This is a genomic window from Paenibacillus sp. SYP-B3998 (assembly GCF_010820665.1).
Lineage (GTDB): Bacteria > Bacillota > Bacilli > Paenibacillales > NBRC-103111 > Paenibacillus_E.
Window position 1 is genome coordinate 1 of sequence record NZ_JAAIKC010000016.1, and the last position, 103,921, is coordinate 103,921.

Annotated in this window: 65 protein-coding genes and 5 pseudogenes; 20 read left to right on the forward strand and 50 right to left on the reverse strand. The window is 46.2% G+C overall.

The genetic code is table 11. From position 1 onward, the window contains the following. Positions 1 to 21,616, reverse strand: a 21,616-nt coding sequence (locus GK047_RS25520; RefSeq protein ID WP_163953055.1) for a non-ribosomal peptide synthase/polyketide synthase, incomplete at its 3' end; no start/stop codon positions are given. 1,283 nt (positions 21,617 to 22,899) lie between these two features. Here GK047_RS25520 and GK047_RS25525 point away from each other — a divergent pair. Genes GK047_RS25525 through GK047_RS25535 form a run of 3 tightly spaced genes read left to right on the forward strand, consistent with a single transcriptional unit; the run spans position 22,900 to position 25,340 of the window. Then, on the forward strand, positions 22,900 to 23,661 hold the full coding sequence (locus GK047_RS25525) for a MerR family transcriptional regulator (RefSeq protein ID WP_163953057.1): 762 nt from the start codon (positions 22,900 to 22,902) through the stop codon (positions 23,659 to 23,661). Between the two features lie 22 nt (positions 23,662 to 23,683). Further along, positions 23,684 to 24,343, forward strand: a complete 660-nt coding sequence (locus tag GK047_RS25530; protein WP_163953059.1) for a GNAT family N-acetyltransferase — start codon at positions 23,684 to 23,686, stop codon at positions 24,341 to 24,343. Further along, positions 24,327 to 25,340: an alpha/beta hydrolase family protein gene (locus tag GK047_RS25535; RefSeq protein WP_163953061.1), complete on the forward strand. Its 1,014-nt coding sequence runs from the start codon at positions 24,327 to 24,329 to the stop codon at positions 25,338 to 25,340. The genes GK047_RS25530 and GK047_RS25535 overlap by 17 nt, the downstream gene beginning before the upstream one ends. A gap of 145 nt (positions 25,341 to 25,485) precedes the next feature. On the opposite strand, the gene GK047_RS30750 is transcribed toward GK047_RS25535, so the two are convergent. Further along, positions 25,486 to 25,611, reverse strand: coding sequence for a MerR family DNA-binding transcriptional regulator (locus GK047_RS30750; RefSeq protein ID WP_163953143.1), 126 nt, complete (start codon positions 25,609 to 25,611; stop codon positions 25,486 to 25,488). A 264-nt stretch (positions 25,612 to 25,875) separates the two neighbouring features. Here GK047_RS30750 and GK047_RS30445 point away from each other — a divergent pair. The 4 genes and pseudogenes from GK047_RS30445 to GK047_RS25550 all read left to right on the forward strand — a co-directional run. Then, positions 25,876 to 26,049: pseudogene (locus GK047_RS30445) on the forward strand (carbohydrate-binding protein); the annotation flags it as partial. Between the two features lie 144 nt (positions 26,050 to 26,193). Then, a pseudogene (locus GK047_RS25545) lies at positions 26,194 to 28,731 on the forward strand (glycosyl hydrolase family 18 protein); the annotation flags it as partial. 175 nt (positions 28,732 to 28,906) lie between these two features. Then, positions 28,907 to 29,124 (forward strand): annotated as a pseudogene (locus tag GK047_RS30755) (transposase); the annotation flags it as partial. Between the two features lie 289 nt (positions 29,125 to 29,413). Beyond that, positions 29,414 to 31,894, forward strand: a complete 2,481-nt coding sequence (locus tag GK047_RS25550; protein WP_163953064.1) for an O-antigen ligase family protein — start codon at positions 29,414 to 29,416, stop codon at positions 31,892 to 31,894. A gap of 358 nt (positions 31,895 to 32,252) precedes the next feature. On the opposite strand, the gene GK047_RS25555 is transcribed toward GK047_RS25550, so the two are convergent. From GK047_RS25555 to GK047_RS25620, 14 genes are all read right to left on the reverse strand, one after another. Continuing rightward, a complete protein-coding gene (locus GK047_RS25555; protein ID WP_163953066.1) occupies positions 32,253 to 32,900 on the reverse strand; it encodes an RCC1 domain-containing protein in 648 nt (215 codons plus the stop codon). An 8-nt stretch (positions 32,901 to 32,908) separates the two neighbouring features. Further along, on the reverse strand, positions 32,909 to 33,121 hold the full coding sequence (locus GK047_RS25560; protein WP_163953067.1) for a hypothetical protein: 213 nt from the start codon (positions 33,119 to 33,121) through the stop codon (positions 32,909 to 32,911). Between the two features lie 153 nt (positions 33,122 to 33,274). Then, positions 33,275 to 34,567, reverse strand: coding sequence for a hydroxylamine reductase (hcp, locus tag GK047_RS25565; RefSeq protein ID WP_163953069.1), 1,293 nt, complete (start codon positions 34,565 to 34,567; stop codon positions 33,275 to 33,277). 466 nt (positions 34,568 to 35,033) lie between these two features. After that, on the reverse strand, positions 35,034 to 36,956 hold the full coding sequence (locus tag GK047_RS25570) for an ABC transporter permease (protein ID WP_346010389.1): 1,923 nt from the start codon (positions 36,954 to 36,956) through the stop codon (positions 35,034 to 35,036). After that, positions 36,934 to 37,752, reverse strand: a complete 819-nt coding sequence (locus tag GK047_RS25575) for an ABC transporter ATP-binding protein (protein ID WP_275901715.1) — start codon at positions 37,750 to 37,752, stop codon at positions 36,934 to 36,936. Before GK047_RS25575 ends, GK047_RS25570 begins: the two co-directional genes overlap by 23 nt. 125 nt (positions 37,753 to 37,877) lie before the next feature. After that, complete coding sequence (locus GK047_RS25580) at positions 37,878 to 38,900, reverse strand: sensor histidine kinase (protein ID WP_240344243.1); 1,023 nt, start codon at positions 38,898 to 38,900, stop codon at positions 37,878 to 37,880. A gap of 12 nt (positions 38,901 to 38,912) precedes the next feature. After that, on the reverse strand, positions 38,913 to 39,596 hold the full coding sequence (locus tag GK047_RS25585) for a response regulator transcription factor (protein WP_163953073.1): 684 nt from the start codon (positions 39,594 to 39,596) through the stop codon (positions 38,913 to 38,915). Positions 39,597 to 39,889: 293 nt separating this feature from the next. Beyond that, on the reverse strand, positions 39,890 to 41,983 hold the full coding sequence (locus tag GK047_RS25590) for a serine hydrolase domain-containing protein (RefSeq protein WP_163953075.1): 2,094 nt from the start codon (positions 41,981 to 41,983) through the stop codon (positions 39,890 to 39,892). Between the two features lie 827 nt (positions 41,984 to 42,810). Continuing rightward, positions 42,811 to 43,524 carry a DUF4386 domain-containing protein gene (locus GK047_RS25595; RefSeq protein ID WP_163953077.1) on the reverse strand — a complete coding sequence of 238 codons (714 nt, stop codon included), beginning with the start codon at positions 43,522 to 43,524 and terminating at the stop codon, positions 42,811 to 42,813. A gap of 160 nt (positions 43,525 to 43,684) precedes the next feature. Continuing rightward, positions 43,685 to 44,113, reverse strand: coding sequence for a hypothetical protein (locus GK047_RS25600; protein WP_205516982.1), 429 nt, complete (start codon positions 44,111 to 44,113; stop codon positions 43,685 to 43,687). Between the two features lie 22 nt (positions 44,114 to 44,135). Then, positions 44,136 to 45,044, reverse strand: coding sequence for an NAD(P)-dependent alcohol dehydrogenase (locus GK047_RS25605; protein ID WP_163953079.1), 909 nt, complete (start codon positions 45,042 to 45,044; stop codon positions 44,136 to 44,138). A gap of 57 nt (positions 45,045 to 45,101) precedes the next feature. Continuing rightward, the gene (locus GK047_RS25610; protein WP_163953081.1) at positions 45,102 to 45,800 is read right to left on the reverse strand and encodes an ATP-binding cassette domain-containing protein; all 699 of its coding nucleotides are present in this window, start codon (positions 45,798 to 45,800) and stop codon (positions 45,102 to 45,104) included. Beyond that, a complete protein-coding gene (locus GK047_RS25615; protein WP_163953082.1) occupies positions 45,793 to 46,170 on the reverse strand; it encodes a GntR family transcriptional regulator in 378 nt (125 codons plus the stop codon). The genes GK047_RS25610 and GK047_RS25615 overlap by 8 nt, the downstream gene beginning before the upstream one ends. 2 nt (positions 46,171 to 46,172) lie before the next feature. Continuing rightward, complete coding sequence (locus GK047_RS25620) at positions 46,173 to 46,913, reverse strand: hypothetical protein (RefSeq protein WP_163953084.1); 741 nt, start codon at positions 46,911 to 46,913, stop codon at positions 46,173 to 46,175. Between the two features lie 457 nt (positions 46,914 to 47,370). Between GK047_RS25620 and GK047_RS25625 the strand changes: the two genes are divergently transcribed. Beyond that, a complete protein-coding gene (locus GK047_RS25625; protein WP_163953086.1) occupies positions 47,371 to 47,586 on the forward strand; it encodes a hypothetical protein in 216 nt (71 codons plus the stop codon). Positions 47,587 to 47,904: 318 nt separating this feature from the next. Here the strand turns inward: GK047_RS25625 and GK047_RS25630 are convergent, their stop codons facing one another. From GK047_RS25630 to GK047_RS25640, 3 genes are all read right to left on the reverse strand, one after another. Further along, positions 47,905 to 48,216 carry an SLC5/6 family protein gene (locus tag GK047_RS25630; protein WP_163953087.1) on the reverse strand — a complete coding sequence of 104 codons (312 nt, stop codon included), beginning with the start codon at positions 48,214 to 48,216 and terminating at the stop codon, positions 47,905 to 47,907. Positions 48,217 to 48,296: 80 nt separating this feature from the next. Further along, the gene (locus GK047_RS25635; protein ID WP_163953089.1) at positions 48,297 to 48,671 is read right to left on the reverse strand and encodes a hypothetical protein; all 375 of its coding nucleotides are present in this window, start codon (positions 48,669 to 48,671) and stop codon (positions 48,297 to 48,299) included. Positions 48,672 to 48,840: 169 nt separating this feature from the next. Then, positions 48,841 to 49,560, reverse strand: coding sequence for an SDR family NAD(P)-dependent oxidoreductase (locus GK047_RS25640; protein ID WP_163953091.1), 720 nt, complete (start codon positions 49,558 to 49,560; stop codon positions 48,841 to 48,843). Between the two features lie 359 nt (positions 49,561 to 49,919). Between GK047_RS25640 and GK047_RS25645 the strand changes: the two genes are divergently transcribed. Beyond that, positions 49,920 to 51,575: a family 14 glycosylhydrolase gene (locus GK047_RS25645; RefSeq protein ID WP_240344245.1), complete on the forward strand. Its 1,656-nt coding sequence runs from the start codon at positions 49,920 to 49,922 to the stop codon at positions 51,573 to 51,575. Between the two features lie 484 nt (positions 51,576 to 52,059). Beyond that, a pseudogene (locus tag GK047_RS30760) lies at positions 52,060 to 52,245 on the forward strand (IS110 family transposase); the annotation flags it as partial. A 70-nt stretch (positions 52,246 to 52,315) separates the two neighbouring features. Here the strand turns inward: GK047_RS30760 and GK047_RS25650 are convergent. From GK047_RS25650 to GK047_RS25660, 3 genes are all read right to left on the reverse strand, one after another. After that, the gene (locus tag GK047_RS25650; RefSeq protein ID WP_240344246.1) at positions 52,316 to 58,972 is read right to left on the reverse strand and encodes a glycoside hydrolase family 3 N-terminal domain-containing protein; all 6,657 of its coding nucleotides are present in this window, start codon (positions 58,970 to 58,972) and stop codon (positions 52,316 to 52,318) included. Positions 58,973 to 59,494: 522 nt separating this feature from the next. Beyond that, entirely contained in the window at positions 59,495 to 62,167 is a 2,673-nt protein-coding gene (locus tag GK047_RS30450) for a beta-1,3-glucanase family protein (protein ID WP_346010390.1), read from the reverse strand. Between the two features lie 146 nt (positions 62,168 to 62,313). Continuing rightward, positions 62,314 to 62,754, reverse strand: a complete 441-nt coding sequence (locus tag GK047_RS25660) for an S-layer homology domain-containing protein (RefSeq protein WP_205516983.1) — start codon at positions 62,752 to 62,754, stop codon at positions 62,314 to 62,316. A 568-nt stretch (positions 62,755 to 63,322) separates the two neighbouring features. On the opposite strand from GK047_RS25660, the gene GK047_RS25665 reads away from it, so the two are divergent. Both GK047_RS25665 and GK047_RS25670 read left to right on the forward strand, forming a co-directional pair. Next, on the forward strand, positions 63,323 to 65,203 hold the full coding sequence (locus tag GK047_RS25665) for a cellulase family glycosylhydrolase (RefSeq protein WP_163953094.1): 1,881 nt from the start codon (positions 63,323 to 63,325) through the stop codon (positions 65,201 to 65,203). Positions 65,204 to 65,321: 118 nt separating this feature from the next. Continuing rightward, positions 65,322 to 67,751 carry a glycoside hydrolase family 6 protein gene (locus tag GK047_RS25670; RefSeq protein WP_163953096.1) on the forward strand — a complete coding sequence of 810 codons (2,430 nt, stop codon included), beginning with the start codon at positions 65,322 to 65,324 and terminating at the stop codon, positions 67,749 to 67,751. Between the two features lie 327 nt (positions 67,752 to 68,078). Here the strand turns inward: GK047_RS25670 and GK047_RS29880 are convergent, their stop codons facing one another. Further along, positions 68,079 to 68,306, reverse strand: coding sequence for a peptide ligase PGM1-related protein (locus tag GK047_RS29880; RefSeq protein ID WP_346010392.1), 228 nt, complete (start codon positions 68,304 to 68,306; stop codon positions 68,079 to 68,081). Between the two features lie 116 nt (positions 68,307 to 68,422). Here GK047_RS29880 and GK047_RS25680 point away from each other — a divergent pair, with 116 nt between their 5' ends. Further along, positions 68,423 to 68,566: a hypothetical protein gene (locus GK047_RS25680; RefSeq protein WP_240344247.1), complete on the forward strand. Its 144-nt coding sequence runs from the start codon at positions 68,423 to 68,425 to the stop codon at positions 68,564 to 68,566. On the opposite strand, the gene GK047_RS25685 is transcribed toward GK047_RS25680, so the two are convergent. The 8 genes and pseudogenes from GK047_RS25685 to GK047_RS25720 all read right to left on the reverse strand — a co-directional run bounded on the left by GK047_RS25685 (position 68,517) and on the right by GK047_RS25720 (position 77,409). Continuing rightward, positions 68,517 to 71,183 (reverse strand): hypothetical protein, encoded by a 2,667-nt coding sequence (locus GK047_RS25685; protein ID WP_163953100.1) that lies wholly within the window; start codon positions 71,181 to 71,183, stop codon positions 68,517 to 68,519. The two genes, GK047_RS25680 and GK047_RS25685, sit on opposite strands and share 50 nt — an antisense overlap. Positions 71,184 to 71,411: 228 nt before the next feature. Next, on the reverse strand, positions 71,412 to 71,570 hold the full coding sequence (locus GK047_RS25690; RefSeq protein ID WP_163953102.1) for a hypothetical protein: 159 nt from the start codon (positions 71,568 to 71,570) through the stop codon (positions 71,412 to 71,414). Between the two features lie 43 nt (positions 71,571 to 71,613). Further along, positions 71,614 to 71,784, reverse strand: coding sequence for a hypothetical protein (locus GK047_RS25695; RefSeq protein ID WP_163953104.1), 171 nt, complete (start codon positions 71,782 to 71,784; stop codon positions 71,614 to 71,616). Next, positions 71,750 to 72,934 (reverse strand): BtrH N-terminal domain-containing protein, encoded by a 1,185-nt coding sequence (locus GK047_RS25700; protein WP_163953106.1) that lies wholly within the window; start codon positions 72,932 to 72,934, stop codon positions 71,750 to 71,752. Before GK047_RS25700 ends, GK047_RS25695 begins: the two co-directional genes overlap by 35 nt. A 154-nt stretch (positions 72,935 to 73,088) precedes the next feature. Continuing rightward, positions 73,089 to 73,190 (reverse strand): annotated as a pseudogene (locus tag GK047_RS30455) (ATP-binding cassette domain-containing protein); the annotation flags it as partial. Positions 73,191 to 73,244: 54 nt separating this feature from the next. Beyond that, the gene (locus GK047_RS25710; protein ID WP_163953108.1) at positions 73,245 to 73,505 is read right to left on the reverse strand and encodes an acyl carrier protein; all 261 of its coding nucleotides are present in this window, start codon (positions 73,503 to 73,505) and stop codon (positions 73,245 to 73,247) included. A 69-nt stretch (positions 73,506 to 73,574) separates the two neighbouring features. After that, positions 73,575 to 75,722 (reverse strand): glycoside hydrolase family 9 protein, encoded by a 2,148-nt coding sequence (locus GK047_RS25715; protein ID WP_163953110.1) that lies wholly within the window; start codon positions 75,720 to 75,722, stop codon positions 73,575 to 73,577. Positions 75,723 to 75,963: 241 nt separating this feature from the next. After that, positions 75,964 to 77,409, reverse strand: a complete 1,446-nt coding sequence (locus GK047_RS25720; RefSeq protein ID WP_481856056.1) for a cellulase family glycosylhydrolase — start codon at positions 77,407 to 77,409, stop codon at positions 75,964 to 75,966. A 307-nt stretch (positions 77,410 to 77,716) separates the two neighbouring features. Between GK047_RS25720 and GK047_RS25725 the strand changes: the two genes are divergently transcribed. The 5 genes from GK047_RS25725 to GK047_RS25745 all read left to right on the forward strand — a co-directional run bounded on the left by GK047_RS25725 (position 77,717) and on the right by GK047_RS25745 (position 84,749). Then, complete coding sequence (locus GK047_RS25725) at positions 77,717 to 79,477, forward strand: sensor histidine kinase (protein WP_163953112.1); 1,761 nt, start codon at positions 77,717 to 77,719, stop codon at positions 79,475 to 79,477. Further along, positions 79,470 to 81,083 (forward strand): helix-turn-helix domain-containing protein, encoded by a 1,614-nt coding sequence (locus GK047_RS25730; protein ID WP_163953114.1) that lies wholly within the window; start codon positions 79,470 to 79,472, stop codon positions 81,081 to 81,083. The genes GK047_RS25725 and GK047_RS25730 overlap by 8 nt, the downstream gene beginning before the upstream one ends. Before the next feature lie 97 nt (positions 81,084 to 81,180). Beyond that, positions 81,181 to 82,158, forward strand: coding sequence for an ABC transporter permease (locus tag GK047_RS25735; RefSeq protein WP_346010391.1), 978 nt, complete (start codon positions 81,181 to 81,183; stop codon positions 82,156 to 82,158). A gap of 4 nt (positions 82,159 to 82,162) precedes the next feature. Further along, entirely contained in the window at positions 82,163 to 83,089 is a 927-nt protein-coding gene (locus GK047_RS25740; RefSeq protein WP_163953115.1) for a carbohydrate ABC transporter permease, read from the forward strand. An 85-nt stretch (positions 83,090 to 83,174) separates the two neighbouring features. After that, a complete protein-coding gene (locus GK047_RS25745) occupies positions 83,175 to 84,749 on the forward strand; it encodes an ABC transporter substrate-binding protein (protein WP_163953117.1) in 1,575 nt (524 codons plus the stop codon). Between the two features lie 149 nt (positions 84,750 to 84,898). Here the strand turns inward: GK047_RS25745 and GK047_RS25750 are convergent, their stop codons facing one another. The 12 genes from GK047_RS25750 to GK047_RS29900 form a co-directional block, all read right to left on the reverse strand. After that, complete coding sequence (locus tag GK047_RS25750; RefSeq protein ID WP_163953119.1) at positions 84,899 to 86,470, reverse strand: response regulator; 1,572 nt, start codon at positions 86,468 to 86,470, stop codon at positions 84,899 to 84,901. Continuing rightward, entirely contained in the window at positions 86,448 to 88,361 is a 1,914-nt protein-coding gene (locus tag GK047_RS25755) for a cache domain-containing sensor histidine kinase (protein WP_163953121.1), read from the reverse strand. Before GK047_RS25755 ends, GK047_RS25750 begins: the two co-directional genes overlap by 23 nt. Before the next feature lie 147 nt (positions 88,362 to 88,508). Further along, positions 88,509 to 90,212, reverse strand: a complete 1,704-nt coding sequence (locus GK047_RS25760) for a type 2 periplasmic-binding domain-containing protein (RefSeq protein ID WP_163953123.1) — start codon at positions 90,210 to 90,212, stop codon at positions 88,509 to 88,511. A 101-nt stretch (positions 90,213 to 90,313) separates the two neighbouring features. Further along, positions 90,314 to 91,201, reverse strand: coding sequence for a carbohydrate ABC transporter permease (locus GK047_RS25765; RefSeq protein WP_163953124.1), 888 nt, complete (start codon positions 91,199 to 91,201; stop codon positions 90,314 to 90,316). Positions 91,202 to 91,217: 16 nt separating this feature from the next. After that, on the reverse strand, positions 91,218 to 92,186 hold the full coding sequence (locus GK047_RS25770; protein ID WP_163953126.1) for an ABC transporter permease: 969 nt from the start codon (positions 92,184 to 92,186) through the stop codon (positions 91,218 to 91,220). Between the two features lie 389 nt (positions 92,187 to 92,575). Continuing rightward, positions 92,576 to 93,967, reverse strand: coding sequence for an ADP-ribosylglycohydrolase family protein (locus GK047_RS25775; RefSeq protein WP_163953128.1), 1,392 nt, complete (start codon positions 93,965 to 93,967; stop codon positions 92,576 to 92,578). Between the two features lie 31 nt (positions 93,968 to 93,998). Beyond that, the gene (locus tag GK047_RS25780) at positions 93,999 to 95,255 is read right to left on the reverse strand and encodes an RICIN domain-containing protein (RefSeq protein WP_163953163.1); all 1,257 of its coding nucleotides are present in this window, start codon (positions 95,253 to 95,255) and stop codon (positions 93,999 to 94,001) included. A gap of 84 nt (positions 95,256 to 95,339) precedes the next feature. Then, positions 95,340 to 95,468 (reverse strand): hypothetical protein, encoded by a 129-nt coding sequence (locus tag GK047_RS30235; protein ID WP_275901716.1) that lies wholly within the window; start codon positions 95,466 to 95,468, stop codon positions 95,340 to 95,342. Positions 95,469 to 95,798: 330 nt separating this feature from the next. Next, positions 95,799 to 95,936, reverse strand: coding sequence for a DUF3502 domain-containing protein (locus GK047_RS29885; protein WP_240344249.1), 138 nt, complete (start codon positions 95,934 to 95,936; stop codon positions 95,799 to 95,801). A gap of 53 nt (positions 95,937 to 95,989) precedes the next feature. Next, entirely contained in the window at positions 95,990 to 96,358 is a 369-nt protein-coding gene (locus GK047_RS29890; protein WP_240344250.1) for a type 2 periplasmic-binding domain-containing protein, read from the reverse strand. Beyond that, positions 96,336 to 96,635, reverse strand: coding sequence for a hypothetical protein (locus GK047_RS29895; RefSeq protein ID WP_240344251.1), 300 nt, complete (start codon positions 96,633 to 96,635; stop codon positions 96,336 to 96,338). The genes GK047_RS29890 and GK047_RS29895 overlap by 23 nt, the downstream gene beginning before the upstream one ends. A gap of 71 nt (positions 96,636 to 96,706) precedes the next feature. After that, complete coding sequence (locus tag GK047_RS29900; protein ID WP_240344253.1) at positions 96,707 to 96,922, reverse strand: extracellular solute-binding protein; 216 nt, start codon at positions 96,920 to 96,922, stop codon at positions 96,707 to 96,709. Positions 96,923 to 97,081: 159 nt separating this feature from the next. Here GK047_RS29900 and tnpA point away from each other — a divergent pair, with 159 nt between their 5' ends. Further along, positions 97,082 to 97,246 (forward strand): IS66 family insertion sequence element accessory protein TnpA, encoded by a 165-nt coding sequence (tnpA, locus tag GK047_RS25790; protein ID WP_163953130.1) that lies wholly within the window; start codon positions 97,082 to 97,084, stop codon positions 97,244 to 97,246. A gap of 604 nt (positions 97,247 to 97,850) precedes the next feature. On the opposite strand, the gene GK047_RS25795 is transcribed toward tnpA, so the two are convergent. After that, positions 97,851 to 98,546 (reverse strand): metal-dependent hydrolase, encoded by a 696-nt coding sequence (locus GK047_RS25795; RefSeq protein ID WP_163953131.1) that lies wholly within the window; start codon positions 98,544 to 98,546, stop codon positions 97,851 to 97,853. A 178-nt stretch (positions 98,547 to 98,724) separates the two neighbouring features. Here GK047_RS25795 and GK047_RS25800 point away from each other — a divergent pair, with 178 nt between their 5' ends. Next, positions 98,725 to 99,465 (forward strand): PaaX family transcriptional regulator C-terminal domain-containing protein, encoded by a 741-nt coding sequence (locus tag GK047_RS25800; protein ID WP_163953133.1) that lies wholly within the window; start codon positions 98,725 to 98,727, stop codon positions 99,463 to 99,465. A gap of 219 nt (positions 99,466 to 99,684) precedes the next feature. On the opposite strand, the gene GK047_RS25805 is transcribed toward GK047_RS25800, so the two are convergent. The 6 genes from GK047_RS25805 to GK047_RS25830 all read right to left on the reverse strand — a co-directional run bounded on the left by GK047_RS25805 (position 99,685) and on the right by GK047_RS25830 (position 103,538). After that, a complete protein-coding gene (locus tag GK047_RS25805; RefSeq protein WP_163953135.1) occupies positions 99,685 to 100,278 on the reverse strand; it encodes a YdeI/OmpD-associated family protein in 594 nt (197 codons plus the stop codon). Positions 100,279 to 101,237: 959 nt separating this feature from the next. After that, positions 101,238 to 101,657: an SRPBCC family protein gene (locus GK047_RS25810; protein WP_163953136.1), complete on the reverse strand. Its 420-nt coding sequence runs from the start codon at positions 101,655 to 101,657 to the stop codon at positions 101,238 to 101,240. Next, positions 101,654 to 101,983 carry an ArsR/SmtB family transcription factor gene (locus tag GK047_RS25815; RefSeq protein WP_163953138.1) on the reverse strand — a complete coding sequence of 110 codons (330 nt, stop codon included), beginning with the start codon at positions 101,981 to 101,983 and terminating at the stop codon, positions 101,654 to 101,656. The genes GK047_RS25810 and GK047_RS25815 overlap by 4 nt, the downstream gene beginning before the upstream one ends. An 81-nt stretch (positions 101,984 to 102,064) precedes the next feature. Then, complete coding sequence (locus GK047_RS25820; protein ID WP_481856057.1) at positions 102,065 to 102,427, reverse strand: DoxX family protein; 363 nt, start codon at positions 102,425 to 102,427, stop codon at positions 102,065 to 102,067. A gap of 399 nt (positions 102,428 to 102,826) precedes the next feature. Continuing rightward, positions 102,827 to 103,045 (reverse strand): helix-turn-helix domain-containing protein, encoded by a 219-nt coding sequence (locus tag GK047_RS25825; RefSeq protein ID WP_163953139.1) that lies wholly within the window; start codon positions 103,043 to 103,045, stop codon positions 102,827 to 102,829. Positions 103,046 to 103,055: 10 nt separating this feature from the next. Beyond that, on the reverse strand, positions 103,056 to 103,538 hold the full coding sequence (locus GK047_RS25830) for a DUF2975 domain-containing protein (RefSeq protein ID WP_163953141.1): 483 nt from the start codon (positions 103,536 to 103,538) through the stop codon (positions 103,056 to 103,058). Positions 103,539 to 103,921: the final 383 nt, after the last annotated feature.

Below are 103,921 nucleotides of genomic sequence, written 5' to 3' on the forward strand. Positions count from 1 at the left end.
CCATCCCCCCGATGGCCTGCGCCATCTCCTCTATCGTCGGATAGCGGAACACGTCACGCAGCGGCAAATTCACGCCCAGCTCCTTGTACAGCTTGCTCACTAGCGTCGTCGCCCGCAGCGAGTGTCCGCCGAGATCGAAGAAGTTGTCCTTCACGCTGGCGCTCGGCAAGCTGAGCACCTCTTGCCAGATGCGCGCCAGCTGGGCTTCCAGGCGGGTGCGAGGCGCTACGAATTCCGCTCCCGTCTGCTTGTTCGCCTCTGGTGCCGGCAGCGCCCTTCGGTCGATCTTCCCGTTCTGCGTCAGCGGCATGCTTGCCAGCTGCACAAAGTACGACGGGATCATATACCCCGGCAGTTCCTGCGACAACGCGCCTCGCAGCTCGCCCGCCGTCAGCGCCGCTTCCGCCACGAAGTATGCGCACAGCTGCTTCTGCCCGGCTTCGTCCTCCAGCGCTAGCACTGTCGCTTCGTGCAGTCCCGCCACTTTCAGCAGCTGCGCCTCCACTTCCCCTAGCTCGATGCGGAAGCCCCGAATCTTCACTTGGTGGTCAATCCGGCCCAGGTACTCGATGTTGCCATCTGGCAGCCATCTCGCCAAATCTCCCGTTCGGTACATCCGCTCCTCTGGCGCAAACGGGTTCTTCACAAACTTTTCGTCCGTCAAATCGGGACGACCCCAATAGCCGCGTCCCACGCAATCCCCGGATACGTACAACTCCCCGCCGATTCCGATAGGCTGCACCTGTAGCCCCTCGTCCAAAATGTACAGCTTCGTATTGGCAATCGGCTTGCCAATCGGCGGAAGCCCAGCCGCAATCGCTTCTGGCTGCATCGTGAACGCTGTCACGACATGCGTTTCCGACGGGCCGTAGTGATTGTGCAAATGGATGCCTCGGCTTCGCAAGATCGCCTCAATTTGCGGCGTCACGACAAGCTGCTCGCCAGCCGTGATAATGTGGCTGACGCAATGCGGGAATTGCTCGGCCCACTCCGCTTCGGTGAAGATGAACTTCAGGAACGCTACTGGCAGATACAACACCTCGATCTTGCTTTCCTCGATGCGCGCAAACAATCGTTTCGGGTCTTTGCGCACCTCATTGCCAATCAGGCACAGGCATCCGCCGAACAGCAAGGCGGAGAACATCTCCTGATAACACACATCAAAGCTGCCTGACGCATACTGCAAAACAGGCGACGGGAACGGGATGTTCGTTGCCGTGAACTGATACTGCAATAAGTTCGCCAGATTGCGATGCTCCAGCATCACGCCCTTGGGATTCCCCGTCGTTCCCGACGTATAGATGATATAAAGCAAATGCGAAGCGTCGTTTTCGTTCGGCAAGTTCTCCTCACGGCCTTCGTATAACGAAGCATCGTGAACATCGATCTTCTCCACTTCTGGCTGAATCGACGCAAACCACGGCTGCTCCGTCAGCACGAGCCTTGCTCCGCTGCTTGCCAGCATGTAATGGATACGCGTTTGCGGGTACTCCGGATCGATCGGCACGAACGTTCCGCCCGCCTTCAGCACCGCAAGGACGCTGACGACCATCTCGATGGAGCGGTCGACCATGATGCCGACAGGCTGCTGCGCCGTAACGCCGCTGTCTCTCAGCGTCCACGCCAGCTGATTCGCTCTCGCATTCAGCTCCCGATACGTCAATTGCTGGTTCTCGAAGTCGACAGCCGTCGCTTCTGGCGTGCGATCTGCCTGCTCCTCGAACAGCTCGTGGATCGTCTTCTCGCGCGGATAATCCGCTGCCGTGTCATTGAACACGTCCATCATCTGCGCCTGCTCCGCTGCCGTCACCATTTGAAGCTGCGCAAGGCTCGCTTGCGGATCGCTGATCACGGCGTCGATCAATTGCTCAAAGTGCCCCGCCATCCGCTCCACGGTTTCTTTCTTATACAAAGCAGTTGCAAACTCGATGCTACAAAGGATACCTTCTTCGACTTCGCCAGCCTGGAAGGTCAGGTCGAATTTGGCCACCGTATGCTCATTCTCATACGGCTTGAACTGCAGCTCATGAATGTTCATATCGCCTTGTTCCGTGTTTTGGAGAATAAACATCGTGTCGAACACCGGGTTGCGGCTTATATCCCGCCTTACTTGCACGTTCTCCACGAGCTCCTCAAACGGGTAATGCTGGTTCTCGTAGGCGCTGAGCGTCGTTTCCTTGACTTCCTCCAAATAAGAGAGGAACGATTTCTCTCCTGCTGGATAGCTGCGAATCGTCAGTGTGCCTACGAACATGCCGATCAGCGGCTGCAAATCTCCGTGCGTTCGTCCCGCAATCGGCGTTCCGACGATGATGTCTTCCTGCCCGGTATATTTATGCAGCATCGCCGTATAGGCGGCTAACAGCACCATGTACAACGTCGCTCCGTTTTCCACCGCCATGCGCCGTAATCTCTCGCTCTTCTGAGCATCGATCATAAATGGCAGCACGTCGCCCTCGAAACTTTGCGCCGCTGGACGCACATAGTCCGTCGGCATTTCCAGTACAGGCAGCTCCCCGCCGAGCGCCTTCAGCCAGTAGGCTTCTTCCTGCTGCAGGTACTCCTTCTGCGCTGCGGACTGCTGCCACACCGCATAGTCCTTGTACTGAATGCGAAGCGGCTGGAGCTCCTCTCCGCCATATAGGCGAACAAAATCATTGATGAGAATCCCCATCGATGCTCCGTCGGAGACGATGTGATGCATGTCAAACATCAGTATGTGGCGCTCCTTCGCAAGCGCGATCAGGCCTACCCGCAAGAGCGGCGGCTTCGCCAGATCGAACGCGCGAACGAATCCACGCACCCTGTCGGGAGCTTCTTCCACGCTCGCCTGCATATAGGCGACCGCGAAATCCACTTCCTGGTGTATGCGCTGCATCGGTTCGCCATCCACCATTTCAAAGCCGGTGCGCAGTGCCTCATGACGCGCGATCAGTCCGCGGAACGCCCTCTCCAAGCGATCCCTATCGAGCGATCCTTCGAGCAGCATCATTTGCGGCATGTTGTAGCTCAGCTCCGCGCCTTCCAATTGATGCAAAATGTACAGCCTCTTCTGGGCGGAGGAAACCGGGTAGTACGCCTGATCGGCAGCCTGCGGAATAACACTGTACGTCATCTGCTTCGTCTCGTTCATAACTTGAGCCAGTCCTTCCACCGTAGGGAAACGGAACACGTCCCGCAGCGGAACACTGACACCCATTTCCTTGTGCACCCTACTGACCAATGTGGTGGCGCGCAAGGAGTGTCCCCCGATTTCGAAGAAGTTGTCCTTCACGCCGACCTTCGCCAGTCCAAGCACCTCTTGCCAGATGATTGCCAGTCCAGCTTCCAGTTCGGTGCGAGGCGCGACATACTCGCCTCCCATATGGATGCTTCCTTCCGGCGCCGGCAGCGCCTTGCGGTCGAGCTTTCCATTAGGTGTAAGCGGCATCCGCCCCATCTGTATGAAGTACGACGGGATCATATACCCTGGCAGCTCTTGCGACAGCGCATTCCTGAGCGCGCCCACTGTGAGCTCGCTGTCCGCGACGAAGTACGCGCACAGCGCCTTCTGGCCGCTCTCGTCCTCGCGGGCGATGACAACCGTTTCCCGAACGCCTGCTATTTTCAGCAGCTGCGCTTCCACTTCCCCGATCTCGATGCGGTATCCGCGAATCTTCACCTGATGGTCGATCCGGCCTAAGTACTCGATGTTGCCATCTGGCATCCATCTGGCCAAGTCACCCGTTCGGTACATCCGCTCGCCCTCCGCAAACGGGATGGGCACGAACTTCTCTGCCGTCAGCTCGGGACGGTTCAGGTACCCTCTCGCCAGCCCCACGCCTGCGATGCACAGCTCTCCCGCCACCCCGATTGGCAGCAGCTGACCAAATGAATCCAACATGTAAATGCGATGATTATGAATGGGACGACCGATAGAAACGCACTCCTGATCGCAAGCTTCTGATGAATTCGCCCAAATCGTTGTGCATACCGAATCTTCCGTAGGTCCATAGGCGTTAAAATACATCACTTTGTCTTTCCAGAGCTGAATTAACTCTGCGGAAGAGGCCGATCCTGCCGTAACCAGCTTCTTGAAGCTTGGCATGTTAGTTGGATTCAAGTAGATGGCATAGTTCGGAGGTAAGGTCCCCGTCGTAATACCATTTTTGTTCACATAGCTTTCGAATAAACGATAATCTTGGGCCGTCTCAGCCGTAGGGATGTATAAGGTAGCGCCAAAGAACAACGCCTGGAAAGTTTCCCAGCACGACGCATCAAATGAGAAGCTAGCGAATTGCACAATTCTGTCCTGAGCGTTCATTTGCAACGTTTCCTCAAACATTCGCTTCAAACTGCACAACCCGCGATGCTCGACCATAACTCCTTTTGGCTTGCCTGTCGTGCCTGACGTATAGATTACATAAGCCAAATGATTCGGCTCCGTGACCAGTTCCAGATTCGAGCCATCCTCGCTGTAAGCATGCTCGTCTTCGAGCACCACAAGGTTCCCGGCATAATCTACATGCTCCTGCAAATGGCGCTGCAGCAATACCAACTGCGCTCCTGAATCTTCCAGCATGTAGCGAATGCGCTCCTCTGGATATTCGGGATCGATCGGAACGTAAGCCCCTCCGGCCTTCAAGGTCGCCATAATAGCAACGACCATGTCAAGCGAACGCTCGGTCATAATGCCTACGAGTTGATCCGCCTGTACGCCCGCATCGCGCAGCGTTCGCGCCAAACGATTCGCCCGCTCGTTCAATTCCCGGTACGTCAATTGTTTGTCCTCAAACACAACCGCTGGCGCCTCTGGGTTCCGCTCGACCTGCTCCTCGAACAGCTGATGGATTGTCTTCTCCCGTGGATAGTCCGCTGCCGTGTCATTAAACACGTCCATAATCTCTAGCTTCTCGGCTGCGGTTGCCAACTCCAGCTCTCGCACGGCCACTTGCGGATTCGTCACGATCTGTTCGAGCACATGCACCAGATGCCCCTTCAACCGTTCTACGGTCGTACGATCAAACACGTGTGCATTGTAATCGAAGCGAATCGCAATCTCTTCGCCAGGAACGATCATCAGGTTAAAGTCATAGTTCGTTTGTTCTGCCACCTGGACGTCCGTAATCGTCAGATTTCCGCCATCATTCTGGCTTCCAGCCTTCTCCATCTGTTCTTCGACAGGATAGTTCTCGAACACCATGACGTGGTTGATCAGATCTTGCTTTTGTGCGCTTTGAGCCTGGATCTCGAACAGCGGATAGTAATCGTAGCTACCGGAATCCAGTGCCTGTCTTTGCAGGCTGCCCATCACCTCGGCAAAGCTCGCCCCCGCCTCGCACGACACGCGAACCGGTATCGTGTTAATAAATAACCCGATCATCTCTTCAATTCCCGGTATTTCTGCTGGTCTTCCCGATACGACGCTACCGAATACCACATCGCCCGTTCCGTTATACTTCTGTAGCAGAACGCCCCATGCCGCTTGCATGAACGTATTCAGCGTCACCTGATGCTGCTTCGCCACCCGGCTCATTCGTCCGCTGAAGTTTTTATCCAACTTGCACACGACGTGTTCTGCAGCATACTCGTCGCTTCTTCCTTGCGCTTTCCTTTGCGGCAGCACAGACTGCCCATCGTAACCGGCCAAATACTCAGCCCAATATCTGGACGCCGCTTCCCCATCCTGCTTCTCCAGCCACTCGATATATTGACTGTAGGGAGGCACAGCTGTTTGCTCGGGATGAATTTGCTGCGCGTACGCAGCATACGTTTCAAATAATTCTTTGGCGACCAGCGGCAAGCACCAACCGTCCATTAGAATGTGGTGGGAGCTCCAGATCACCAGGTAGCTTTCTTCTCCAGTACGTACCACCGTTACGCGCATCAGTTCATCCTGCTCCAGATCAAATCCCCGCGCCTTATCTGCTTTCGCCAAGCGCTCGATGGACGCGTTCCGCTCGCCTTCCTGCACATCGCGCAAATCTTCATAAGCGAATCCAACGAATCCACTCTGCTTGTCCCGGTACACGATTTGCAGGGGTTCCCCGCTCGAATCCCTGTAGAAGTTCGTCCGTAGCACAGCATGGTGTGCAGCTAATGCATGCCAACTATTGGCGAACTGTTCCACATCGAGCGTTCCTTGCAAGGTGAACCGCGTTTGTTCGAAATAGGCTCCTGTATGCTGATCCAACCTGCTGTGGAACCACATGCCCTTTTGCATCGGCGTCAGCGTGTAGATGTTTTCGATTTCCCCCCTGTCACGTGTTCGTTCTACAATTCGCTCTAGTTCTTCTACATCTAGTCCCTTGAGTAAAACATCGCTCGGCGTTAATTCCGCAAGCTCTTTCGCTGCACAATGCGCGATGATCGCTTGGAGACTTTCCTGCAGCCATGCAGCCAAATCTTCCATCGTCTCTCTTTGATATTCCTCCCCGTTATAGCTCAGATTGAGCGACAACGAGCCTTCTGTAATCATCCCATTGATGTCTAGCAAAAACTTACGCGCTTGTAAACCGCTCATTTCTGCCCCGCTCGAATAAGGCGAGAGTTCCAGGTCATTGTTTTGCAAATCTTGATCGAACTGTCCTAAATAGTTAAAGCGAATTTCGGACGCTCTCCCCCATACAGCTGAATCCGCATTCTCGGATAAATATCGGCATAGGCCATATCCGATCCCCTTGTTCGGGATCTGACGCAAATCTTCCTTCACCTTCTTGATCCAATGGGATAAGCTTTGGCCAGCTTGGATCTCAAGCACTATTGGATACTCACTTGTCAACCATCCCACGGTGCGCGTGATATCGATATCCGTTAGGATAGATTCGCGTCCGTGCCCTTCCAGGTTGACCCGTAAACGCTCGTGACCGCTCCATTTCTGTACAGCCATCCCTAGCGCCGTTAACAGAATGTCATTCATCTCCGTGTTATACGCCCGGTGTACTTGCTTGAGCAGCTGCTCCGTTTCTTCTCGGCTCCACTGAATAACAATGGATTCACTATCCCGCTGCAAGGAATGCTCCGCTTCCAGATCCTTAGGCAGCTGTTTCGTTTCGATTTGCCCGATGCGCTCCCAGTACGCCCGTTCGTCCGCTATCACCGCGCTTTGCGCATACGCCGCAAGCTGCTCGGACCATGTGCGGTACGCATCGGTCTTCGCTGGCAGGCGGATCTCTTCGCCCTGCACGGCTTGCTCATAGCTGCTTGCGATATCTTCCAGCAAAATCCGCCACGATACACCGTCGATCACGCCGTGATGAATGACGATCAGCAAATGATCCCCGTCCGCACACTGGAACAGCCCAGCCTTCACCAGCGGACCCGTCTCCAGATTCATACGGCTTTGAATCTCGTTTGCTTTCGCTTCGATGGCCTGTTCAAGCGCCGCTTCTCCTCTGAAATCCACCACTTCCAGGCTGTAAAGCTCGCCCTCGGCGATGCCTCGGTTCCATCCGATATGCTCGCCGTTGTCCGCCATGCGGAACACCATCCGCAGCGCATCGTGATGCTCCGTTACCTTCTGCATCACCTTGCGGATCACCCCTTCGTCGAATCCTTCCTTCCGATACAGCATGACCGATTGATTGAAGTGATGCGGATCGGCAAACTGCTGCTCAAAGAACCATTTCTGAATCGGCAGCAGCACTGCCTCTCCAGTCGCTTCGCCCTGATCGGCCATTCTCGCTACAGGCTGAACATGCAAGACCAGCTGCGCGATGATCGGATATTTGAACAAATCGCGGATTTCCAGCTTGTAACCAGCTTGATGCAATCTGGAAGATACCTGAATCGATTTGATCGAATCGCCACCCAGCTCGAAGAAGTGGTCCGTCACTCCGACACGTTCTGCGCCCAACACGGCCTGCCAAACAGCTGCAAGCGTCTTCTCCAGCTCGGTGCGAGGCGCGACATACTCGCCTCCCGTATGGATGCTTCCTTCCGGCATCGGCAGCGCCTTGCGGTCGAGCTTGCCGTTTGCCGATAACGGCATCTGCGCCAGCTGTACAAAATACGACGGGATCATGTATCCCGGCAGCTCTTGCGACAGCGCATCCCTGAGCGCGCCCACCGTGAGCTCGCTGTCCGCGACGAAGTATGCGCACAGCGCCTTCTGACCGCTTTCGTCCTCGCGGGCGACGACGACCGTTTCCCGAACGCCTGCTATTTTCAGCAGCTGCGCTTCCACTTCCCCGATCTCGATGCGGTATCCGCGAATTTTCACCTGATGGTCGATCCGGCCTAAGTACTCGATGTTGCCATCTGGCATCCATCTGGCCAAGTCGCCCGTTCGGTACATCCGCTCGCCCTCCGCAAACGGGATGGACACGAACTTCTCTGCCGTCAGCTCGGGACGGTTCAAGTACCCTCTCGCCAGTCCCACGCCTGCGATGCATAATTCCCCTGCCACGCCAATCGGCTGCAATTGGTTTTCGCTGCCCACGATATAGATTTGCGTGTTGTCGATCGGTTTCCCAATCGGTACGCTGCTGTACACCTGATCGGCCTGACAGTCGAAATATGTCACATCCACAGTCGCTTCCGTAGGCCCGTACAGGTTAATGAGCCGCGCTCCATTCACTGGCGCGATATAACGATAGAATCTCTCCACCTGCGTAGCGATCAACGCTTCACCGCTCGTAAACACTTGCCGCAGCGTTGACAGCTTGCTTCTCAGCTCCTGCTCTGGCTGCTGCTCCACGTACTCCAAGAAGGCGTGCAGCATTGATGGCACAAAATGCATTGTGCTGATATGCCCGCGTGCGATGGTTTCCACAATCGCAGCAGGGCTCTTTTCCCCACCAACAGGCAGCAGACATACTTTGGCGCCTATGAAAGCCCACCAGAACAGCTCCCACACGGATACGTCGAACGTGATGGCCGTTTTCTGCAGGATCGTGTCCCCTTCGCCAATCGCGTATTGCTTCTGCATCCACATCAAGCGGTTAATGACCGAACCGTGCTCGACCACAACCCCTTTCGGTCGTCCCGTCGTTCCTGACGTATAGATGACATAGGCCGCATCTCCCGCGTTGTTAACGTTAGCCAGATTCGAGCCGTCAGGATGGTAGGCATCCTCGTCATCCAAGTTCAGCACAGTGCCTGCAAACGATGCGCGCGACACGCTCTCTTGCAAATGGCCCTGCACCAAGAGCAGCTTCGCTCCCGAATCCTCCAGCAAGTAGCGGATCCGCTCTTCCGGGAACTCTGGATCGATCGGCACATAGGCCCCGCCAGCTTTCAGAATCGCCATGGTACCTACCATCATGGCAAGCGAACGCTCAGTCATGATGCCGACGAGCTGATCCGCTTCTACGCCTGCTTCGCGCAGCGTTCGCGCCAATTGGTTCGCCCGCTCGTTCAATTCGCGGTACGTAAGATGCGCTTCTTCGAACACGACCGCCATCGCTTCTGGGTTGCGCTCCACCTGCTCCTCGAACATCCGATGAATCGTCTTCTCCCGCGGATAGTCTGCTGCCGTATCGTTGAACGCGGTGACAAGCTCCGTCTTCTCTTCCGCAGTCAGCATGCCAAGCGTTGCAAGTGTTGCCTCAGGTGTGTCCACAATGGCCTGGATCAATTGCTCGAAGTGCTTCACCATGCGTGCTGCCGTTTCCGGCTTAAACAAAGAAATCGCATATTCAAAGTTACATGCCAAGCCGTCTTTCTCTTCTGTCACATCCAGGCTCAGATCAAATTTCGACACGGTATGTTCCCTCGGGTATGGCTTCATGCCAAGCCCTTGCAGATTCAATTCCTTGTTCTCCGTGTTTTGTAGAACAAACATCGCGTCAAAGAGCGGATTACGACTCAAATCTCTAGCTACGTTTAATTTATCTACCAATTCTTCAAACGGATACTCCTGATGGGCATAGGCCCCAAATGTCGTTTCCTTGACTTCTTCCAGATAAGAGAGGAACGTTTTCTCAGCAGCCGGATAATGGCGGATGACGAGCGTATTCACGAACATCCCGATCAGCGGTTGCAAGTCTCGGTGCGTTCTTCCCGCAATCGGCGTTCCCACAATGATGTCTTCTTGTCCTGTGTACTTATGCAGCAGCGTCGTATAGGCGGCTAATAACACCATGTACAACGTCGATCCGGTTTCTGCCGCAATCCGATTCAATCCCGCGCTCTTCTGCGAATCTAGAAAGAACTGGAGTGAATTTCCATCGTATCTTTTAACAGCAGGACGTGCATAATCCACCGGCATTTCCAATACAGGCAGCTCTCCACCCAGCATATCCAACCAGTACGCTTCCTGTTTTTTCATCTTATCCATCTGCACTTCGGACAGCTGCCATGCGGCATAATCCTTGTACTGAAGACGAAGCGGCGTTAGTTCCTCTCTGCTATACAAGCGGACAAATTCTTCCATCAGAATCCCCATGGACACGCCATCGGAGACGATGTGATGCATGTCAAACATCAGGATATGGCGATCCTGCGCAAGCTCTATCAAGCCTACGCGTAAGAGCGGTGGCTTCGTAAGGTCAAACGCGCGAACAAATCCGCGCACAACTTCCATTGCTTCTAGGGGGCTAGCCTGCACATAGTCCACCGTAAAATCCACTTCCCGGTATACTCGCTGCATCGGTTCGCCATTCACCAGTTCAAACCCCGTGCGCAATGTCTCGTGACGCGCAATCAGCCCCCGGAACGTATCCTCGAACTGCTTACGATCAAGTAATCCTTCGATTTGCGTCACAGACGGGAGGTTATAGCTCATCTGCGCTCCTTCGATTTGATGCAGGATGTACAACCTCTTTTGGGCCGAGGAAACTGGATAATAATCGCTCTCTTCGATAAGTGGAATCGATGTATACGCTGCTTGTTCCATACCACTCACACGCTGCGCCAATTCCTCGATCGTAGAGAAGCGGAAAACGTCTCTCAGTGGTACACTGACATTCAATTCCTGATGCATCTTGCTAACCAACGTCGTTGCACGCAAGGAGTGTCCGCCAAGATCGAAGAAGTTGTCCCTTACCCCGACCTTCTCCAGCCCGAGCACTTCCTGCCAAATGCGCGCCAGCTTCACTTCCAACGGTGTATGCGGAGCCATATACTCCCCACCTGTATGCACGCTGCCTTCAGGAGCAGGCAGCGCCTTACGGTCTATTTTCCCGTTCGGCGTTAACGGCATCCGCGCCAGTTGTACGAAGTACGATGGAATCATATAACCCGGCAGTTCTTGCGACAACACACTTTTCAGGTCGCTGACCGTAAGCTCGCGCTCGGCCACGAAGTAAGCGCACAGCTGATTCTGCCCATCTGCGTCTTCACGCGCTATGACGACTGCCTCTTGTACGGACGCGACTTTCAAGACTTGGGCTTCCACCTCGCCAAGTTCAATCCGGTAACCGCGAATTTTCACCTGATGGTCGATCCGTCCTAAATATTCAATATTTCCATCTGGCAGCCATCTTGCCAAATCGCCCGTTCGATACATCCGCTCTCCTGCTGCAAACGGGTTATCCACAAACTTCTCTGCGCTCAGTTCCGGACGATTGAAATAGCCTCTAGCCACTCCCTCTCCTCCAAGACACAACTCGCCTGCCACTCCGATAGGCTGCAGACGGGATGCGCGATCCACGATCCACGCTTGTACATTCCCTAGCGGCCTTCCGATAGGAACGTTTGCCATTCCTCCTAATCCTAAGCCCGTTGCATACTTGGTAGCATAAATCGTCGATTCCGTAGGTCCGTAGATATTCTCCAATTTAGTTTTCCACGGTAACTTGTGATGCTCTTCCACCAATTTGGCCGGCAGCGCCTCTCCGGCAACAAAAATATATTTGAGCGATTGGAATTTCGCAGGATCTGTTTCCCTCAAATCGTTTAATAATGCGCTAAACATTGAGGGGACAAAATTCACATGTGTAATTTGTTTCTCCTCTAGCGCCTTTAATAAAGAAGCAGGATCTTTCTCCTGACCTTGCGGCAAAACAACCAGTTTCCCCTTACCGACAAACCATCCGAACAGCTCTGCCACGGACACATCGAACGTATACGTTGTCTTTAACAGATACCCGTCGTCCGCTAACATCGGGTATTCGTTCTCCAGTTGACTTAAAATGTGGACAACCGATCGGTGTTCCACCATAACGCCCTTTGGCATGCCAGTCGATCCTGATGTATAGATCACGTACGCCAGATGATCAGGTCCTGCTAATGGCTCTAGGTTGGAACCGTCTTTGTGGTAGCTTTGTTCATCTTCCAGCAGCACGAGTTCTCCCGTATAAGACACACGATCCTGCAGATGACGCTGTAGCACTAATAGATTTGCCCCAGAATCTTCCAACATATAACTGATACGCTCTTCCGGGTATTCCGGATCAATGGGGACGTAAGCCCCGCCCGCTTTCAAGATCGCCATAATGCCAACCATCATTTCAAATGAACGCTCGACCATTATGCCCACTAACTGATCTGCCTGTACCCCTCTGTCTCGCAACGTTCTCGCCAACCGATTGGCTCGCTCGTTTAATTCCCGATACGTGAGCTGCTCATCCTCAAAAACAACCGCCACCGCTTCCGGGTTGCGCTCCGCCTGCTCCTCGAACAGCTGATGAATCGTCTGATCACGCGGATAGTCCGCTGCCGTGTCGTTGAACACATCTATGATCTCTGTCTTTTCCGCTGCTGTCGTCAGTTCCAGTTCGCCCACAGCAACTTGCGGATTATCCACAATTTGTTCGAGCACATACACCAGATGTCCCTTCAACCGTTCTATGGTCGCGCGATCAAACACCTGTGCGTTGTAATCCAGGAGAAGGTGAATCGCTTCTCCGGGGAAAACCGTCAGATTGAAGTCGTAGTTCGTTTGTTCCGCAATTTGGACATCCACGATCGTCAGTTTTCCGCTATGATCGGTTCCGGCTTGCATGATCTGCTCGTCCATAGGATAGTTCTCGAACACGATGATGTGGTTGATCAAATCCTGCTTTTGCGCGCTTTGCGCCTGAATCTCATACAACGGATAGTAGTCGAAGTTGCCGGAATCCAGCGCCTGCTTTTGCAGCCTTCCTATCACGTCTGCGAAGCTCGCATCCGAATCGCACGAGATGCGAACCGGTACCGTATTAATAAATAAACCGATCATCTCTTCAATTCCGCTGATTTCCGCAGGTCTTCCCGATACGACACTGCCGAATACCACATCGCTGGTGCCGTTATATTTTTGCAACACGACGCCCCATGCCGCTTGCATCAACGTATTCAGGGTTACCTGACGCTGCTGCGCCACCCGATTCATCTGTCCGCTCAAACTCTTATCTAATTCGCAAACGACATGCTCCGATACGTACGCTTCATCTGACCCTTTCGATTTCCCCTGCGGTAGTACTGTCTGCCCATCGTAACCTGCCAGGTACTCGGCCCAATAAGCGGATGCCGCTTCCCCGTCCTGCTTTTCCAACCACTCGATGTATTGACTGTAAGAAGGCCCAACTGCCTGTTCAACGTGACCATGCTCCATGTATACGTTGTACGTCTCAAGCAATTCCTTGGCAATTAGCGGCAAACACCAACCGTCCATCAAAATGTGGTGGGAGCTCCAGAGCACCAAATGGCTTTCTTCTGAGATCCGCACCACCGTTACGCGCATCAACTCACCCTGCTCGAGATCGAATCCCCGCAGCTTATCCGCTATCGCCATGTTCTCGATATGCGCTTGGCGCTCATCTTCCTGTCTATCGCTCAAATCTTCATAAGCGAATCCAATCTGCTTGCTTCGGTATACAATTTGCAGAGGCTCCCCATTCAAACCGCTGTAAAAATTCGTCCGTAATACAACATGTCGGGCCGCCAACGAGTTCCAACTTTGGGCAAACACATCGGCATCGAGAATTCCATGCATGATAATACGAGTTTGTTCAAAATACGCACTCGTGTGACGGTCCATCTCGTTATGGAACCACATGCCCTTTTGCATCGGCGTTAGCGTGTAGATATTCTCGATTTCCCCAATATGCTGCGTTTGTTCCGCAATCAGCTCCAGATCCTTCAAGCTCAGTCCCTTGAGGGAAACGTCGCTAGGCGTCAGTTCTGTCCGTTCTTTCGCTGCACAATGCTTGACGATCTCCTGAAGACTCTCTTGCAGCCATCCAGCCAAGTTCTCCATCGTCTCTCTCTGATATTCCTTCACGCTGTAACTAAGGCTAAGCGACAACAATCCATCCGCGATCATGCCGTTGATGTCAAGCAGGTAGTTGCGGGTTTGCCTGCCGCTCCATTCCGCGCCGCTCGAATAATTCGATATTCCCATCTCATTGTTTTGCAAATCTTGATCGAACTGCCCCAGATAGTTGAAACTGATTTCCGGCATTGCACCCCATACGCCCTCGTCCGCTTGCTCAGACAAGTATCTGCATAGGCCATACCCGATTCCCTTGTTCGGAATCTGGCGCAAATCTTCCTTCACCTTCTTGATCTGATAGGACAAGCTTCTGTCTGGCTCCATCTCCAGCATCACTGGATACTGGCTCGTAAACCATCCCACGGTGCGCGTAATGTCGATATCCGTCAGGATGGATTCGCGTCCGTGCCCTTCCAGATTGACCAACACGCGATCATGTCCGCTCCACTTCTGTATAGCCATCCCTAGCGCCGTTAACAGAATGTCGTTCATTTCCGTGTTATACGCCCTGTGTACTTGCTTGAGCAGCTGCTCCGTTTCCACTCGGTTCCACTGAATGACAATGGATTCGCTATACTGCTGCAAGGAATGCTCCGCTTCCAGATCCTTAGGCAGCGGCTTCGTTTCGATTTGCCCGATGCGCTCCCAATACGCCCGTTCGTCCGCTATCGTCGTACTTTGCGCATACGCCGCAAGCTGCCCGGACCACGTTCGGTACGCATCGGTCTTCGCTGGCAGGCGAATCTCTTTACCCTGAACGGCTTGTTCGTATCCGCTTGCGATATCTCCCAGCAAAATCCGCCACGATACGCCGTCGATCACGCTGTGATGAATGGCGATCAGCAAATGATCCCCTTCCGTACACTGGAACAGCCCAGCCTTCACCAGCGGACCCGCCTCCAGATTCATCCGGCTCTGAATCTCGTTTGCTTTCGCTTCGATGGCCTGTTCGAGCTTCGCTTCTCCCCTGAAATCCACCACTTCCAGGTTGTAAAGCTCGCCTTCGGCGATTCCTCGGTTCCATCCGATATACTCGCCGTTGTCAGCCATGCGAAACACCATCCGCAGCGCATCGTGATGCTCCGTTACCTTCTGCATCACCTTATGTATTGCCGCTTCGACGAACCCTTCCCTCCGATGCAGCATGAGCGATTGATTAAAGTGATGCGGGTCGGCAAACTGCTGCTCGAAGAACCATTTCTGAATCGGCAGCAGCGCTACCTCTCCAGTCACTTCGCCCTGATCGGCCATTCTCGCAACCGATTGAACATACAGACTCAGCTGAGCAATAGTCGGATATTTGAACAAATCGCGGATTTGCAGTTTGTAACCAGCCTGATGCAATCTAGAAGATACTTGAATCGATTTGATCGAATCGCCGCCAAGCTCGAAGAAGTGATCCGTAACACCGACACGCTCTGCACCCAATACGGCCTGCCACACGGCTGCAAGCGTCTTCTCCAGCTCGGTGCGAGGCGCGACATACTCACCTCTGATTTGCACGTTTCCTTGCAGAGCAGGCAGCGCTTTACGGTCAACCTTTCCATTCTGCGTTAATGGCATCCGCTCCAGCTGCACAAAATAGGACGGGATCATGTAACCAGGCAGCTCTTGCGACAACGCGCCTCTCAGTTCATTCACTGTAAGTTCGCTGACTGCGACGAAGTACGCGCAGAGTACCTTCTGGCCGCTTTCGTCCTCGCGAGCGATGACGACTGCCTCTTGAACGGACGCGACTTTCAAGACCTTATCTTCCACCTCGCCAAGTTCAATCCGGTAACCGCGAATTTTCACTTGTTGGTCGATCCGTCCCCAGTATTCGATATTTCCATCTGGCAACCACCTTGCCAAGTCGCCTGTTCTATACATTCGTTCTCCCGGCACAAAAGGACTGTCTACAAACTTCTCCACCGTTAGCTCCGGACGGTTTAAGTAGCCTCGTGCCACACCTACTCCTGCAATGCACAATTCTCCAGCTACACCGACAGGCAATAATTGATCATAAGCATCCACAATATAGATGTGATGATTGTGAATAGGACGCCCAATGGGAACCGGGTTGTGGCAGACATTGTTTGGGGAAGCTGTCCAGATCGACGTAACGATCGAGGCTTCTGTCGGTCCATAGGCATTAAAATACATCACGCTGTCTTTCCACTGCTCAACGAACTCGACCGAGGAGGCGGAACCTCCCGTGATCAATTTTTTAAAGCTCGGCATGTTATTTGGGTTCAAATAGGTTGCATAAGTAGGAGGCAAAATAGCCGCTGTGATCCGATTATCATTCATAAATGTTTCGAATAAATGGTAATCCAAAATCGTGGCAGCAGTAGGAATATATAACGTCGCGCCAAAGAATAGAGCTTTGAAAATTTCCCAACAAGACGCGTCGAAAGACAAGCTGGCGAATTGTACGATCCGATCCTGGTCGCTGATTTGCAAAGTTTCCGCAAACATAAGCTTCAGACTGCACAGCCCTCGATGCTCCAACATCACCCCTTTGGGCAAACCTGTCGTTCCAGACGTATAAATTACGTAAGCCAAATGATTCGGTCCTGCAACCGACTCCAGATTCGAGCCATCTTCACCGTAAACCCGCTCGTCATCCAGCGCCACGATTTTTCCAGCAAAAGAAGGTTGATCCTGCAAATGATGTTGCAACAATAACAATTTCGCTCCGGAGTCTTCCAGCATATAGCGAATCCGTTCTTCCGGATATTCGGGATCAATTGGCACATAAGCGCCACCAGCTTTTAAGACAGCAAGTATACTCACAATCATTTCTAGAGAGCGTGGGATCATGATTCCAACAGGCTCATCTACTTGCAAGCCCTCAGCTCTTAATGTTCGAGCCAAACCGTTCGCGCGTTCGTTCAGCTCGCGGTACGTCAACTGTTTGTCCTCGAACACAACTGCCACCGCATCCGGGGTACGTTCCACCTGCTCTTCAATCAGTTGATGAATCGTTTTATCGGATGAGTACTCCGCTGCCGTATCGTTAAATGTGTGCTGAATTTGTTCTTTCTCATCCGCAGTCAAGATGACAAGCGCAGCAAGCGTTGCCTCAGGAGCATCCGCAATCGCCGTGAGCAATTGCTCGTAGTGCAGCGCCATCCGTTCTACCGTTTCCTGCTTATATAAAGAAGTGGCATATTCAAAGCTGCACGCCAAACCCTCTGTCCCTTCTGTCGCCTCCAAACTCAGATCAAACTTCGCCACCGTATGTTCTCTAGGGAACGGTTTCAACGCAAGTCCTTCGACATGAAATTCCTCGTTTTCCGTATTTTGCAAGGCAAACACGGTGTCAAAGATTGGATTTCGGCTTAAATCTCTGACCACGTGCAAATTCTCCACCAGTTCTTCAAACATATAGCTCTGGTTCTCGAATGCTCCCAAAGTCGTTTCCTTGACTTCCTCCAGATAAGACAGGAATGTTTTCTCTGCATTCGGATAACTGCGAATGGCTAGCGTACCTACGAACATCCCGATGAGCGGTTGTAGATCCTCATGGGTTCTTCCTGCAATAGGCGTGCCCACGATGACGTCTTCCTGACCCGTGTATTTATGGAGCAAGATCGTATAAGCCGCTAGCAATACCATATACAATGTCGATCTGGTTTCGGCCGCAATTCGGTTCAAGGCCTCGGTCTTTTGCAAATCAATAAGGAATGGATGCACATTTCCTTGGTACTTCTGCACAGCAGGACGCGCATAATCCGTTGGCATTTCCAGTACAGGCAACTCCCCGCTGAACATATCCAGCCAGTATGCTTCCTGCTGTTTCATATGATCCTTCTGCCCTTCGGACAATTGCCAGGCGGCATAGTCCTTATACTGAATGCGTAAAGGCGTCAGTTCTTCTCCGTTGTACGTACGAGAAAATTCATCTATAAGAATCCCGAGCGAGACACCATCGGAGATGATGTGGTGCATGTCAAACAACAAGAGATGCTGATCTTTCGACAATTCGATCAGGCCTATTCGCATCAATGGCGGTTTGCTCAGGTCAAACGTTCGAACAAATGCACGCACAATTTCCCCGGCTTCCTCCCTGTTTGCCTGTGTATACGCGACCTCAAAGCCCACATCCTGCTGTATTCGCTGCATCAGTTCCCCGTTCACCATCTCAAAACCAGTGCGCAGTGTTTCGTGGCGCGCAATCAGCCTCTGGAAGGCAGCTTCAATCCGTTCACGATCAACTGCCCCTTCGAGCTGCATCACACCCGGCATGTTGTAGCTCATCTCCGCACCTTCAAGTTGATGCAGAACATACAGCCTCTTCTGAGCTGAAGAAACCGCATAGTACTCTCTTTCTCCAACCAAAGGAATGGAGCTGTACGCATGTTGTTCCATTCCGCTAATTACTTGCGCCAATTCTTCGATCGTAGGGAAACGGAACACGTCCCGCAGAGAAAGCTGGACATGTATCTCTTTATTTACCTTGCCCATCAATATCGTTGCACGCAAGGAATGGCCGCCAATATCAAAGAAGTTGTCCTTCACACCGATCTTCTCAAGACCCAGCACTTCTTGCCAGATTCGTACCAACTCGCCTTCCAGCGATGTACGAGCCGATACATAGTCCGTTCCCGTTTGCAAGCTTCCATCCGGAGTTGGCAGCGCCTTACGGTCGACTTTTCCATTCGACGTTAGAGGTAGCTGCGGGAGACGCATAAATCGCGACGGTACCATATGTGCCGGCAACGTTTGTTTGATAAAAGCTTGCAGTTCTTCGAGCTTGAGCGTTTCTTCGGCAGCAGCGTAACCCACTAAATATTTTTGCCCGCGCTCGTCTGTCTTGTCGATCACTACCGCTTGTTTCACGCTTGCAAAACGCAGCATCGCCGCTTCAATTTCCCCTAATTCAATGCGAAAACCCCGAATTTTAACCTGATAATCGATCCGTCCGATAAAATCGACGTTGCCGTCCTCCATCCAGCGGGACAAGTCGCCTGTGCGGTACAATCGCTCGCCAAGCACGAACGGGTTAGGCACGAACTTCCCTTCGTTCAGCTCTGGACGGTTCAAATACCCCCGAGCCACGCCTGCTCCACCGATACACAATTCCCCCAACATCCCTATCGGAACGGGATTCATCTGCGCATCTACGATATAGAAACTGGTGTTTAACCACGCCTTGCCGATCGGCACATTGCCCGTCTCCGGCAGATTCTCCAGCGGCTGGTCGTAGTAACTCGAATCAATCGTCGCTTCCGTCACGCCGTAGCTGTTAATAATTCTGAACTGCGAGCCATAACGCTCTTGCAACACCCGATAAGCTGTCACGCTGCAGCTATCAGAACTAGTGATCAGCAAACGCATCGAGCTCATATCCAGACGCTGCTCGAATACATGCTCCATGAACGGCACGATTAGCGCTGGTGTCGATTCAATTACAGTAATCTGATAATCTCGAATCCACCCGTACAAGCGGGTCGGGTCGATGCGATCCTCTTGGGGACAAATGACCATCGTTCCGCCGTTATACAGCGTTCGCCCGATATCCCCAACGAACACGTCGAAGGAGAAGCTGGCCAATTGCAGCAACCTGACCGGGAACTGGTCTAATCGGTATTCCCGAAGATAAGCATTGGCCGTATTCACAAAACTATGGTGTTCGATCATAACGCCTTTCGGTCGTCCCGTCGTACCTGAGGTGTAGATGACGTAGGCCAGATCGTGCGGCTCGTTGATATTGAGCACGTTCGTCTTGTCTCCGCGATACAGCTCTTCATCGTCAAGACAGAGTACGATTTGCAGCGTCTGCTTATCTTCCAGCCATGCCTGTACGCGATCGTTCAAATGCGATTGCGTCAAGAGAATCTCAGCACCACTATCTTCCAGCATATATTGGATGCGGTCGGACGGATAATCCGGATCAAGCGGCACATAGGCGCCCCCCGCTTTCCAGACGGCCAGGACGCCAACGAGCATGTCCACCGATCGGTCAGCCAGTATGCCGACAATCGCTTCCCTGCCGATAGCTCTGGCTCTAAGCGTTCTTGCAAGCTGATTTGCCCGATCATTCAATTCCCTGTAAGTGAACTGCTTGTCCATATAGACGACGGCCACGTGCTCAGGTTTTTGCTCCGCCTGCTCTTCAAAGCTTTGGTGAAACAATCGCTCTAGTGAAAGCGCTATCGGTTGCGGATTGAACTGCGTCAAAATTTTATGTTTCTCTTCTTCGCTCAATAACGACAACTCTCGTACAGACTGGTGAGGATTGTCCAACAACTGATCAACAATAATTAGAACCTGTTCAATGATTCGCGTTATTTCGCTCTCTTCAAACAATTGAATGCGATAATCGATATGCATAGAGATGCGTTTATCATCAAGGAAATCTTCAATGTGCATAAAAAAATCGTTCGTTTCATGACCGCAAAAGTTAGCAATTTGTTGAACAGAGAAATCACCGTAATGCGTCCAATGGACAGGCGCATAGTTAACAGACACGCCAAAAAGATCTTCGATATCTTTATTGGCATCTTTAGTTCTTAAATCTTGGATGAGATGGTTATAGGGATATTTCTGATGCCGTAAATTCGCTTTCTGTTCTTTGGATACAAGCTTGATTAAGGATTGCAGTGTTTGCTCAGGATCCAAAGACAATCGGGTCGCCACCGTACTAACAAACATCCCGAACATTTCTTTCTCATTCTTGGACGTGCGATTTGCATAAACAGTGCCGACAGGAATATCTTCATTCCCAGTTATTTTATAAATCAATATGTATAATGCGGTTAGAAACATCGTGAGCAAACCAATGTTATTCTCCTCGCTAAATGTCTTCAATTGTTTGTAACGCTCATCGGAGAGAGTAACGCTCATTCGCTCTGCCTTGGTATCGATCGAAAAGGGAGTCGATGGCTTTATCCCGATGACTTCAGGCAATGATTCAAATTTCTCCAACCAGTATGCTTTATCTTTTTGGTAACGATCCGACTTCTCGTATTCCTGGTCAGCATGAATGTAATCAAGATAAGTGCTTTTCGGTGTAGGCGCTGAAATAGCTCCGTCTACAATTTTCATGTAATTTTCCATGATGCTATTGGCCATGAGATGCAAGGAAACGCCGTCAGCAATAATATGATTGATTTTCACATTGAACCAACATTCTTTATCATTGATTTTAAAAACTACAATGTGATACATATTGGTTTCAAACATACTTATCGGTACTCGACAATAATGATACAACCATTCATTGGCTTCCGTGAGGCTGCCCATTTCCAGATAATCGATGACAGGATGGATATTGGATTCATCTTCAAACCATTGCATAGGTTGATTGTATTCAGACGTTACTCTGATTCGAAAAGCATCATTTTCTTTAATGACCCGATGAATCGCTTGTTTCAAAACGAGCACATCGATGTTTCCTTTTATAATCAAAGTTCCTGCTAACATGCTTACTGTCGTACCCGGATTCATCATTTCCATGTACCAAATTCTTTGTTGCGCTTGCGTCAAAGGAAACAGTTGATTCGTAAGATTCATATGGACCCTCCCTAATTTATATAGATTTCAACAAAACGGAGTCCCAGCTTGTCTGATCAAACGGCAAATGGGACCGAAAGTTCGATACAATTTCCCTCCTAAAATGTATTTCGGAAATACCTTAATTATTGAATTCCAGATGACCAGAACCTTTCACGAAGATGTGGTAAATGCGTATTAATGGTTTCTTGATTTACTTGCTGCCTTGTTAGGTGAATAAAAAAATGGTTGCAATCAAAATCGGTTTCGTAGAGTATGTGTTTAGCGTCGACGGGAAAGTTGAAGTAAATCTCGAGTGTAGGTCAAAGGCGGCGGAGTTCTTTTTCGGATACGAATAGGCGTTTGGGGATATATATTTCTTTTCCAACTGTGGAACACGGATAAATAAATGAAGTTGAATGCACGAACGAATATCTGCCAGAATGCTTGGTTTTTTTCAAATATCTTCTGTTTTCAAAGAACATCAATCACGGATTTAGGTAAACGTTTTGTATACATCACCCAATTACCAAAATTACTTTTATTTCATAATAATTACATTTTATTTACATTTTTAGTATGCTCCTCATATATTTTCTCAGTGTTAAAATAGCTTTAAGGTTTTATGTATGATCCTGAAAAATTAAAAAACACTTCAAAAAATAACTTTTTTTTCATTTTAAGGAAAACAGGTTTCGTACTTTATCGTTTAGCGAATTGGAACAAAACGGATGAATTTTTAGGTCCTTCTAAAAGCAGATCTACATTCGCATCTTAACAAGCTCCTTTTCATAGTTTGTTATTAAAATTTCATAATACCCATAAATATAATATTATTTCTATATAATGGAATAATATTGATATTTTCGTACACCGTTCAATTTTTGTCAACTTTATTTTTAGACATATGGACTCGGCTCCATATCAAGGAATATTTCATCATTTTTCGACATTTATTTATAGTAATATGTATCTATTTATATTAATGGTAAATAGTGGTATGATCCATGTTCTTTAAATTCCCCATTGCTTCCTATTCATTCCTTTTGTTTATTACCAAAATAATAATCACAGCATGTGAATTTCCATCGTTTTTTAGAAAACGGAGCCCGCTAACCCGCGTGGCTCCGTTTGTGTTGTTTCAGGCTTCATTGGAGGGAAATTACACCTTAGTGCCCAAGACCTTTAGGGGGATAAACATAAATGTTTTAGCAATAAATAATTAAATTTCATATTTCTCTTGACCTTAGGTCAGACCTAAGGTTTATTGTAAAGCTATGAATCATTCGAATGGAGTGTCGCAAATGAGCGCGTATATCACAATCAGTGAACTTTCAAAACTGATGAATGTATCCGTACATCAAGTACGTTATTTTGAAGAGAAGGAAATACTCTATCCTGCATATATAGACCATAATCAATATCGTATGTATGGGATTAGCGAGATCTATCAACTTTCTCAAATTTTACTTCTCCGCAAACTTAATATATCTGTGAAACAAATTAAAGAATGTATGATCTCTTACTCCGCCAATGATTATAGCCAGCTTTTCACGAAAACTTTGAAAGACATTCAGTCTGAAATCGACCAATTAATGATCCTTAAGGACTTTATACAAAAGGTTCTTACAGAACACAATGCGTCTCATAACAATCCAGAAAACCATTATCACATGAAGTATTTTGACACTCGACATATGACACAATGGATTCAACTCGGAGAAGAAGAGCAGATAAATGCGAGAAACCTTTATGAAAAGAGGCTTAAACTACCTAATTTATTTGAATCAGACTTGCATTATTTATACGCCTACAACAGAATTAGCATTTGTTTTGAATCCGTTCGTTCTGCTGATCTGAAACTGGAACAAGGAAATTATCTTATTAAAAATTTTATAGTGACAGGGGATAACGACATTTTAGAAGAAATAAAAAAGTTACAGCAGTATATACAAGAAAATCAGTATTCCTATGCAGGAGAAATCATAATCATAGAAAAATCCTATCTTTCTATGTTTAGCAACAATAGTCTTCTCTATGAGATACAAGTGAAAATCAGCGACTAAAAAAACGATTTGGAGGTATGAAATGAGCCCATTCATAATTGTCCCTTATCAAAAGGAAGACGATGAAGCTATTCGTAGTCTTCTAGTTGAATCATTTCATGGAAAATTTCATTCTCTGGTAAATCTAGACGATAAAGCTATTATCGAGTTGCTCATGGAGACTTGGACGGATGATTCAAATTTTTCAGCAAAAAAACAAATGGTAATCAAAGAAAACGAAGCAATTATAGGGACTATTTTACTAAAATGGAAAGAGAACAGTTCATCAAAAAGCACAACAACAAAAATTGATATCATGCACCTCTTCAAGCGATATGGATTTATAAATGTATGGAGATTTATTATTGGAATGAGATTCCTAGAGTACCAACCCAAAGAGCAGGAATGTTATATCGAACATATTGCTATTCATTCAAGTTATCGCAATAAAGGAATTGGCACGCTTCTCCTTGCTTGGTCTAAAAATTACATCCAAAATCATACTGAATTTGAGCAATTAACCTTATATGTATCTGATAAAAACAAACATGCGATTCATTTATATGAAAAGATGGGGTTCTGTATTGAAAAATCAAAATATAATTTGATGAGGCATCTTATCTTCAAAGAAAAGAAATGGAATTTCATGGCATGGGGAGCAAAGCAACATACTAGGAGTGAAACACATGAAAAAACACTTTAAACTTATATTAGTAGGAACTATAGGTATACTTGCTGCTAGCATCGTACTATTTATATATCAAAATACGTTTAAAATAACTGAAAAGAAAATAGAAATTGAAACTTCCAATGGCATTTTAACAGGTACTTTAGCGTTACCAACCGATTATTCTGGAAAATTAGGTCTTGTCGTATTTGTTCATGGTGATGGTGCAATTAATGATTCCTATGATGGCGGATATAAACCACTGTGGGAGAAATTCGCTTCAGTCGGATACGCTTCATTATCCTTGAATAAGCCAGGAATTAATGGATCAAATGGAAATTGGCTGGAACAAAGTATGGATGATCGTGCCCAAGAAGCTATTCATGCAATACACTGGGCTAAAAATTTACCAATGGTTGACAGCAAAAGGATCGGTTTATGGGGTGCAAGTCAAGGTGGCTGGGTGATTCCGAAAATCGCAAAAGAGGATAAAGATATCGCTTTTAACATTCTTGTCTCACCAGCTATAAATTGGGTTACTCAAGGAAAATACAACACTAGAAAAAACCTTCAAAAAGAGGGAACCTCCGAAAAGGAGATTCAAGAGGTAGAAAAATATGATAATCAAGTCTTAGATTTATTGAAATCACAATCTTCTTATGACGATTATCTCAAAATTGCGAATAAAAATAGTTTGATTTCTAAAGAAAGATGGAGTTTTATTAAAAAGAATTATCTCTCTGATGCAACAGAGGATTTGAAATATTTTAATTCACCCGTTCATTTAGTCTTAGGTGGTCAGGATATAAATGTTGATATTAATAATACAGATCTTATTTATCGACAACATATACAATCTAACCAGTTATCTGTATCCATTTTACCTGATGCTGATCATTCCATGCTAAAAAAGGAGATGGTTGCATCTAAATTACGAACAAATCTAACAGCTATTTTCTTTCCCAGAAGTCTTTTTGATGACAAATACTTGAATGATTTAACTCAATTTGTTAGTCAATTTAAAGCTAATTAATTAGCTCTACGCAAAAAGCTCAAGGTTTCATATCATGGTGGCCGAATTAAACAAAAACCGAAAGGTGAGTTAGTGCTCACGCTTCGGTTTTTTATTTGTTTCTTGAATTATGGCTTCTCTACCAGGCTATCCAAGCTTCCTTTATTCAAAGTTGCCTATATCTCCTCGAGCGAGAATAATACCGGTAAGCAGAGGATTGGTCAGTGTGACTGGGAATAACCGAGCCAAGCTTGTTGTAAAAGCGAAGCGTTTGAACGGGGATATTGCAGATCTTTGCCGATTGTCCTCATGCACCCAATATTGTCGAAGACCGCAAGCCCGCTAAGGACTGCTTAACCCCTACTCCGGCTGGGCATCCATTAGGTTGTACCTACAAGGGTTAGGCGCGGTGCAGGTTTGTCCATTTTCCAGAAAAAAACAATTATTTTATTAACTCTTAGAAAGAAGTTATATCTATAGAATAATAAGAATAAAGATCATTTTGTAACACATGAATTGATTGAATTAATCAAAATTGAAAGGAGTTTTATGAAGGATGAGAAAAATTTCGACAAAGAAAGCTATCATTTTGTCGCTTGTCACCGCACTTCTTTTAACGCTTCTGCCGCTTTTCCCCGCCGCCTCTTATGCCGCCGATCGAGGAGCTTGGGCTCCTTACACAGCCTATTCCACAGGCGATACTGTAACATATGGGGGGAAAGCGTATGCTTGCCGGCAAAACCACCAATCTTTGCCCGGGTGGGAGCCGTCTAACGTGCCTTCACTCTGGTTAGAAACAGCAAGTGTCGATTCGCAGCCGCCAACAGCTCCAAGTCAAGCAGCCGCAACGAGTATAGCTGCCACCAGCGTAACCCTTTCATGGGGAGCCTCCACTGATAACGTTAATGTAACCGGTTACATTATATACTTGGGCTCCCAATCTGCAGTCACCGTAACCGACACTAGCGCTACGGTCAGCGGATTGACAGCCAATACGACGTACACCTTTACGGTAAAAGCCAAAGACGCAGCAGGTAACTTATCCACTGCCAGTAACACGGTCACCGTGACCACAACCGGAATCGTAATCGATACACAGCCGCCCACCACTCCAACCAACTTAACCATCACCGCCACAACATCATCCAGCGTATCGTTATCCTGGGGCGCTTCCAGCGACAACATAGGTGTAGTTGGATACAACGTGTACATCGGTACAGCACTTTCTTTGTCTACCAACAATACAACGGCAACCGTCAGCGGATTGACAGGGAACACCGCGTACACCTTCACGGTTACAGCCAAAGATGCGGCCGGAAACTTTTCCGCTGCTAGCAATTCCATCTCCACAACGACGCCTGTGGGCTATAACGCATGGCAGCCCAATATCGCCTATAAAGTCGGAGACACGGTTAGTTACAGCGGTAAAAATTATCAGTGCACCTTCGCGCATACCTCCTTGTTGGGATGGGAACCGCCTAATGCGTCTACGTTGTGGCGAGTAGTTACCGTTGATCCCGGCGGTCCGAGTCCGACAACGCCATATTGCGCGCCAGCCTACCTATCTACCAAAATTTATGCCAAAGACAAAATTGTCGGCTATAACGGCAAAGCATATCGCGCGTTATCCGATGTTCACGGCATCGCCCCTGACGATACGATTTATCATATGTGGGAACTGGTCGGTATCGCTGACCCTAACTTGTGCCCCGTATCCATACCAAACACGATTGATTACGGCCAGCCTACCCCCGTTAACGGGAATCCGCGTACTGGCATCGTGCTGCCATCAGGCCAGATAGCCGCAGCGCATCCCGTATCGGGCACAGGAACGGGAGGCATTCGTGGAGGCATCGATCCTTCGACAGATCCGGGAGGCAATCATCCAGGTTTTGATGCGGACAACGGCGCTCGTGTAGCAAAGCTCCCTTCGGGAACCTTACCGCTTCAGAACAACGTTTACGATCGCAACGCAGGTCAAGAAATCGTGGAATATATGGGGGATTGGGGGATTTACGGACGTCGCTTTGATTTTAATAAATTGGCTGTGAAAAACGTTGATCGCATCGTATACGGCTTTGCCGGCGTCTGCTTCCCGGCGGCCAAGAACTCGCAAACTCCAGGTTTTCCGACCACCGCTCCAGCTGCGGTCAACCGCACCTGCAAGCAAAGCAACCTGCCTGACGGCGCCATGGCGGTAGCCGACTTTGAAGCGGCATTCCTTCGCTTGCAGCCTGGCCAGACAGCCGGAAGTTTGACGGGCACGGAAAGCATGTACGATCTCGACCCCAAAGATGTGCGAGGCGTGTTTGGCGTGATCTATCAGCATCGCAAAAACAACCCGAACCTGAAGCTCGATTTGTCTGTCGGCGGATGGACGCTGAGCGAAGGCTTTCCCTGGATGGCCTCTGACGCTACTCGCCGCAAAGCGTTTGTAGATTCCGTCGTTCGCTTCTTGGAGGAATTCGATTTTGACGGGATCGATATCGACTGGGAATACCCTGGCACGGATGGAGCCGTAGTGGGCATGGCCCGCCCCGACGATCCGCAGAACTACTTGCAGCTTTTGAAAGATTTGCGTGCGGGCATGGATTGGCTTTCGAAGAAAACCGGCAAACAGTACCGACTTTCCAGCGCCATTCCTGCCAGCGTACCAGCGCTTGATAAAATCGACTGGACACAAGTAAGCAAATATCTCGACCGTTTATACGCCATGACCTACGATTTCACCGGCGCTTGGGGACGCCAATTAGGACACCACACTTCGCTGTATAACAATCCAAACCTGAAAGACGAAAGCGGTAATCAGATCCAGCTCTCTGTTGACGCAATAGTGAAATATTTAACCAACCATAGCGTGCCAGCCAACAAAATTATGATCGGTATCGCCAACTATCACCGCTCGAAAGCGATAAAACCCAGCGACATCACCGAGTATTCCAATGGCTTGAAGGGCTCCTCCACCTTCGGCGACCTGAACGCTACAGGCGCAAATTTGATCCTGGGCATTGCGGGTGTTGGCTCCTGGGAAGCCGGCGTCGTGGAAGGATACGATCTCTATCAAAATTTCCTTGATAAAGATTTGAAACCGAAAAACGGTTACCATCTCTACACAGATAAAGCGGCCAATGCCGACTATCTGGTCAATCCGACGGTCGGCTCGTTCATCACCATCGAAACTCCGCGCACCGTCGCGCTGAAAGCACAATATGCCAAGGATCACGGTTTGGCTGGTGTATTCGGATGGCAATTTGAACAGGATAATGGCTACAACCTGAATACTTTAAATCATGTCCTTGGCAATCGTCTCACAAGCGACTTGGCAGATGGAAAGCCACAAAACCAAATTGCCGTTTGCGGCGAGAACGTCACTGCCGCAGAATGCACACAATTGAACGCTAGTATCAAGTAGGTTTTGGACCAAACTCACCCCTTAGTATACAATCGGAAGCACCCCTGCGGTGGTTTCGGTCGCCAAGCTAAGGGGTGGCTTTTCACGCCGTCATACCTAAACTACCGTTCGGACAAAGAAATCGAATCCAGCTAGATCTCCTCCTCATGACATACAGAACTTTCTTTCCTGCAAGAAGGTCAGCGACAAGATATTTGCATCTGTATACCCCGGTGGTATCAGAGATAGCTACCATCCCAAATTGTTGACCAAAGTCATCAACCACACACCTACACCCAGCGGTTCTACTACTCCCGCCAAATCGCAAAAGCCGTGCGTGAAAACGTCATGTTCATGTGGATCGCGGGCCGACAGCGCCCAGATTTCCAGCCAATTAAAATGGTTCGTGATGACAATCGTCTATCAGGATAGATAAAGATTTATATGGGACATAGACCATTTTATGGAATTACCGTATAATATATATTACAGACTTGTTGAAGTAAAACTATTTCACCAAATGATATGGGAAGAGGAAACAGAATTGAACAAGGAGTTATGCCTAAGATCTTAATAAAGCTAAACTATTCTCTGATAATAAAGCAAAAGATTTTACTAAAAAGGGGTAGGTAGTTTATAATGAATTTGTTGTAATTTTAGGGAGAGAAGGGAAAATATACCGATGGGTAAAAGGATATACGGTATGCAGCAGCCAGTTAAGGATGCTGCGGCCGAAGTCGAAAAAAAATCTGTGATTTACTGGTTAATTATAGGACTCTTAGTGTTTTTTTTATTTTGGGCTCCATTTCAGAAAGGGCTTTTCAATGGAAACTCTTTTGATTTTGAACGACCTATCTATTCTTCTGTAATCTGGTCCTCCATTTTTTTATTTATGTTATCCATTCATCTCTTCTTTATATGGAAGCTTCGAGACCATAGAGACACACTTTGTTTCTTAGTATTATTAATTCCTTTAACGTATCTTATATCGCTTATTCATGCCGCGTCGCAACATTATGCCGTGAATATGCTTTATATTCAAATGATTTATATAACTTTTTTTATTTTGGGATCGTTTTTAATGAGAAATAAATTAGGTTACTCCATAATTTCTGGAACCCTGATGGCTTCGGGATACTTCATTGTTATTTTTGGATTATTGAATTGGTTTGGAAATGCAAGGTTTGCAGGTGCTTTGGTTGGATGGTTTACAGATATAAATGGAGTTTATAACCAAGCCGTTATGAATGATTCAAATGGAATCAGGTTAACCTCTGTTTTTCAATACGCAAACAGTTATGCGGCATACTTGATTGCAATTTTGTTGGCATCAACATTTTACGTTGTAAAATCACGAAAGTGGTATGCTATTGCGGTGCATGCATTCATGATGTTGTTAGTTATCATTTCATTCTGGCTTACCTTATCCCGCGGAGCTATCGTTATATTACCAGCCGTGCTGCTAATCATTCTTGTCTTTCAAAATCTTCAAAAGCAGACCCTAATGTTAATTCATCTTGGACTCGCATTCATTGTTTCCTTGGTAATATTAGCTAAGATTACCGATATAGGGGTTCAACTGGAAAGTCAATTTTCGCTTTCATTATCTTGGCAGGGATGGATCTGGTTGCTAGTAGCTTCGGCATCTTTTGCCATTCTTTCTGTGCTCATTCAACTGTTTCTTGCTCCGATTCTTGACAAGAAGCTTCAACGGTTTGCCGGTCGCAAGTTCACAAACATTATCCTTCCTATGACCGCAATCATTTTAGGTCTCATTGGAGCTGTGTTGATATTTAGCGACACGGGGTTCAAAAATCTGCTTCCTTCCAACATCCAAACAAGACTTCAAAGTATAAACTTCGCCCAGCATAGTGTTTTGGAGCGCGGAACATTCTACATGGATGCTATTAAGCTTTGGAAAGATTACCCTATATTAGGTGCAGGTGGAGGGGCATGGGCCGCACTTTATGAAAAATACCAAAATAACCCTTATGTAAGCCGTCAAGCACATAATTTCTTTTTGCAATACTTAGTTGAAGTGGGTATTTTAGGTGTTCTTGTTTTACTTGTTTTTATTGCTTCCATCTTGCTATTTTACATCAAAAGTTATTTCAAAGCTTCCCAGGAAAAACGAGATCAGTATTTTGTGTTTTTTATTTTCACGCTCTCATTACTCTCTCATAGTAGCATCGACTTTGATCTAAGCTATGTTTATCTTGGCACCCTCCTATTTCTTTCTTTGGGAGGCATGTTGGCTTTTACGGAACCTGTTCCTATAAAACTAAAAACAGAAAATTGGGTGTTTCATAAAACGTATCCTGCGTTGATTCTATTACTTTCTATAGCATTGTTCTTTACTTCTGTCAGATTGTTAAGTTCTAATAGTTCATTCGATACTTATCTAAAAATGATAGGGAAGAATCAAAACTATAATGAGATTGCTGTGCCATTAAATAGCGCTATTAAACTCAGTCCAAATCATCCAGATTATATTATGGGTTTTTCTAGTGGTTCGATGTTTATTCCAGGCAAAGTTACGATACTAGATCAGCTTTATAGGCAAACGAAAGACGAGCAATTTTACTCGGAGTCGGAAAGTTTAATTCTATCATTAAAACAAAAAGAGCCTCATAATCGCCTATTGGTGATGGGGCAATTAACACACTTTCAAATGAAGGGGCAACTGGAGGAAGCCCTCACCCTTGTAAATTCCGAGCTTCCGAACTTTCCATGGCAAATTAGTTTATATGAAATGGGCATCTCTTTGGCAGCCGACTTAGGAATTCAAGCGAAAGCAGATGGTAAGGCACAAAATTCTAGTAAATACTGGAATAACGCACTGGAATTACATCAAACCGTGCTTAATCGAATGGAACTTCTTAAAAGCCTTCCTAAAGAACAAAACCAAGGACAACAATTTGGGGTTACCAAACAAATGTCCATTTCTTTGGGTGAGATTTATTTCATGCGTGGAGAGTTCCAGAATTCGATTGCGTTTCTTAAACCGATTCTGACAGATCAATTGGACGATCAATTAAATCGCTTGGCAGCTCGCTATTATTTGGCTGCCCTAAACATGCAAAAGCAAAATGATCAAGCTTTGTTTGAAAAGCTGGTTGCAAAAGACCCCACCGAGCAACAGCAAATCGAAGCTCTTATTTCGTCCGCAAATGTTAGCCGTTAAATCTCGATACCCCTTTACTGATGGATCGGTCCAAGTGCTACTTATTGGGCTTAAGTTTGGGAAAACCGCGCTATCCCAAATACTGGAATTTGATCTCTATCTTTTACTTACCTGACTTCTGTCTATGTTAGCACAACAAATCGCCCTTCGTATGCCGTGAAAGCATAGTAACGAAGAGCGATTTGTTCGTCTTCGAGTCACTAAACTCCAAATTCTCGTATAAACCAAGTATTCTCGATAATTTCTCCGTTTAGAGGGGAAGTAGCACTAGCATTTCTCCCATTGCCTTTCCTTCTCTCTGTTTCAATAAACGGGCTACCGCCGGGCCAAAGATAGCCAGATATATAATTCAGGCATGCTACTTCAATTCAATTACCGTGGGGAAGATTCTAAACTTATTCGTTACGCCATCTCCAAGCTGCCCGTAAGTATCATCTCCCCAGGCATGAATAATTCCTTGGTCATCAATTGCAAATGAATGGTAAGATCCGGTATCAATTTTTATTATTTTTGCATTGAGTTTATTTTTCACTGGAATTTTAGAATCTACCGTTGTTCCATTTCCTAGCTGACCATACTGATTCCATCCCCATACATAAACCTCACCATTTTCAGTTAGAGCTACCGAGTGCTTAAAACCTGCTGAAACAAAATTTATATTCCCATTAAATCCATCAATTTTTACAGGTTCAGGTTTATTTTGGCTATCTTTTAAACTACCATCTTTTTCATAAACATTACTACTCCCATCGCCAATTTGACCGTTTGAGTTATACCCCCAAGCCCAAATTCCCTCATCTCGAGTTAAAGCTAAAGAATGATTATTTCCTGCTGAAATACTTGTAACTCCACTTAAATTTCTAACGATAACTGGTATATTACTTTTTTTGGTGCTTCCATTGCCTAATTGATTAAATTCATTTCGACCCCAAGACCATACTTTACCGTCTTTAGTTAAAGCTAAAGAATGGCTGCCTCCTGCTTCTACTGCTACAATATCATTCAATATAAAACTTATTCAATCCCGTATTTATCATAAAGCTCCTTGATTAATTCATCTCTTTTTTCTTTTCCAACTAAAATCCTTGTTTCTTGTTGGTATCTTGTTGTAATGAGAGTTTTTGCTGCTTCTACTCTTATACTTTTTCCAAGAGGGGTAAATCCCACAATTATAAACACAATTGAGACTCCTACAATAATTTGTTTTAATGAGATACTAATTTTCATTACTGACCCCCTTTTATAAATTAGACGAAACAGATCATACTTTGTTCCGCTATTCTGCACGTAGCTTTTTCACCATACAACAAAATTAATAAGCGTTCACCCAATAGAGTGAACGCCTTTACTTCAAAACGTATATACAACGCCATAATCAGATTAGTGCAACGAAAGCATGGCCGCCATGTCCTCTTGTGCATCGCCGATCAGTTTCAGGCCGAATTTCTCGACGAGTACGTTCATGACACCCTCATTAATGAACTCCGGCGCCTTCGGGCCGATGCGGATATCCTGGATTCCGAGGCTGAACAAGCCTAACAGAATGGCGACTGCCTTCTGCTCGAACCATGACAACACGATGCTCACTGGCAGTTCGTTGACACTGCAGCCAAAGGCGTCGGCAAGCGCCAGCGCGATTTTGACCGTGGAGCCGGAGTTGTTGCACTGGCCCAAATCGATGTATCGCGGGATACCGGTGTCAGCAACCGTGCCGTAATCCACATCATTAAAGCGGAACTTGCCGCAGGACGTCGTCAGGATGATCGTGTCGTTCGGAAGCGATGTCGCCAGTTCGCGGTAATACTCGCCGCCCTTGCCCGGGGCGTCGCAGCCGGCGATGACGAAGAAACGCTTGATCAGGCCGTCTTTAACCGCTTGAATGATCTCTGGCGCAAGCCCGATGACGGTTTCGTGGTGGTAGCCGGTGGTCAGCACCTGCTCGGAGTCGATATTCGCCTCCGGCAGCTCGAGCGCCCGCTCGATCAGCGGCGAGAAATCCTCGTCGACAATTTTCGCGACGTTCTCAAGCCCGGCTACCTCATAGGAGAAAAAGCGATCCGCATACGTGCCCTTGATCGGCATGACGCAGTTTGTCGTCGCTAGAATCGCTCCCGGGAACTGCTCGAACAGCCGGCGTTGATCATACCAAGCTTTCCCGATGTTTCCTTTTAAATGTGCATATTGCTTCAGCTTCGGATACCCATGGGCTGGCAGCATTTCGGAGTGGGTATAGATATTGATGCCTTTGCCTTCCGTCTGCTTAAGCAGCTCTTCTAGCGCATACAGGTTGTGCCCCGTCACGACGATGCACTTGCCCTCGATCTTATTCTGCGGTACCGTAACCGGCTGCGGAATACCGAAGTGCGTCGTATGCGCACGGTCGAGTACATCCATGATCCGCACCGCTGCATTGCCAACCTTCATGGCCATATCTAGGTGCTCCTGCAGATTGAAATTAGAGTTGGTTAATGTCAGATAAAGTGCTTCGTGCGTTATTTTATCCACTTCCGGGTCGGTGTAGCCAAGCTGTCTGGCGTGCGTCGCATAAGCGGCAATTCCCTTCAGTGCAAAGATGATCGTATCCTGCAGGCTTGCGATCGTCTCGTCTTTTCCGCACACCCCGATAACCTTGCAACCGCCGTCCGGCGTTTGTTCGCATTGGTAACAAAACATGATGCATCCTCCGTTCATGATTCGCTATGTCTCTTACAACGATTAGCTTATCAGAAGCGGGAGGAAGCTACTGTGACGGAGGTCACATCGTTTCTGGCGAAATAGTGACAACAGAGCGCAATTGATAAAAAAATAATGTCCCTTCCCTTATAAGGATAGGACATTATTTTGCCAATGAGACTTTTCTCTGCATTTCAGCATTCATCACATAGGCTCGAACCTGAGTTCCCCGACTTGATAATTCTACTGCTTGTCTCTCTAGTAAAACCTACTAAATAAATACCATAACTTGTGAATCAGGAGTCTTTTAAAGCATTCACCCCCTACTTCAAAACTTATTTGTCACCCAAAATCATCATAACGTCTGTACTTCCTGCTTTCCGTGCGTCATGTATAAAGCGCCACTTCATGCCATCCTCTGAACAAGCATGACCACGGCTAAACAGCCCTGTAACTTGCCAAACCGCTACAACGCCAACCTCACAATACGGCGATAATAACCAACGGTGAGAACAGCAAAAACGAAATAGATGAGCGTGTATATCGCCATGGCAATAGCTGCTGGAAAGGTGATGTCTGACAACGTCAGCGCGGAGGCTGCTTTTACGGCGAAGATGGAATGGACAAGCCCTATCGCCAGCGGAATCGCGAACACAAACAGCTGTTTACGGATAATGCCGCCCATCATCTCACGCTCCCCAAATCCGAGCTGCCGCAGAATCGTATAGCTTTTCCTCTCCTGCTCCGCCTCTGTCATCTGCTTGAAATACAGTATGCTGCCTGTCGCGATCAGGAAGATAAGACCGAGAAAACCTGCTATGAAAATGATCAGCCCGAATTTTTGGAGTGACTCTTTATAATACGCGTGGAAGTCCGGCCTGAACTCATCTGCCTTGACATATTTCGCATAGAAACCAGATGCCGCTGCACGCTCGCTCTTAGCTGCGATCTGGTAGGTATCAATGCGAATGGGTTCCTGTTCAGGGGAAGCAGGCATCTGCTCACGAATAGCATTTAGCGTCGCCTCCGGTACGACCAGTTGACGACCGTTCACGTTGTAGTTCATCGTATGGCGATCAATACCTTTGGTCACATTGATGATGATGTGAACCCCGCTTGCTCCAAAATCAACCGCTTGCGGAAACAAAGCGGTGTCCTTCTCCTTGCTTAATGCTTTCCTCTGGCCTTTGTACCAGACGGCCTCACCTTGCCCCGGCATGACAATATCGGCACCGCTCGCCTGTAGTTGTTCTGCTGCGAGCAACAATATGCTGTGTCCATCCTCCTTCCCTTTGCCGAAAGTGCCTGTCAGCCGAACCGCCTCAACTGGTTGATGAATAAACGTAAATCCGGCCTTCTCCAGCTCTACACGAAATAACTTCGCATCATGTTCATTATTTTCAAAGATAAAATCGTATGGCAGCATGGCCCGGGACTCACTCTCGGCCGAATAATAGAGCGAATAAGCGATTGCCACCATTGTCAGTGTCATCGCAGACAGAACCGTAATCAGTGTGAGAGAATTCGCATTAGCTTTCATCCGATGCATGATCGGAGCCAGTGACAAACTGTTTTTCAGTCCGAGTTGTCCGTTCTTGCTCCTTCGAACCCGATAGAACAGCCAGCCAATCGTTACACGAAACAGCAGATAGGTTCCGAGTACGGTCGAAGCGAGAATGATCAGCATTTGCAGGAACAGATCCTGACCGGGCGCTTTGCTGGAGAGCAGATAGCCAATTGCGATCAGCACAATGCCGAGCAGCCCCATCATGGCGGACAAGAGTGCTCTCGGCTGTTTCGGATGATCACCCTCTCGATCCGCCTTGAAGAGTTCGAGCAGCGTAGTGCGGTAAACTTTGAACAGCATTTGTATCAATGTAAGGCCGATAAGTATGGCAAACACAATGGCGGTTTGAATGGCAGCTGAACAGGAGAATGAGAGGGTTATTACGCTTTCGATACCGATCAGTTTCATCAGAATGAGCAAAAAAAGCCGCGACACGAGCGCACCGCCGCCAATCCCGATTAGGAGCGCTCCTAACCCAAGGAGCACATTCTCGGTAATGAGCAACAGCCCCACTTCTCTGCGCGAAAGGCCCACCAGCTGATAGAGCCCGATTTCCCTGCTGCGCCGTTTCAGAAAAATGGTGTTCGCATAAATCATGAAAATGACCACAATTGCAAGCAGCAATGCCCCTGACACTTTAAACAACGAAGCAAATTGAACATCTCCAAATGTCGCTGCCATGATGGAAGAATCATTCTGCAACGTAGCAAACACGAAGTATAGGGTTGTACTAAAAATAAGCGCGAAAAAGTACAAATAGTAATGTTTAATATTTTTCCGCATGCTGCGGATGACCAACTCAAACAGTGTCAACGTGGTCACCCCCGAGCACGGCCTGCACATTCATGATATCTTTGAAGAAGGCTTGCCGCGTCTTGGTGCCGCGATATAATTCGGAATACAGCATTCCGTCCTTCAAAAAAACGACGCGACTGCAATAGCTCGAGGCTACTGGATCATGCGTCACCATCATAATGGTAAGGCTGCGCTGCCGATTAAGCCCCTCCATCATTCCGAGTAGCGAGGAAGCTGCCTTCGAATCTAGCGCGCCTGTCGGCTCATCCGCAAATACGATAGAAGGCCTGTGGATCAATGCGCGTGCCGCAGACGTCCGCTGCCGCTGACCGCCGGAAATTTCATGCGGATATTTATGGGCAATCTCCAAGATGCCGAGATCTGCAGCAATGGCCTGAAATTCAACCTCCGCCGCTTTTTTCTTCATCTTGCCGAGAGAGATGGGCAGCAGAATGTTCTCTTTTACTGTCAACGTGTCGAGCAAATTGTAATCCTGAAAGATGAAACCGAGCTTGTTGCGCCGGAAAATAGACAGTTCTGCGTTTTTCATATTCGAGATGTCCGCATCTTCGACGAATATTTTCCCTTCCGTCGCTTTATCAATTGTCGCCAGGACATTGATCAACGTCGACTTCCCCGATCCGGACGGCCCCATAATGCCGACAAATTCCCCTTCCACTACGCGTAGGTCGATGCCCCTCAGCACCTGCTGAACATTGCCCCTGACACCAAATGATTTACGGATTTGCTCAGCATGCAGCACGGTTTTTTGCCAATTGTTTTGATTCATCCCCATAGCCTCCCACTCTGATCTAACATTCATTTTAGAGAAAAAGGTCGTTCCCGTCGCTCACATCAGATGACAAGTAGGAGATTCTACGTGACAATGTTGTCATATTGAATCGATTTTGTTCACATGGCCAGCCATGATTGTCCATTGCAGCATCGTCATGTCCGAACAGATTCGAACGCATTACGTACAGTGAAGGTCATCTCCATCTCCGTTCCTGCGTGCAGCCCCGACTGTACCGTCAAGGAAATCCCGATTTTGAACGCAACATTCCTGGCTAAATAGAGCCCTAGTCCGGTTGCCGCATTTTGCAATCTACCGTTTCCCCCGGTAAATCCTTTGTCGAAAATACGCGGCAAGTCATGCGTGGCGATGCCCGGCCCTTCATCTTTAATCGTTATCCTGACATGACCATCAGGCGTGAGCGTCGTCGACAGAAGTATCATTCCGCCTTCTGGGCTATATTTGACCGCATTCGTCAACAATTGCCGGATGATGAAACGGCACCATTTGCGGTCCGTCCTAACTAAAGCCTCTTCCCCGTCGAACTCGACGGCAATATTTTTCTCCACGCACCAAGAAGCCAGCTCGCGTACTTCCTGAGAAGCAAGCCGCTGAATCCCGGTCTGTTCCAGCACATAATCCGCCTCCAGCGACGGCAAACGTGAGATGTACAGTTGCTGGTCAATGAGCAAATGAATTCGCAGCCATTCAGATTCAATTTTGCACAACGCCGGATTGCCCTTGTTGGCATCGATCGTCAATTTCATCGCGGTCAGCGGCGTCTTCACTTCATGCACCCAGGCAGCAATATAGTCCTGTTCCACAGATTGGGCAACATGGCTATCTGAAAGTTTATGCCAATACCAGTGACCCGCTGCCCGCAAAAGCTGATTAGTTGCTTCTTCGTGATAAAAATAAGTAGGTGGCAATGTTTCAATCCAATCTTCCTCTATTTCTTCAGCCAGATCCGCTAGTAGACGCGCATATTTCGTTTCTTTTCGGAAGCGCCACCCAAGAAAGGCTACCATAGCCAGAATTAGCAGCGAGTTTAAATACAGCATCGAGACAACTTGGATGGCAATGCCATTGTCGATCCAGATCAGCAAATCCACGAATAACAAGGAAAGCAGGTAGAAAACAATCCAGCTTTTCCTGTCATACAAATAACGGAGTAACAAGTCATTTCCCCCTCATAACGTGGCCGCCATATAGCCAAGCCCTTTCTTCGTTACAATGGCTTCTTCCAGCTGGAATACCATCAGCTTTTGGCGTAACCGAGTTATATTCGCTGTTAGCGTATTGTCGTTGACGAAACGTTCATCATCCCACAGCTTGCGGATTAGATCGTGGCGAGATATCACTGTATCCTTCGCCTTAACGAGCACAACGAGTATAAAGAACTCATTCTTGGTTAAAATCACGTCCTGTCCATCCTTGCGGATCAGACCACGCTTCATATCAATCATGGAGCCGTTCCATTCGATAAGATCGGCCGCTTCCTCTCCGTAAGCATACGTCCGGCGAAGAATCGCCTGAATTTGGGCCAGCAGCACATCCATATTGAACGGCTTTTGAATATAATCGTCCGCCCCCATATTCATCGCCATCACCATATCTAGCGGATGATCACGCGATGACAGAAACAGAATCGGTACTTTCGACACCGCCCGAATCTCCCGGCACCAGTGAAAACCGTCATACATCGGGAGCTGGATATCGATGATGACCAGCCCAGGCTGCACTTTAATAAAAGTGTTCATTACATCATCATACCGCTCCGGTCCCGTGACGTGAAACGACCATTGTTCCAATCTCTCCTTCAAGGAACGAAAAATGGCAGCATCGTCTTCGATAATAAAAATGTTCAAATCCATAACGGCCAAACCCCTTCCCGCGATTGCCGCGCTGGTTCGTTTAATACAGCAATCCATTCCTAGCTTTCTTCATCATATCATTACAGGTTGGCATTTCCACCGTTATTTCCACGATAAATGACCAAATTACAATGTTCTTCCGATCATTTCAATCGGTCTGCGCTTGGCAGCCTCCTTGACTTCACTTCAAAAAACAAAAGGGAGAGGCAAAAATCGCCCTCCCGGATCATACTTGTTCAGAGCAGTGTTTTCCTGCTCTTCCTTGTCTCATCAACGATTACATGCCAACTTCCTTATTTCGGAAGCAACATCGTGAATAGCAGCGCTGCCAGCTCCTGCTTGTTCAGCGCCCGTTGCGAACCGTAGTCCATCGTACCGTTCGAATCGGTCACCTCAGGCCCATACAGCTTCCATATCACAGATGAGCTAACGGCTTCGACAGCCCATTCTGACGTGCCGGGCGCGAGCGTAGCCGTGGAATCTGCCACCCGAATCCCCGTTCCCGTCAATAAGCGGAAAACGATAGCGGCGGCTTCTTCTCGGCGGATCAGACGGTCCGGTTCGAACAAGCCGTCTCCCATCCCATTCAATATGCCTGCCTCAACAGCGGCTTGAATATCTCTTCGGTACGGAGAATTTTCAATGTCCTTAAATAACGATGGATTTGCGGATCCAGGAATACTCAATACCTTGTTAAAAGCATGAATGAAGGCTCCACGCGTGACAGATTCCAGAGGTTGAAACGGCTTTGACAGATCATCAGTCAATAAGCCTAGCGATTTCAGGCCGAGAATGTAACTGCCATACGGATGACTGACCGATACATCCGGGAAACCTTCCAGATCATCCGGTATTTTGGCCGCATAACTGAAAAAATTCTCGTAACTCAGATAACTTTTCAGATAACTGATTCGGCCATCGGCATCCTTCTTGAATGCAAGCGGCTTGCCCTGTTCATCCACGAACAGCAGATCGTCGACCTGCTTCAGTTGGTGACGGCTGGAAACATCGCTCACCATAAGGGTGCCATCACCTGCCGTTTCGACTTTGGTCAGTAATTTGATCCGCAAATCGGAATACAAGCCTTCGAACTTGGCGAGTGCCTTCTCGGTCTGCGGCTTAAAGCCCTCCGGGCCAAATGTCGATTTACGACCGGCATAATAATGATCCATAAATGCAGTAAATAAGTCGTTTCGCAAATCCTGATTCGCATTGTAAGAAACGAAGACACCTGTTTTGCGGTCAGGCAGCAGCCACAATAGCGAACTGAAGCCAAGAATATCGCCACCTTTGGAGATTACGTCTTCACCGTTCGTATGGAACGGATCCACAGGCGTTTCAAAACCATAGGTCATATCCGGCAAATCCGGATAGATGGCCACACGGTAGGTCGACATCGCCTTCACTGATTCAGGCGACAGGATTACCGTGCCGTCAGCTGTCCGGCCATTGTTCAAGAAAGCTTTCATAAACAGCGCCATATCGGAGGCTGTCGATACCATGCTGCCTTCCGGCCACTCGCTCGGTGAAAAATCGTACACCGGAATAGCGCCGCCCGCTGCATCGTAAGAAGTTACGAGCCGTCCAGCCAAATCCTTCGTCAAGCTAAAGCTGCTTGACGTCATGCCGAGCGGTCCAAACAGATGCTTTTGTACATAGCTCCCGAAGGGCTCTCCACTTACCTGTTGGACGATGAATCCTAGCAGCCGCGATGCGAAATTATCGTACATATATGACGTTCCGGGCTTGCGAAGGACTGGCGGGAACTGATCGAAGATGCTTTCTTTTAGTGAGATCGGCTTCTGAGAAGCATCAGTCAAATAGCTGGAGTCAGATGGTTCGCGCACTTCGAAACCGGTCGTATGCGTCAACAAATTCTCAATCGTGACCGGTGTATCGAAGGGATTGGTTACTTTGAAACCGTTCAGATACTTTTCAATATTGTCCTGAAGCGAAATTTTCCCTTGATCCACGAGCTGCATAGCGGCAGTCGCCGTGAACACTTTGGAGACGGAAGCGATCCGGAACGTGGATTGGCTTCCATCTACTAATGACTTCGACGTTTGGTCCGTTACGCCATAGCCTTTGGAAACGAGGACTTTCCCGTCTTGAACGACGGATACTATGGCGGCCCCTGCCTTTTGCTTGATGGCATCCTTGGCAAAAAAAGCGTCCAGGAACGCCTCGACTTCCTTGGCATCACGCGGTCCGTTCGTAAAATCTCCCGTACCGGCGTTGCCGAGTGAGGCAAGCTGTTTCCCGGAGGCAAGCGGATTCGATTCAGGCTGTTGCTGCGCGTACACGTTTGCTTCCCCGGCGAGACTCAGCGTCAGCAGAGCAATCAGGACGCCTAGCGTGCGTTGGGTTCGTTTCTTGTTCTTAATCAACTAGAATCCTCTCCTTGCTTTCTATTCATTTGAACTTGGAATAACTGGAACTGTATTCAGACCTGAGACGGGGGTAACCAATCCAAATTGAACAGGCCATTCATACATCCTTATTGTATGGTTTAGATTAGACACTGTCGTTCGATTCTGATGACAATCAAGAGGGGAAATGTTACATTCTTGTCACGTTCGGATGAACTCAAATCATTTTTGGTTGAAAAAATAGGGAGATGAGGCTTTTGTCTCACTCCCTTTGGATATTCAGTGTTAGACTTAACAAGAGTCTACTCTGTTATATTGAGCGTAAAATACTCGTAAAACACTTCTACTCCAATTGCTAATTCCTATATTTTAGTGATTCGTGAAGGTATCATGCCGTTTCAGCTCTATTTGACTTAAGGCTACAAAAAATACAGCGGTAGCTTAGGACATCAAAATAATGTCCTAGTCTACCGCTGATTATTTGGGTTAACGTAATGAATCGAGTTCCTCTCTTGTTTTCTCGTTTTTCTTTAGTTTCAGTAAGAACACATACTTAAATGAGCATCTTCAACAGGCCCATAGACTTGTGTGAGCGAAAAATGACAGTTTGTTTCAGAATTCGTCAGCACAACAATTTTCGAGGTGACCGTCAAGTCATGGGTTTCTTTTATGGCTTCTTCTCTAAACTTCGAAGTACCTCTTGTTCGTGTGCCAAAAACATTCAAATCAACCGTTCTTGTTTATTCACTCTTAACTTCTCAAATTCGCTATCAACCAAAGTGATCCAAATTTTGTCCTGCAATTGCTTTCATTTAGATTCTTCTCTTAAATTAATTGTGTTGTTATTAGCTCGTCGTTTGCATTTTTGCAGACTTAGAAGAGAGCGCAGATAAGTTGAATCCTTTAACTATAAGCCATACCGCTAGAATCATTTCATAAGAGGCTACTGGAATCGCCAAAACGGCTCCCCATGTTGAAAGTTGACGAATGACACCGAACATTACTAACAAAGCGGCAATCAGAATGAGTGTTGCTCCGGTAAGACCCCAGCCTGAGATCACCCGGGGAACGAGTTTTGATTTATACAGTAAATAACTGCCAAGCATCGTATTTACTCCCAGCATGAAATTGGGGCCAAGCAAAAAGGTCCAGTCATGTATGGCTTTTAATAATGTACCTGAAGTTTGAAAAGAGGCTGCATTCGGAGCTCCTGCTTTTACAAATTCCTGACTTAAGGTCAATAGGGATAGTACGCTGATTATACCAACAGTAATAATAACGGCTTCAAGAAACCGGAAGCAAACATACCCAAGAGCTAAGCTTTCATTTTGCTTTCTTAATAATGGAAACAGCGTAATCGAAGTGCCAATAGCTGAACAGACAAGAATTAACTCAAAAACCGCTCCCAGTATCACCTTGTTTGCATGTTCAGAACCTTTAATAAGATAATCGGGATCATTTAGAATAGGGTCATATAAAATAAGACCTATTATCGACGAAACCGTCGCAAGTATAAATAGTACTCCCACAATTATTGCGGTCTTCTTGTGTGTATTCATAGGTTTGTCTCCTTATTGAATTCATGTCTTCACAGTTATGACTACATTTCCTTTTTTGTGTCCTTTCTCGACATACCTATGAGCCTCGGGAATTTGATTTCTTTTAATCCCCACATTCGGCTGATCAGAGGCGGCCACGGGCTGCGCTGTCCATCTTCCCTCAGCGCCACCGATCTCCGCGATTCTTCACGTAGTGCGCAAACACAAAGCGCCAAGGGATGACGAAAGGAAAAATCACGACTATCAAGCATTCTAAGGCTATCGCCAAGGTTGACTCGTCCATTTGACCGGAGGTCCACAGTGGGAGCGCAACGACAATCATCCAGATCGTCTTCCACACCAATTCCCACAGAAGCAAAGGCAGCATCTGCAGCGGATACCGCAGCCCCAGTACTGACAGAGCCGAAAAGGCGGCCAGCATGCAGGCGACCACTCCTTCCATCAGTTCCCACGGCTTTTCGTGGTGGATGACTCCAGGCCATACCACGATACCGAGCCCCACGACAATAAGAAGGTACAGCGCTCTCAGCAAATAAAGACGAAACAACGAGACCTCCACAATTATTGCTGTTTTCGTGTTAATATTCATTTGTTTATCTCCTTTTTTGAATTCACGTCCTCACAGTTATAACTACATTTCCCTTTTTGTGTCCTTTTTCGACATACCTATGAGCCTCGGGAATTTGTTCTAACGGATAGGATCTATCGATGACCGGTTTTATGTTTTCTCCCTCAATAAGCTCCTTCAGAAAAACTAGATATTCAACAAGATCCTTCCGTGACATATCCACACTCACATAGGTTCCGTTCGAGCGAAGCGCTTTCTTGCATGTTGATTTTGTAATTTTCGATATTTTTTTCCCAACAGCATCAAAAATTAAATCATAACGTTCTCCACTCGCTGTAAAATCCTGTTTCGTATAATCAATTACCCTATCGGCTCCTATAGATTGCACCATTTCAAGATTTGTGGTACTGCATACCCCTGTTACATCCGCCCCATAATATTTGGCAAGCTGTATCGCATAAGTACCTACACTTCCAGAAGCCCCATAAACAAGAACCTTCATTCCACTTGCGATATTTCCTTTTTTAAGAGCATTCAAAGCGGTTATGCCCCCAATTGGAACAGCTGCAGCCTGCTCATACGTCAGATTGGTCGGTTTTATAGCCACCATGCCATCTTCAAGCAGACATTTGTACTCGGCATATGCACCAAAGCCAATACCACAGAAAGCAAAAACTTGATCACCTTCCTTAAATCGTTTTACATCTTTGCCTACTGCTTCAACTTCCCCAGCTAACTCAAACCCTAGTACCGTTACTCTTTTTGGCCTAATCAAGCCATTGTAAAGTCTTGCAACGAATGGGTCAGCCTTTCGCATGCGCCAGTCCCCTGCTGTTACCGTTGTCGCATAGTTTTTCACCAGTATTTCATTGTCCTTGGGTGTAGGTTTTTCTAACTCTTTCAGATGAAGAACATCCGGTGATCCGTAATTGGTGTATACAATTGCTCTCATATTCTAACCTCCCAATAATTACCATTATAATGAGCAGACCAGCCCAGATAACCCTGATTAGACATAATTCTTCTTCATCCAATCCGTGATACTAAGACCCTCTGATTCATGTAATTCATCCATATCAGCCATTCTAAGTAAAGATCCGTCTTTGATCGCAATGAAGCAGTCCAGTAAGGATTCAATTTCCGCAATTTCATGGCTTGTCATGATGAGTGTCTGAGATTCCAAGTCAACATAAGAAATCATTCCTTTAACGATAGATTCACGCACCATGGGGTCAAGTCCGGACAACGGTTCATCCATTAGAATGTAGGGTACTTCTCTAGCCAAAGTAAGCATGATTTTTAAGCGACCACGTTTTCCTTTCGAGAGATTTTTTATTTTCATATGAGGCTCCAGCTGCATAAACTTCATGATTTCTTCCGCTTTAGCCATGTTAAAGTCCGTATATTGGGAAGCCTGGAAATCCATCGCTTCACGTACTGTGTATATGGAATAAAAAGAACCAACCTCCGATAAATAAGAAACCACTTTGCTGATTCTTCGATTGGCAGTCTCTCCATTTACGGTTACCCTCCCACTCGTAGGAAGCGACAGTCCGGAAATAAGTCTCAATAGCGTTGACTTCCCACTGCCATTCTCACCCACAATGCCAATGATTTTACCTACGGGCAAAGTGAATGAAATGTTATTGAGCGCGGACTGTTTAACATATTTCTTGGAAACATTCGTCAATTGAATCAAATTACTCATCTCCTTTATCAAATTTGCTCAAGTGATCCTGTAGCCCTGAAATGATTTCATAAGAGCTGAACCCCATTTCCTGCATGACTTGAACAAACGATAGGATCTGCTCATTTTTTAAATTTTCACGTTGTTGAACCAAGCGTTCCTCTTGTTCCGTAACAAACGTACCTTGACCTCTTTTCGTTTCCAGAATACCCTCTCGCTCCAACTCACTGTACGTACGCTGAATTGTGTTTGGATTAACACTGTATTTGATCCCCATTTCTCGGACAGAAGGAAGCTTCTCACCTGCTTTCAATTCTTTGCTTACAATCTGTCGATTGATTCGATCCGCTAGTTGCAGATAAATGGGCTTTGAAGCATTAAATTCTTCCATTCTTACACCTCAACTTTGTTATCAACGATCCACGCGCTCAGGAAGAATAGTCCAATGATAAAAATGAAGGTATACAAATATTCTCCTGTATATGTTTGTATTGGCTGTATTGAAAAAGAAGGAAAATCATAGGTAATACTTCCCCATTTCGTTACTAAACTATACAGTTTAGTGGTTTCGAATAGGGCAGTTATCCAACTAGGTATAATAACAGCCCCAATAACGACTAACCAGCTCCAACGCCCGATTGCAAATTTAAGGGATTGGTAAAGCGCCCAAAGAAATAACACCCAAACGCCAATTATGATAGAAATTATAAGAATATGAAGAAATATTAATAATCCCGATATCCAAGCATCCGTCCAATACGCTTCAATTAAGTTAAACTTGGGTATGATCAGCAATCCAGACATCACATATAACATCAATAATGAAATAATGAGCATCATCAGCCCGTTCACTATCTTACTAATTAACAATGTAGAGGCTGGCCCAGGATTATGCAGCCATAAATGTAGCTGGTTTGCCTCTATTTTCAAACTGATAAATACAATAATCGGAACATATAAAACATGCAAAACAATAGCAACTGCTAAGGGTAAGAAAATAAGTAATGTATGATCTGCTTGCCTCCCCATATATAACGTCAACATGGCAATCAATAAATTAATGACAAGTCCTACGAAAAACACAGTTCTTGTTAATTTAAAATCTTTTTTTAATAAAGCTACCCATGCCCTCATCCAAATCTCTCCTTCTTAATGAAACTAAGCAATTAAATTATTGTATTAATGTAATAGTACACTAATAAGCTATACCAAGTAAATAGACAATAAAAAAGAAGCAAGAAGGAACATCTTCTTTACTTCCTGAGTCCGTATTAATACTAAGAGACAATCCTCAATTGATTCTTCTTGTACTTTTATAGTCATTTCATATCCCCAACGACTCCATTCACCAAATGCTTCCTCATCAGTATAAGTCGGGAATGAGATAATTTTCTTGTCACCCAACAGTTTTGTCGGATGGCAAAAACATTATCCGATTAATGACAAGAGCATTGTCCGAATCATCGGCCATCCCCCTTCCACCTCTCATAATAAAAATGGGTTTCACTCAAGTATATTTCTGGCTGAATAATTCAGTGAAATCTTGGAAAAATTAAGATTGCCTAAATAATCACAAATTGGAGGTGTATCTATGTCTGACCAACAATCCGAACAGCAAGATGCAGTAACAGCGGCTCATAATGCCGTAGCTGATGCATTAAGCGAATTGAATCAAGCACAATCGGTTAGTAATCATCGACGACAATCTATACAGAATGCGCACGAACAACTTGACCAAGCCCATGCACAATTAGCAGAAGCACGGACGGCACAATCTGGTAGTACTGATGAAGATAGCCTCACGTAAATAAGGGGTAGACTCAGATACATGATTACATGCAAAAAGCCTCGAGAACTGGGGCTTTTCTTATTTCTCTATGACCTTCTCCATAGGCTGTCTAAAATAAGGTGCTAAATTCAGGGCCTAAAGTGTATTCAATAATTTCAAGCCATAATTAAACAAACCTGCCCATTCGTTTAACGAGGCTGCCAATTAATCTAGCGGCAGCCTCGTTCTTTGTATTGTTTTCGGATCCGTTCGCTGTCCAGCATTTAGGATCCATCATGGCCGTACCTCATTCACGCAATTAACTTTTTACTATACAACACGAATTTCATTGACTTTTCATTGTTTCTGTTCCTTTCTAGCGAGATGAAACAGCCATCCGTAGATCCAAAGGAAAATGGGGAATACAAAAGAGATATACAAACCTATCTTCCCAGACCATTTGGCCATTTGAGCTACTTCAGAAGAAGAAGGGAGGAAAAAGAATGACAATAATATCCATAGGCACATGAGTATTCGTAAAACATTTCGATGATCCTGCTTGCCGCATAATTGACTTGCTCCCAGCACAGCTGTGTAGAGGTAGGGAATGATCGTCATAAATAGCATAAACAAATAAAAGGAAAGAAAAGTGATTTCCAATCTGTACATGACTAATATGTAGAACCCCTTATTTTTAACTATCGTTTCCGTTAACGTAACGTGCTTCAATGAACTATCCTCGGTCTGTTTTATGGTTTGAGCCATGAAACTTCATATCCCATCTTACCGATAATATCGATTCCATCTTGGAATTCTATTTTGTTTTCTCCTGTCCATCCATTTTCTAATCCATACAGAATGAATTCTCTAATCGTTCTTGGATAATTTATATTAAAAAATTCCTTATTGTTGGTTTCTTTATTCTTCAAGGAAACACCCACTAATAGCGGGCTCCCTGTAATCGGATCGTCCCATGTAAAAAACTGAAATGTGCACGTTAAATTTTTAAAACCCTCTAAGGATACCTTTAAAGAAATGTTACTCGAATGGTTATTATACTTTTGGTTAATCACATACAAGTATTCCTTATCACCAACAATAATTTTTCTTGTCTTTTTCTTCATGATTTTAGCACCGCACATGTCACAAATCTGACATATTAATTAAATTTATTTGTTTATAATTTTGTTTCTATAATCACGTTATCCTTCCCGTTAGCTGAGAAAGCCGCCGATCGTTTGATATCGGCATCCTTCACTTGATGTATTGAACTAAAGTTCACCATTAGCACAATCATACATTCGTATCAAGCATCGCTGGAATATTTATTTCTTTCACACAAGACGCCTTGGATAGATTCATGACGCACTTAACTAATGAAACGATATCCTGAAGGGGAATCTGTGTGCCATTATAAGCCGATAAGACTTTCTCTATTCCGTCTTCATAAGGAATTTGGGTTGCAATTTCACCTGGATTTATACATGTTACACCTATTCCATAATTCTTTACATGTTCCCGTAAAGAATTGCAAATACCACGCAATCCGAATTTTGAAGCCACAAATGAAATTTGTGTAAAATCATTATTTTCAAGGCCTGCCGTAGATCCGATTAAAAAAATTTTTGCGTTATCTGATTGTTTTAGATTCGGTAACAGCTTTTGGATACAAGTAATTGCAGATGTTACATTTACATTAATAATTTTTGCAATTTCGTCTGGACCATCTTTCTCAAAATCATAGTCATCCCTAAATCCCTTGTTCTCCCAGATCCCAACATTATATATTAATACATCTACGGTGACGCCATTTAATGTGTTCGCGATCCTGTTGCTTGCATCAGATAACGATAAGTCAGCTTCTATCCAATATCTTTGGACACCATCGTTAAGTTTTAAACTCTCCGGGCGACTTCTGGAAACCATCCATACGTTATCACCCGTTTCGGGCAACCCTTTGACAAATGCCTCACCTAATCCTTTACTCGCCCCGAAGATAATAAAGTTTTTCATATTTTTCTCCCTTGCTTTTTTTCCATTATCTTAATTAGTCTTTTCTACTTTGTAAAGACAGGGCTACCGATATTGGAAGGATAATTGCGTTATTCTGCTCGTTATCCGAGCAAATACTTTATTACTCTGCGGAGATAAAAAGAATGGGGTTGCACATAGGGCTAACACAATATCAGACAATAAAATCCACCTTACACAACAATAATTTCCATCGCCATAACATGAGCAAATTTTTATAATTATTTTAGTAAGCGTTTACAATTTTGTGTCCAAGGGAGTGATTGTCTGTCTTCCAACAGAGATTTACGATTGACCTGAAGAAAACGGTTCTGATCTCCCAAACCTAAGGAGGTATTATCATGTTTCAAGCCATGAAATCATTAGTTAACCGAATTCGTAAGTATGCAGCCGTTTCACTCGCTGTTATCCTTGCAGTTTCCCTCGTTTTTCCGGCACCTCAAGCCGAAGCATCCAGTATTCGCAGTGATTACAAGGCTTATGCGATGGCTCCGCTTACCAAGATAACGGATTGGAATGCATTCCGCAACCAACTGACAGCACTGAAGAATAACAATATTTATGCCCTCACAACCGACGTCTGGTGGGGTGACGTTGAGCAGGGCGGCGATAACGTATTTGACTGGTCTTATTACAAAACTTATGCCGATACGGTGCGTGCTGCGGGCCTGAAGTGGATTCCGATAATCTCCACGCATCAATGCGGGGGCAACGTCGGTGACGACTGCAATATTAAACTGCCTTCCTGGCTCTGGAACAAGGGCACTCAAGACCAGATGACGATGCGCAGTGAAACCGGCTATTACGATTACGAAACCTTGTCTCCCTGGTGGACAGGAACATCGACTCAATATGATGAGCTCTATGCCTCCTTTGCAACGAATTTCAGCGGCTACAAGGATATTATCGCCAAAATCTACCTCTCCGGAGGCCCGGCGGGTGAGCTTCGATTCCCATCCTATAATACGGCCGATGGCTGGAACTACCCGGGGCGCGGCAAGCTGCAGGCGTACACCGATACGGCAAAGCAAGATTTCCAGAATGGCATGAAAACTAAATACGGCACCATCTCCGCTCTCAACAGCGCTTGGGGAACGAGCCTAACCGCTTTCTCTCAGGTAAATCCGCCAAGCGATGGTGATAATTTTTTCATCAACGGCGTAAAGTCCACGTATGGTAAAGACTTCATGACTTGGTATCAGGGTGTGTTGGAGAAGCATCTGAAGGCCATTGCTGCTAAAGCGCACAGCCGTTTCGATTCCGTCTTCGGTGTTCCGCTCGGTGCGAAGGTGGCCGGGATTCATTGGCAGATGAACAGCTCTTCCATGCCGCATGCAGCTGAATTAGGGGCAGGATACTACAACTACAGCACGCTGTTGGACGAGTTTAAGAGATCAAATCTCGATCTGACCTTTACCTGCTTGGAAATGACCGATAGCCAAGCTTATACAAGCCCTTATTATTCCGCCCCGAAATCGTTAGTCATTCAAGTAGCGAACCTGGCGAACCAGAAGGGCATTCGCATCAATGGAGAGAACGCACTGCCGATCAGTGACGGAAGCGGCTATCAGAATGTGGCCGAAATGCTGTTTAACTACAATTCCGGCGGTTTCACTCTGCTTCGGATGTCCAGCCTCGTCAATGCGGACGGCTCAAAGACCGGCTTGATGGATGTTTACCGGGATGCGATTGCGATGACTCCGATTCCAGTCACCTTTATTGTGAAGAACGCGCCAACCGTATCCGGGGACAGCGTATATGTGACGGGAAGCCGCTGGGAAATGGGTAACTGGACAACCGGTGTTTATCCTCTCAAGCTGACGTACAGCAACTCCACGGCGGACTGGCGAGGCACAGCTTACATTGGAGCTTCCCGCTATTATGAATTCAAAGCCATGATTAAGGATGGCGGAGGCAATCTCAAAAGCTGGGAGCCTGGAGCCAACAATACGTGGTCGACGCCCACGGCAGGAACGAGCTATACAATAACTTGGTAATTTCCGGTATGAAATAAGAGAAGTAGAAATTGAATTAGATTAAACTGGTTGCCAAAAGGTCTGTTCCTTGAGTTTAGGATAAGATTAAAAGATAAACTGCGATGCAAGGGCTATTCTTGTAATCGCAGTTTTTTCAATTTGGTCCTAGAACTGTAGGAGCTTACTTTATATGATGTAGCGCTTAGATCAATCAATTTAGGGCTCTGGATAGAGAACTACATGCTATACGCGTATGTGCTTTAATTAATAATTGGAAATCATGTATGGAGGACGTATCCCAAGCAAAGGCTCAGGTGCGTTCTTTTATTGACGGATAGGATAGTTCCAACTGATTAACATCTGGTGACAGAAGGTCATGGAGAACCTGGAATGACGGTTCTGCTCTCCAGAAGAGCATCAAAAGTTTGCTTGATTTCTTTAGGAAACACATTTCCGACCATACTGGACAGGCCATTACATCCACCTATTATAATATTCCCCATTCTATGTGGGTATAGATATTGGTTCTGACTTTCATCTTGCTGCGTGCATTCCGTTTGAAAAGTTCCGCAGTGAGAAGGAATGGAAGCGCACCAAGACAATGAAGTGGTATAAACCTCATGATTTTTTTATATTGCTGGAACCGACCGGCGGACATTATTCATACTTGATCATAAAGGTAAAACAAAACACCTTCATCCCTTTGGTTTCGTTGAACCAAGAAAATGACGGTGTTTTGTTTTATCTACTATGATTGCGGGCTAAGCTTGAAAAAACAGTCTGAAGATCATAGTTGCAGCCTGCGCTCTGGAAGCATGGTCCTTTGGTGCGAAGCTTCCATCTTCTATGCCGTTGATAATTCCAGCATTTTTAATGGCATCAACTGCCGCTTTTGCATAGGAAGCAATCTGAGGCTGATCAGTGAAGGCAGCGGAAAGTTGGCCGGACGCAAGCGTTAGGTTCAATTGCTGACTGATCCGGTAAACCATTACCACCATATCCTCGCGAGTAATGTTGTCGTTCACACCAAAGGTGCCGTCATCCTTGCCGTTTACGATACCAAGCTTCTGCGCACTTGCTATTGCATTCGTGTACCACTCCCCTTCATGGACATCGGTGAACGTTGTTACAGCTGTCACATCAGCAAGATCAAAGGTATCAATCAACATCTTGATAAATTCTGCGCGTGTCACTTCGCCAGTGGGATTGAACCAGCCATTGCCCGTTCCGTTAATTGCGCCCCTTGCAGCTAGCGCTTGAATACTATCCTCAGCCCACGGCGCTACGGATGTATCGGTAAAGGAGGCATGAGAATAGGCAGCCGCATACTGACTAAAGTGCTTTGCCTTAAATTCAACATTGCCTGTTGCCGGGTTATATTTACCGTTCTTCACAACTTCGAGCTTACCAGTATCGTCAATGCAATAAATGATGATGTTGTTCGGCTTTTCTCCTGCTTTCATTTTGTATGGGATACCTACTTGCACGCCACTTCCGTTAAAGCTGCTGACCTTCTTTCCGTCAATGCGAAGACTGAAGTCATACACCATTCTTCCATTCAACTGCTCCTGAACGGTTGCCAACAGATTGGCTGTGTCTACCGCTTCCACAGAAAGCTGGATGATGGATGCAGCAGTTCCGCCATTTTTGCTAACCAGATCAGGATTGATCGTAACGGTTGCTAAGCCTGTTTCTAGTTGAATGGCTTTTATGCTGCTGTCTGCCAAAATATCCTGCACTGGAATGTCCAATCTCACTTGCTTTGTACCGGTAGCCGCATTCACGACAATTGTAATTTTGTGATCTATCGCACTATGTAGTGCCGCTTTAATGTCTTCTGGCTTCACCGTTGCCGAAGCCATGCCGTTCGCGTCCGTTATCGGTTGAACGATAACTTTGCCAGAATCAGACGTCGTAGTTGACGTGCTCGGTGTGCTTGGCGAGCTGGTTCTTGGCGTCGGATCGTCTCCGCCTCCCGCGGCTTTCGTTACCACGATAACCGCTGTAGCTTCCTTGCCTCCATCAACTGTCGTAACTTTAATCGTCGCTGTTCCCACAGCAATAGCCGTTACTTTACCTGAGCTATCAACCGTTGCAATGCCTGTGTCACTCGAGGTCCAAGTCACCTCTTCATTGCTGACAAATTCCGGTTGGAACTTAGTTTTCAATACACCTACCGAGCCTACTTTCAAAGGAAGTTCAGTTGGGTCCAGTGATATGCCGGTTACCGCTACATACGCGCCAGGAGCCGAGAAAAACGTGACAAAACTGTCAATCATACCCTCTTTACTCGTCATTGCACGAATCACCTTAGCCGATGTGACGCCGATTGGCGAGGTATAAGCTGCGCTATTCTTCGTCGGCAGCGAGCCATCCGTCGTGTAGTAAATCGTTGCCCCTTCAATATCAGTTATCAATGCAACAGATTTTGTAGTTGCTTTAACAAGAGGAGCCTTAGCCTTCTGCATCACAACCACAGGAGTGCCTCCCGGTTCAATAGACAAAGCGTCGAAGTTAAATCCGTCGCCATTATCAATAATACGGAGTGTTTGAACGCCTGCATCCAATTTGACGACGACTGAGGCTTCCTGATAGGTACCCCAGGATCCTGTAGTCGGCATGGACGCGGAACCTTTGAGCGCTCCGTTTGACAATATCGAAGCGGAAACACCGCCTTGTGGCGTAGCATATTGGAGATGCACTTTGTAATAGCCTTTCTGCGGCACATTAATGAGATAATCAAATGTGGATCCTGCAGTCGTGTACCCAAGATTATTCATACCGCTTCCGTACTGTATCACCTGTTGGCTTGCTGCTACAAACTTCTCGGCCTCAACCTTGATGACACCGTCGCTTCCCGCTGCTTGAGTAGTCACGGGTTCAAAAGCAATGTTTTGCATATCAAACGAGCCGCTGTTTCCTTGAATACGAATGATTTGTTCACCTGCCTGCAGCTGCACAGAAAGCCGCGCACCCGCCCAAGCTGTTGAACCATACAAATTCGGAATGGTATAGGAGCCTAGGGTGCTGAGATTTTCAGACTGCAAGAGGAATCCGCCGCCGTTCGGTGAGGCTACATTCAGAGTAACTGCATATTTGCCTGAGGCAGGCACGTTAATCTTAAATTCAGCCCAAGCTCCTGTATGAATACCGGTTAGTTTGGCATTTGAAGTATCAGCACCATGGATGGCTACCCCTGATAATTGATAGTAGTCGTTAGCCGTTATTGGGCCAGGCAAAATATCAGTAGCAATCGTTTTGTGCCCCGTCCCCATCAGCATGATACTACCCATCAGTGTCTGACTAGCTTCCGTATTCGAGTACGTCGATGCCGTAACCGTCAACGGCGTATTCACGTAATACGGCTTCGTTGGATCCCACCGCAATTGAACATTGGCTTGAGCCGGACCCGCATAGGTTACGTCACCTAACGTAATCCCCATGGCGGCCGCTTCAACGCCAAGCGCAATGGTGCCAAGCTTCGTTCCATACGTCATTCCTGTTACAGTGAGGGATATCTCCTTATTATTCACATTGTAAGGCAGAGATTGCGGAGCGACAGTCATTACTACTGGATCCTTCTGTCCTAGCACTATGCGATCCCACTTGTACGTAATGACGGATTTCGCTGGAATTTGAGCAGCCACTTGTGTGCCATCGCTTACGAGTTTGAACGTTTGCGTGATATCGGTCTGATTGACGACAACGGAAACAATGGTTTTCTTGTCCGGGCTCATGAAGGAAACGTTCGTTACGTGATCCTTTGACCCATAATTGCTGTCGATCCGGATGTAGTCCGGCTTTACAAACTTCGAGTAGTTGCCCAGCGTGTAATATTCCGGCGTCAGCCAATAATGATCTGGATTACTGGAATCTTTGATGATCATCGTTGGATCCGGTGTACCGACCCATTGATGGGTGGCGATATCACTGTCGAGCATAACAACCCAGGAATTATAGCTCTTAGCCCAGTTGCGGAAATATTGCGCCATTCGGTCTGCACCCGCAGTACCCCAAACAGCTCGTTCTGTCAGATATATATTCTCGGTTGGATACAGATCATGCAGTTGCGACATCATCGAGGGGTCGCCGCCGTAGTCGTGGAAAGCCGTACCGTCAATAGCGTCACGATTAGCTGCATCGGCCAACATCGGCGCCGGATAATTCATCGTATCGCTGAAGTTATGGTCGAAGATCCAAATCTTCACATCGAGACCAGCCACAATTAATTTCTGATGCAGCAGCTTGCTAAGCTCGGCTTCCTGCTGCCAAGGCATTTTGGTGCTCGGATACTCAATCTCTAGAAGCGGTTCGTTCTGCAGCGTCATAGCTGAAATGTTGATACCCTGCTCTTTGTAAGCTTGAATAAATTTAACATAATAATCCGCCAAAACAGGCAGATATTCGTCTTTCACCGAGCCTTTGATCATACTGTCCGTCGTTTTCATCCAGCCTGGAGGACTCCATGGTGATGCGAAGAACTTCATGTCCGGATTGATAGCTATGATTTTCTTAAGTACTGGAATGATGCCATAATCGATATCTTTTTGAATGGAGAAATGCGCTAGGTTGGGATCGGTTTGACCAGTCGGCATGTCGTCATACGAATAAAATTTCCGGGAAGTAAAATCCGCCGTACCAATTGTAAGACGCGTCATGCTCATCCCGATGCCATTCGCATTGCTGACCAGTTTGGTCAACAGCTCGTTTTGCTTAGCATCCGACATCTTCGTTATATTGAAAATCGTCGATTCCTCCATCGAGGAACCCATACCGGTAATCGTTTGATACTGTTTGTTCGGGTCAATGTTGATGGTCGTCGCATAGACGTCGTTGCCTACGCTTGTCAGATCAAGATTCGCTTGTGGTGTCAGCTGTTTAAGTTCATCGCCAGGTTGCCATTGCGGAGCATAATACCACAACATGCTTTGGCTGCTGCGTTCGCTCGAAAGCCAACTCTGTACCTTGCCCTGACCACCCAAAACTGGATTCTGCGGGATAATTGCTCCACCGCTGTTTCCGCCCTGTTCGGGCGCAGGACCAAAGCCTGTGGAACCGAACCAGTTGAAGTTCAGGCCGCCACTCGTAAACTGCAGTTTGATCTTTTGCACGCCTGCTGACAAATCAACACCCTTGACCGTTGCTGTCTTCCAGGTTTGCCAGCCGCCGGTATAGCCGACTCCCTTCAGTTCTCCAAGTGCATGGCCGCCAGCATCCGAGATGAGCATGCCAGAGTTCGTGCTACCAGCGTCCCCTCCTGCATAGCGGAAGTCTACATCATAGGTTCCGTTAGCCGGAACATCAATCAAATATTCGAGCCAAGCGCCAGCGGAGGTATAGCCGATATTCTGCCCGCCGCCCGTGTCAGACGTATTCTCACTTTTTAAACCATCCGATTTAGCTGTGTAGTTCTCTGCTTCAACTTTAACGTAGGGATCCTTTTGCCCAGGCTTGTCGGGCATGATGGGGAGTGTTGGGGTTCCCTCCGCTTTCGTCAGTCCATAACCATAATGAAACAACACATATTTCGGATCCAGGTTGGATTGTCCTGCTATCGGATTCGTATAAGCTTCCGTATAAAACGGCCAACGAACCGGTAACTTGCCAGTGAAGTCCATGTTACCGAACAATACGTCAGCAACGCCTGCACCCTCCGTACCGGGCAGCCAAGCCTCCACAAGTCCTGTCCAATCATTCAAACGGTCGCCGATCATAAGCGGGCGTCCGGAAACAAGGACAACGATCGTCGGTACGCCGGATGCCTTGATATTGTCCAGTGTGGACAGGTCTTCCGAATCAAGCTTCAGCTTGTTCAATCCGTCACCGTTGCTTTCAGCATAAGGCGTTTCGCCGATGAAGACGATCGCGACATCGTTACCTTCCGCACCCCGGCCGTGCTTGTTGTACGTGACGTTCTTCGTGCTGCCAACCACCTGCTGAATACCTTGCAGGATCGTTGTTCCGGTTGTCGTGTTGCCCTTAGCTCCCTGCCATGTGATGGACCACCCGCCAGATTGCAGGCCGATATCTGTGGCACTCTTACCCGCCACAAAGATCTTATTCATCCCGGACAGCTGCGAGAGAATCGGAGAGCCGTTCACCTTGTCGTTCTTCAACAAGACAAGAGACTCGCTGACTGCCTTGCGAGCCAGCGCGCGGTGTTCTGTAGAGCCGAACGTTCCAGCCAGCTTGTTATCCGTCATCGGGTGTTCGAATACACCTGATTCGAACTTGACGCGCAGAATGCGGGTAACCGCGTCGTCTATACGCTCCTGTTTGATTCCACCCTCGGCAACCAATGCTTTCAGATTCGTGATCGTCGTTTTCCATTCCGTAGCCATCATCATCATATCTACGCCCGCATTAACCGCAACGCGAATCTGATTTTTCAAGCCGCTAACAGCCTTGCCGTCCCAGTCCTTCGTAATCTGCTGCACCGCATTATAGTCAGAAATTACAAAGCCGGTGAAACCCAGTTGTCCCTCAGCGGTGCCTTTGAGTACATCGGTTAACAGACGCTTATTGGCATGCATTTTCAAACCTTGAATACTGCTATAGGAAGCCATGACGGTCCGAGCGCCAGCGTCAACCGCCGCTTTGTATATTGGCAAATCCAACGCTGTAACCTGCGCTTCTGTCATATCTGTTACATTGCCTTGGTTCGCTCCGCCTTCCGTTAATCCTTCGCCGAAGAAATGCTTCGCCGTAGCGATCACGCGGTCTGCACGTTTCAGCTGATCCCTTGTTTCGCCCTGAAGTCCTTTAATGAAGGCCGCTCCCATCTTACCAACAAGCTCCTGATTGTCGCTGAAGCCTTCGTAGGTGCGCCCCCATTGAATATTTTGCGGATCCGCGATTGTCGGGGAGAACGCCCAATGGGTTCCAGCGGCTTTGATTTCCTGTGCAGCCGCTGCGCCAATTTGCTGGACAAGCGCTGTGTCACGCGACGCACCTAGACCAATATTATGCGGGAAGAGCGTTGCACCAAGCAGGTTGCTGTTGCCGTGAATAGCGTCAACCCCATATAGGATGGGAATGCCTAGGCGTGTAGACAGTGCTCCCGATTGGTAAGAATCGACAAGTGAAGCCCAATTCTCGCGGGTGCTGTCCGATTGCTTGCCATTCGGGAACGAACCGCCTCCGCTGAGTACAGACCCCAAGTAGTAATTCTGTACATCGTCGGGTGTGACGGATGCCCGCTCAGCCTGTACCATTTGACCAACCTTTTCGTCCAATGACATTTTGGAGAGCAGATCGCTGACTCGCTCCTCCACCGGTTTCGAACTATTCCAGTAGGAGGCAAGCTCCGGTGGAGTTAGATTGTTCGTATCATTGGCTAATGCCGCTATTCCGGATAATGATGAGCTGATCATAATTCCTGCTGACAGCAAAGATAACTTGCTTTTCCACATTCTCATAAATTTCCTCCTTAATTCGAGCTTGCCTTGACCTACTGAACGATCCGAATTATTCGTAAAAAAAGAAAAGGTAATCTTTTCACCAATCCACCTTCTTGAATCTAAATTTGTCATTTTTTTGCTTCCTTGATCTCATTGTAAGTGAGCGGATGCGAAATTGTTAGGCACGGTTTTTCAGGTAATGTTATCTATTTTTTAGGTTTTACTTTCCAAAACACTCCCCCATCTTAGAAAAGAGGTATCTCTTTCCTACATTTTTTGTCCGTTTTTATGATTTTGTTGTACAGTTTTCACATTGGACCCCAAACGGTTAATTTTCTTGTTGCTTGCCATAAGTTTCTTTGTGGCATTTTTCAGATTTACTTGTCTGATTTTTAACCTTTTCTTTGTTTCCTCCAGGGTAATCGCTTACGAATTGCGCGCGACCAAGCCCACAAAAAAGAGGCAAGAATTCATATTCCTACCTCTGAAGCGTTCTAACAAACGAGAGAAGATCGATGATCAGCCAAGAGTAATGCTACATTACCATCCAACCCTAATAATTAATCCTTTCGGATTGCCAACTTCCAGATAAGCAGCTTGATTGTTGACATCGTCATAAGCAAAGCCATAGGCTAATCCATTAATACCGTAAGTATGCCAAAATTTTGAATAGTAATTGGCTGGAGCAGCTTGATAATAATTGCCAACATTATTCCAATTGCTATCTGTAAAGACATGTCTATTGATTGCAGCACAAGTTTGAGCATTGGTTAAAGCTCCATCGCATCTGAGAATATCCTGTGTGGAATAGCTGGAATAACCGGAAAAGTAAGTAGAATTAGCGCCGCCTGGGGCAAAAGAACCGTGAATTGGAGCAATAACCCGGTAAGGAGCTTGAACGGTGCCTAGCGATTTAAATGCAGAAGGCATTTCATTGGCGAATTTAGCAAATAAGCCGGAACGGGTTTCAACTTCCAATTCGCCAACGGTATGGTCGTAATTTCCGGCTGCATTGACTAGTCTGTGTTGAACAGGGAAGCCGAACATATCAACCCTTGTCGTGTTTCCATGATATCCAGTTGCGTCAACTGTAAATTCGATAAAGTCAAAATATACATTCAAATTCGGGTCTGCGGGGTTATTAATATCGGGTCCGGCAAATCCGCTATCATACGTTTTAATGTAACATTCAGTGGCTACACAAAGGAACATTCTACCTGATGTTATTCTCGGCATACTTACCCACGATGCATCACTTATTTTGTGATAGAAGTTTGCATAGTTAACGCCATTTTTCGTTAAATGTCCGGGTGCATCATTAAGTGCCAGTGAAACAGGCTGTAAATTTCCATTTATATCCAAATAACTCCATTTTCCATTTGTGGGATTTATCCCAAGAACCCCCCAATAGACCTGACTATCCGGATAAGCTCCGTTTGTTCCGTTCATAACCTTAAGCGATATTACACCGCTTCCGCTTGGCGCTGGTATTGAAGAGCCCGGTATGGAGTATATGGAAGGCGATGATGGTGTTGAAGCAGTCGTGAAGTCCAACCAGTTGATATTAAAGCCGCCAGAAGATGCATATACCCGCAGTGTTTGGTTGCCCGCCGGCAATGTAACAGTTGCATTCACGGTTTGCCACGATTGCCATCCGCCAGTATTTGGAGCATTTGCCGTCGTTAACACTTGGCCAGAAGCATTTCTTATTTGAAGCTGACCTGTCGCATTGGGGCTGGCTACTCTGAATCCAACGGTATAAGTCCCTGCGTTTTGGACATTTACATCATAATCCATCCAACTCTCTGTATGAATCCACCCTACATTCAAGCCTCCTCCTGTATCAGTTGTTGTCTCTGTCTGAACGTCAAATTTAGCGCTGTAGCTTTCAGCTTCAATCTTCCCAGGAATAACTCCGCCACTTGATGTATCTTTCAAAGACTCACCGGTAAACGGATTGTACCGAGCGATGGCAATGATAAGCCATCCGGTGCTTGAAACACAGTTTTCCTGGTTCATTTTCCAATAGTTATTGTTCGAACCTTTTAGAGAGTAAGGCAATCCACCAAGTAAAGATCCGCTCGTACCTTGTTTTTTGATTAATTCATCCAAAATGGCGTTTGCCTTGGCCATATTGCCGTTCATGAAATGTGCCGTGGACATGAATGTGGAACCTTCGAACCAAATATCCGAGCATTTATTACCGTTCGGCTGTCCGGTTGGCGTCAATGCTGCGGCACAATCATATTGCCAATCGAAATCATAAGCAGTCATCATGTTGATGCCATCATAATCTAACGTATGTACATATTTAGGATCTGTTGTAGTTCCTGTACCGTTGGCATTATCGACATAAGCAAGCGACTTTTTATAATCCCTTGTTCCTGTTAAGCCTAATGAAAGGACGCCCCAAGGGTTAACATCCAATGGCACACTTGGATCAAGCAGATTCGTATTGTTTTTCCATCCGCCGTTCCATCGTTTAAGTGTGTCGTTCCATACGACGTTATCTAAGAAATTTTTAACTCCGGTAGCTGCACTGTTGTAGGTCGTCGTACGATCTTGGAACACATTTGCATAATATTTCAACACATTGTACATGTCTTGGTTATGCTCAGTGGAAGTCCATACTTCATCAGTCCATGTATTAGGAACATCCCATTGCGTCCTGCCTCCCGAAATACCGCCATTCGCTTTCTGAAATGTAACTGCCCAATCCAGTGCTTTCTTAGCATTAGGTTGGAAGCGCGTATCCCCATATTTCTTCTCATAGGTCATATAGGCCATAACCATCCAGGCCACTGGACCAACATGTTTGCGGATTTCTTCGCCGAAACCGTTGTTCCACCAGTAAGAGTTAATCCATGATCCATCAGAATCTTGGAATTGAGACATTTTGGTTAAAACTTTTTCCGCTCTGACGCGATCATCCTTGAGCATGAACGAAATCGCCGCTACACCCTGATCATAAGTGTAAGCAATTTGTCTGCGATTCGTCGCATCCCACCAATCGTCAAAACTATCCACCATACCATCGCCTGCTGTACCTATAGTTAGATCCTGCTGCGCCTTTAACCAAGAGTAAGCCCTATCAGAGGCCAAAGCATAATCTGCCGCAGCACTTACACTTGCCAAAGGAACTATCAATTGGACGAGCATCATCATAGCCAAAAGAACAACAGAGATGCATTTAAACTTCTTTTTAATAAACATATACACGCTCCTTATCAAGATAAATACAGTGCATTTGCCTTATCTATACCTCCATAACCTGAGACCTTGATTTATTACCGAAAATCGGTTTATAGCAAATCCCTCACCCCCATTCAGAATGTCCAATTGTGATCGTTGACGCAAACTCATAGATATAGGGTGCACCGGTCACAGTCCACATTGATAAGCTTGCCCAGATCTGCATTCGCAGTCTTTTCAGGTCTATAGGTGTGATATTCGAAACCTTCTATGTATCCTTTCGCGACAAGGGCCTGAATCGCTGCAGTTGCTTCCTTGCACACGTTATCAGGATCAATAAAATTGGATACGCTTCCAAAACGATCTTTATGAAAGTGATAGACAGCTTCCAAAGCTATCGTCGCTTCGGCTCTGCTTAGAGGATCCGCTGCAAGTGATTTGTTCTCTGCATCCAGTTGGAAATAACCTGCGGCTAAAGCTTTGCGCAATGTAATATCCTCATACCCTTGAAGAATCCCCAACTCGTTCCAACGAAGGATCTGTTCCGCAGCCCAATGATTGGATGCCAAATCACTAAATGCATGAGTCGGTTCATGTACCAATGTCAATTCAAGCAGCTTGTTGCTCGAATTGCTTTTCAATAATAGCAAACAAAATATGGGATAGTCCTAGATCTTGACTATATTGTAAAACAGCCGAGCTTTCATTGTTAGGCCGCATTTTTCAGGTATGGTAGTAATTTTTCTAAGTATGTGTATATTTAGTATCCATGTACTTGTACTGATACATATGGAGTCTTTTTCCTATGCATTATTTCATCTGCCCCCCCTGAAAAGGGTTATAAAAGTGTTAATACGGTAACCAAAATTATAGCGTTAGTAGGTCTATCTTTCCTATAATGGGCTCACACTCAAATAAATGATACTCCAATCCACAGCATCCCCTTCTTGTACTACTCAAGTCTACTCACCCATTCCGATTTCTTTTTGAAGTCGTCATTGAACAATCGATTCCCCCCTTTCCAAAAGAGACCATAGCGACAGCTCATGTTTGTTTTGCCATTCCGATTGAAAGGAAGTGATAAAAGAAACATTTCGGCTGGAAAGGAGGCGATCCAAATGTAGAACCTGTGAAAATTCCCTTGATCCTATTATTAAATAGAGAGGTTGGGAACAGATGAAAAGAAAAGTATGGAGATTCGCGCTAATTATTTCTCTTATTGTAGGTGCATTGGGCTCTGGGTTCCAGGTATCCGCGGACGGTCCGAATTATTATCACACCAACGGTAACCGGATTGTGGATTCTGGCGGCAAGGCCGCCACTTTTAACGGTGTTAGCTGGTTTGGATTTGAGACGTCGAATTTCACGCCGCACGGATTGTGGACTCGTTCGATGGACAGCTTACTCGATCAACTGAAGGATAAAGGGTACAATCTGCTGCGTATCCCTTACACCAATGAGATGTTTCTGCCAAGTAAGATGCCTAACGGCATCGATTATTCGAAAAACCCCGATCTGCAGGGGCTGACGCCTATACAAATCCTCGACAAACTGATTGAAAAGGCGGGCACAAGGAAAATGAAGGTGTTCCTGGACCGCCATCGTCCGACATCCGCTGAACAAACGGAACTGTGGTACACTTCAACAGTTTCAGAGACGACCTGGGTGGAAGACTGGAAGATGCTTGCGCAGCGTTATACGGGCAACGATACGGTAATCGGGGCAGATCTGCATAACGAGCCTCACGGAAACGCTTGTTGGGGCTGCGGAGATTCGACTCGCGATTGGCGTTTGGCCGCCGAACGTGCCGGCAATGCCATATTAAGCGTTAACTCGAATTGGCTGATCATCGTCGAAGGCGTAAGTTCTAATGTCCAGGGTCAAACCGGCAACTACTGGTGGGGCGGCAACCTGAAAGGGGTGCAGAATGATCCGGTACGCTTAACTATAGCGAATCGTATCGTATATTCTCCCCACGATTACGGTCCTGGAGTAGCCAGTCAACCTTGGTTCTCTGATCCGACATTCCCTAATAACATGCCAAACATTTGGGATACGTATTGGGGATACATTCACAAAAACAACATTGCGCCGATTCTCGTCGGCGAATTCGGCGGTCGAAGCGTCGATACGACGTCCACGGAAGGCAAATGGCAAAATGCGTTGGTCGATTATATTAAAGTGAACGACTTGTATTGGACGTATTGGTGCATCAATCCGAATAGCGGTGATACCGGCGGACTGTTGCAGGATGATTGGGTCACCTGGAATCAACCGAAACAAGACATGCTTAACCGTCTGATGGAAGCGCTCCCTAATCCGGTGATTCCATCGGTTCCGACGAGCTTGGTCGCTACGTCTGGCAACGCGCAAACCACGCTGAACTGGACAGCTTCGACCAGTGCGACAAGCTACAACGTCAAACGTGCAACGACAAGCGGCGGTCCGTATACGGCGGTGGCGACCGGGGTTAGTGGAACGAGCTACGCCAACACCGGCTTGACCAATGGCACGACTTACTATTACGTCGTAAGCGCAGTGAATATCGCAGGAGAAAGCCCGAACTCCTCGCAAGTGAGCGTGACGCCGCAGGGAACGCCGCCTACAAGCTATCTGGCGGTGCAGTACCGAGCAGCGGACACGAACATCAATGACAACCAGATCAAGCCTCATTTCAACATCAAGAATAACGGTACAACCGCCGTTAATTTAAGCGACCTCAGCATCCGTTACTACTTTACGAAAGATGGCACTCAAGCGATGAACTCATGGATCGATTGGGCGCAGGTCGGCGGCGCTAATATCCAAAGAACGTTCGTCAGCACGACCGGTACCAATACGGACACGTATGTCGAGCTCAGCTTTACCTCAGGAGTCGGGTCGATTCCGGCAGGCGGACAGTCCGGTGATATCCAACTTCGAATGTCCAAAACTGATTGGTCGAACTTTAACGAATCGAACGACTACTCGTTCGATGGAGCGAAGACGTCGTATACGAACTGGGACAAAGTGACGCTCTTTCAGAACGGCACTCTTGTCTGGGGGATTCAGCCTTAAACCATTATCCTCAACATTCTAAGGACGTTCGATACCCCGGGCGGACAGTTCGGCAATATTTGCACCAGATAGCAAGATCAATTGGTAGAATTTGAGCGAATACAAAGGAGTTGAAACAATGACAATTGCTCTACCTAAACCTAAAAGCACCTCGATCCTTATCCTGATCTTAGCGCTGGTTATAAACATTCTCATACCTTTTGGAAGCAATAACAGCTTTGCAGCTGAAGCACACGTTAATAACCCGTTCCTGGGTGCGACAGCGTATGTGAGCCCCGACTACGCTGCATTGATCGATACGTCGATCGCGCAGGTTAGCGACAGCACACTGATTGCGAAGATGCAGATGGTCAAGTCGTACCCGACAGCCGTATGGCTTGACCGTATTGCGGCGATTCAAGGTGGTGCGGCGAACGGAGGACGCAAGAGCCTGTCAGAGACTATGGATGCTGTGCTAGCGCAAAAGAACAGTAGCACACCGATCACTACAACGTTCGTCATCTATGACTTGCCGGGTCGAGACTGCCATGCTTTGGCATCGAACGGAGAGCTTCCGCTAACTCAGGCGGGTCTGCAGACGTACAAGACACAATACATCGACGCGATCGCCAGTGTGTTCTCCGACTCGAAATACCAAAACATCCGGATTGTAACGGTGATCGAACCGGACTCATTGCCGAACCTCGTAACGAACTTGAGTGATCCGGAGTGTGCACAGGCAAACTCTACTAACATCTACCGGGATGCGACACAATATGCACTGAATAAGCTCCATGCGATCCCGAACGTGTACACCTACATGGACATCGGGCACTCCGGTTGGCTTGGCTGGGATTCTAACCGTCAGTCTGCTATTGACCTCTTTACCAATGTGGTAACGGGGACTACGGCCGGGCTGGCAAGCGTCGACGGCTTCATCACCGACACGGCGAACACCACCCCGTTAGATGAGCCCTTCCTGTCTGATCCGAACTTGACAATCAGCGGGCAGCAGCTAAGGTCCGCGAATTACTATCAGTGGAATCCGTACTTCGATGAGGCGGACTTTACAGCGGCGTTATACGCCGGTTTCGTGGCGAATGGCTGGCCGACCAGCCTTGGCTTCCTGATCGACACCTCACGCAACGGATGGGGTGGGCCGGGCCGGCCGACCGGGGCGAACGGCACTAACGTTAACGACTATGCCAATTCCGGGCGTATCGACAAGCGTTTTCACCGCGGAAATTGGTGTAACCCTTCCGGTGCAGGTATGGGGCAACCGCCGACGGTAGCGCCCGCAGGATACCCAGCATCGCACCTCGACGCGTTCGTGTGGGTGAAGCCACCAGGCGAGTCGGATGGCTCAAGCTCATACATTCCGAATAATGAGGGCAAGGGTTTTGACAGAATGTGTGATCCGACTTACACGAACGAAAATGGCTCGCCGACGGGCGCGTTGCCGGGTGCTCCGTTATCAGGCCACTGGTTCCACAACCAGTTCGTACAGCTCGTACAGAATGCCTATCCGGCAATCCCTGGCAACGGCAACAATCCGACGGTTCCAGCGGCTCCGACCGTCTTGACAGCAACAGCTGGCAACGCGCAAGTCGAGCTGAGCTGGATAGCTTCGAACGGTGCGACGAGCTACAACGTCAAACGCGCAACGACAAGCGGTGGTCCGTATACGACGGTGGCGACCGGGATTAGCGGAACGAGCTACACCAACACCGGCTTGACCAACGGCACGACTTACTATTACGTCGTAAGCGCAGCGAATAGTGCAGGAGAAAGCCTGAATTCCGCACAAGTGAGCGCGATGCCTCAGTCCGGCGTAACGATGCCAGCTACACCGACTGGCCTAATCGCTACGCCGGGCAATACGCAAGCAGCGCTAAGCTGGACAGCTTCGAACGGTGCGACGAGCTACAACGTCAATCGCGCAACAACAAGTAGCGGTCCCTATACGACGGTGGCGACCGGGATTAGCGGAACGAGCTACACCAACACCGGCTTGACCAACGGCACGACTTACTATTACGTCGTAAGCGCAGTGAATATCGCAGGAGAAAGCCCGAACTCCTCGCAAGTGAGCGTGACGCCGCAGGGAACGCCGCCTACGAGCAATCTGTCGGTGCAGTACCGAGCAGCGGACACGAACATCAATGACAACCAGATCAAGCCTCATTTCAACATCAAGAATAACGGTACAACCGCCGTTCTTTTAAGCGACCTCAGCATCCGTTACTACTTTACGAAAGATGGCACTCAAGCGATGAACTCATGGGTCGATTGGGCGCAGGTCGGCGGTGCTAATATCCAAAGAACGTTCGTCAGCACGACTGGCACCAATTCGGACACGTATGTCGAGCTCAGTTTTACCTCAGGAGCCGGGTCGATTCCGGCAGGCGGACAGTCCGGCGATATCCAACTCCGGATGTCCAAAACCGATTGGTCGAACTTTAACGAATCGAACGACTACTCGTTCGATGGAACGAAGACGTCGTATACGAACTGGGACAAAGTGACGCTCTTCCAGAACGGCACTCTTGTCTGGGGGATTCAGCCTTAATATCCATGAAACACTTCGCTCCTAAATTTGTAACCTTATAAGCTGTTTCCTGTGTATTAGACAGGAGACAGCTTTCTTAGTTATCGTTATAGTCGGTGTTCGCTATATTATTGTATATACTCCTCAATTCGTCTCTGTGCCAACGCGGGGTATGACAACCGTTCCCCATTTTTGGTTTAGTGTCTGAGCTTAACCAAGCGATCACCTACCGTTGATCTTCAAATACGCGTTGATTCCGCACCTAGAGAAACCAAGTTATGTGTAAAAAGGCACAGTACAATCAGTGAAGAACTGATCGAACTATGCCGTATAATTTGTTACTAACCGTTATACCGTGATCCGATGGGACAATCGATCGATGAAATGCTCCAAGCGGGAGCTCAAGGCTTCGATGTTTGCCCAACCTTTGGATGCAAGAAGTGTAAACAAGCGTCCCGTGTAAGCTGATCCGCCTTCATCCTGCTGTGAAGGCAGCGTTCCAGATGTATAAACAATAATGCCTTCTTCAGTGACAGGGTCGTAGAGCAGTCCCTCCTGTATTAACAGGCTGCACACCTCTGTCAAATCGCATGACTTATCCAATATCCATTTAAAATACCGTGAAAACAATTTGACGTCGCGACATCTTCCTCTGTGACGGTGGCTCGAATCAGCATGCTTCAACTGCCTTTTTGGGACGATATGTAAGAAATAATTTCCCGATGCACCTGTTTGGAAAAGAAGGCGATCAAGAAGAGGTAGATGTCGTAGGTTCACTCTGTACCCCTACTGATGTCTTGGGGCAAAAGGTGATGCTTGCCTGGGCCGATCTCTAAACCCCTGATAATTTCCATCATGAAAAACAACGGCGTCGTTGTAAAACAGCGGATTTGTTTCAAAGGCATTCATCCATGTGATGATCTCTGTCTCTACCTGATCATCATTGAAAGCCACGATTAGCAGGAGTCGCTCGCTGTAATATGGATGACGGCGTTTAATAAAAGTAAAGTACGTCCCGACAAACATCTGCTCGCGGTAAATAAGCTTTTCTTCATCCATATAGATGCCTAATGTATCTAGTAGCTTTTCTTGTTTCTTACTCTTGCTCCTGACGTCAATAATAATTACATGGTTCGTATGACTTGAACTCTCCTTCTCCCAATCCAATGCTTGCTCATTGATTGCCTCATATTTGTAATAAATGTAGCGGTCTTTGATCGGATTCTGCAGCAAATAGACAAGCTTGCTAACCAAGCTCCGCTTGCTTGGAATACCGCCTTCAGGTTTTACGATCGTACAAGCGCTCAAATAGATTTGTTTAATCCCCATTTGTTCCTCATCTACACCGATGGTATGATACTTTCCTTCAAACTCTTGTTCGGTCATAGGAATGACCTCCACCATATATTTATCAGGCTGCCAGCTTACCCAAAGTTTGCAGTAAGGCGTTAGATCCACTCGATGAACGGCGCTATTCACCGCAATTTCTATCGTAGGAGCGAGGATCATCTTCTCCCTGCTAAGAAGTAAACTGAAGCATTCGATATTGTGCATTTCAATTTCTATTCGATTAGGGGCCATCTTCTTTGCCCAAATCTTTGACGGCTCTTCCAAATTGTCAATTGCCTCTACCTTAAGCCAATAGGTTTTGTTGTATCCCGGTTCAAGAGGGGAAAGCTTAAGCTCTTCTGGATAAGGATCTCGCTGCTCGGCAATCAGCTTGTGGAGCAATACTTTGGAATTCAATATCGCATTGAACTCGTTATGCATAAAACCGTGAACTATACGAGTTGTTGACTTGGGTAGCCTTTTTAAAAAGTGCATGAATCGCGTAGAGTTAAAAAACCAGTGTTCAGTGCTCATCAACCCCAAAACAGTCATATTGCTCATGTTATCGACCTGTGCGTACTCAGGCTCATTAATACTTAACCGCATATCGCCAATGACGCTGGCGATTCCAGCAAATGTATCCGGCACTTGCATCGCGATGCGAAGTGTTTTCGTAGCGCCTGTACAGAAACCGATCAAATGAATGCGGTTCCGATTCACGTTGTAGGTCTCTGTAAGTCTATTGATCATACGAATGACGTTAACGTCATCGACATAATTCAACCTGCCAATCCCGACGATGTTGATAATAAAAGCATCCGAAATAGAGCTATGTTTCACCCATGGAAGATTTACTGGATAAGATCGAGCTAGCGCATCATGAAAATAAACGACCAGCGGGTAGGAGGATTCCGGGTTATAGTCGTCCGGCATATACACCGTGTAAGCAGCAAGTCGATCTCCGTTTGGCTGGGGTTCATAAACGGTGAAACTCGATCCAAACACCTCCCGATACGTCATCTTGACCTCCTTCTCTGAAGTGCTGGCGTATCGAATGAATTTCTCAAGGACTTGAAAAAGAGTAAGGTAACAAGTATTCGGCACATACTGATGCAAGGCCTTGAAGGCCTCAGGCAGAGCCACCATCTCCCTGATGGTCGTGATCACAGACTGATCGCTATCCTTCCGCTTCTCCACTTGCTGTATAACCTGGTCTATGCGGCTCTGAAATTCACCGTAATACACGTAGGCCTCGCCTACCTTGGCAGTGTCTCCCGCTCCTTCGGCGCGTATGCGGAGCAGGCCGTTAAAGTCGTCCTGCCATGGAAAGATCGCAACCGAGGAAGCAGCTAGTTCTTTAGCCTGCAATAGATTTCCTGCCGCATTGAAGATGCTGACATGAACAATTTCAGTTTGACGATCCACATATTGAGGAAGAACGATCAAGTGTAGTTCCTCATTGGGCATGTAAAATACACGTTCTGGGAAGAGGCTGTAGGATTGCTTATAGGCGTCCAATAAATCCTCATCTTTAAAGCCCTTCCCATTATCCTCTAAACAATCAACCGGATTGAGCTTAACGATGATTTCCTGATTAGACAAAGGCACTCTCAAGGCAAGGGGGCATTCGAACAATACCGTATTGCTTCCTTCGCGAAACCGGTACAAGAAGAAGTAGTCTTTAATCAAATAATCGTGATTCCCTGTTACGACAAGCTGTCCATTGATCCACATCCGGATTGGCGAAGGAAAATAGGTAATCACATTGACTAGAATATCTTGCTCTTTCTGGCAATACACTGTGTTTAACCCATACATGTATTTATCCGGTTCAATCGTAAATAGGTTTTGGGGCGTATTCACTTCTTGATAGCGATTAATCATTTCAGAAATGTACTGTCGCCAATTCTCTTCTATTTCCTTCCGAGGGAGCATAACAAGCTCGTTAAAGTACAGCAATCGAGCTTCCGTGTCCAGATAAGGATCGACTCCCATTTGATTGACACCATTCGTAAATGCGCTTCGCACCAGCCACCGGCTTAGCGCATTTGGGATGTCTCCAGCAAATGTGATCGGGCAGTGGCTGTTGGACACCAACTTTTCCAGATACGCCTGCAATTCCATTCCTTTACCTCGCTTTCTCCTTAGTTAATGAACGATTGGTTACACAACGACAGTAAGACCTTCTCATCTCCTCCAGATAAAATAGGTCTGTATCATCCTCAGGCCGGCCCAGCACCCACCCTAGCCAAGCCATCGCGCCATTTACATCATCCCTGGTGATACCCGTGTATATGTATCTATCCGTGATCACGATCTTGTTCTTCCAAATTGATGGCCAAAGAATGCGTTTCATATCGAAAAGCGGGTGATCAAGTCCTTATTCCACTGGCACACGAGTTGAGCGTTAGAAGCATCAACAACCTGCTCCAAATAGTCGGTATTTGCAGGTTTGATGGCGTTCGACATGCCAATAAAGCCTTCATATTGATTCAGGATTGGGAAGAACACTCTCGTATACTCCAGTGCATAGTAGGCCTCGTTAATAATTCGATTACTCGTAAGGATGACCGTTGTGCCAATTACAAATGCGCCAAGAAATACTCTTTGGGCAGAAGGAGTCGATGCCCAAGTCCGCCAGCATCATTTCATCCCTCAATCCATCCTCCTCGACACCTATCGCAATTTCGCTAATAGCCGCTTGAATTTGTTGTCTCACGTTCATTGTGATCATTCTCCTTTTCAGATAGGGGCAACATGCAGATTCGAAGCTGATCCACAACAAGGCTTTCAATTTCGATGATAGCTTGCAAATTACGTTCCAGATCATCGAACAATCGGGGAGCTTTGCTAATAGCCAGTTTAAGCGCTAAATTGGCGCAAATATCCCATCGTTTGGCTGATTCTCTTAGTTGATCGCCCAGGATGATCACAGCCTCTTGCGGCAGCAGGTCGGCGATTTCCTCAACAAAGACAAGGAATCGATTCCGCCCTCGCGCTACCCTTTTGAGACACGTGTTGTAATATTCCTTAAAGAAGAGAGCCACAGTCTCACCAATAGGCTGTTCTTTCCTGAGCAGCATGCTTTTCCTAAAGGCATCTATACGCCCTAGACCGCTTTCCCCAACATTATGAGGCTGTTCTCCCCTCATACGCGTGTAGCTCTCTCGGAGAACAGCTAACAGCCTGTCCTTCGTTATATGGAATTCCCGTCCCGTATCGAATTCCATCCAAAGGTGACGAATGGGTCTTCTATACTCGCCAACAACCGGACTCATGCGCGGTGTATCGGATAGTCTCGCTTGCATGAACGCTTCCATCGGAACTTTACCGTCAAAATCGCTGCTGGAAAGCAAGTACTTATCAAAAATATCGTAGGTCTTATGCTCATAGTCATAGCCTGTAATGACAACTGCATGTAGACCATGTTCTTTCAGATAAGCTCTGTGATAGCTCATATAATACAAATCCACAACAGCAGCAACAGGTTTATTCCCATCAATCAGTTCTCTCACTCGATCAGCCGCCACCTCGGGATCATCATGGATATTCAGACTTATCTGTATGCGGTCGCCATGCTTTATTGCTCCTTCTGTCTCTTGACTGCCCTTGAAATAAGTCGTCTTAGGAAAGTACGCAAACTCCAGCGATGAATTTAACTCGGATTCTGTGAACTCGACAGACGTCGAGTACCTGTACATATAGGTCGTACCCATATAACCGGTTTCTTCATTAAACATAAAAGATAGATAGTCAGCGAGCACGATATTAGGATTATGCCCTTGATGAGCCAAGCACGCCCCATAAGCAGCCGCAAAGCAATCGTTGATATATGTCTCATAATATCTCGGCACATTTTCAACTGAATTTCTCATGTCTTACATCCTTTCACCCCTTATTTATACCTTTCATTGACAATTTTAATTCTGCCGTCTGTCTCTTGCGCTACCGTTCCATTGCTCTTCATATAAGTAGCCAGTACATCTCGTAATAAGGCACCACGACTGGATCAGCTTGGCATCTTTGAATTGGAGAGAGGCCTCCAATAGAGATCGCTCCCGAAGTAGGCACCAAAATGCCGATCAACATTTTCACTGTAGAAGACTTGCCCGCTCCATTCGAACCGATGAAACTCCTTAACTAAATCGCTCACTTCAATTAAAGCCATTTCCACTTCCTCCTGCCCTAAATCAAAGTGTGCTCCCCTGTCTTTTGCTCCACCATGTGAATCAACTTGTCCAGTGTATTTAAATTGTCAAGCAACAGCTCTTCATCGTTAAAAACAATCGAGAATTCCTCCTCAATATTCACGACAATTTCCATGCAATTAATAGAGTCCAAGCCAATTCTACTCAGTGATTCCTCTCTGGACAGGCGTTTGACATGATCAACCTCTAGTCGAAAAACCATAGCAATGATCTCAACAATCTTGTCGTAAATCATCATAATCACTCACTCCTTGTTAACTCGCCTTATTTTACGATTGGGGATGATTGTGGACATACTTAACTAGGCTTATGGCTGAAGTATACTTTGGATGAAGACGGCAAAGTCCGCTCTAGTGACAACAGATCCGTCCACCGCTCCCGGCGTACCTCCGAACTTCAAGGTGAGACTCTGGAGCAGATCTTTCATTACAGGAGTATCGGCTTGATATTGAGGTACAGCCGACTGAACTTCAACAGCCGATTTACCTAAAGCGCGGCTTATCAATAGAACTGCCTCGTACTGGGTGATCGACTGGGTCGGATGGAAGTATCCGTCTTCATACCCCTGAACGATATGCTTCGCATATAATACACCAATCGCTTCATGCCCTCTCGTTGTTTCCGTTACATCGTTGAAGCTTTGAGCTGAGGCATTTCCTTTACGGTCGTCCGCAGAGGGTTTCAGAGCCATCGCAATATCCCCTTTGGTAAAATAAGCAAGAGCAAACGCCACAGGAGCCGTATAATCGATTGCATGTTCATTCGTTGAATATGAATCCACAATGTCCACATAAGCCTTGGCAGGCGGTGTACTGCCACCCGCATCCTTGAGGATTTTATCAATGGCAGGGTCCCCACCGAATTTATTAGGTCCGCCTACGACAAGACCTGGGATGTAAGTATGCGTTCCCACCATAATCCGGTTATGCGGGTGCAGAGGCATTTTCGTACCAGATCCGGTCATATAGGTGTAGCCGGTTGCATTTCGGCCGAACAAATAGTGAAGCTGATCAAGTGCTCCCTGTACATAAGCTTCTTTTGGTGACAAGGTATTTGCCAGCAAGAGAACGTTTCCTTGCGCTACACTATCCTTGGCCGAGCCCCAGCCGTATTGGTCCGTGCTTAAGGCAACACGATAGCCGTCATTCGTGATCTTCTCCAGCAACGAATCAGCATAGGCAAGAATGGAGGCCTTCACCTTCTCTTTGAGGGAAGTATCCGCATATTCACTGGTAGCGTATGCGTATTGTCCGAGTAGAATACTGTTCGCCCATGATATCGGCCCAGATTTCTGTGTCAGCTGATCCGCGAAATGCTCCTTAATATAACGGTCATAATCCCTATTGCCTGTTGTTTTTAGCAGCTCTGCCACAGCCCATATACGCTCCTCGTTGTCTGTCGTTTTGCCATAGGCTCCCGAACCGCTGTCTTGATCCTTATCTGAGCGGAATTCCGGAGACGGATGCTTCTCCAGATATTGCTGCGCTTTAAGCGCATTATTCAGTAGCTCCTTCGCATAGACGGCATCAAACGGCTGGTAGATGCGTGCAGCCATCGCCATAACGCCCGCGTACTGTGCGGTTCCGTAAGTGGAAAGTCCGTACACATAACGATCCTGGGTATCCAACTCAGGTTTAATAAATCCTGGCCATCCCTTACCGGCTACCTTAAAATAGACAGCCCCGTCGCTACGTTGCATCTTCTTCATCCAATCCAGCTCGAATTTCGTTTCGGCGAGAAGGTCGGGTAGCTTGCTGTCATTCGTGGAGCCTTCGGGTAACACCATCTGTCCTTTATAAAATTTTGAAGGGGCAAACTCATAAGCAAGTAGCAGTTGGGCCGTGCTGACTGTAGCGGTTGGGATGTACTTACCGAAGTCCCCCGCATCATACCATCCGCCGCTGGCATCGATAATATCGCCTTTCTGATGAAACTCGTCCGAGAAGTACATCAATGCTTGTTTGTCCTGCGTATGCCCCGCTTGATAGGAAAGACCGGTCAGACCGTCGCGAATGGCAGTCCCGGACCTTCCAAGCGCATAGGATCGGATCGCCTGCAGCAGGGAGTTCCGATACACATCGTCTCCGATACGGAACGGATAGGAGACTCCTCCCCCCTCTATCTGCAACACATAAGTCCCAGGTTCCTTATAGGAAGAGAAATCCGCCTTTCTGACAGTGTCACCGGAATTCGAATCATTGACAGCAGCCGATAACTTCCCGCTATACACCTTCTTATTAGAATCCAAGTTGATCAATTGAAACTGGTCTGCAGCCGTCGTCTCAGTCACTAGTGCCACTTTGTCGGCACTAAGCAAATATCCAATCTGATCTACCTTCACCGTCGTACCAACCAATGTTGCTTCAGCAGCTTTCGCCGTAAGAGGCATCACGGAAGATATTGCGCCCAACGAAATTGAAAGCGATAACAATATATTTGAAAATCGTTTCCTCATGCTTCCAACCTCCTGTAAATAGGTATAGGGTGCAAGATTTAAAGTATCACTCGTGTTCCATGATTTAATTATAGATTTCCCCATATATCGAATCTATCTGTAAGGTGATCTTTTGAACACTAATATGACATTCTCATTTAAATTTTCCAACACGCTACAAATAGTGGGACAAAGAACTAAAGAAAAAGCCTGCGACCTCTCTAAAGACAAGTGATCGCAGGCAGTTTCAGGTTACTATTCCCTAATTTAATTTGTACAGATTCCACTTTTGAGCATTCGTACCATTGTCATCCCAAATTTGAACGTTCGTACCGTTCGCAGTACCTCCAGCATTTACATCCAAGGCTCTGCCATTGTGGCCGGCTATCAATTTATAAGAGCCTCCTCCTACACTTACAATGCTCCACTTCTGGTTTAAGCCGCCGCCATAGCTCCATATTTGCACATTTGAACCATTGACCGTGCCGGCTACATCCAATCCTTTATTGCTGTTGGTGTTAATAACTTTATACAACCCGCCGCCAACATCTGTGATCACCCACTGCTGAGCGCCCGTGCCGTTATCATCCCAGATCTGTACGTTCGAACCGTCTGCAGTACCCGCAGCGTTTACATCTAGAGCTTTACCGCTGCCTACATTAACTAATTTGTAGGTTTTACCGGAAACGATACCATCGCCTGGCGGCGTTGATCCTGCCTTCATACGATCTCTGACAAATTTACCTGATGCCGTTAACTGCGCGTCGGACCATCCTCCATACGGACTTGCGCCAGGCGCTAATGCAGCCGAAGCTTCCGTTTTATCGCATAACGACCAATTGACCCAGCTCAACTGTCTGTTCGTTAAATAATCCATCCATTGCTGGGATTCAGCGAGAAAGGGACCGCCGTCACCGGAAGCGTCGCTTGTCCCCCACTCTGTAATGAACACAGCCACACCTTTGCTCCTCGCATAGTCAATACGATCTCTCAGCAATTGACCGTGAGTTCCGGCATAGAAATGCGTTGTATACATGATGTTACTGTAAGAGAGAGGATTGTCCGCCGCATCATGCACATCCTGACTCCATGTTCCAGTTCCCACGATGATAATATTATTCGGAGCAATGGAACGGATAACCGGGATCACTTCCTCTGCATAAGGCTTTATATGACCGTTCCAAGTGGCATACCCATTCGGTTCATTGCAGATTTCATAAATCACGTTCGGATAATCCTTATACAGTGTGGCCATTTCCCTAAAAAAACCTTTTGCCTGTTCCTTATAGATGTTCGGATCTTTTTCACCCAGTACATGCCAGTCGATGATCACATAGATGCCAAGATCAATCGCGGCCTGTACGGCTTCTTTTACCTTGTTTTTTTGGGATGGATCGTTGATATATCCGCCATCTTGCGTAAACATTGCAGGTCGGAACACATTCATTCCCCAATTGTCTCTCAACCATTTCATACTGTCGTAGTTCACGTACTGTCCAAACCATTGCGTTCCATGGGAACTCATACCCTTTAGTTGGATGGTTTGTCCCGCCTGATTTACCAAATTGCTTCCAGAAACTCTCAATTGACCGTTTTGGGATACCACCGAACCTGCTGCGGCTTTTGCCTTCTCTGCGGGAACGAAAGTTACTGCCATCATAAAGGTGATAAGAAATGTGCAAAAGATCAAAACCATTCTTTTCAGCATATAAAAATTACCTCCTCAAATTGTTTGTCGCTCAATTTCGCGTCTTTGTCTTCCTCGGCTGTCCGTTTGCTGATCACTGTACCTCCTTCCCTTGTGCATTTATTATTTTACCTATTCGAGGTAAGGGACCTCTATCCGCAACGTGACGTCTTGAACACTTTGATGACTTGTTCCAACGATACGCTCCCGAATGAACCGCAAAGTAACGGAAGTGTTAATCTGTCATCAAAAGTGTTAGATGGTGGAAAAGAAAAACATGTATACTATCCGTATAGGAATATCATGTAGAATATCGAGGTGCCATTCCATGAATTTCAAAAAATCAGTCAGATTTAAAACTGTAAGCGGTTTCATATTGGTCGTGGCTCCCCTTGTGTTTTTTCTGTTTTACAACAATATGTATGCAATGAATGTAGTTCGCGATCAGGTCTCCCTGAATTACAGCAAGCTGCTCACCCATTACGTCAATGGAACGGATGACATGCTGAAAGAATTCGACTACTATTTCTATCGCTTAGAAAGCGATCCAGAAATTGTTTCCATGCAAACGAATAAATCCTCTATAGATGACTATGTTCTAGCCAAACAAAAAGTATACAACAAATTTATAACGGACATCGGATACTACAGTATGATCAACACTTTCTTCGTATACTCCAGTTCCAACGATGACCTGTTGGTCATAACCCAGGAAAGCGGCAATTTCCATGAACGTTATCAAACCATACAGAACTATCTTTCCCAAATCCTAGGTCAAACGGTGCCTCACCAGGGGAATGAATGGCAGTTAATTCAATCGGGTGATCCTTATTTTCTCGTACAAATGAAAGATTTGGGGTCCGAAATGTATGCTGGCTGTCTCATCAGCCTGAACAACCTCGCGATGCCGCTCAGTACTTGGGATGTGGGTGAAGGCGGTGGAACGATCATCGTTACGGACGACGGACAACCGTTAACGGGACAGTTTCTCCCGATACAAACCTATGCTGGTTTTAAGAAGCAATTACAACCCGCCAACCAGGTGTATCAAATCATTCGGGACGAGACGAATAAAAAGGAGTACCTTGTTGTTGGCGAATCCTCGAAACTCGCGAAAATTCATTACCTGATCGTGGTTGCCGAGAAAAAAATCCTACAGAACTTGCCTTATTTACATAAAGCCATTTACTTTCTTCCCTTGGGAGTCGCTCTAGTACTCGCGCTATATCTTGCTTTCCTGCAAAAAATCTTTTTTAAACCGATGGGGCAGCTCATCCGTGGTATGAGAAAAATCGGCCGGGGTCAATTCGATGTCCGTCTGAACGAAAGCAATTCAACCGAATTTGCATTTCTGGTTTCCACCTTCAACGATATGGTCAAGCAAATCGAGCATTTAAAAATTTCCATTTATGAAGAGAAAATCAGGGTACAGCAAGCTGAGTTCAAACATCTTCAGATGCAAATTAATCCTCACTTTTACATGAACTGCTTGAACATCATCTACAATTTAGCCGCACTAAAAGACCATAAATCCGTGCAAAAGATGGCGCTTCATCTAGCAGACTACTTTCGTAATCTCATACGTACAGACCGTACGTCCGTATCGCTCATGGATGAAATCCAGCACATTTGCAATTATCTGGAAATTCAGGTCATGAGATACCCCGACAGCCTCACATTCGCCATTCACATTGAAGAATCGTATCGCGACTATCAGTTGCCTTCATTGACATTGCAGCCTTTTGTGGAAAATGCGGTGATTCACGGTTACATAAAAAATTCGGAACGCTTTTGCGTGGAAATTAAAGCGTTTCCCGACCCGGAAGATCCTCAGCATTTCTTTATCGTCACTATTTCAGATAACGGAAAAGGATTTACGCCAGAGATGCTGCGGGAGTTGAGGTCCGACCATTACGCGAAACAGTCGGGAGACGGACATTTGGGCATTTGGAACGTGCTTCGTCGGCTCCGAATGAGTTACGGCACGGCTAAGATTCATTTCTCGAATAGGGAACAAACTGGCGCCGAAATCCGCATTCGGTTCCCTCTTCAACATCATTTTGGACAAGGAGATGGTTCGAGTGTTTAACCTGCTCGTAGTGGATGACGAGAAATTTGCTGTACAAGGCATTACGCAAGGAATCGATTGGTCTGACCTGCCTTTCATGCATATTTTTGAGGCTTTCAGTACGGAGGAAGCCAAGCAGATCATAACGGCCTACAATATTGACGTGATGATTTCGGACATCGAGATGCCTGACGCAAGCGGCTTGAAGCTGCTGGAATGGGTAAAGGAACAATCTCCCTTAACGGAAACAATTTTTTTGACAGGGCACGCCAATTTCACCTATGCGCAAAAAGCGATTCAACTGGGAAGCTTTAATTATTTGTTAAAACCTGTAGATCATGATCAGTTAAAAGAGATCGTCAGGAAAGCGGTTCACAAAATTCAATCCGAGCTGGAACTGCTGGACTACAATAAAACTTATGAAACCTATTACAAGATTTGGTTAAATCAATTGCCCTTCCTCGTGGAACGGTTTTGGCGGGATGTGTTAAACGGCAAAATCCCCTCGACGCAAGAACGGCTGGAGACGGGGTTCCAGATATACAGCATTCCGTTGGATGCGCAGAGTCAGGTAATTCCCATATTGATCAGCGTGGAACAATGGAAAGAAGAATTGAACGCAAGAGATGAGGAAATCATGGAGTACGCTTTGCGCAAAGCGGGAGCGGAAATGATTCTCCAGGATGACCCTGGCTGCGTAATTCCGGACCAAAGCGGCTTCAATCTGGTACTCCTGTATATTCAGGGTGGCGCTCCTATTTCCCCGGAATTGAACAGGCGATGCGCCGAATACATACAGGCTTGCAATCGTTTTTTCCACTGCGATTTATCGTGTTATATCGGGGAAATGACGCCAGTTACCGAAATCCATCAAGTCCTGGGCACACTACTTGGCATGGAACGAAATAATGTAACGAAGATTAATTGCGTTATGAATCTGCAGACCTGTGAGGAGCAGAAAGGGAGCTTGCCATCATTTCCTTTGATTTCCGATTGGTTCTTGCTTTTTGAACTCGGCAAACGGAATGAACTGCTTATTCGAATTGTTGAAAGCACAGATCGGATGCAAGAAGGCGGCGTACGTTCGGAATCCTTGGAAGCTTTATGTTACGGACTGATCCATATGGTTTATCATGTAGCTCATAAAAAGGGCTTGTCGATTCAGCAAATGTTCCCTCATGATGAACTGCAGGATATAGCTACCGCCACTCGTTCGCTAAACCAACTTCGCAGTTGGGCTATTCGTGTTGTATCGGCTGGTATCGAATATATGAACAAGCATCATCAGGATGTCTCCGCTGTCATCACTAAAGTCCAGAAATATATGGACGATCATCTACATGAAGAAGTGAACAGGGAGGATATCGCTGCTTTCGTCTACCTAAATCCCGCCTATTTGTCCCGCCTTTTTAAAAAAGAAACAGGACAATCCATATCTGAATACATGCTCAGCATCAGAATGGACAAAGCCAAAAAACTACTCATCGAATCGGGCAATAAAATCAGCCATGTAGCCGAAGTAACCGGTTACGGTCATTTCTCGCATTTTGCCAAAATGTTCAAAAAAGTGACCGGCATTTCCCCCCAAGAATACCGAAAAAAATTCCATATCAACAAGGCACAATAGTGTTCAAGTAGTCACGACTCAGGTAGAATGCCCCCCTCCCTAATAGGTAATATATAGTTATTGAGAGGAACCAACAGGGAGGAGAAGACAGACCGTAATGGGCAATTCAACAATTGTTTCATCAAGACGACGTCACAACCTGAAAACGCCAGGATCGACACCTGCATTTTTCAAAATGGTACGCAAATATTGGTTTTTCTATATCATGATGCTGCCAGCCAGCATTATTCTGCTCATTAACAATTACATTCCGATGTTCGGCGTGATCATTGCTTTTAAGAACATCAATTATTCCAAAGGCATCCTTGCAAGTCCCTGGATCGGCTTACAAAACTTTAAGTTTTTGTTTTCGACGGAATCCGCCTGGATCATCACCCGAAATACCATTGGTTATAATGTCGTGTTTATTATAATGAATCTTGTGATAGCTGTTTCTTTTGCCATTATGTTCAATGAAATGCGCAGCAGACTTCTTTCCAAGTTCCACCAGAGCACAATGTTTCTTCCTTTCTTCTTATCCATGATCGTTGTAAGTTATCTAGTATTTGCATTTTTGGGACAAGACCACGGTTTTTTGAATACTGTTGTATTTCCCAAATTGGGCATTGAACCAGTCGAATGGTACTCAGATCCGAAATACTGGCCATTTATTCTGCCGATCGTGAACATTTGGAAGAATATCGGCTACTTCACCGTTATTTATATGGCAGCGATCATAGGAATTGATAACGAATATTATGAAGCCGCATTAATGGACGGTGCCTCTAAATGGCAACAAGTCAAAAAGATTACGATCCCTCTCATCGTACCCGTTATGATCGTCATGACCTTATTGCAAATCGGAAGAATTTTTTATGCCGACTTCGGATTATTCTTTCAAGTTACACGGAACGCGGGGGCACTTTATCCTGCCACCCAGGTCATTGATACCTATGTGTACCAAACATTTCTATCTATGGGTGATGTCGGGATGTCATCTGCAGCTGGTTTGTTTCAGTCGGTCGTAGGATTTATTCTGGTTCTTGGTTCAAACTTGATTGTACGACGTGTCAGTAAAGATAATGCGTTGTTTTGAGGAGATGAGTAAAGTGATTAAAGTGAGTAGGCGCAGGCCTAACGACATTTCGAACACATCGAATTTTTTTATCAACTTAATTTTCTGGCTCCATACGGCAGCATGTATGCTTCCGCTCCTGCTCGTAATAACCGTATCCTTTTCAGATGAAAAATCTGTTTTGATACACGGCTATAACTTTATACCGGAAACATTCAGTCTTTCCGCTTATCAATTTTTGTTTCAGGACTGGCTGCAAATACTGAGATCCTTCGGGGTATCCATATTCATAACAACTGTCGGCACGGCAATCAGCGTAATCATCATGTCGATGTACGCTTACCCGATTTCGCGTAACGATTTCCCGCACAAAAACGGTTTCTCCTTCTTTATGTTTTTCACTATGCTGTTTAACGGCGGACTTGTTCCATGGTACTTGGTCTATACACAAATGCTGGATCTGAAAAATACGGCGACTGCTTTGATCCTGCCACTGTTGGTATCCGCTTTTTTTGTAATGATTCTGCGAACGTTCTTTGCGAGTACGATACCGCCTGCATTGGTCGAATCGGCCAAGATCGACGGAGCCAGCGAAATGAGAATATTTGTGCAAATCATTCTGCCGCTTTCTTTGCCCGTGCTGGCAACTGTTGCCCTGTTTCAAACTTTAAATTACTGGAATGATTGGTTCTTAAGCTTAGTTTTTATAACCGGCAGTAAAAATGTGAATCTGCAGTATTTGATGTATAAAACGATGCTTGATATCCAATTTCTTGCCACCAATACACAGGCCCAGCAGGGAATTAGCCAAGCAGGAGGATTATTTAATCTTCCGACGGAAACAGTGCGCATGGCCATGGCCGTCTTGGGAATTGGACCCATTGTGTTCGCTTATCCGTTTTTCCAAAAATATTTTGTCAAAGGTTTGACGGTAGGCGCAGTAAAAGGTTGAGTACTACCGTATTGTAAAAACATCGGCTATAACCGTAATGTTCGGTTCAGCATAAATTGAATAAGAAAAGGGAGGTTTCTACGTAATGAAGGTAGTCAAAAAGAACGTTCTTATGCTGTGCATTCTGTTGTTATCCGTATCTTTTGTACTTGCAGGATGTTCAGGAGGGAATAGTAATGACAGCGGCTCTGGGGGCGATAAACAACCTGTAACGACTAAGAATCCAAGTAGTGAGAACACGCCGACTACGCAGCTGAAGCCGTATAAATTGAAGTTGGTTTATCCCGGAAGCGCTCAATTGGATCAAGCAAAAGTCCAAGAAGCTATGAACAAAATTATGCAGCCAAAAATCAATGCCACAATCGAATTAATGCCAATCGACTGGGGACAATGGGATAATAAAGCAAACCTGATGATCGCGTCCCGCGAAAAGTTCGACATCATGTTCACCGCCCAATGGAACGGACATGCTGTCAATGTATCGAAAGGCGCGTTTCTCCCAATGAATGATGACAGCCTAGATAAATACGGAAATTTATTAAAAAAACACGGTCAGGGCATTATCGATTCCTTAAGTCCAATCTTCCTGGAAGGAGCTAAAATTAACGGCAAAAACTATGCTGTGCCGACCAATAAAGAATTGGCTGCTCAAGGTGGCGTGATTTATCGTTCAGACATTGCCAAAGAGCTCGATCTGGATATGACCAAAGTGAAGACAATCAAGGATCTTGAACCCATTTTGGCGTCTGTCAAAGAGAAGAGGCCGGGTATGACTCCGTTATTCTTAAGAAATGGAGACAATTTCAACGCCCACTATTTTGTGCAAACCGATGCCCTTGGCGATGCTTCGATTCCCGGCGTCATCCTGAAAGACCAAGATAACACGAAGGTTGTTCTAACAAGCGATCTAGACAGGTATAATGAAACGTTAAAAATCACCCGCGATTTTATGAAAAAAGGTTATATCAACAAAGATGCAGCTACTACGTCGCTTGGGACTGGGGAAGCTTTAAAGGCGGGCAACATATTCATGGTTGTCGTCCCTTTGAAACCGGGCAAAGACGCCGAGATGGCGAATGGCATCAGTCTGCAGGGCAAGCTGAAGCAAATCGAAATGACGCCTAAAACTGTTTCTACAGGAGAAACTTCAGGATCCATGCTAGGGATTTCCACCACATCGGAAGACCCGGAGCGTGCTATGATGTTCATCAATTTGCTGCATACGGACAAAACCTTGAACAACCTGCTCAACTTTGGGGTAGAAGGCATACATTATGATAAGGTTTCCGATAACATAATAAAAGCAACAGACGCTACAAAGAATTACAGTCCCGGATCTTCCTGGATGTTTGGTAACCAGTTCCTGAACTATATCTGGGATACCGAAGATCCGCAAAAGTGGGATAAATTCAAAGAGTTCAACAAAGATGCCAAAAAATCTCCCGGTCTTGGGTTTACCTTTAATGCCGAACCTGTTAAAACAGAAGTCGCAGCGCTCGTCAATGTCGGAAAAGAATACGATCCCCCTCTCGATACGGGTTCTGTGGATTCGGAAAAAATTCTTCCTAAGTTTAGGGAGAAGCTGAAAGCGGCTGGTTTGGAAAAAATACTGGCGGAAAAGCAAAAACAGCTTGACGCATTTCTCGCAAGTAAGAAATAAAGAAAATTGAAAAAAAGGCAAAGCCTGCATTTCTGCAGCTTTGCCTTTTTTATTTCGACTAGATTGTTTTTGCCCCCTTTTGAATTTTAGACGAGCAGCTATTAAGGTCGGGCGGCCCATCGCGATAGATGTCGTCGTGTGCTGGCGGATCAGTTTAAACCATTTATGACTTCCCGCTGATCCCGATACTCCTGCGGGCTAACGCCTACGTTTTCCTTAAATACTCGGCTGAAATGCTTCGTATTCTCGAAACCAGCTATTTCACCAATTTCGTAGACTTTGTACTCTGTCGTTGCAAGCAGTTCCTGAGCTTTATCGATGCGCAGCTTTTTTAAATAATTGACGAAACTATTTCCGGTATATTCCTTAAAGGCTTGACTAAAATACGAATAATTTAAAGAAACATGATTCGAAACGATGGTCATATTCAAATCTTTCTGATAATTTTCATGCATATATTGAACGGCTTTCTTCATTTCCTTGTGATCAATATGGAACGTCTTCATCGATCGCACATAGTCATTTAAGCGATTCAGCAGACCTTCAACACTATGGAAATAATCGTGGAAATAGTTAAAATTCGAGATGTCCCCTACCATCTTGAACAGTCGAAGTATTTCCACTGATTCGCCTCCGTACACGTGAAAGATTTTATCGAAAACAAGCTCGTTGAAAGCTTTGCTTATGGCTTCCAGATAAGCGATATCGTATCGCGCTACGGTTTTCATATCAAGTACTTCCTGCAGTAACGCTATCATTTCCTTGTCGCGATTGGCGCCGAGCATATTGGCGATTTTTTTTATTGTCTCTATCGGCACAATGAATTCTAGACTCCTATGACGGATGTTTTCATATCGGATAACACCTAGCACTGACTGTAAGAACGTGTATTTCAAAGCCTGTTTAGCCTCGACATAAGCCTCCTGTAAGTGGGTCATTCCACGCTTATATTCACTTAATCCTAAGCTATAGGTAAAATAGTTCGTACCCGTAATGCGATCCGCCAAATACTGAAACAGTTCCCCATGCTCCGCAATGAGCACCAGTTGATTCTCCTTATCAAAAACATACGCAAACCGCTTACGGAACCTCTCTGGCACGTTTCCCACTTCCGCTTGAATACGGTCCAAGAGTTCCCCGTGACTCATTCTTTCAACAGATCCCCTGTATTGCAGCATGCCAAGCTGAAACCCCTCTACTAGCCAATCCATATCAATCCGGGACAATTTATGCTGAACTTCATTCTCCTGCAGATGCGGATGACGTAGTACGTAGCTCAATTGGCTTTCTTGAAAGGCGTCCCGCTGTTGTAAGGAACTCGTGAGCTGCTCGGTCATGTGCTCCTTTAGCTTCATCTCATTCTCCAGTCGGAGTAAGGTGCGAGACAGCTCGTCACGAACGATGGGCTTCAAGAGATACTCTTTCACCTCACAGCGTATGGCTTCCTTCGCATATTGAAAGTCATCATGCCCGCTAAGGATGACAACGGCAGGCTTCGGATTCATATCCTGAATCCAGTTAATCAGTGCAATGCCATCCATGACGGGCATGCGGATGTCTGTTATTACAATATCCACAAGTGTATGCCGTAGCGCACGTAATGCTTCTTCCCCATCACCAGCAAATTGAAATTCATAAGCGGTCGGAAATTCGCGTGTAATCATCGCTTTCAAACCGAGTCGGATATTATTCTCATCGTCAACGATAAGTATTTTTCTCATCAGCAGACATTCCTCCGGATAAAATTAAATAAGGGAGCAGCATCAAAACCTTGGTCGAGACTCCTTTTGTACTCTCCACTTGAATCCCATACTCGCTCCCATAGTACATCTTAATTCGCTGCGTGACATTGCGCAGACCGATACCGTTGCCATCATTCTCGCCGTTAGCCTTGTTGCCATATTGGTTATGGAAGCGCACATCCTCCATTCCGATCTTCTCATGAAGTTCCATGAGCCTCTCTGCGGTAATACCAGCTCCATTATCCATAACTTCAATCAGCATTCCCTCTTTAGTAAGGCTCGCGCGAATCCAGATGACAACTCCTTCTCTTCTAGCTCTATCGATATTCATGCCGTGTTTGACAGCGTTCTCCACTAGCGGCTGTAGGGACATTTTCAGCACTTCCTGCTCAAGATAGCCCTCTGGAATATCCATCTTCAGCTCCAACTTATCGTCATAACGGATGTTCATGATGGCGATATAGTTCTGGATATGCACCATTTCGTCCCGCAGCCGAACATGAACACTGGACCACTTCAGGCTGTAGCGCATCATAGCGCCGAGGGAGGTCAATGCATCGGAGATCGTATACTGCGCCTCGACTTCGGCCAGCATTTTTAAGTTTTCCAACGTATTATAGAGGAAATGGGCGTCGATCTGATTTTTGAGCGAGTTTAGTTCGGCTTCTTTCGTTGCGGCTTTCTTGTTCACGGCTTCAACGATAAGCTCATTCAACTTTTTCAACATCTGTCGGAAATGATGCGCAAGCTCGCCCACTTCTCCGCCAGCATCGATATCGATCTGCACATTCAGGTCGCCACGACGCACTTTTTTCATCGAATCCCGTAAAATGTGCAGCTTTTTCAAAATAAGAGACTGCAGGAAATAGGTGATCACCGACAAAAGCGCGATCAAGACCACCGCTGCAGCGATGAAAAGATTGCGGGTATGCTTAATTTGCGTGACTGGATTTTCCAGTGACACCACATTCAACAGATGCGCCCCCAGTTGATCAATAGGTGTAGACAGGCACAGATATGGCGTACTCCCAATTGTAAACGTAAAACTGGATCCCTTCTGATGCGGGTGTGCTTCCCAATCACGACGAAGCTGCTCCAGATTCATGCCTTTAAAGAAGGGGCTGCCAGTATCCGTAAAAACTCGCCCCGAACGGTCTACAATCAGCATATGGGACTGACCATCTTGGATCGGACTGAACGCCTTCTGAAAAAATTTATTAATCAGCATATCCACTTCCCTAATGCCGACATGCGTATCACTCCGATAATAGATCTCCCAAAGCAGCGATACATAGGTCGAGGTTGACTCCATGTCCGTGTTTTCACGCTTCATAATGTCCTTCTCATCCTTCAAAATATCCCACCAAACCGTTCCCTTTTTAGCTAACACGTCCTTATACCAGGCTCTTCCCTCAATTCGGCTTTCATTAAAGATGACTGGCCAGATTTCCTTGATGCTCGGATTATTCGTAAACAAGCGGACATTTAAGATGTTTGGATTACTAAACATGAGTCGCTGTAAGTTTGAAGACGTATTCGTATTGAAATCGACCAATTCCATAACTTCTAACTCCCGGGTACTGAGCAAATAATTAAGAACCTCTCGATCGGCGATGGACAGTTGAGCGGTCCGCTCCATAATTTCAATATTGTTGAGAATACTGGCCTTCTCGCTCTCTAATACATATTGATTTTTCTTGAGCGTGTCTTGAATCGTGTTCTGATAAAACTCATTAAACAGATACCACGAGAACAAACTAATAGGGATTAAAATAATAACAATATAAGCGACGATCAGTTTCACCTGTATGGAAATACGGTTCGTCAACTGCGTGAGCCGCATTCTGCACTTGCCAAGAACGTTCCCCATGTCTACACATCCAGCCTCTCTCACTCTAGTCTTCCTATTTTAATATAAAATGTGACAGATGAGGGAAAAACACGAAGCTAAAAACCCGAAAATCCGGATGACCGGGCTTTCGGGCTGACGCATAGAGCTACTTCGAGAATTGCGGTGTTACTTCGCAAACTGTTCAATCTTCTGTTTATTCGATTCAAATTCCTTTTGTTGATACGCCTTTACCTTATCCAGACCCGCCGCTTTGCGGTCATTCTGGAATTTCTCAAAGAGCTGATCGAACTCTGCGTCGGATTTGCTTAGCAGCAGCTTCGGCAGCGCTTTGCCCCAAATCTGCGCGATTTTACTGTTAGCGATCCCTTCTTCAGATGTCCCTGACGGAGTAATGTTATCATATTGCGAGAAGCTCTTCGTCTTGCCTTTCGTCCACTCTTCCGGCTGTTTCATCGGCTCCACAGTTGGCGGCGCCCATTTCAAAATCATATTTGTGTCCATCAGCATCCAGTACGTGAAAGACGAACCATATTTTTTATCAAATGCTGCACGGTCTTTGTTCATCAAATCAAACACTTCCGGCTTAAATTGATCCTTGCCGTCAATCGTGTCGTAGCTAACGCCTTTTTCTCCTAGGTACACATCTTTATTGCCTTCCTCACTCATCAGATAGCTTAGGAACTTAATCGCTCTCGCTTTATCCTTGACGTCTTTGGAGATCAACGTTACCGTCCAACCGGAGATGCCTGGACCTGGCAAGGCAGGCGCATCTTTTTTGGCGTTGGCGGGGCCGTCCACAGCAATATATACTTTGTTAGGATCTTTTTGATATAAGGAAATATTTTGGTTAGCCAAATCCGAGCGCTGATACAACATGGCGAAGTAACGGCCCTGCGCGGTTTTCTCTTCCATTTGCGGGCGTTTGTCGATGAAAATATCTTTGGCTAGCAAGCCCATTTCATTGGCTTTACGGAATGTTTTCAGCCAGCTCACATATTCCGGATCAGTGAAACGATCGTAGAGCTTGCCATCCTTTTCATAAGGAATTGCAAGAAAGTTTGCTAGCATGGAATTGTTTTGTGCTGCGTCCAGAAATGATAAGTTCCCTTTGTCTTGAAAATCATGCAAACCAAGCGGAATGAGCGGTTGACCGTTCACTTCCGGGAACTTCTCTTTAGCCGCTTTCAGGGCGCTCAGAAACCCTTCAGGCGTTCTCATATCCGGCTTGCCAATTGCCTCATACATATCTTTGCGAACCAAGAACGTTTGGGTCGAAGTGAAGTTTTCCCCAAACTTCTTGTAGTCCTGCTGAGAGGAAGAAGCATTCGGATAGCCATAAAATTTGCCGTCCTTCTGTGTGTACCAGGATGTCTTGGCAGGGTCGGCCACCTTGAAGAAATACGGATCATACTGCTTCGCGAGATCACTCAGCGGGAGCACCATATTGCCTTCGATCATTTTCTTCACCGCATCCTCGTACCAACCGAGCGTAATGAAGTCAGGCAGCTTGCCGGAAGCGATCATCGTGTTCAGCTTCTCGTTCTCATTGCCAGCAGGCACGATGAAGTTCACGTTTACGCCGGTTTTCTTCGTGATGTACTGGGAAGTTGCGTCAACGCCCCACTTGTTCGGAAACCAAGAGAAGTTCAAGTACCAATCAAACGTAATGGGCTTTGTGTCGGATTTCCAGCCTGGCTCATCGGCATTTGCCGCAGGCGCTGGGGAACTTGTACCTTTTTCTGCCGCTTTCGTTGGCTGCGGACTCGTGGAGCCGCTTGCGCCTTTATCCGTTGAACAAGCGCTTAAGGATACGGCTGTGAACAGAGCAAGCAGTGTAGTTAATGTCTTGCGCGTTTTACTCTTCCTCATGTGCGTTTTCCCCTATTCTGCATCATAATGGTATGTTCAATCTCTGTCATAAGACAAAGATTATCACCGGAATCTGGTGGAAAGGAAACAGGATCAAGCGCTTAACCTTTGATCGAACCAATCATGAAACCCTTTACAAAATATTTCTGTAAGAACGGATACGCGATAACAATCGGCATGGTGGTCACCACCATCGTCGCCAGCTTAACAGACTGGGAGGATACCGTCTTAAAAATGTTGCCTGATGTTGCGGCGACCATTTGGTTGGAGCTAGACTGCGCCACGACACGGTATAAATACGTTTGAATCGGCTGAAGGTCACTCTTGTTAATAAAGATCATCCCCGTGAAATAGTCATTCCATTGATAAACGCCGTGGAAAAGCGCAATGGTGGCAATGACAGGCATGGATACCGGGAGAATGATTTGGTAAAAGATTTTGAAATCGTTAGCGCCATCGATCTTGGCGGCTTCTTCCAATGCATCGGGAATTTCCCGGAAGAAAGAAAGGAAGATAATGAGATCGAAAAAGCTAAACATCGCTGGGATAATGTAGACCCAGAAGCTATCTAGCATCCCTATATCGCGGATTAGCAAGTAATAAGGAATCAAGCCACCGCTGAAAAACATCGTAACAGTACCCATGATCATGTAGACCCGGCGGCCTATAAGCTCTCTGCGCGAGAAAGCGTAAGCGACCATCGCCGTGAAGAGCACGTGGATGACGGTGCCGACGAGCGTTTTGGCTACGGTGACACCCATGGCGAGCATAATGCCGTCGTTGGCGAATACAGCTAAATAGCTGTCGATGCTAAACATCCGAGGCCACCAGTAGATACCGCCCCGCATGGCGTCTTGGCCTTCATTGAAAGAGTTGACAAGCACATACCAGATCGGGTAGAGCGTGGCGAAGCAGATAGCAAGCATCAGCAAATTATTAAACTGGTCAAAAACGACCTCTTTGAAGGTTCTTCGTTTCAAGGAAAGCATTGCTGTGCCACCTCTTTCAAAATAATGATGTATTGTTCATACGCTTCGTGATGAAGTTCGCCGAGAGCAACAGCACGAGTGATATGAGGGATTTAATTAAGCCAACCGCTGTTGCATAGGAGAAGCGGCTCTGTTGAAGACCAACCTGGTAGACGTATACGTCGATGACGTTGCTGGCAGTTTCGTTCAGTTGATTCTTGAGAACGAGAATTTGATCAAAGTTCGAGTTGAGAATGCCGCTGACGGCGAGAATAAACAAGATCGTGATTGTGCCTTTGATGGATGGCAGCGTGACATAGAACATTTTCTGAAACCGTCCTGCGCCGTCGATGGTCGCCGCTTCATACATTTCAGGCGAGACACCCGAGATTGCTGCCAGATAGATGATGGCAGACCATCCTAGCTCCTTCCAAATGTCCGAAGTGATAATAAGACTCCAGAAATATTGAGGCTCAGCCAAATAACTAATCGGCTCTTTGATGATTTTCAGCGCCATCAATAAGTTATTGATAATGCCGACATCTGCCAGCCACGTAGCGAGGATACCTCCGAGAATGACCCATGACAGAAAGTGAGGGAGATACGAGATCGTCTGCACCAGCTTCTTGAAACGGACGGAGCGGATTTCGTTCAAAAATAGCGCGAAGGCAATTGGCAAGGGAAAACCGATGATCAGCTTGAGCACACTCATGCCAAGGGTATTCTTAATAACATAACCTAGATTGTCATCTTCCATGAAAGCTTTGAAGTGCTCGAGTCCAGCCCAAGGGGCTTCAGAAATCGTTTTGATGATATTAAAATCCTTGAAGGCAATAATGATTCCATACATCGGTACATAGTTGAAAATAATCATCCAGGCGACGCCAAGTAGCGCCATCGCCTGCAAATAGCGTTGTCCGTATAGTATGCGAAGCAGCCTTGTCGCTTTTCTTCTAGCTGCAGTTACTTTGTGATTCGGAATGGGGATATCCACTTCTGTATTCATTCTGGCTGTACCTCCAGTGCCTTCCGCATTTTTGTAAGCAGTTCATTTCACTCATTGTACGTCCTTCCTTCTGGCAATGTAAGGCTTCAAATTTCAGCTATGGTTGCCATTTTTCAGGTGATGTTCCTCCGGTTTGTACTCGGTGCTACCTAGATACAGTTGATGCACATAGCTAACGCTCGTGGTACAGGATCTGTAGGCGTTAAGAGTGGACGGTTAAGTAGACGGAGATGGTAGGCACTTGCTGCTGCGCGGAGTTGGGATTGGCAACTGGTTTGCTTCCCGAAGGGTACATGTGGACACTATGTGAAATTCCACGATTGCTAGAACATGATATTGTTCATATGTGGAATTTTTCCGAAAATACTTTTATTAAAAATGGTGAATACTTAATCCGCGTTCTCGTTCACATAGAGTTCGCTGGGTTGAATTCGATGTTGGCCGGTGTGCAGCAGCTCTGGCAAACGCCCCATCCGCTCAGCCAAACGGGAAAGCTTTTGCTCATTAAAATTAGATAGCCCCGTATGAATCCGGTCCTGGAATGGCTTAAGCCATCTTGTTTCCAAGCTTTCAGAACCGAAATAAACCCCGAGCAGAGAGCCAGCTGTTGCACCAAAGCTGTCCGTATCGTTGCCTTGCATCACCTGCTTGCATATCCCGTCGCCGACATTGTCAGCAAATCGAAATGTATTAATTAAGGTGCCAATTTCCTGATAAACCTGACAATGGAAAAAATTTGCATGCTTATGGTTAATGCTCTGATAGGCTTCCAGCCAGTTGTCTGCATCCGCGACCATCTGCAGGCAATCGTGAGTAATCTCATAGAATCGGCTCCGTCTAGGTACGAATTGCAGTGCAGTACTGATTATTTCAATCGGATCGCGCAGCACCTGTGCGACAGCAATCGCAGCGGCAATGAACATCGTGGCGTAGATGCCGGTCCGGCGATGTGTAAAACTTGCATCCCGCCAAGCCAACTCAGCGGCAAGGGCTGGTTGACCGGGGCAGGCATAACCGTAAGCGTCTGCGCGAATCGCAGCGCCGCATAGTTCCGTATCCTGTACCAAGAAGTCGGGCCAAGCCTCGATTTCAGAATGATTGAATATGTCCTTATCATGCTCCAAATAGCTAATCCCCGATCGAAGCAGGATGACCCTCTCCGGACCCCAAGTTGTACTTATCGGCAAATGATTTATCCATAAATCTCTTAAATTTCTTTTCGTAAAACCAGCGCCGAATTGCTCTAACACAATCATTCCCATTAAGGTGTAATTAATATCGTCGTCAGGCGCCACGTAACAAATTCGTCCCCGGGTCGTCTCAAACCAGGACCAATGACGACGATCCAACGCATGGAGGATTTCATCAGAAATGTAATCGTTCAGTGGCCATTCCCCTACGGAAGTTAACGCTTGACGCAATTCCGACAGGCTGGGGTTTACCTCAATCGGTTTGCCCAGCATTGAGCCGCAAACTGAGGCGAGGAATGCCGCCTCTACCCGCTTGGAGCTCTCCTTCAGATTCAGGATTCCGACCTGGCCGAGAGGTCGAGCCGGATCGCATTCCCGCCATATCTCTTCTAAATCGTTCGGCTCATAGTAAGACCAATTGTCCCTTATTGGAATGGCAGCCAAGCTATGAGCGAATTCCATATAGGCATCATAGCTTGCGGGAAGCTGTTCCAGCTTGGCTAAATAACCGGAAGTTTGATGCCCCTGCTCGAATTTGTTGCGCAGAATCCCCTCCAATTGACGTTTAAGAAATGAGAGTGATGGCAGCATGCTGTTATCTCCTTTATCTAATTACAGTGGCCTAGGCTTTAATCATTCTCCACTTCTGGGCACCTGTTCCGTTATCAGACCAAATTTGTACATTCGCACCATTGACAATTGCACCAGAGCTCACGTCTAATGCTTTTCCGCTTCCTATGTTGATTAGCTTAAAGCTGCCATCGCCGTTATCGACAATGTTCCATTTTTGTGCTGCTGTTCCATTGTCCGACCAGATCTGGACATTGGTGCCGTCCGTTATTCCCGCACCGTCGACGTCCAAGGATTTGCCACTGTTCGGGTTGATCAGCTTGTAGCTTCCGTCCGCGTTAGCAAACACTTGCCATTTCTGGGCTGCCTTATCGTTATCCGTATAGATTTGCACATTCGTACCATCTGCTGTTCCTGCAGCATATATATCAAGCGCTTTACCGCTGTTCATATTGATCAGCTTATATACTGCTCCCGTCTGTATGGGTGTGGACCCTGCTGTATAGACGCGCACATAATCAATGGCCATCGTTTGCGGAAACTTCGTACTAGCATCCGGGTTCCCCGGCCAATTACCGCCTACAGCCAGGTTCATGATCATAAAAAACGGGTGATCGTAAACCCATGTTTGACCCGCACCCAGTTGGCTTTTGTTGAAAGTGTGATAAATGTTTCCATCCACATACCAACGGATTTGCGTCGGCTCCCACTCTATTGAGAACACATGGAACGCGTCCTTGAACTTTTGTCCATTTGGCAGACTGTAGGATTTTCCAATCCCACCGGAACCGGAATAACCTGGGCCGTGCGCAGTGCCGTATATCCTAGAGGAGTCCTGACCCAAATTCTCCATGATGTCTATTTCTCCGCAATTAGGCCACCCTGCCGAATCCAGGTTATCTCCGAGCATCCAGAACGCAGGCCAGATTCCCTTCCAATATGGCAATTTGATGCGCGCTTCGAACTTTCCATATGCTTGAGTGAATAGTCCCTTTGTCAGCAATCGTGCGGATGTATAAGGGTTTCCCCCGACATTTTCTTTGATTGCTTTTATAATTAAATTTCCATTCCCATCCAAGTATGAATTGTTTCTGCTGTCTGTATAGTACTCTAGTTCATTGTTTCCCCAGCCGTTGCCTCCGATATCATATTTCCATTTGCCAGCATCAGGCGAAGTGCCGGAATTGCCATTAAATTCATCGCTCCATACCAAGTTCCAAGTTGTCGCAGCTTTAATCGAAGGAAGTGGAGCAGAGAACAGACAGAATAGCATAAGGCATATTACAGTGTAGAGAAACATCATTTTCATTTTTATCAAAGAAAGTCCTCCTTTTTCATGCAAATAGTTAAGCTGGTTTCTTTGAATGCTTCACGCTGCTTGAAGGAGATGGTCTTAGCTGTTCACTGATCTGCTCTTTCTGCTTGAGCTCCTTTCGTTGTCCATGCGCAGCAGCTTTAAAATATTGCTACTAGATGCAGCTGACGGATGACGAGAGATAGAGATATCCTTATCTGTGTTCATTCTGGCTACACCTCCAACGTGTAGATTTCATTCTGCAATTATTTTCATATCACTCATTGTAAGTGGTATCTACTTACATTGTAAGGGTGTAAATTTCATCTTTGGTTTCCATTTTCCAGGTTGTGTTCCACCATCGTAAAAATAGCTCTTTAGTGAGAACGGCGGACGAATTATAGCCCCACCGAAGTCGTCGCTCTGCAGATACACCTTCTCGCTATAGATGACAACCGGATTTAAAAAAAGCAAGAGACCAACTGGGCAGCATCCGACGTTTCATATCGGATGCTGCCCCTGTAGCCCCATGCTTTTTGCTTATTTGTTATTCTTTTCTTACTTAATGCCTTTTTCGTCGAAATAAGCCGCAGCTTGTTTCTTAACATAATCGAGAACTTTATCGGTGCCTGCTGCTTTTAGCTTCTCCTGGTAAGTCTTGATAGCCTGGTCGACGTTCGGTACCAACCCCATCATGAGCGGCTTGCCGTATTGCTCAATGACTTAATTTACAGCAGCATACTCTGTTTTCACAGAATCGTAACGTAATCCATGGATATAGGCGAGAAAATATCCGGCTTGCTCATCTTGGAGAATTCATCATTCAGCTTATCCAAACCGTCCCAACCGCCAGCGACTGCTTTCATTAGTGGCTTGTTTCTCCAGCCCCAATCGACGATGGCGTAGGGTTGAACCTTCGACGCATCCTGTGTTTTGGAAGGAGTGACCATGTTTTTGCCGTCGTTGATCAAATCATAGTGATAGCCTTCGAGGCCGTAAGTGATTAGATTGTAATACTTCGCATCGGTTCTAATTTTCTCAAGTACCATGAGCGAACGTTCAGGGTTTGCTGCACTTTTTGGGATGGCCATCCCATTAGAAATCGCCATTGTCGGCATCGTAAAACCTTGCCTCATATTCAGGAGTGAACGGGTAAGCGACAATATCTCTAGGGCTATTATAACTCTTGGCTATTACAACGCTGATATTATCTCCGCCGATCGTCTGGTAGCCGTTAACTGCTGAGAACAAGGTGCTGATTTCGTTCAATGCGTTTCCGTTGATGGGAATAACACCCTGCTTGTTTTTCTTAATACCATCCAAATACGCTTCAATAGAAGCTAGATCCTTGATTTCAGGCAGATTCAGCTCTTTTCTCCTGTCCTCACGATACACGATACCGTTTGGCGTATATTCGGGGTTCGTGTTCGGAATGCATAGATTTTACCACCGATGGTGGCGTCGCTCTAGTCCTGCGCCGGAACTTGTTTTTGCACTTGAGGCGCATACTTCGGAATCAAAGAGGTCAAATCCATGAATGCCCCCTGCTTGGCATACTTAAAATAACCTGCCCAAGAAGAGACGAAGATCATATCAATTTTCTCGCCGGCCGTCAGCAGCAGGTTATACTTCGTTGACCAATCGTTCCAAGTGGTGAAGTTCAATTTAACGGTTGTGTTCAAATCATGGTTATTCCATTGGCATTATAGGCTTAGAGATTGCTCATGGTGCCTAGAGACCGAAACAATCAGTTTCAAACGTAAGCGTCAAATACTCCCCACATAACATCCCAATCATCCATGAGAAAATAAGCATATCCTAATTTAAGGAGCTACGATTTCATGGACAAACAGCAACGCTTGCAAGCATGGACGACCAGAATCACAGACTTTAAATCCAGCGGTCTAACCATGTCCACCTGGTGCGATGCACATAACCAGACCATTCATCAATTAAAATATTGGCTTCGTAAACTAAGTTATTCCCCTTCTTCCTCGGTGTCATAATACACTGATTTTCATAAATGATGAGAATATCCGCAAAGCACAAAATGCATATTTATGCATCCGATGTATAATCACTCAACACTATTAGTTTAGATCTAAACTGCCAGAACAAACAAAAAAGTGCTTAACATTGACCTATCTAAAGTCAAAGTTACGCACTTTTTTAATTACTATATAAAAATAAAAATTGCAGCAATACTAGGGTCCCCTTGTTTTTTATCTTTTTTCTCTGTCTGAGCCATTTGGCGTGTTCATGTGATACTCGCAGCCGATGAGAATCACTAGGAGGCGGAGGCGCTTTTGAAAGACAAGGAGATTGCTCAGCGCTTGCAGGTGCATATCAATACGGAATGTGCGATCGAAAACCGTATGTCAAGCAAGGATGTGAAACCGCCACTTCAAGGAAAATAGCGGGAAGAGCAGAGCGTAAACGAAATAGCAAGTCTAATCTGAACGTTTAATTACGAAGGCTGTATAAACGTTAATTGTATGTTAGTGTCACCACATGACGACACTAACATACTTCATTAATGTATAAATTCCATGATTTTATTCATATCAGCATTGACGTATGTTTGTGTCGCTGGACACGTTGACACCCACTTTATTTTACAAGTGTAAGCTGTTCTCCAGGCTGGAGAGCGAAGCCTTCGATTCCTTGCTCCTTCAGCTGTGCGGTGAAGGCTGCAGCATTTTGCGCGATGCCCGGGAATGTGCTGTGATGAACCGGGATCACGTTCTTTGCTTGCAGCCACTTTGCTGCAATCAGAGCATCCTTAGGTCCCATTGTGTAAAAATCCCCGATCGGCAGTACCGCGTAATCAATATCGTGGAGCTCGCCGATCATTTTCATATCTCCGAACAAGGAGGTGTCGCCGGCATGATAAAGCGTAACTCCGTTCCAATCCATGACAAATCCGCCCGGCATGCCTGCATAGACGATACTTTGAGAATCGTCCGCTATAATAGAAGAGCTGTGGAATGCGTGAACAAGCTTTGCTCTGGCAAATCCCAAGTCCACAGTTCCTCCGATGTTCATTCCGATCGTCTTCAGGCCCTTCCATGAGTAATAGGTAGCGAGCTCAAAGGTGGCGATAATGGTCGCATCGTTAGCTCTGGCGATAGCTTCCGCATCAGCGGTGTGATCCGAGTGTCCGTGTGTAAGCAAGATGTATTGAACTTGAATGTCCTCGGCTTTCGCTTTGGCAACGGGATTGCCGGTCAGGAACGGATCGATGATGATCGAGCGCTCTCCATCCGAGATCTGAATGCAAGAATGTCCGTGAAAAGTAAGGTTCATTTTATTTCCCTCCATATACTATTTATTATTCGTTTGACGACAATGTGAGTATATTATTTATTTCTTTTTTTGTCAAATTACTGTAATATGATGATAGCAAGTATTCTGGAAGGGGATCAAAAACCGAATGCTGTCAATCGAGAAGCAGATACTTTTCCTGCTAACAAAAAAGCGTTGCATGCATGCTAAAGAATTAGTACAAATTTATACGAAGCGCGGCTATAAGGAGCAGTCGATCAGGAACGTTCTATCACGAATGAAGAAAGAAATGTATATTCATGCGGAAGAGCGTTCCCTGTATTCCATTGTGGACAAAGGGGAGCAGTTTTTATCCTTTGTGAACCGAAAACCGTGGCAATACAATGTGGACTGGAACCGCAAATGGTATTTCGTGCACTTCGAGGTACCGGAGCCGGAGAGGATAAGAAGGGATCAATTCCGTTTGCAGCTGCTGCAGCTTGGCTTCGGTCAACTGTATAAAAGCGTTTATGTCTCTCCTTGGGATTACAGCAAACAGCTTCTGTCATTGATTCATGCGGCCTCCATGGATGAATACGTCACTATCTCGGAAGCGTCGATTTTGTTTCGGGATATTACCCCCGAGCGGGCAGCCGACATTTGGCCACTAGCCGACATCCATCGCCTGCATCAGGAGAAGTGGCAATGGTATCAAGACGAATTCGTGCCAGCTTTGAATAAGGAAATCAGAGACAGGATGGATCCCTTAGAGCTGTTTGTCCTTTATTTGCATGTCGGAGAGGTTATCAGCGAGATTAGCCTTAGGGATCCCATGCTTCCGGTGTCTCTGCTTCCATACGATTGGATGGGGCACCGCGTAATCGCCGAGTTGTATCGTTCGTTTCAGTCGTTCGCCACACTCATCCCCAGCTCTTCAAATTATTATCAATTTCTCGTGTAAATACATGAGTGACAGGACAATGCTGCCCGTTATGTGAGTAAAGGCTGCCGTTCATGCCGGCAGCCTTTCAAGGTAGCAACCGTTGCTTCTAGGAAGTTGTCGTTACTTGTGATACGGTTCACCGATTGACGGCAGCCTGTTCGTGTTGTGCTCTAATCTCCCATTAGCTAGTGAGGTAATATCTTAAAGTTTGATTCATTTATTTTCTCATCATATATATTAATCATTTAATCCCTTTCCACCCAGAATTTGCTGCATACATTTTTCAACCCTTGACTCTCGAGTTTTGGATTGTTTGGGTTCTGAAAAATAAAGAATGTATGCTCTTTGCCGTCCCGGCGTCAATGCTTCAAAAGCAGTTTTCAAGGCAGGCATTTCATCAAATTTATTTTGAAATTCTTCAGGAATGTTGAATTCTGTATTCTTTTTAAAATTCACTTCCAAACCAACTTTTTCAACTTCAATGGCTTCATAAATATAGGCTTTCACGATGGTTTCCATTTCAACTATTTCTTGAACATCGGTGAACCGAATCTGGCGCGCCGCCTGTACATTTTCCGTTTGTTGGATTAGAATACCATTGGCATCCTGTAACAAGGCACCTTTGTGAAACAGAAGCGCACAGTATTCTTTAAATCCGTGTATTAAAACTATGTTTTTATTCTGAAACGTGTAACAAGGATGCATCCACTTAAATTCTTCGGTCAGCTCACAATCAAGAACGATATTCCTCAACTTCTCATATTCTTCGTACCACTGTGTGGCTCTACTTAAAAATGCATCAACTTTTGGATTCATTTTACTATTTGTCATCAAAGAACACTCCTCTTCAATTTATCGATCTGACAGTCAAGCATGATCATTCTCAATTTCTCCAATTCTTTCTGTCACTTTTTGGCTTTACTTGAATATTCATCAACCTTGGGATTCATTCTACTCTTTGTCATAATCTCATTTTAACTCATTAGTCTTGTCTAACGCTGGACGAGAATAAAGTTTGCTCAAAAGAGCTTTATCTTCTTTATTCATGCAAATATTCCTAATGTTTTCTACTGCTGAGAGTTCATACAGAGTGTAAAGGAGTCTCCCGTTTGTTTAATGGTCATGTGAAAATGTCCTAAAGTAATTGTTTTGCCTATCGATGGTTCTTACATTAAGTCTAGAATACTACTCGTTAGGTTGCCATACTTTGAGCTTGTAACCATCCGGGTCATAGAAATCGAATGCTCTGAACCAACTATGTTTAATCATTTCTTCAATACGAATGCTATTAGAGTGAGCATGCTATTAAAGTCCAACAATATTGGAAGTTCGTAAACAGACTACCGGGATTTCATAGCTTTCGCCATTGTCCAGCCCATAAAAACCTTCTCTAGTTGATCTATCCTGCCCTTACTTCAATGATTATCAAAAGGAGCTATCCTCGCGGCAGCTCCCCACTATCGTTCTCTGTTAGCTTAATAACGCAGAACATTTTATGGGAATAGAACCTCCAAATAAACGCTCAGAAGAAAACCTACTGTAACGATGGAAACAAGAAATGATACTACTTTGACCAAAACTTGATGCCTTCTCGGAATATCCCCAAACCTATTTGGTAGGTCATCAGTAACCAGCCCAAAAATAAGACATCATAATGATGATTATAATTATCGCCCTTACTAAGTCCAACAAAAACGGGTATCCGAGAAAAGCAACCGATCATATTTACATCGTCAAGTGACAACAGAGCCACGGCAGGAATCCCGCCATGGCTCTGTTGTCACTTGCGGTTATTGCTCCAAAAACATCTCAAGCTCTCCGCACCATTTACCCCAGCCATACTTAGCTCCACCCAGTGCTTGTTCATTTGAGATACCGGTTTGTTCGAGATGAAGGTTAACCTTTCCGTCCCCTAAATCTTGCAGCGTCCAGGTAACCGTGTGCTTCTCTCCGCTTTCCCAAGTATAGGACAAGCGGTTTGGTGCGTCCACGATAAGTACTTCGCCGTCAATAATTCCATTCCACCATTCGGTCGGCTGAGTGCGAAACTGAAAATGGTGTCCTACAACGGGCTTAAAATCATTTTCCATCGCCTGACCGGTGTGGATGTTGGCCACCCACTTGGCAAGCTTGCTTGAATCGGTTAAGGCGGACCAAAGCTTCTCAATCGATGTCTTGTACTGAAAATCCAAGGTTAATGTTAAACTCATTCTTCTTCCTCCTCTAATAGTTGGTTCAAGCGTAACATATTCGTACGCCAAAAATTGCTGTAATAAGCCACCCAATCTTGAATTTCTCTGAGTGGAGAGGCGTTTAACCTAAATCGCGTTTCTCTGCCGACTTTTCGATCAAGAACCAGTCCGGCCTCTTTAAGGATTGTCAAATGCTTGGATACCGCTGTACGGCCCATTTGAAACTGTGCCGTTAACTCATGAAGCGGTATCTCCTCTGCCTCTGCTAACAAACGAATCAGTCGGCGCCTAGTTGGATCTGCAATCGCGTCAAACACATCTCGCGACTGGTTGTTCTCGCTCATAGCACCCCCGCCTAAATATTATTTTCTGTAGTAGAAATCTATTGGTGGTACGAAGGGACAGCCGTTGATTTCACCACCTCCTTAAAGTATGCGGCTCTTCGGACGTAGCGCCCACGAAGCCATATTTAATGCAGCATATGAAAGCGGAAGGATAATAGGAAACCCGTAATCACCATAATCGTTAGCAAACGCATGAGATAAAGCCGCACCGGTCATTAAAAAGAAGATACCAGCGTGAACCCATTCTTTAAGCCGAGGAAAGCCTGGTACGACGAGAGCGATGGCTCCAAGCACTTTCCAAATCCCGAGAATAGTCAAGACGTATAATGGGTAACCAAGATTCTTCACTAACTCGAGGTTTCCTCCATATTGCATCAGTTGCCCGATACCACTTAACATAACAGCTGCTGAGAGTAGTAGTGTGACTGACCAATAAGCAATCATTTTTCCTCGGGGCTGGGTTTCTACTTTCGCGGTTGTTTCCGTACCAATGATCGTACTCAGTTTGTTTCCTCCTCATAATTGTTGATTCAAGTGAACTAATATTCTTGCTCTAAATTTTCCAAATGACTAGTTTTCAATTGGACACCATATGGTGACTCTTTGATTATAAGAAACCATTTGGTGTCCTGTCAACAACATTTTTAAACTCCACATGAAAACGTTAGTTAGCAATGTGTGACAACACTTTATGCCATTTGGCTCTTTGACTAAATGTTAAAAAGCCTCGGCGCGATAATACCGAAGCTTTTTTGATCATGACTCAGTTTTGGTGGGCGTCAGGACTGATTGATTAATCTCATTTGGAGAGACCCGTTAGTTAAATAAATTTGTTATCTGTTTTTATTGAGTGTCTTCGTCGCTTTTGTACTCCAAAATATCACCTGGCTGACAATTCAAAGTCTTACATATCGCTTCTAATGTTGAAAAACGCACCGCTTTTGCTTTTCCATTTTTCAGGATGGAAAGATTCGCCATTGTAATTCCAACCCTCTCCGAAAGCTCCGTTACGCTCATTTTTCGTTTTGCTAACATCACATCAATATTAATAATAATTGCCATATGCTCCACCTCAGACCGTTAAATCATTTTCTGATTTTATATTAATAACTTCTTGTAAAAGTCTTTGGAGAACAGCAGCAAAAACGGCGATCACCATAGAGGCGAAAATAATGACCAATCCCATTGGTATGAAACTTGGAGGGTCAACTCTCTTCCCCATGAGATAGTAGAGTGGCATACCTAGCAGGTACAAGGTACTGATTGTGATAGCACAGTATTTTATATTCTTTAAAGCTTTTACCGATAATTCCGAGAACGCTTGGTTCTTATCCATATAGCTTAAAAGTTTAAAAGCTTGATACAGAGCAAAGTAAAAAGGAATCGCTGCTGCGTACATATCGATTAAAACGAGAGATTTCATATAAGCCGTTTCTGGATACAATTCTCCAGCAAAATTCCCAATCTTAGGCACTAAAAATATGCACAAAGCGAGAATTGGGATTCCAATAAGAATAACAGCTATCTTCAAAAAGAGTGTTTTTCCTCGTTTCATAAACTGCACCTCACTTATTTAATGTCAGTTTTTACTTTACAACATAATTTATCGTTTTACAATAAATTAATATCGTTTTTGATAAAAATAAAAAGCATTTCTCATTACAAAGAAATGCTCTTAATTTTAAATGTTAAATTTACAACTTATTCAACAAAACTGCCCGTTAGGTGAACAAAGGCAGCCGATCGTTCAATGATATGCTCCCCTTACGGTAGACAGGTGAAATAATAAAACCTGTTGCTGTAAGGGGAGTTTTTTCATGTCAAAAAGAAAATACGGAGCTGCGGAAAAACTCATTATCCTTAATGAAGTATCAAGTGGACAACTAGGTTTTCTGGCCGCAGCTAAGAAATATGAGATCAATAAAACGACTTTAATGA

Coding starts and splice junctions, on each gene's coding strand:
- GK047_RS25525 (WP_163953057.1), top strand. CDS start 22,900: ATGAGCGCGTATATCACAATCAGTGAACTTTCAAAACTGATGAATGTA.
- GK047_RS25530 (WP_163953059.1), top strand. CDS start 23,684: ATGAGCCCATTCATAATTGTCCCTTATCAAAAGGAAGACGATGAAGCT.
- GK047_RS25535 (WP_163953061.1), top strand. CDS start 24,327: ATGAAAAAACACTTTAAACTTATATTAGTAGGAACTATAGGTATACTT.
- GK047_RS25550 (WP_163953064.1), top strand. CDS start 29,414: ATGCAGCAGCCAGTTAAGGATGCTGCGGCCGAAGTCGAAAAAAAATCT.
- GK047_RS25560 (WP_163953067.1), bottom strand. CDS start 33,121: ATGAAAATTAGTATCTCATTAAAACAAATTATTGTAGGAGTCTCAATT.
- hcp (WP_163953069.1), bottom strand. CDS start 34,567: ATGTTTTGTTACCAATGCGAACAAACGCCGGACGGCGGTTGCAAGGTT.
- GK047_RS25575 (WP_275901715.1), bottom strand. CDS start 37,752: ATGAATGTTAGATCAGAGTGGGAGGCTATGGGGATGAATCAAAACAAT.
- GK047_RS25585 (WP_163953073.1), bottom strand. CDS start 39,596: ATGGATTTGAACATTTTTATTATCGAAGACGATGCTGCCATTTTTCGT.
- GK047_RS25595 (WP_163953077.1), bottom strand. CDS start 43,524: ATGAATACACACAAGAAGACCGCAATAATTGTGGGAGTACTATTTATA.
- GK047_RS25600 (WP_205516982.1), bottom strand. CDS start 44,113: ATGAATATTAACACGAAAACAGCAATAATTGTGGAGGTCTCGTTGTTT.
- GK047_RS25605 (WP_163953079.1), bottom strand. CDS start 45,044: ATGAGAGCAATTGTATACACCAATTACGGATCACCGGATGTTCTTCAT.
- GK047_RS25610 (WP_163953081.1), bottom strand. CDS start 45,800: ATGAGTAATTTGATTCAATTGACGAATGTTTCCAAGAAATATGTTAAA.
- GK047_RS25615 (WP_163953082.1), bottom strand. CDS start 46,170: ATGGAAGAATTTAATGCTTCAAAGCCCATTTATCTGCAACTAGCGGAT.
- GK047_RS25620 (WP_163953084.1), bottom strand. CDS start 46,913: ATGAGGGCATGGGTAGCTTTATTAAAAAAAGATTTTAAATTAACAAGA.
- GK047_RS25625 (WP_163953086.1), top strand. CDS start 47,371: ATGTCTGACCAACAATCCGAACAGCAAGATGCAGTAACAGCGGCTCAT.
- GK047_RS25630 (WP_163953087.1), bottom strand. CDS start 48,216: ATGTACAGATTGGAAATCACTTTTCTTTCCTTTTATTTGTTTATGCTA.
- GK047_RS25635 (WP_163953089.1), bottom strand. CDS start 48,671: ATGAAGAAAAAGACAAGAAAAATTATTGTTGGTGATAAGGAATACTTG.
- GK047_RS25640 (WP_163953091.1), bottom strand. CDS start 49,560: ATGAAAAACTTTATTATCTTCGGGGCGAGTAAAGGATTAGGTGAGGCA.
- GK047_RS25645 (WP_240344245.1), top strand. CDS start 49,920: ATGTTTCAAGCCATGAAATCATTAGTTAACCGAATTCGTAAGTATGCA.
- GK047_RS25650 (WP_240344246.1), bottom strand. CDS start 58,972: ATGAGAATGTGGAAAAGCAAGTTATCTTTGCTGTCAGCAGGAATTATG.
- GK047_RS30450 (WP_346010390.1), bottom strand. CDS start 62,167: ATGTTTATTAAAAAGAAGTTTAAATGCATCTCTGTTGTTCTTTTGGCT.
- GK047_RS25665 (WP_163953094.1), top strand. CDS start 63,323: ATGAAAAGAAAAGTATGGAGATTCGCGCTAATTATTTCTCTTATTGTA.
- GK047_RS25670 (WP_163953096.1), top strand. CDS start 65,322: ATGACAATTGCTCTACCTAAACCTAAAAGCACCTCGATCCTTATCCTG.
- GK047_RS25685 (WP_163953100.1), bottom strand. CDS start 71,183: ATGGAATTGCAGGCGTATCTGGAAAAGTTGGTGTCCAACAGCCACTGC.
- GK047_RS25695 (WP_163953104.1), bottom strand. CDS start 71,784: ATGAACGTGAGACAACAAATTCAAGCGGCTATTAGCGAAATTGCGATA.
- GK047_RS25700 (WP_163953106.1), bottom strand. CDS start 72,934: ATGAGAAATTCAGTTGAAAATGTGCCGAGATATTATGAGACATATATC.
- GK047_RS25710 (WP_163953108.1), bottom strand. CDS start 73,505: ATGATGATTTACGACAAGATTGTTGAGATCATTGCTATGGTTTTTCGA.
- GK047_RS25715 (WP_163953110.1), bottom strand. CDS start 75,722: ATGAGGAAACGATTTTCAAATATATTGTTATCGCTTTCAATTTCGTTG.
- GK047_RS25720 (WP_481856056.1), bottom strand. CDS start 77,409: ATGCTGAAAAGAATGGTTTTGATCTTTTGCACATTTCTTATCACCTTT.
- GK047_RS25725 (WP_163953112.1), top strand. CDS start 77,717: ATGAATTTCAAAAAATCAGTCAGATTTAAAACTGTAAGCGGTTTCATA.
- GK047_RS25735 (WP_346010391.1), top strand. CDS start 81,181: ATGGGCAATTCAACAATTGTTTCATCAAGACGACGTCACAACCTGAAA.
- GK047_RS25740 (WP_163953115.1), top strand. CDS start 82,163: ATGAGTAAAGTGATTAAAGTGAGTAGGCGCAGGCCTAACGACATTTCG.
- GK047_RS25745 (WP_163953117.1), top strand. CDS start 83,175: ATGAAGGTAGTCAAAAAGAACGTTCTTATGCTGTGCATTCTGTTGTTA.
- GK047_RS25750 (WP_163953119.1), bottom strand. CDS start 86,470: ATGAGAAAAATACTTATCGTTGACGATGAGAATAATATCCGACTCGGT.
- GK047_RS25755 (WP_163953121.1), bottom strand. CDS start 88,361: ATGGGGAACGTTCTTGGCAAGTGCAGAATGCGGCTCACGCAGTTGACG.
- GK047_RS25760 (WP_163953123.1), bottom strand. CDS start 90,212: ATGAGGAAGAGTAAAACGCGCAAGACATTAACTACACTGCTTGCTCTG.
- GK047_RS25765 (WP_163953124.1), bottom strand. CDS start 91,201: ATGCTTTCCTTGAAACGAAGAACCTTCAAAGAGGTCGTTTTTGACCAG.
- GK047_RS25770 (WP_163953126.1), bottom strand. CDS start 92,186: ATGAATACAGAAGTGGATATCCCCATTCCGAATCACAAAGTAACTGCA.
- GK047_RS25775 (WP_163953128.1), bottom strand. CDS start 93,967: ATGCTGCCATCACTCTCATTTCTTAAACGTCAATTGGAGGGGATTCTG.
- GK047_RS25780 (WP_163953163.1), bottom strand. CDS start 95,255: ATGAAAATGATGTTTCTCTACACTGTAATATGCCTTATGCTATTCTGT.
- GK047_RS30235 (WP_275901716.1), bottom strand. CDS start 95,468: ATGAACACAGATAAGGATATCTCTATCTCTCGTCATCCGTCAGCTGCA.
- GK047_RS29885 (WP_240344249.1), bottom strand. CDS start 95,936: ATGATGGGGTTGGTACCGAACGTCGACCAGGCTATCAAGACTTACCAG.
- GK047_RS29890 (WP_240344250.1), bottom strand. CDS start 96,358: ATGCCGACAATGGCGATTTCTAATGGGATGGCCATCCCAAAAAGTGCA.
- tnpA (WP_163953130.1), top strand. CDS start 97,082: ATGGACAAACAGCAACGCTTGCAAGCATGGACGACCAGAATCACAGAC.
- GK047_RS25795 (WP_163953131.1), bottom strand. CDS start 98,546: ATGAACCTTACTTTTCACGGACATTCTTGCATTCAGATCTCGGATGGA.
- GK047_RS25800 (WP_163953133.1), top strand. CDS start 98,725: ATGCATGCTAAAGAATTAGTACAAATTTATACGAAGCGCGGCTATAAG.
- GK047_RS25805 (WP_163953135.1), bottom strand. CDS start 100,278: ATGACAAATAGTAAAATGAATCCAAAAGTTGATGCATTTTTAAGTAGA.
- GK047_RS25810 (WP_163953136.1), bottom strand. CDS start 101,657: ATGAGTTTAACATTAACCTTGGATTTTCAGTACAAGACATCGATTGAG.
- GK047_RS25815 (WP_163953138.1), bottom strand. CDS start 101,983: ATGAGCGAGAACAACCAGTCGCGAGATGTGTTTGACGCGATTGCAGAT.
- GK047_RS25820 (WP_481856057.1), bottom strand. CDS start 102,427: ATGATTGCTTATTGGTCAGTCACACTACTACTCTCAGCAGCTGTTATG.
- GK047_RS25825 (WP_163953139.1), bottom strand. CDS start 103,045: ATGGCAATTATTATTAATATTGATGTGATGTTAGCAAAACGAAAAATG.
- GK047_RS25830 (WP_163953141.1), bottom strand. CDS start 103,538: ATGAAACGAGGAAAAACACTCTTTTTGAAGATAGCTGTTATTCTTATT.